This window comes from Phyllobacterium sp. 1468 (assembly GCF_031455525.1).
Taxonomy (GTDB): Bacteria; Pseudomonadota; Alphaproteobacteria; order Rhizobiales; family Rhizobiaceae; genus Phyllobacterium.
In genome coordinates, this window is record NZ_JAVDSX010000009.1 from 57,672 (window position 1) to 173,014 (window position 115,343).

Consider the following 115,343-nt stretch of genomic DNA (forward strand, 5'->3'; position numbering starts at 1 on the left):
ATATAGCGCTCAATCCGAACACGATCACGGTTCCCTTAAGACCGTTGCCACCGTTTCCCAAGCAGTGACGATGATGGGAAGCGAATATTTCTTCATGCCATCGCTCGCATTTCTGAGCTGGCTTTAGACGGGTCTTTCTCAATCTGTGTGGTGTTTGCGAACCAGCTGGTTCCTTGGGCCATTCCAAATCCGCTACGATTGCCCTTAGCTAGAGCCCTTAGGCCAGCTCCAGTCATCCATGGCTCCTGTCGCATTGACTTTATTTGATGTCGAGGTGCAACGTCGGTTCTCAAGCGGCAACCGATCCGGTTGACGGTTACGAGCAAGCGGTCTTCCTTTTGATAAGTCCGGAACAAGGCGACTCTGGCGAAGCCATCGAGACCAGTAGAAACAACGCCGCTTTGATCAGTGGACGCTTCTCGACCACTGCAATCGCGGCAAGGCAGAAGAGACGGGTGTCCGGTTTGAAACTCAGCCGCATACCCCTATGAGCCCTGTCTCAAGTTTAGGGGCAAAATCTCGAATTTAAAGGCAAATATCAGATTTGGAGATAGAGGAATGCCTTTGATTTTGTTGAATTCCTCATCTTCCTCAATCTGTGGGGTGCTTGGTCTGATCAACTGCCCGAAATCGTTTCTCCCCAAGCAAGCCTGACATGTCGGGTTGCTGAATTCGTGGAGCTTTTCGCGCACAGCAGTGGAACAACGCTTGGTGCAGCCCAAATATTCCAGGCAGCGCCCACACGACAGCTGAACCGCCATGCCACTCGGTACCAGGAAGACTATTCGGGTCCTGGGCAATAGATCACTGGAATTGGCCAAGGGCTCAGGGCTAAGGGCAATCGTAGCGGATTTGGAACGGCCCAAGGTTATTAATCTCTGCCATATCAAGGCTGAGCCAGCTGGTTCGCAAACACCACACAGATTGAGGAAGACACTGATTAGGTACAGTACGACAACCACTCGCCCGATTGCATTCGCGGCTTTGAAGGCCCTCACGTCAATAGTTTTCGGTAATGTCGACTAATTTAGTAGAAATTACCTCGCGATCTGCTTGCCATGCACTAGGCTTTTCGTAGTTCAAGCCAACATGGAGTAACCAGAATGACAAAAGGCGTTTACAGGCGCGCGGTGTTTCACGCCGTCGGACTGGCCGTTGCCATGGCTGCCTTTTCTTTGGCATCACACGACGTCGCTAGGGCTGAGGAAGTCACCCTTCCGAAAGACGTGCCTGCCGGGACGAAGATTGTCGTCGCTGACCAGAATGAGAAGCTGCAGACGTTGATGCGGGCATCCGGCGAGCAGCGCAAACTTAGCTTTGAAGCCAACTATGCCAATTTCGCCGGCGGTCCGCAGATCCTTGAAGCCTTCCGCGCCGGAGCGGTGGATCTCGCGACGGTGGGAAATGCCGCCCCCATCCAGGCCCAGGCTGCGGGTGAAGATCTTCCGATTGTCGCCGCGATCACCCAGACCAGAGCCGACTATACTTTCGCCGTCCGTCCCGGGCTCGCAATTAACACGCTTGAGGAACTCAAGGGCAAGAAGATCGCCTATGCCGAGGGTTCCGGCCGCCAGCCTTTTGTTCTCTTGGCGCTGAAACTCGCGGGTCTTTCCCGTGATGATGTCGAACTCGTGCGGCTGCGCGTGCCTGATTTTCAGGATGCAATCCGTACAGGCCAGGTAGATGCTGCGCCGTTGATCGAGCCGCATCTGTCCCGCTACCTTGCGGAGTTCAAGGATGCGAGCGTTATTTCCCCCGCCCAGCACGACCGCCTTCCGCGTGCGCTCAGCTACCTCTATGCCAGCCGTGTCGCTCTTGATGACCCCGCCAAGGCGCCGGCAGTACGCGACTTCGTCGCCCATTGGATCGCGGCGAACCGCTGGTCGAAGCAGAACCCGGATGCCTGGGTCGACGCCTATTACGTCAAGGGCCAAAAACTGACGAAGGCAGAAGGAGAGGCGATCGTAAGGGCCGAAGGTGAGGATGGATTCCCGCTTCTCTCCTCAGTCGTTGGCCGCCAGCAGGAGCTTGCCGATTTGATCTTTGACGCAGGGGACCTCCCCGAGCGTCTCGACGCCTCCAAGGAATTTGATCTGCGCTTCGACGAAGTGATCGCAGCTTCAAACAGCAGCAACTGACGGAACGCAATCAAGGAAACGGCCGATGGAATCTCATTCGCGGATCGTATCGCAAGCGCTGACGACCAGGTGGGATGCTGCTTATTCGGAGGCATCTTCGCAGCTTGACTACAGGCGGCAGAAGGGCGCGTCGGCAAAGCCACGTCTGACGCCGATGCGGCTGAGTTCACGCGGCCTGCTGTTTGGACCTGTCGTCCTTCTCGTGATCTGGGAGATTGCTTCGCTTGCCGGAATTCTCTCACCGCGACATCTCGCAGCCCCTTCGACGGCGCTTACAACCGGCTGGAAGCTTCTTGTCGATGGCACGCTCGGGCCCCATCTCGTGGCGTCGGCCCAGCGCGCCTATGCGGGGCTTGCCGTTGGCGTGGCTATCGGGTTGCTTCTGGCACTCGTCTCGGGCTTGACCCGCATTGGCGAGGCATCGATTGATGGCCTCGTCCAGATCAAGCGCGCGGTGCCGACGCTCGCGTTGATCCCGCTCGCGATCCTGTGGCTCGGCATCGGCGAGGCAATGAAGATCGCCGTCATCTCGCTGAGCGTGGTTATCCCGGTTTACATCAATACGCATGCGGCGCTCCGCGGTATCGATCTCAGGCTGGTAGAACTCGCGCGAACTGTAGGACTTGGCCGCCTGGAGTTCGTTCGCCGCGTAGCGTTGCCAGGCGCCCTCCCCGGCTTTTTCACCGGGCTCCGACTTGCAGTCACCACGTGCTGGACATCTCTTGTCGTGCTCGAGCAGATCAACACGACGAAGGGTATCGGATACCTGATGAACCGCGCCCGCGACTATGGCCAAACAGACATCATCGTCGCGGGCCTCGTCATCTACGCCGTGCTCGGTCTCGTCTCAGACGGGCTGGTCCGGCTCTGGGAACGCAAGGCTCTTTCCTATCGAAAGGTGATCGGCTCATGAACCTTGCAACGAAGTCATCCGGCTGGGAGGCCCGGCCTGTGGCCGTGGAAGCAAGGGGGCTGACGCGGAAATTCTCCGGCAAGACTATTCTTGACAACATCTCGATTGCCATCGCCGAAGGCGAGTTTGTCGCTCTCATCGGCCGCAGCGGGTCCGGCAAAAGCACCCTGCTCAGGGCATTTGCTGATCTCGACGACGATGCGGAGAAGGACGGCCAGCTGTGGCTGCCCGAAAGTTCTTCCGTCCTCTTCCAGGACTCCCGGCTGCTGCCTTGGGAAAACGTGATCCGCAACGTCCAGCTCGGCCTGCATCTGCCTCCCACAGAACTCCGGCAAAAGGCACGTAAGGCGTTGGCCGACGTCGGCCTTTCCGAATGCGAACAGGCGTGGCCGAACACGCTATCGGGCGGCGAAATGCAACGCGCAGCGCTGGCCCGATCGCTTGTTCGCGAACCAAAACTCCTGCTTGCCGACGAGCCGTTTGGCGCGCTCGACGCGCTGACGCGCATCAAAATGCAGGAGTTGCTGCAATCACTCGTCAAGGCCCACAAACCAACGGTTCTGCTCGTCACCCATGACGTAGACGAGGCGCTGGTGCTCGCCGACCGCGTACTCGTTATGGAAGACGGAAGGATCAGCCATGAGCGCTATGTCGACCTTCCATACCCGCGCCGGCAGTCCGACGCACGTTTTGAACAGCTTCGCGCCGAGCTCCTTGCGGCTCTCGGCGTCTCCTCCCCAACAATCAACTTCACCCCCCCGGAGATAGACCCATGAGCCGCCAACTTCATCTCAATCTTTTCGTTAACGGCCGCGGACACCACGAAACCGCCTGGCGACACTCTTCCTCCTCGCCTTTGGCGTTGACCGATATCCGGTACTACGAGGACTTGGCGCGCCGCGCCGAGGCCGCTCTCTTCGATGCCGTGTTCTTTGCCGATGTTCTTGCGATTGGCGAAGGCGTGGAGTTCAGCGCTGCTGGCAAACTGGAGCCGTTGACAACGCTGGCGGCCCTTGCACGCGCCACCGAGAACATCGGTCTCATCGCCACGGCCTCGACGACTTACACGCAGCCTTTCAATTTGGCCCGTCAGTTTGCGTCGCTCGATCATATAAGCAACGGACGCGTCGGCTGGAACATCGTTACGAGCTGGGCGGGAGGCGCGGGTCCGAACTTCGGCTACGACCGTCAGATCGAACACGCCGAGCGCTACGAACGCGCCTTCGAATTCGTCGACGTTGTTACCAAGCTCTGGGACAGCTGGGCCGACGACGCTGTGATCGACGACCGCGACAGCGGCCGCTATGCCGATCCTTCTCGCATCACCCCCGTCGATTATAACGGCAAGTGGCACAGCGTGCGGGGACCACTCAATATTTCCCGAGGTCCGCAGGGACGGCCGGTGTTCGTACAGGCGGGTTCGTCACAGAGCGGAAGACATTTCGCTGCGGCCCACGCCGAGGCGGTCTTCACCGCACATCTGGAGAAGGCGACCGCGATCGAGTTCTATAAGGATCTGAAGACACAGGCCCGGACGCGGGGCCGCGACATCGACCAGCTGGTTATCTTGCCCGGCATCAGCCCGACTATCGGCTCCACTGAAGAAGAAGCGCAGCGCACGGAGCGCGAATTGAACGAACTCTCTGAACCGAGCGTCGGACTCGCGCGCCTTTCCAACAGGTTCAGCGGCTACGATTTCTCGCATCTCAACCTTGATACCGTCCTATCGGTAGATGATTTCCCCGATCCGCTGACGGTTCAGGCGGCGCGAAGCCGAGCCGAGACGATCCTGGCGCTTGTGGCGCGCGAAAGGCCCACGCTGCGCGCCCTGCTGCATAGCCTCGCTGGCGCGCGTGGCCATTTCGCGACATCCGGCACACCGGAGCAGATCGCCCGCATCATGGAGGACTGGTTCCGCTCGGGCGCAGCGGACGGCTTCAATGTGATGCCGCCGATCCTCCCCACGCAGTTCGATCTGTTTGTGTCGGAAGTCGTACCGTTGCTACAGTCGCGCGGGCTCTTCCGCCGCTCTTATAGCGCTTCCACACTTCGCGGCCATCTGGGTCTTGATCGGCCCGAAAGTCAGTATTTCAAGACGGTGCGTCCCGAGGCAATTGCATCGTAAGCAGCATAGCTAAACAGACATCGAAATTGGACTGGCAAAATCTGTGGCCGGGACCGCCGCGCGCTTCGGAGATGCCGCTCGACGTCCTCCGATATGCTACTTAAATTGAACAGCTAACTGTCGTCATTTCGTCTGCGATTCCAGCGGCAGCTTCTGCAGCATCATGGACTATGCCGATGCGAATGACCCGATCCTTAGCGATATTGCTGAAACGAGTGATGCCATCCATCTCTCAGGCGGAGATTGGCTTCCCAAAAGAGAGGCCGCGAAATCATTCCCCGTGAGCAACGAAAATCGAAATGGGCCATGGCATGGCCAAGTCGCGGCGGGAAAATTCAGTGACGGGTTCTCCAACCCACTGCATGCCATCTGAAACCATCTGGTTTGAAAAACGTTCTGGCTCTGGCTTCCATAGAAGGTGTTCGTACATTGTCCGATAGCAAGCGTCGATCAGCCAAACTACATGGTGACCGTCCAGCGGCATCCTCGCAAAGAGGGTACCTGGACCGGAAGGAGCTTGCCGCAAGCGCGTTCGAGCGTACCCGCATGCCCATGGTAATGACCGACGCCCGGCAGCCGGATTTGCCCATCGTTCTTGCCAATCAAGCGTTCCTTGAACTGACAGGCTACAGCGCCGAAGAGGTGGTCGGGCAAAATTGCCGCTTTCTTCAGGGGCCGGGGACATCGCCCGCTGCAGTTGCCGAAGTTCGAATTGCGGTGTCTCAAGAACGCGAAGCCAACGTGGAACTACTGAACTATCGAAAGGACGGTTCGGCATTTTGGAACCAGCTACATCTCAGTCCAATACGCGACGACGACGGGCGATTGCTCTATTACTTCGGCTCGCAGCTCGACGTGACCGAATACCGCAAGGTACAGTACCTTGAAGCAACGGAACATCGGCTGCTCAAAGAAGTCGATCATCGCGCCAAGAATGTATTGGCCGTAGTCGAAGGAATCGTCAGGCTGAGCCGAGCCGACGATGCCGCCTTGTATGCAGCATCCATTCAGCAACGCATTCAGGCTTTGTCGCATGCCCATGCCCTGCTCGCGGAGCGCGGCTGGCAAGAGATCGAGCTCGGTGAGATCATCAGGCGTCAAATGGAATCCTTCGCAAGTGAACGGGTCTCGATGGAAGGACCGGAGATTCTCGTTCCGGCGACGATCGTCCAACCTTTGGCGCTTGTCGTGCATGAATTGCTCATCAACGCGGCCGTGCATGGGTCACTGAGTGCCCCGTCGGGCCGGTTGAACATCCATTGGCAGGAAGTACCGGGACAAGGAGGCTTTAAGCTTCGTTGGCAAGAAACCGGGGGCCGTGCCCCGTCGTCCCGTCGTCAGCCCGGATTTGGTACGGCAATGGTCGGCGCGATGATAGAAAAACAGCTTCTGGGCAAGGTTGAGCGAGAATGGTCCGATGATGGCGTTGTCGTTGATATCCTCGTGCCCATTGAAAGCTGATTGTTGGCAGCACCAACTGTATTACCGGAGCATTAAGCGGCCCCGTGGAGTCAAGCACCTTCGTGGACGTGGGTGTGCGAAGCATCGTTGCGGGCGGTTGCGGTAAACGACGACAGTTTCTAGGACGCTTGCCGGGAATCAATATGCAACCTTGGCAATCCATGTGCAACGCAGCAAATATAGGTACTCTTTTTGGAAAGCCTATGACCGAATTTTGCGTGGCAGAAGCGCAACACCATTTCAGATGGCGCTTACTCCTCGCTTGGCCCCAACCTCGCCATTCAACCGCCGCTACCTACTCCGAAATTACGCTGCCGAACAAGGCCCTGCACCAAAGAGCATTTCAAGTCCCACCTCCTACACTGCGCATTCAGCGGGCGGGCGTTGACAACTCCAACGAGCAGCCGCCAATGATGCACTCCGAACTTCCTTGTGGGCCTCGCGGTTCACCGTTTATGTCTTACGGCTTTGCCGCCGCAGTAAAAAGCGTCCATGTCCATGCCCTCGTTAACAGCGAGCCGGCCAAGCTGCGTGACAAGCGCCAGCCGCAGCTTAGCAATCCAATTGAGAGAAACGCATTCGAGTTTGAAATGGATAAATCTCATGAACTAGTTCGATTCGCCAGCTCTATCCGTCCGCCTTGAAAATCTCGATTAAAGTGACCCACGGGTCGTGGTCGCTTTCAGTTCAGTAGTTGATCTAATGTATTTGCACGCCGATGATAGAGATGTACTTTCCACCCCATAGTGGGCCGACGGTCCCTTCGCCGCGGCCATCGTAAGCTTGCAGGTGATCACTGATGTCCACTCCCAGCATGCGCGCGCGCCGCTCCATTCGTTCGCCGGGCAATTTGCTAGCCTGCTTCACCAAGCGTTCTTAACGCCCTTCACAGTAGGGAATTGTACGAAACATGCTATGGTACATACAGCAATTTAATTCAAAATTTGAAATATAAATAACTCTATTCGCCGATCTGGTTAATATATTCTGTACAGCTGTCCCAGTTTAGTCGTTGTAAAGGAATTGATTGTTGCGTTGTTGCCACAAAATAACCATAGTGCTTGAGCGGCTGATGGATCTGCCTTCCCGCCACCGGCTGGACGAGGGGAATCTGTCAGGCTGTCTTGACACATACGATACCAATTAACGGTCGATCATGCCGTCGACGAACAATATTTGCAAGGAGGCCCCGGCCCGCGACAAGTGGATTTCAAACGGAGGACAATCGATGAAGACCGTAACGCTGGCTGCTGCCATGGTTCTGTCCATGTCGACTTTCGCCTTTGCGCAAGACAAGTGCTACCATGACGCCATGACTCAGGCCGCTATGAACGAGTGCGCCGGTGCTTCACTCAAGAAATCTGACAAAAAGCTCAATGAGCTTTACACACAAATCGAAGCCCGCCTGAAGGACGACGCGAATACCGAGAAGCTTCTTGTTCGGGCACAGCGGGATTGGACCAAATTTCGCGACGCAGAGTGCAATTTCCAGACTTCGCAAGCGGCCGGAGGAAGCATGTTGCCAATGCTCATCGCGCAGTGCATGGACGGCCTGACGCAATCCCGTCTCAAAGCCTTCGAGGGTTACCTGAAATGCGAGGAAGGCGATATGAGCTGCCCCGTTCCGGCCGCGAATTGATATTTAGAGACTTTAAGGAGGGTAGATTGTGAAACCGCCCTAGATCGTCGCTCGCAATAGCCACTGCAGCAATCACGCTATTGGCAGGTTCAATACCGGCTACAGCCCAGGGTGGTATGGGATTCGACGTTAACGTTACACTCTCCCAGAAGGCGGGTGCCAAGCTCGCGGCCGAAAAGGAGGGGATAGTTGTCTTTGTGGCGATCCAACGCGCAACGCCGAGAAGTATGCCGACGAGATCGGCCAAATCAGCCTCGAACAGCACGCCGAGGAAGTGGAGATACCGGGAACAGGTGCCACGCCGTATCAGCGGTGCGAAGGTTGACACGAAGCGTCTCGATTGGCTCGCCGGCCCTGCCAAGGGTACCTGTCTGGCCCATGACCGACAGCACCTCTCCAATTTCAAGGTCGCCACGCAATTGACTGAGCGCGGCCAATTCATGCAAACGTGTTGAGGCTATGCCCTTAGATTGAAGCGAATTGTCATCTTGAGCCCTCATCTTCTTTTGTTTCGTTTCCCGGTTGAATACCGCCGAATCGAATAACGTGCATATGTGTGATTTCCGAATTCTTTGCCACCACATAAGGAGGCGCTTTTGGATCAAAGGCCATTGAAAATGGGCAATTGGTACTGAAATTACAAGCAGCATCCCTCTACCTTCTAGTCTTGTACGAACGCAACCAACTTCTCTCAAGTCCATAGAACTGTTGCCACGGCGATCAACCTCAAGGCGCATAAAACCGAGATGCCACGGGAACCCTGTGTTTGAAAATGCCGATAATGGCGGTTTTCGATTTGTGCCTAAGGAAAGTGATCTTTGACTGGCGGCGGAAGTTCGCCGCAACAGCAAGGCGGCTCCTATAGCTCGCTGCTGTCTTTGTGCTGGAAGTTGCCATCCTGTAGTAGTCGGTGAGCTTCCGCAGCACTCCAAGCGGGTTGTTCTGTTTGTAGGATATTATCCTTCTTTGCCTGCGTTTTCATCGTTACGGTCGATAACGGCCGGAAGGCGCAGTGGCGACGATGCGATAGCGCAACAGATTTTAAAGCGAGTGTAATGATCTAGGATTTGTGACGCAGATGAGCCGGTCGGATCGTGGGATTTTCTCCATCTTTGCTATCAACGAAGTTTACTATAATTGTCTAGCATGCATATCCAGGAGAAGACCGATTCGGCTGTCCTTAGTCCGTTCGATGCGCAAAATGATCCTTTCACTATGGCGGAAGTCGAGCGCCTTCTGGGCGGCCGGACTCGCGATATCTATCTGAAAGACAAAATCAGCGAGCTGTTCCGGCGCCGAATCTGGTCGCAAACTGCCAAGATTATCCGCGCCTGGATGATATGGGTGGCCCTTCTCGACGTATTAACGTTGGCGCTCAACTTGCTCATGCTTCCACGAGCCGTAGCGCTATCCATGATTTTGCCTGGCTCTTTCCTCCCGCCAGTCGCACTAGGCGTGGCTTTTGTCTGGCGCAAACCTCGGGCGCACTGGCTACAGACAGGCGTTTTGATAGCAGGCATGTTTCTCATCCTCCTATCTATTGCATTGGTCGGCGCGAGCGCAGGCGGAGAATTCTACGAACGGCATTTGAGTATTATGCTGTTCGTGGCGATCACAGCGATCATCATCTTCGCAATTCCGCTTTCTTCAACGATAACGATCGCGGGTTTTTCGCTTGGCCTTTATCTTGTTTTTCAGTTGCAGAATCCAAACCTCGAAATTGCGAGCAGTCTGGATGCCACGTTATTTTTTGCAATCGGCATCATCGCGACGATTGTCGCACGGCGGACAATGACCATCCTGGCCCAAAAGACTTTTCTTCTTGAGCTTAGAGATAGGCGGCGAGTCAACCAACTTGCAGAGGCCAATGCCCGGCTTGAGCATCTTGCAAGGACCGATCCTTTAACCGGAATTGCTAACCGACGCTGGATGATGGAAACGCTTGATCAGCTCTGGGGCCATAGCAGGAAATACAGTGGGCAGGTCGCAATGCTGATGTGCGACATCGATGACTTCAAGAACCTTAATGATAAGCTCGGTCATGCCGAGGGCGATCGATGTCTTATCAAGGTGGCCGGTATTATCCAAAGCCACATGAGACGAGAGAGGGATCATGTGGCTCGCTACGGGGGTGAGGAATTTCTAGTCGTTCTTCCGGAGATGGAGGAGCGAAAAGCCTGCGCGCTGGCTGAACGTATTCGAGAGAGCATTGAGGCTGCCGCCCTTTCCAATCCTTCATCAGGCGGATCTAATTGCGTCACGCTCAGCATCGGAGTTGCAGTTCAGGCACCTGGCGGTAGCATCTCGCCGGAACAGCTTCAGCGCCGGGCAGACATGGCTCTTTATCGTGCCAAACAGACCGGTCGCAACCGAGTGGAACTCTACAGACCGGGTGACTGACTTCCCGTACAATGCCAATACCGACCCCATGAAAATCATTCATATTCTTGAGCCCCAGCGGAGATGAAGGCGTTAGTGTTGTCTGTGTCGTTCAGGCTCCTCATTCGATTCTCTCCGTCGCTCCGGCACGTTCTGCTGATACAGGCGGTTGCTCGGTGGGCCCGATCCACCGGACACCATGAGCCTGCCCAAGAAGTATAAGATCGGCTACGCGACCTTTTTTCGACCACGTCCACCCGCAGCTGTTGCGCGCATAGGCAAGAGCTTTTCAACTTGGTCAGCAACGTTTCGCTGAAGTTGAAGATCGGCGGCGTCTATGGGTTTGCTGAAGCGGCTCGGGGCGCATAGCGACATGGAAGGCCGCGCCACAGCTGGCAAGCTGCTGTTGATTCGACTTCGTCGCCTCCTAAGCTTCAACATTTTCTTTTTGGTCAGAGGGAATTCCAAATACACCGATTGGTCTTTCAAGGCCTTTAAGTGTATAGGACCCCAAGCTCTTCACTTGGGTTTTAATCCCAGCCAACTTCACGAAAGCCTCTGAGAGCAGAACCGAATGTCCTATCTGCTTGGTAAGACTCTCGAGGCGTGACGCAATGTTAACAGCTGGCCCAATGACAGTGAAGTCAAGCCGCGATCGCGAGCCGATATTGCCGTACATCACATCTCCTACGTGAACACCGATGCCGTATGCTAGCGGTTCGCGCCCCGCTGCAGAATGCTCTTTATTCAATGCGGTGACCGCTGTCTGCGCTTCGTTGATCGCCTTGAGAAGATCGGCGCATGCTGTGGAATTGGTGAGCGGGAAAATCGCCAGAAGTCCGTCGCCCATGAATTTGAGGATTTCCCCGCCATGCTTCTCAATCGGCTCAGACATCGCGTCAAAATAGCCATTTAGAAGCTCGATGACGTCGTCGCGTGGCCAGGCGTCCGATATGGCAGTGAAATTGCGTAGATCGCAGATCAAAATCGCTGCTCCCACGGTCGATCCGCTGCCACGGCTGGTAGCGCCGGCGAGTATCTGTTCGCTCGCGTGTGGTCCAACATAGGTTTCTAACAACGTGCGCGCCAAACGGTTCTTGAGTCTGATCTCACTGACGAGAGCCAGCGCAGGCAGGACGTCAGCAAACAAGGCCAAGTGATCCTGGCTGAATCCTTGCGGCTTGTCACTGACGAAGCTGACTACGTGCCGCTTGTCCTGAGTATGGATCAGCGGCCACGCAACATAGTCCGTAAGGCCCTCGTTACCCAGCTGCCGCCAGAGTGGATAGCGCGATGCGGCCTGGGTACCGTCATCGATACGTTGCCGCAAGCCGCTTGCCCCGCGTCTGATCTCATATACCGGACTTTCAAGATATTCGGCAGTCTCTTCAACACCGTGTTCAAATGTGTCGATTTTCGCCTCCGTGATCCCTTTACGCCACAAGATCCGGGCCCCGAACCATTGGGGATGCTGGATAGCAAAGTGCAGCGTTGCCCGGCCAAGGGGAACGCCGGAATCTAGTAGCCTCTCGCACATCCCTACAAAGATGTTGTCGATGAAACGTTCGTCCTGGGTATCCATCATCAGCCAGTCGAGAACTTTTCTCCTTTTCACCGGCCAGGCGCCGCTGTCATCCGGCGATGCCAAATCTACTAAAGGCTGCATGACACACGCTCCATTGTTCTGAGTCTGAAGGAAAAACTTGTGTTAACCACATCAAAAGTTCGGACTACATGTGGCCTCCAAGGCTAGATTATAAGATGCTGACAGTGACAATGCGCAGAAAATGCCAAACCCTGTGATCTCGTCGCTGGAGTTGGACTGATACTTTTTTGCTTCGAAAGAAGCGCTGTTTCGCACATGCGAACAGGAAGACGACTGTCCGACCGCCATTACAAGGCACCCACCGAAGCGCTCACGGCAATAGTGCCGATGTTGACATCTTTGGCCCGGCGATTCGTCAAAGGTTTATGAGATCGCAGGAACTATTGCTCGCCTCAGGGATCACCTCAGGTTTTCCAAAAATCCGCTCGATCCTTGCGAACAGATTTGCGGGCACGAAACTCATGATCGTTCCCACGGCGGCTTACAAGGATGGAAACCGGATTACAAGGCCCACTACCGCCCATTTGAACAAATCGGCTTGGAGGTTATTGACTATGATCTCGTCGCCAAGACGTAGCGATCATCTCGGGCGCAGCATCGTGGATTACGGTAGGCTCGAAGAACACCCGCAAAATGCGCGACGTTTGCTTCTCCGTATATGGGCCATTTCATTCTCTCAGACCCTGACCAGGGCCAGTTGCTGCCGGACTGTCGACCTTGGTGACCGTCACCGCTCTCCAAGGTTGATACAGGCAGAGCAGCGATAATGTCATGCTCGGCGCGCGATCAAGTCGGCTTCGGTACGAAACCGTTGGACCACTACAATGCTGGAAAACGCTTGTTCGCCCAGTTGGCAACGTAATCGTAAAGATTGCGCGTTGCATTATCGTAGGAAACACCGGTTTGCTCCGAGCAAGGTTTGCATGGCGTCATCCCGTGAACCGCGCCTTCGACGACGACGAAATCCTTGTCTTTGCTGGCCGACAGATCGAAGATCGTCTCGCCGTCCTTGATGAAATAATGCCCGCCCATCGCCATAACCAGCATCGGCACGCTGATCGATTGGACGGCGCACAGTGTCGAATTGTTGCTGGAGCAGATATCGATGTCGTTTAGCGCGTCCTTGGATCGGATGGCATTCGCACTGAGGAACGATTTCACCGTCAGGAACAATGCGCCGCCGTTCAGGCTCGTATCTACCTTGGCGTTTTTCGGTGTCGACACACGAACGGAACGGACCACCTCCGTCGATATGGAGCCGTCGTTCTTCAGCAATTTCTCCGGTCGCTCCGTGCAGCACCAGACATCCGTGGAAATATCAGAAAGTCTTGCCCTGTCGCGGAAGGCGATGAAAGGCGCATCGTCGCCGCGCTGATCCTTTCCGGATTTGAGATCGGCTTGCATTTGCTGGGCCCTGTCAATAAGCCGGTTCATACGCGCCGACTGCGCCTTGGAGTAGCGATCGATGAATTCTGCCGAATAGTGTGAATCACCTTTCGCGTTGAAGCCATTCTGCGGGCTGAAGGGATCGAGGGCGGGATCAAGATCGTCAGGTTTGCCTTCGTTGGTCACAGCCGGATTGAGGCTACGCAGGGTATTTATGGTGTTACCGGGATGCGCATCGAGAAGCACCATGCCGTCAGCCTTCGGCAGAGCGGCGACATCGTCATTGCTGCATTTGGAGAGCTTGTCCGGTCCATTGCAGTAGGATGGTCCTTTTTCTGCGACGGCCTGATAGTAGGTTGTGCTCGGCCCCCCACCCGAATGGCCGATCAGAATCACCGCCTTGATCCCCGGCTGCTGTTTCAAAAACGCCACGCCCTGCCTGATATCAAGGGCAATTTCTTCGAAATTGACCGCAGCCTCGTTATTGTCAGAACGCGGGTTCATGCCAAGTACCATGAAACCGCGCTGCGAAAGTTCCTTGGTTGCGATCATGCTCATGAAATTTGATGTACGGTGGATGGCAAGGAATGCTACTGGCGACGTCTTGCCGGAATCCGGCTTGTAGAGCGCCCCCTTTGTGGCGCTCGGGGAAAACTGGATATATTCCGGATGGCTTTGTGCCTCGGCAAGGCTACAAGCGGTCAAGCCAGCGGCAAGCACCAAGGCGAACTTCAGCATTTTATTGATGAAAAGCATGCGTCTCCTCCAAAAAATCGCCTAACACCAACTCCCATCCTTCAGATCTGGGCAATTGGGATTCAAGCAAACGAAGCGTTGATGACGTCGAGACCGCCGACGTCACTTGTTGTAAAGCGCGTCGATAAAGCCGCCCTTGTCCAACTCGGTAACGAAGCTGGCATCGTAGAAATGCTCAGCCTCGTAGCGCCGCATTTCGCGGTGGTTGAAGAGGTTCTTCACGAGCTTGATGCCGTCAACCGCTGGATAGGGCTTTTTCGGTGAGGCGACGACCTGCGCATACATGTCGTCCTCCTGCTTGGTATCGTAAATTCCGTACCATTTTGCGAGCGCCGCCCGGACGACGTTCTCATCCGACTTCATCGGGGCGTAGGCTTCGACCGTCGCCTTTACGAAGCGCATAACGCTGTCACGATTGGCGGCGAGCCACTTGCGCTCGACATTGATCCCGGAACCGGCCAGCGGGATTTTATAATCGGTCAGATTGACGAGATCCCTGGCACCGTTCTTGTCGGCCATCGTATAGTAGATTTCGCTACCGATAAACGCGTCAACCTTGCCCTCCTTGAGAGCCGAATAGGCCATGCCCTCACCCATCAGCGAGATGTCGTCATCTGCGCTCCAACCCTTTTGCCGCAAGAATGCCAAGGCCATCAGATGACTGACCGAACCGTAACTCGAATAACCGAGCCTCTTGCCCTTCAGATCATCAACCGAGCTCAACGCCTTTGACGCGATGATATGGAAGCGCGCCGTGCTGTCAGTGGTGGCGATGATGACCCTGTCGGTCGAACGGGCGTCCGTGGTCATAGAAACTATCAGCGGACTGCCGCCGCCAATCGAGATTGGCGCACGCTCGTCCTCTTCATCCGTGCCAATGAAACTCTGAGGCGCATTGATGCCGCTGCGGCTGATGCGAGAGGCGACATTTTCGGTGATGAACTGATGGATATTCAGATCATATTTGGCGTAGATTTCGTTGTCAGCCGCGACAAGGAATGCGACTTTGTTCAAAGAGACATCCCCAAGCGCAACATCGATCCTTGTGAGGTCTTCCGCCCGGGATGCACCGACGGCCGATGCCATTGCGACCAGGATCAGAAGGAAACGCGAAGCAGCTGTCATGATGACCTCCATATCATTTCAATTGCCGGTTGACGCGAATGACGCTCGTGATGAGCCGATCGCAATTTCTCGCCTGCGTCACGCAGTAAGAACCACAGGGGACTGTCATATTCCTCTTCCATCGCTCCGTTCCAACTCAGCTCGTTGGTTCTTCTATATGGAACGTCGGTCCATATTCCGAAACGTATTTTCGTTTAGGACGTCTGTCAACGCCGGGTGACACGCACTATTGCGTTATTTGGCGATTTGATGGTTTACCTGTCTGACTGGAGTGGCCAGCGTGTTGCGTGAGAACTTTCAAGGTAAGCGGCTTTTCTGTTGAGTCCCGTGCGTGCCAAAAAATCTACAATCGTTGATCAGCAGCAAAGGTGTTTAGCTTTGAATGTCGGCCGCGCCGGGCCAGAAGGACGTCGGGCATATTATCCCCGTGAGTTCATTGAGTGAGCAAACTGGAGAACGCGTCCTCTCGCCAAGTAAGGCAATCTTCCGCCACATGTGGCTGGCGCTTAGCCATACTGACGATACGAGGAAATAGAAGGCGCCGAGGCCGACGACGCCAGTTTCCGAGGTGACGACGTTGATCGAACGAAGTCCATGCGAATCCACGATAAAACCGAACGCCGCAGCCGGACGGCCTGATCTCCGTGACTTCGGGCTGACCAACGGTCAAACTGGGGAACCTTCTTGAGGACGAAACCGGCACCTGGCGATTTCGACGAATTCGATACGTACCGTCGTTAAAGTAGCACCCGAACGCGGGAGCCGCTCCGCACGCAGATGCCCGATGTTGTTGCGATCGAACCATGATCGCTTCGGAATTCGTGGCTAATCGGGACGTCAGGGTACTGACCCATGCTTGAACTTGACATATCACGAGTCGTCACTAGATACATGCCCATTTAACGCTAATAGGTGACAATGCCTTTGGAACAGTTCTTGTCCGCGCGCTTCTCCATTGCAGACCACACTTGATGGACGACTGAAGTTAAGTGAACAACAATCGTCTGCTCATGTTATCTTTACGGATAAGAGGTAGTATTGCACGACCCGTGCGAAAATCCCTTTAATGTGGAAAACTGTATGAAGCCTGGCGTCAGTGACCTCCTGCTCCATATTCAGAATGAAATTCTGGAAGCTGTGGCCTCTGGTGATCCACTGCGCGACATTGCCGATTTGCTGTGTCGTAGGATCGAGAATCTAGTTCCAACCATCGTATGCTCAGTGCTTACAGTTGACCCGGACCAAAAGCTTCACCCCCTGGCTGGGCCAAGCCTGCCTGACGCCTATTGTGAGGCGCTCGACGGCATCCAAGCCGGCCCCTCCGTGGGGTCATGCGGAACGGCAGCCTACCGAGGCGAAGCCGTGATCGTTTCTGACATAGATTCCGATCCGCTCTGGGCTGATTTCAAGGCTTTGGCCCTGCCACTTGGACTTCGAGCCTGCTGGTCCACTCCCGTAACGTCGCGCAATGGACGCGTGGTGGGCACATTTGCTTTCTATTACAAAACAGTCCGAACGCCTGATGAACTGGAGAGGCGAATCGTTCAGACCTGTGTTCATCTTTGCGCAATTGCCATTGAGCATAAAGAGGTGCAGGCGCGCGATTACAAGCTCGCATACTTTGACGCGCTGACCGGGCTCTCCAATCGAAGCCGCTTTGATGAGATGCTTTGCGGGCGGGTTCATGACCAAGCCAATTTCGGGCTTCTTCTGGTAGATATCGATCACTTGAAATCTGTCAATGATACCATGGGACACCTGGTAGGCGACTTCCTGATCAAAAGTGTGGCCAACATGATTGGCAAGGACCGTCCGGGGGAAACAGCGTTCCGGCTGGGCGGGGACGAATTTGCAGTCATCATTGATGGTGTCACAACTGCAGAGGGTCTGGCTGCCGCCGCTCAAGACGTTCTCCACAGAACCAGCGGTCCCGCAACTGCTGGATTGGATACACTTTTTCCCAGCGTCACCATCGGTGGGGCCCTGTTTGGATCCGATGGCGTTGAAGCAAATACGTTGCGGCAGAATGCTGATTTTGCCCTTTACCACGCCAAGGAGACAGACAGGGGGGGCTACGTTCAATTTCGTTCCGAGCTTCGCACGTCGATTGTCGACCGTATCCGCGTAATCCGCAACGTGGACGCTGCGTTGGCTGAGGGCCGCATAGCGGCATATTACCAACCAATCGCGCAGCTGGCGTCATCAGAAATTGTGGGCCTGGAAGCTTTGGTCCGCATGACTGGTCTACAAGGCGGTCTGTCCCCTGCGGGCGATTTTGCTGCTGCGTTCTCAGATACCAAGATAGCCTCGCGTATTACTGAGAAAATGCTGAACCAGGTTGCGTCGGACATTCGCGAATGGTTGGATCTCGGAATCCCCGTGGAGCACGTCGGCATTAACGTGACGACGGGGGACTTTCAATACGGAAATCTCCAGGCGAAGATCGAAGCATGCTTCGCCAAGCAAAATGTTCCGCTCAAGCACATTGTACTGGAGGTAACCGAGTCTGTATTTATGGGCGGCAGCGACCAGTTCGTGGCTAAAGCGGTAAAGCGGCTGCGCGATAAAGGACTGCTTGTTGCACTTGATGATTTCGGCACGGGATACGCCTCCCTTACCCATCTGATAAGCTTCCCGGTCGATGTCATAAAAATCGATCGGTCCTTCGTGGCGGCATTGGCCAATGAAAAAGCAAGTTCAGTCATTGTCGCAGCTATCATGGACATGGCCAACCGGTTGGGCATGCGCGTGATTGCAGAGGGTATCGAAACTCTCGAACAGGTGCGCCAACTGAGCGAGCTCGGTTGCCAGTTCGGTCAAGGATATCTTTTCGGCAAAGCGGTCTCGGCGGCAGACATGGGGGAACTCTTACTCGAGCAACATCGCAGGGCGCATATGCGATCCGGCAGCTACCCATCCTGGCATTAGCGCAGAAAAATTGCACAATGCGGGCAGGCGTCGCTTTGCCTTTAGTTCGGTTCATCCTCAATTTCTGTGGTTCAGCGGCAGCATCCTTGCCCTCATCATTTCTGGGCCGGCGCGACCTGCGGCGCCTGCGTGCGAAGTTCTGGATAATGACCTTGCATTGCCCGCCACCCTCTGTTGAATTTGGCGCTGGAATCGGCGAAAATTTGTCCGTAATCATATATCTTGCCCAACGGCCCTGATCTGCGGTCTGGGAAGCAAAGGCGCGCACGACACGGATGCTATGAACTCTTGAAATTCGACAAAGCCTCGCGCAGGCGCGCTTGAACTTGCGCATAAGCGGGTCGGCATTGGTGTGACAAACACCAGTGCGATGACGCTCTCCTTCTTTGCTGCCAATGGTCTCCGTCTCAAGATGCCGAAGCAAGGAATGTAGGGTCACGCCGGCCTAGAACTGATGAGGGCGAGAATGCTGCCGCTGAATCACAAAAATTGAGGATGAATGCCTTTAGAGAAAAGCGACACTGGCGCATAAGCGCGATCGCGCATGAATGTTCTGGCGAAATCCAATTTGCGGCAATGCTCTGCTCGCACTTGCTGGTTCGCTTGCCTGCTATTCTGTCAGAATACGGTGCCGGCAACTCTGCTCGGAATTCCATAGCTGGCATGCCAATGCAAGCCACGGGACGTGTCCCCGTGCGAAGACTTGCGCCCTCCGTCAAACCTTTTGGGTAAACCAGACTGCCGGTGTGCCGACCACTCCCCCGCTTTGCATGGCCTTTGTCAGGTCTTCAAGCTTGGTGAAGGCCTGAGCTGCTTCCAACGTCGCGAATTCGTGTGTCACAGTGACGTCGTTTGGGTTATCGGTGGCTTGGTAGACTGCCTCAGCCGTGACACCGTTTGCCTCCTGTACCGACGAAAAAGCATCATAAATTGCTCGCCAACTCTTATAATCAGAGACCGTATGCCTCACAAATACCGTCGTCATGTTGTCCTCCTTCTTTGCGTTTAAATTGCCATTCCGGCGTTAATTGTTTGATTTGGAACTGATATCTGCAGATGACCCAAGGTCGAACGCCTGCTGCGGAATTGTCGTGCAGCGCACGGTTTGGGCATCTAGCCTATATTCGCCCTTCTCATTAACGCATCGGCTGTGGAGGGCGTCAAACTGTCAGTCCCACCTTGCGAAGGCCTTCTATGCGGCGCTCAAAGTCATCCGGGTTCTGAAACGGAAGGACGCGGCGGCGGCGTTCAACGGGAAATGTAGGATTGAGCTGAATGGCCTGTTCCCAGGCCTTGAGGCTCTCAGGTCGTCCAAGGTGGCCATAGCAAGAAGCGAGCAGGGCATGGGCGATGTCCGACTGAGGGTTGCGTGCGAGCCGCTCCTGAGCGCGCCAACAGCTTTCTCATAGTCGCCGAGGGAAAAGTGCGCATCGGCGAGAAATTGCAGCAGGACTTCCGGGTAGTGCGGGTCCAACTGCATCGAAACAGCAAGCGTATCGAGCGCAGCTGCTGGATCGCCAGAAAATATCTGGATATGGGCCAATAGCATGAGGAGGTCGATTGAGTTGGGGGAAAGCGCAAGTCCCCGTTGCACCTCTGCCCGAGCACGGTCAAGATCCCGGCTCCACATGCAAGCCATGCCCAGGGCGAAGTGACCATTGGGTTGTTGCTCGTCCATTTCGACCGCCCGATGTGCGAGCTCCAATCCGGTCCGCAGTGAGTTCTCCGGCTCGGTGCTCCAGGCGTTAGTGTAATCAAGCACATGCGTGAAGGCGATGAGGGCGTGGGCCGCCGCATATGCCGAATCGACAGCGATTGCCGCCCATGCCAAGTTGCGCGCCGCAATGTTTCCAGGTCTGGTGCAAGCCAAGCTCTGCTCGCGGCTGCGCAACAGGAATTCGTACGCCTCAATGGCTACCGCGCGCTCACGGGCCGGCTGAACTCGCTCGCTAGCCGTGAGCCTGAGCTTGAGGGCAGACACGATTTCCTGAGTGAGTTCATCCTGAACCGCAAAAATATCGGTGAGGCCACGATCGAAGCGGCTGGCCCAGACATGTCCGCCACTCGTTGAATCGATCAATTGCGCTGTAACCCGAACCCTGTTGTCCGCTTTGCGTACGCTGCCTTCAAGCAGGTAGCGGACACAGAGGGCCTTGGCCATGTCCGGAACGGAAACCGACGCCTTATTATATACGAAGGATGAGTTGCGGGCGATCACGTGCCATTCAGACAGCTTCGAAAGGTCCGTGATAATGTCTTCGCTTATACCGTCGGAGAAGTATTCCTGCTTTGCGTCGCCGCTCATGTTGTTGAACGCAAGCACGGCTATGGAGGGTTTGTCAGGAATTGGGGGTGAGGCTGAAGGTCCTCCTGAGGCGTGGGCCTGTGCTGATGCCGCGGATTTCGGCTGGGCTGGCATGCCAACTTGGAGCGAATAAACCCGCACCGGGTCGGTGATGTTCTTGAGCTGCATTGCACCGCGGTCGTCGATGACCAGATCGAGCCTGGACTTGACCTGCCAGTAGGCCTGCTCGGAGAGACAGATGCACCCGGGCTCGCAAATGCCTTCAAGGCGTGCGGCAATATTGACGCTGTCACCCATTAGATCCCCGTCGCTCTCCTCCACAACGTCGCCCAGATGGATGCCGATGCGGAATTCAATGCGGCGGTCGGGCGGCAGGCCTGCATTGCGCTCCACCATAGCATTTTGCACTTCGATCGCACAGCGTACGGCGTCCACGACGCTGCGGAATTCGACGAGGCTTCCATCGCCGGTTCGTTTGACCACGCGGCCATGATGCACGGCGATCGTAGGATCGATCAAATCGCTGCGCAGGGCCCGCAACCTTGCCAGGATGCGATCCTCGTCGGCACCGGCGAGCCGACTGTAGCCGACCACATCGGAAACCAGGATTGCTGCTATCTTCCGCATCTCGCCCATGTAGCGCCAGTCTCCCTTGGACCAGACTACCACAAAGTCCAAGCCAACACTTCCCACGTTCGATTTTGTATAGGAAGCAAGCCTTTCAACAAGCCATCGGTGCGGGCCTGGTGGGCAACGGTCAGGTGCGATTGTGTCAGACAGATGAAAGATGGAACTGCATCAAGCCGGTTCGACGGACCAAAGATGGACTGAATGGATGTGCCAAGAGAGAGGCACGATCCTCCGCTATTCGGTGTCGAGACCATTCAGCACCTCGCGTGCAATCCTAAAGCTGTCAACCATCGCTGGAACGCCGCAATAGATGCCTACCTGCAAGAGGATTTCCTTGATCTCGTCCTTGGTGAGGCCGTTGTTAATCGCACCTCGAACATGCGCAGCCAATTCATGCGGACGATTGAGGGCGCTGATCATGGCGAGGTTGATGGTGGACCTTGTCTTGCGGTCAAGTCCCTCCCGCGCCCAAACTTCACCCCAGCAATAGGTAGTGACCAGCTGTTGCAGGTCCTGCGTGAAATCGTCTGCCTGGGCTAATGCTTTGTCCACATAGCTATCGCCAAGTGTTTCCCGGCGTATGCGAAGGCCTTTGTCATAGGTAGCCTGATCCATCTGCACTTCTCCTGTTCATTGATTGGACGCGAGCTTGCGCATCTCGGAAGACGGCGCCAATTCGGAGCGTTCGCGTCCAGACCGACAATGTCGAAACATTCCGATCCGTCAAGGCCAAGATCGGAAACGTTGACCGGCTGGGCAAACTGGCAAGGCATCACGCCTATTCCCACCAGATTGCTGCGGTGGATGCGTTCGAAACTATTGGCAATAACGGCACGTACTCCGAGTAGCCGTGTTGCCTTCGCCGCCCAGTCGCGGGCGCTGCCTGTACCGTACTCATGACCGGCTATGACGATCAGTGGCACAGCGTCCGCCTCATAGCGTAGAGCAGCAGCATAGATGCTCATGCGTTCGCCACCCGGTTGGTAGGCGGTAATTCCACCCTCCACCTCAGGCGCCATGAGGTTGCGCAGTCGCTGATTGCCAAATCCGCCCCGCATCATGATCTCATGGTTCATGCGCCGCGCAACAGAGGCGGCTCCAGTCGAGATGGGATGATTGACAGATTAGACAATCCGTTCAAACAGGGGCTTGTTCCTCGAGCAAACATGGCGCCACATTCTGATCATGCCCCTCACAACGCGCAGGTTTTCGAGATTCAGCAGCGTTTGCCAAAGGCTCATGGTTTCGACACCCGCAATCTTTGAAGCTAAATGCAAGACGCCACGACAAATGCAGCTTGCCCGTGCTTTTTTGTCGCTATTATTTCCGAGACAATAGCCATCTAGAATAGTCCCCGGCCGATCCCTTAAGCCCGAGGAAGTATGCGTGCTCGAAGACGAAACAGATGCCGTTGACGATATCGATCGTCACGTCAGAGGCTGGGACCACGCAAGCACCACGCCTGGATCGTTCTCAATGAACCGGCGTCCGAAAAGTGGCGGGCGCGAAACACCGGGCTAGCTGCCCGGCCAGACCCTACAGTCAACAACGCCGCCCCGTCTTCTCAACCATGCCAAAGAGCCAGTTGACCCCCCTGTCCATCATTGCCGCCTTGGTCGCGACGGCAAGAATCTGATCGCACGGCCGTGCTAAAGGAATCTCGGCAATCTCAAGGTCGAGCCGCCCTGCATGTGTCTCCGCCAGACGTCGGGGCACTGCAGTCACGAAATCCGTCCCGGACAGCGTCAGTATCGCCTGCATAAAGTTGGGTACAGTCAGAGCAACCCTGCGCGAACGGCCGAGCGCAGTGAGATAATCGTCAAACATGCCGTAACCATCGCCTGTAAGCGATACAACGATATGCTGCATTTCGCAGTACCGATCGAGTGAGGGATCTTTGGGATAGCCATGACCGGCCCTCGTCACAATGACGAAACTCTCTTCGTACAGCATCACCCCTGTGAAACGGGCGGGTACCGACTGAAGCGGCGCGATTGCTACGTCTAGGGTTCCCGCCTCCAGCTCATCGAGCACAGGCTCCCAGGCGGTCTGAAGGCCTCTTGCCCTGTTGGGCGGCAGAAGCTGTCGTACGCCAAGATCGATGTGCGGTGCGGACAACTGAAGCTCATTGAGCAGCGGGGGCAGTAACACCGCTGAAACACCATCTGGTGCGCCAATCGTAAAACGCCGTCGTGATGTGGACGGATCAAAGGCTTCGGCTGTCGAGACAATCTCGCCAATGCGCGCAAGTACGTCCGACACCGGTTCCCGCAACTCGATTGCACGGACTGTAGGCACCACGCCCTTCGGTGTCCTGAGAAACAGCGGATCGTTCAACAACCGCCGCAGCCGCTTCAAACCATGACTGACTGCCGAGGGCGAGAGATTGAGCTTCTCGGCAGCACGGCCGACATGGCGCTCGTCGAAGACGATCGCGAAAAGCACGAGCAGGTTAAGGTCGGTACGGGCTAAATGAGTTTCATTCATCATATCGTTGAAATCATATCATTGGATTCATCATTATTCATCTGAAATGTTGTGACCACGAATTGTGGTCCAGCAACATAGGTAGCTTGAAATGTCCTGGAATGTGAAAACGCCTGCCAGTCTGGAAGCCTTCCTGGAAATCGCATGGCTGGCTGGAGGTCTACCCTTTGCAGAGGCGGATCGCGGAAGGACGGCCCGCAACCATGCAGATCACGCGATTTCAGATCCAGTAACTCCGACCAAGGTTATATCGGGTGAAGCCGTTGTCGAATTCTGGCGTGCAGCAGGCCCAATACTTTGGTTCGCTAAAGACGCCGATTTCGACCGCCGGTTTCGAGAGCGGTTCCTCGATCTGCACGAGGCGGCGGCCCGCGGCGAGCTTTCCGATTGGCTTTCGACACCGACAGGGGCGCTGGCGTTGGTCATTCTCCTCGATCAGTTCCCGCGCAATGCGTTTCGCGGAACCCCGCGCATGTACGAAACGGACCAAATGGCGCGAGAAATTGCCAGCGATGCGATAGTGGCGGGTTACGACGAAGCTATCGAAGCGGAAATGCGCCTGTTCCTGTACCTGCCGTTTGGTCATTCGGAAAGTCTGCCGGACCAGTTGCTATCCGTAGAGCTCGGCAAGCGGCTTGGCCAACCGAACCTTTCACATGCCCGGCGGCATTGCGACATCGTCCAAAGGTTTGGACGCTTTCCGCATCGCAATCCGATTTTGGGGCGCACCATGCGTCCTGAAGAACAGCAATATCTGGATGAAGGCGGTTATCGGGGCTAGCGGGCTGCCCCTTGCCGCCCTGGGAAGTGAGCTGGCGCGAAGCGACAAGCCCGATTCGCGACGCAGCGTCCGTGGGCTTCCACCGACTTGTCGACCTCGTCGCCGCTTCTTATCCCGTCCCAACTCGGTCGCTGCCAGAAAAAAGGCGATGGTCGCCGTAGCGACCATGATCAGCGCTGTCACCAATGTCCAGTGAATTCACAATGGAATACTATTTCACCACTGCCGAAATCGCACGTATGGAGCCGCATTGATCGAAAGCGAAACCGTTGGGATCCCTGGGGCGTTTGATGAAACGAAGCCAACTTCGAAACACGTCCCAAAAAAGGAGCGCCGTACTCTTCTCGATCCCTTTGCCGTCGCGGCGATTCGACTCCTTCTGCTCACGGGCGCTCGAAGCGGCGAAATCCTTAGCCTATCATGGGACCAGATCGATTTTGAACGCCGCTTGATGTTCCTGCCCGACAGCAAGACGGGAAGAAAAGAAATAGTCCTGAACAACGCCGCCATTCTGAAGCGAGGCCGGACACTGGCCGTTCTCGGCGCCAACGGCGTCGCAAGACTAACTCGTCGATGAGTTTCTTCAGAGCTCGTAGATTCAGCATCCATGTGCGGAAAATTGTAGAACTATTCCATCTTGCCCCTTCGTTGTTCTATTTACATTTCGTGTCGTGATTTTCGTCGCTTGGTGGGTGAGCTCACTTATGTCGGCTGATACGAGAGAGCCGGATTGCAAATTATATTCAGTGCCTTACCCCTTCTTTTGTTTCGCGCTGATGGACGAAAAACCCTTCAAAGAAGTGCGCATCATGACGAGCCAACCCGGACAGACCTACAACGTGAAAAAAGCTCGCAGGATTATTTTTTCCCCACGAGCTTTTTCTTGGAACTAGCGTGCCTAATATTAGTCTACTGAGATCACGTCACCCGACCGACGATCCACTGCGACTCTAATATCATTGCCCCTTCGATCAGTGCCACGCACTACAAAGTTTGAGCGAGTCCTTCGAACGTCATCAATCTGACGGACCCCCTCATGGCGCGCGATACGGATAGCCTCCCGCTCTCCTATACCAACGTCCCGACGCATTCCATCTCTCGGCACTATCCGGTCTTGTTGCTGGTGCATCCTTACGCCGTTCGGTCCGATCTCAACGCTCTGGGCAAAAGACGGTGCCGCCGCTGCCAGAGCGAGCATTGCAGTCGCACCGATGATCACAAATTTCTTAAACATAAATTTCTCCGCAAATGGTGGGTTGAAATGACCATTCGGATTTTAACGTGCCACGACCATTAACGTTCCGGTCTAAAGAATAGTCTGAGGGCCAAATGGCCAAGCAGGATCCGGTTGCAGTGGACAGACCTACTCAGAAGTGGCGCAGGGGGCAAGCCACGGCGCAGGGCGTAATGAAAAAAGGCCCCACCATCCCGAAGGACGGTGGGGCACGATAATTTTCTTGGGTAGAGTAGAGGCTCATCCTGGCGGAGGAACTCTCCGGTCGCGCTCGATGCGCTCAAGCCTGTCCAGAACTTGCACGTGCAAATCACGCTGACCGAAGAATCCTGATTGCGTCTGTTTGATCTCGTCGATCTGTCGTTGGATGTTCTGGTTCGATGCCATCCGGGATTCGCGTTCGTTTGAAATCTGCTGGTCGTAGGATAGCCAAACGCGCTCATGCTCTTTCCGGGGCACTTGATCCTCTTGCAGAGATTTGACCGACGCTTAAATACGGGCCCTGTCTTCGGCTCCCCTCGCCTGTCGCCAGTCCATTTCCTGCCGCGATACCATTCGCTCAGTGATGGTCAGCACTGATGCCTTTAAATCGGTCGTAGCGGTGTTGATGGGCCAATAGGCTGCGCCGGCGGCGCCTGGACCATGACGGTAAACTGCGCCACGCATCATTCAAGGGGATGCGTGAGGCCGCTGACCATGTCGAGGTTTTTGAGCTGGAGGAATTGAAGGCTGGGAATTGACGCTTTTATTTTCTGAGGAACATTCCCGCTCGCCTAGTGTTGTTAGCTGGTTGAGGGGGGCTTGGCACTCTTCAGCAAGGGGCTCGGTGTCGGACGGTTACCACGATATCGGGCCTCATCTTTTGTTAACCATACAGGCGCAGGCTCAAAGGGCTGATGGTCCTCATTTCTATCGGCAACCCGACCTGCCTAAGTAGTGCGTACACGGCAGGTCGGGAACTCAGCTCCCGCAAAAATGGAACGTTCAGCGCAATGGCTAGTTATCGTTTTGCTGGTTAGTCCTTCTGACCAGCGGAGACTCGGCCTCAATGATCTCTTCGGTTCTAGGGTGCCGAGTCTCTCTTGTTGGATACCACTGCCAACTCCTTCAACCTAAGGAACAATCTAATGGCTGTTCCCTTATCGAGCTGATGAAGGGAGGAATTCTGTGACAGCGGCTGCTTACGATCTTCTTTGGGTCACACTTCCAATTCTCGTCCTGGCGCTGGCCGCCTCGATACCTGGGAACGAGCCGCCTGCTTTTAGCCTGAGAGTGGTATTGGTTTTGAGCGTACCTAGTTCATTCCCGTACTGGTCAATAATCTCGTTACTGCTATCACCGACCAACGCACTGCTTCTGGCGGGTGAAAGGGAGAATTTCCAACAGGTTTGCGATCTCCCGAGGCGTCAGTTTCGGATTGTTTGTCCTTAAACTGGACACGTAATCGGTGAGCCTAGTCGCATTATCGCGCTTATCCCGTTTCGGTCTGTATCTTTTCCGAGGCTCGTTCATTGCCGTTCCAGTTTTTGAGACTTGGACGCTAGTTGAGTCGCCAAGGCGGAGCAAACTCGTTTTCGGCAGCGATACCCAGGGTTGCCGTCGGTAAATGGTTGCTACCAAATCCTATCGCATGCGATAGGTCGAGGCTCACGCATCTTTGAACATCGCCAGCCGGAGCGTGGAACGCCAATGGGCAAGTCCTTCCGATGGCACAAGAGCAAGCCGCGGCACCGCGGCAGGGTCTCATTTCCCTGGTCGCTGGTTGCCTCACCATTCATGACGGTTCAAATTGTTGCGATGTCATTGACTCTCTCTGTCTATTGGCGGACTATTCAAAGGTCGTCAGGCATTCATGGCCACTGGCGCTTGAGAGATGGAACGTGCTCCCGCCTATAATGGGGTGCAAGCATGACTTTTCAACCACTCACATCCGTTACCGAAGACGTGTATGGCCAAGAGGACTGGCGCGTGATGTCCGACGCCTACGAAAGGGCAGCTGCAATGCTAGGACGTTCACCTTCGACCGATCCGCACGCGCAACGCCTGGCGCGGGAAGTCATGCGCCTCTTTGACAGTGGCAAACGCGATATCCAACTGATCACCTCGATGGCAGTCATCAATGAGCAGACTATCGGGTCTGAAACCGAACAAGGGCGTCGCCGCCACAGCTCACATCTATCGCATTGCTCTGCCAGATACTGACCGCTGCAAAACCTGCCCTGCTATCCTCGTTGGAAAGAAAGCTCTCTCCGGATCCGAGCGCCATCCAGACAGCCAAGGAAGCCGGCAATTACGTGGATGAGCCCGAACGTCGACCGCCTACCGGCAAGTCATTCCGGTGGCACAAGAGCAAAACAGAGACGCATGGCCTAGGGAACCAAAGTCATCGTTTGTATGTTGATAACCCAGTTGCTCTGGTGGGCAGCCGAGGTCCTGGCGTCGCGCGTGCCGAACATAGCGGCGCCGGGCTCACCTAACGGAGATCAAATAATGCCTCTAGTAACCAATAAAAGAAGGCCTCTCCCATTGGGTGAAACTCAAAATTTCAAGCGGTCTTCGTCTGAAGTTAAGCTCGATAACGCCACCGACATTGCCAAAAGAGCTTTGGAAGAAGAGCGCCGCCGAGTGAAAGAGAAGACGGAGCGCCTCCGCAAAGCACGTCTTGATGCTGAATCCAGATCCAGACGCTGAGTTCCAGAAGGTCACGAAGCTCGGCATCGATTACGGTCAGGTACCTCGCCGTCATTTTTCGCAGGCAGACCCCAAGAACATTCGAGCTCCTATAGGGTTGCACTCATCGGAGAGAGGGGGATGACATTCTCCCGCAGGGGCGCGTCTTGTCACCGACAATTAAACCCCGCGTCGGGCCTCACATTCGGTGTTGGGACAGAAAAGGTCGTCGTTGCGTTGCGGTGTCCGAACGTGCTGTTCTCCATGCACGAATGGGATTGAGGAAGCGGACGCCCGAGGGCATCCGCTGTAGTGCTCGCTATTCGCCTGCCCGGCGTTCGGCACTCATTTGCTTCACCTGCTGGACGACCTGCTCGAGATTGTAGCTCGCAGGGTCCTGCATGGGGGGGAAGTCGACGTAGCTTTGAAGTTCCTTCAACCACAGCACCTGGCCGATAGGCAGGAGGTTCCAGTCGTAGATGTAGGCGGTCAAGGGTCCTGCAAGCGTTCCGCCTTGGCCCATAAGAGTCTTTATCTGCTGTCCGACCGAGGTTTCGAACGGATCGCGCTTGATATTGACAACTTGGGTCCAGTGGTAGGGAACCACACCGTTGAGGAAGCCTTCGGGTGAATCGGACACCATCGCGAAATACATCTTCCAGTTCTTATAGCGGACGGCTGAGGGGTCCTTGCCGGAATAATAGAAGAACGTATCGCGAGCGGATTTCTCCGATTTTCCTTCAAGATAGTCACGCTGGTTGACACCATCAAGTGTGGTTTTGACGATCCCCGGATAGGCGCCCTTCTCGATTTCCGCCTTGAGTTCATTACCCTTCGGACCACCGGCTATGTCCACCAGCGTAGGTAGCCAGTCGAGCGAGGCGAAGATGTCGTTCTTCACCGTTCCAGGCTCGATATGGCCGGGCCAGCGTACGACCAAAGGCGCACGCATGCCGCCTTCCCACGTGGTCAGCTTACCGCCTTTGAACGGGGTCGTGCCGCCGTCAGGAAAGGTGATGGTTTCCGCGCCATTGTCGGTGGTGAAGGCGATGATGGTGTTGTCGAGCTGTCCCATCTCCTCCAACTTCTTGAGCACGTAACCGATATTGTCGTCCATCTGCTTCATGCCGGCTTCATTGACGCCCCAGTCCTTGCCGCCGGGTTCGCCTACCATGTTCATATATTTATCCGGCAGCACCGTTGTCACGTGCATGCGGGCCGGGTTGTACCAGACGAAGAACGGCTTGTTGGTCTTCTTCGGGTCATTGCGGTCGAGGAAGTCGATGACGTGGCTCGATATCTCCTCGTCCACCGTCTTCGAGCGTTCCAAGGTCAGCGGGCCTTCATCCTTGCAGGTTTGGTTGGCGGCAGTCCCGTCGGAGGATTTGCAGGCCAGCATCGGACGCGGCGGCGTCAGGCAAGTCGTTTTGGCCGGATCAACTGCAGCCGGGTCTTCTTGGAGCCCGGGGATCGGCGTGTTCTTGCAGGGCGGCGCTACCGTCTGCTCCGTCGGCGTCTTGTTGATGTCGGGGAAGCTTACCCCCTGCATGGCGTCGAGGTGATAAAGATATCCCCAAAACTCGTGAAAACCGTGAGCGGTCGGCAGAGCCTCGGTGTGATCGCCTAAGTGGTTCTTCCCGAACTCGCCGGTGTTGTAGCCGAGATCGCGCAAAAACCACGACAAAGTCGGCGTGCCGGGCTTGAGGTAAGAGGGACTGCCCGGCAGCTGCGGTGGGATCATGCCAGTACGAAGCGGATGCATCCCCGTCAAGAATGCGTTGCGCCCCGCCGTGCAGCTCTGCTCGGCATAATAGGTCGTAAACATCGCACCTTCATTACCGATGCGATCGATGTTGGGCGTTTCCCCGACCATCAGGCCGCGGTGATAAATACCCGGCTGCATCCAGCCGATGTCATCGCCCATGATGAACAGGATGTTGGGCTTGTTTTGCGTGTCCTGCGCCTCGGCGGGTGCGAGCGCACCGCATGACATGGTCCCGGCTACCAAAGCGCCAAGACCGAACTTCAGGATCCTCCCGGTCATTTTTAGCTCCTCCGTTTGACATTAGTATTTATGGTTGATCGAGCACCGCGTGTGGGGCTCGAAATGTGCTTCCCCAGCTGTATGAAACAACGATGTGCGCAATTGCTGATTGAATGTTCGAGGGTACGCAGAGTAATCGCGGGGGTGACATACCGACCGTTCAAACACGACTAAGTATTTTCTTTACGAGTATGGCTGCTACTTTCAAATTATTCTTAGATCCGCTGCGAGTGAAGTACGTAACAGTTACAAAAACGGATGTTTTCGGCAGATCCCTAAAGTTTTAATTATTTCAGGTTCCCGCAGGTACCTATGACGGTGTGGAGCCAATGCCTCGGTTGACCCCGGCGCAATCATTCTCATAGGCGACACAGGCAAACCGTTTTCCTTGCAGCCGATGTCTGTGGAAGGACAGGAGGGCATTAATTTCGCCGGAGCCGTTGCGACCGTTACTTAAAATCCAGCACCCTGATAACAGCCGCATAGGCCGAATGCGCGCTGCAACTTCAATTCGATACAAGCAATAGCAATCCTGCCAGGTTGACAGTCGACTGGCAGCGACGGCGATGGCGTGCTTGCGGAGATGAGTAAGCTCCAGTCTCCATGGCGAACAATGGCGCGGCCAGTGCAAGCTGTTCTGCCCACCGCGGATCTGACTTTACGGTTATTTACTGTAACGTACTTCCAGTCTCATTTCTCCCTATGCGAACGGTGCGATGCAGCAACTTTTGCATGCTGGAGCTCTCAGCGACCAATCCCCATCGTTCAAATTGAGGAACAGTATGCAGCTCAAAATGGCAGGCCTTACCCTCGCGATGCTGCTTAGCGTCGTCTCAACGTCGCAAGCCCAATTGTCGCGTTATGATGATCTTTCTAAAATACCGCTGACCGAGGGTTATCTCTCGAAGCAAGACACCGCAACGCTTAAGGACGAGTTGCTCTTTCAGCGCGCGGTTCAGAGCTACCTGTGGGCACAGCCCGCGTTGAACATCTTTGCGATGAAGGAAGGGTCGGAAAAACTCTTCGGCAAAGGCTACAATGTGTTGCCCGTCTGGAAGGAGCGCTTGAACGCTAACACGCAGGTGACGACGCCCAACTCCGATGTGATCTATGCCATGGGCTATCTCGACCTCGGCAAGGATGGGCCGATAGTGCTTGAAGTGCCGCCAGGCCTGCAGGGCATCCTCGACGATTTCTTCCAACGGCCGATCTGCAACCCCGAACCGACAGGAGAAAAAACCTGGTATCCGGAGCCCTATTCCAAGGATATCTGGTGCGGCGACGTTGGGCTGCCTGGACCGGACATGGGAAAGGGCGCGAACTATCTCGTCATTCCTCCGGACTACGCAGGTGAAATCCCGAAGGGCTACATCGTCTACAAGTCCCGTACCTATAACGTCTTCGTCTTCTGGCGTGCCTTCTTCAAGGACCCGAAAGACCTGAGCGGTCCGGTTGATCTTGTCACCAAGACCAAAATCTATCCGCTCGGCAAGAAGGATAGCGCCAAGCCGATGGAATTCCCGGATGGCTCCAAGGCTGCACCCAATATGCTTTACCCGACGGATGGGAGCGCCTTCGATATGCTCTCGCGCTTCATCGATAGCGAGTATGTTGACCCAACCGATGCGGATATGCGGGGCATGCTTGCCAGCATCGGCATTATCAAGGGGTAGCCTTTCTCACCCGACGCTCATACCCGTGACATCCTCGAGAAGGCCGGGAAAACCGCTTTCCGCATTGGCCGGGCGATTGCCTATGACCCGCAGCCGATCGTGCCTAACACCCGCTGGTACAAGGACCGTCAATGGGTGAACCCGTTCCCTGCGAACACAGAGTTCACCGGTCCTTCGTTCAAGTATCTTGATCTGCGCACCGGGTTCTTTGCACTAGCCTATTCCGCAAGCCCGGCAATGGCGGTCAATATGGCTGGCATGGGCGCAAAATACCCGGTGGCCTTCACCGATGCGGATGGTGATCCGCTGTCGGGCGGCAAAGCCTACAAGCTCAAGCTGCCGAAGGAAATTCCCGCTGGTATCTTCTGGTCCGTGACAGTCTATCGGCCCGAAACCGCTGCAGGCCTTGCCAACGGCCAGGCATTTCCCTCCCTCAACGCGATGGACAAACCCGAAGCCAACGCTGACGGCTCGATCGACATCTATTTCGGACCGGAAGAGCCGAAGGTGCGCGCAAGAAACTGGCTGAAAACCAATCCCGGTGAAGGCTTCTTCGCCATTTTGCGCCTCTATGGCCCTAAGCAGCCGTTCTTCGACCAGACCTGGAAACCGAGTGATCTCGAGAAGGTCAGGTGATCTCAGTTGGACCGTTGCGAGAATATTGCGCAGCGTATGCTCTATCAGCATAAATGAGGGGCGGCTCTGTTGGGCCGTCCTCTTACGGTTCAGTGGCGGTGAGCACCACTATTTTACTCGTTCGACCTTTGGTGGCAACCAAGTGCCATCAAGAACCGCCTGCTTGGGCCAATAGGTTCGGATATAGAGGGAAAATACGTCCGAAGGCGCTGGCACCCAGTTTGATTCCCTTTCCGGGCCAGGCGAGGCGTGCTGGAAATACAGAGTTAGCGACCCGTCCGCATTGTACTTTAAGGCTTTGTTCTTTGTTCCCAGCGAGAAGCGATTGAGTTTGTTGGGCTCAAAGAGGTGTTCCTTGTTGTAGAGCGTAAGCGACCAAAATCCATCCACGGGTGGCAGCTCGCCCTTCGCAAAAGTCACCGTGTAAGCGTTCTTTCCTGTCAGTCGCTTCTTGTCGGCGTCGAAGTCAGTATAGATGTAGCGGGTTTCCTCGGGAGCATTGTCATACATGTTCGACCGCGCGGTCGCCGCGCGTGATAGATAGTCGTATCCCCATCTCGCACCGTTCGAAGGTGACGACCAGCCATTTCCGAGCGGAATCCCGTTGTTACGGAAATCGAAGAGCGGCTTGATCAGTTCGTCCTCGGATTTGACCGCAGTGTCCACCAGCATCTTTTTGATCGCAGGATCACGCCCGGACGCTTCAAGTAAAGTGTTGAACGTCGAATAGAGCGCTTCTTCGCCGGGAAGCGGTGGCACATCCTTGAGGATGATCGCAAGCTCCTCGAAGAACTTGTCCGGCATCACCCATTTTGTTTCGCCTGCACTTCTCTCGGCAGGTGATGGATAAGTATTGAATTTGGTCCAATCCCGCGACTTCATTTTTCCATCGTACTCGGAGACTGGATAAACCATCATTTGGCTGATCAGCGGTTGCACCGCCTTTTTGTCTTCCGGAGTGTCATCCTGGAAAACCCGAGGGAACATTGCTGTCAAATCCGTCGGAGATCGAATGACTGCATTGACGCCAGCTGGTGTCTCACCTTTCCAGCCGGGGCCAACGACGAGATAGAAGCCGGGCTTAGTGTTGTACTGCTTGCCGAGCTGCGCAAAGGTGTTGGTACGCGCGTCGAGCAACTGGTAGGTATAGAATCGGTCCCCGAAGTCCGGCACCTGGACGATGACCGGATGGGTATTCACACGCTGGTAGCCAGCGCCGTAGACCGTGTCCTGGTTGGGGCACGTAACGAAGTGCTCGGCCGAGTCGATGTAGTCCGTCAGCATCGACACATAACCCGACGGCGCAGCCGGAATGACACCCTCGATACGACCTGGTTCTGGGAGCTTCGCCACGGCCAGTGAACGGTTTAAATTGTCTACCAGCGGCCAACCCCAAAGGTAGGCAAGCCGCGCAACGGCCTCAACGTACTCTTTGGTTATGATGGTTCCCGAAGGAACACCGGCGATATCAGCAGGCGTCGTTGGCATCTTCACCTGTTGTGCAAAAGCGGCTCCGTGTACTAGGGCGAGAGCGGTGATCGCGATCATGCACCGGGGTGTCATCTTCATAGCAAGCTCCTTTAGTCGAGAGCCCGAGGTAAAGGCGCGGCAAACGTAAATTGAAGTACGTTACTGTTAATGATCGCAATTTCAGGCGGGAAACCATGGTACCGACGGGTGGCTACCGAGGGTCCGACTGTTTATTGTTTTTGCTGGATTTTATCGATTTTTTCGAATGCCATGTGGCGCAAAATGTGGAACGAAATGTGGCGCAATGTGCTGACCGATTCCATGAGCTAGGAGCGCATCCTAGGTTGCCGTTGCCGCGCCAGCGACCCCGCCATTTGTAGGCTCGCAAATAAAACCGTCAACGCTATGTCTTTTGGCGGACAAAAAGCGGAACGTTTGTCGTGACAGCGGGTTGGGGTTCCGAGGGACGAAACCCATGAACGAGCGCAGGGATGAGAAAGAGAGCAAAGTCACTGCCGACGGGCTGCGGCAGGCCTCTAGGCACGACGGATTTAGGAACCACATCGTTGACGCATATCGACCGCCAACAACAAATGTGGGCGACCAGTTTGACGAGCTTCTGAAGAGACTTGATGCGGCCGAGAACGAGCAACGAAAGCCCGTGGGTTAGACTTCCGGCGTGACAGGCCGATAGATTGCGTTTTTAAATCAACAGACGTTTCAAGTTCCAATCGAAACAACGGGCGGCAAAAGCAGCAAAAGTTGAAACCGCTGTTGACAACGATTCTGCGCTATTGAGCGGCTGCTTCTGGCCCAACCGGTCATCGGCTCGTCGCAAACATTCGCCGCGAAACTCCAACTTTTACGACCGAGTTCCGCGACGAGAATCCTCAAACCTTTCAGAGAAAACTGGTGATTCGCAAAAGTCGGTATTTATTCAACAGCTTTGGGTCGGCCAGCGCTCATCAGCTCGATGAGCCTTTCGAGACGAGTCGCGACGTCACTGGTTTCCAAGAGTTGCTGCTTCTGTTCGATACTGGTCGATAGCAACGGGGCGACTGTGTCGGCTAACAGGCTCGGATTTCCGATCGAAGGTAGGCCGAACCTGACTTTGGATCCCGGTGGAAGTGCAGAAAAATCGACCCCGGCGTAGATCTGGTACGCATCGATAACCGCACTCGAAAGAGCGGCAGCCTCCGTCGATTGGCCGCGTTCGTCGTCAATCGGCGTAACCTCCGCTGCCAGGACCCCATCATCGGTCAGGCGGGCGAGGCCTGTTCGCTGAAGCCCGCGTACGGTAACCTTGAGAGTCCCGTCCACCTGTGTCTGGCGATCTATCACGTTTGCTATGACCCCCACCGCATGGAGGTCTTCGAGAGTGCCGGGATGATCGTAGCCGCCATTTCTCTGGGCAACAACGAGAACGCGCTGATCGCTGACAATAGCGCGTTCCACGGCCTGGCGGGTTTTTTCGCGCGCCACGAAAATCCGCGAGATCATGTGCGGAAACAGTACCAGATCCCGCATAGGAACGATGGGGATGCCAGCTTCGGCTGGAATATACGTCGTAGCTCCCACCGAGGTAGCAGATAACTGGGTCGCCTGGATCCTTGCTGCCAATACGTTCCAGTGTCGAAAACCAAGAATTCGAGCAACGAGCTCCAGGCTCTCACTGTTAGTAAAGGCGACAGATTTGGCATGAAGCGCTTCACGTAGCGTTTGCGCCATAGCTTTGGCATCGCGGAAATCGCGCATGAGATGATCCTTTGCATAAACGAACAAAAACCGTCAGGGGCTTGCGTTGCTGACCCGTTCGTTCGGGCAAAGGGAGCCATAAGCGATACGTTCACCGTACCCCGATGGGGCGCAAGCAGTAGGTCGTATCCACCGAGGACCAATGTGCGCAGAAGGTTTGTAGCCTGTCAATCTTGGGATGGGCGAGATTCCGTTTTGGGGTCGGAAGCCGCCGCTCCCCTGTCGCGCAAGTCGAGACTTAAACGACACATGTTTTCCCGACTATTGCGGCATGGTTGAATACGGAGTTCTGCGAGAGCTGCAATGACGGTCCGAGTCATCAGAACAAAATGACAGCATTCCCATTTCGTCAAGGACGAAGATGCGGCAATCACGCCCTCGAAGACAGGGCTTCAAAGAGGTGAATCGTTTCGGCCGATTGACTCCTTTGGTCCGCAAGCAGACAGTAGAAAGAGTTGCCATCAATTTATGACACGCTGGCGTTGAGGAAGTGGCTCAAGACGTGTCCTTAAGGCCAAGCCCGTTACAGAGAAACTGCCCTGGAGCCTCCTGGCGAGGGGTTCGCATGGATAGATCCGTCGCAGCAAACAAACAAGGTGCAATGAGCACAAAGGGGAACATTCATGCGAAACTTCCTGACACTCATCGCGGCAACATCAATAACAATTTCGTCTGCGATGGCAGCTAACGCACAAAGCCAAAATCCCCTCCCCAAGGCAAGCGATGTGCTCGTCCGGTATGGGAAGGACATCGAAGGCTGGACCATCTACACAAATAAAACGCGCGGAGATTGTTTGATCGTGCGCGACTTTGGCCAGGGTTCGGTGCAAATGGGCGTTACCGCAAATCAGGAGGTCGGGTATCTCGGCGTGTTCACAAAGGCGGATATCGGCCTTAAGAACGGGAACACGACGGACATCTTCGTCGCACTCGACCACAATCTTTATAAGGGTGTGGCTACCAGCACGAGCGGCGAACTCAAAGGCGGACTTTCTGGCGGTTACATCCTGACCGACGACCCGAAGTTCAAGCGAGACGTGGCAAAGAAATATGAAATGACCGTGTTTCCCGAAACCAAGGGGACCTTCGTCGTCGATCTGAAGGGAACTTTTAAGGCAATGGCAGCGGGGAAAAAGTGTCTAAAGCATTGACAGCGCACCCCAAAGCGGCTGGTGCACTAGACCTTTCCAAGCAACGAGCAGGGGGACGCATCTGACATCGATGGCGATTGCGATTATTTGTCAGGTTTTGTCAGCTCGGCTTCATCAGTATCGACTACGAAAACCGCGAGAATCTTCGCAGGTTCGCTTTTACTGGCGTTCGCGCTGACCCGATGGTGATCGCCCGGAACTTCAATCCAGTTTTCACCAGTATTGTAAACTATGACCTTGCCATCGTTGATCTGGCTTTTGATGCGCCCCTGGATGACGGTAGCGTAGATAAAGGCGCTCTTGGCGTGAGTGTGCGACGGATTAGACCCACCGGGACCATATTCAACCAACACGCCGCGCATGCTCTTACCGGGCACATTCGGAAGCTTTTGATCGAAGACCACCGTAACTTTGGCATTGTGTGGTTTGTCAGCCGCTGCCGCGGGTAAAGCAATCAGTGCCGCGCATATACAAACACTCTTGAGCATTCGCATGGAGTTTCTCCTTTTCATCATATCGTATGCGGGACCATATCGGAAGAGCATGGAAGGAAATATCCATACCCAAGTCTAGAATACCACATGCTTCGGTAGTATACAGAGTCAGTATTTATCTAATCGCTGCTGCTTAAAATCGTTGTGACTAGCTTCCTAGTGTAATCAAAATTACCTATGGGAAGTTACGGAACTTAGCCTCGTCGTGCACCATTAAAGGCCAATGGCAAAAAGCTCCATCCGCAAACTGCAGACGATCGGCCTTCTGTCCGATCTCGATGCACCACTCAGAGCCAAGCAACCAAGCCGCGGGATAAGCGACAGCCGCAGCTTGCGCTTGATCCAATGCCGGCGAGAATTGAACCTGCTCTTGCCCTGTTGGTGAAGAAACCGCCGAGCGGAAACAACTGGGCATATGAAGTGAAATGGGACGGTTATCGCCTTGCTGTCCATGTGGAGCCGCGTCGAGTTCGCATCATCACCCGCGGGGGCCACGATTGGACATCCTATTTTCCAGCAATTGCCGCGGCAGCTAAAGAGCTCGGCCCTGCTACCATGATCCTCGATGGTGAGGCGGTTGTGCTTGACGAAAAGCGCCTACCAAACTTCGGATTATTGCAACAGGCCCTTGGCGGCCGGCGTGCAACGCGGGCAGCACGCGAGGCGATCCTCTATGCATTCGATCTACTGTACTTTGACGGCCATGTCGGATGCGATGATAAAGCTCGTTCACGCGATGGCGAGCGAAATTAGATCGATATGGGATATTTTTATCTGCTATGATCTAAACGGGTTTCGCCTAATCATTACACTCCATTAGATTGCAAACGCTATGACGACTATTTCATCCGACATGATTTCTATCAATTGGAACTTGTACGCTTTAGCGGTAATCGCCGTCATTGTAGGGATCTGGTTATTTTTTATATTGCGGCGACGGATGCGATGACACCGCTTGCCACCATGAGGCACTCCGGAGCGTACCATGACTGAAGATGACAGGCGGCTCATGACGGAGATTTCCGCACAGGCCGATATCGCTTATCAGTCCCGTCCCAAGAGAACGAATTCTATGGCCCTTGCCAAAGCACTCGGTACAGACTTTCCTCATCGAAAAATTGAGGAAATTCATCGGAAAATCGGCATTGTGTGGAGGCTAAGAGGATTACTTTGTTGCGACCAATAAAAACACGAAGTGCATAATGATGACCTGGCCCGCCCGGAGGAAGCTTCATGAATATCGATATTTGCCCTATCTCAGGTGATCCAGTCGCATCTTTGCTGAGAACCGGGGATTACATCGAGTTCGACCGCCCAACTTGCAGACGTTTTCGTATCCAGCAGTGGAATCCATGACCGAATTGTCTCGTCAAGAAAAAGAGGCTCCTCTAAGTAAAGCCAAAAGGGACGCCCAGGGCGGTGACGGCATACCCTTTATCAGAGAGGTATGAAACTGTGTAGCCAATCGAGGGCCGCTCGCGATGAATGACAAACTCGAACGGCGCAAATACAAAACACCATGGTGGTTGAAGGTCTGCATCTTCGTCGGCGGCGTTGCCATCGCGCTGATCATAGCAAGCATCCTAACCCGGTTGTGAGGGCACGTCTGCGACTGCTCGGCAGCAACACGAGGGTGTGCAGAACGCTCCATTGTACTCCACTTATTGCACCGCCAGAGAATGAGCCTGTGGTAGGTAAGCCAACACGGTGGCGCAAAGCTCGGGCTTGGCGTGGGTCCTAGCGCTAATTGTCGACTGGCAGACATCTTTTCGTCTGCGGGCAGACACATGGTTGCAAACTTACAATTTTATAATATTCGTATGCAGGTCAGCGCCTCTTTCATGGGATCTCGAAGATGTCTCAGGAACTGGACCACAAGCTGGACTGCCCGAACTGCAAGGCAATCTACCTTAGAATTCCCGAGGATGTGTGGGGTCACACCCCTATTAACTGCACTAGCTGCGGGGCGTTGGCGGCGTTGTCGGGGGTGTGGTTGGCGGTTTTGTCGGTGCCAATTGGGAACGCAGGTACCAGTCGCCATCGCCAGGGGTGCTTACCCCATTCTTGTTCAGCGTATAGCCACAGGCACCCGCGACGACCGCCTGCTGCCCACTGATCACATAGTCACCCAGCAGCGAAAAGACGCCGCCCGAAGCGCCGCCCACGTCGACGATCTTGATGCCTCCGACCGTCTGTCCGCCGGTCCCACCAAGATTGGTCACCTGCACACTGGTCGTGCCCGCGGTGGCGCCGGTGACGACGAGCCGGTCTGTGGGCGAGGCATCGCCGCCGAGCTCGGACTCGATGACCAGCGTGCCACCATTGCCGGTGTAGTTGCCGTCGATCGTCAGTGTGCCGATCGAGTTGCCAGGCGCAATCGTGCCATCGCTCGTCGTTGTGCCGACCTCGCCAATGCCTTGCAGCCGCCCGCCGGTCTGAACATTCACTGTCCCGCCAAGGATGCCGTTCACTGACAGCTGCCCGCCTTGATCGCAGTGCTGCCGGCGAAGGCGGAATTGTCGGCGGTTATGATCGTCGTGCCGTTACCCATCTGGCTGATCGCGCCAGTGCCCACAATAAGATTGTTGAAGCTGAAAATGTCGGAGCGATTGAAGGCGAGCGTACCGGCACTGGCGGTGGTGAGATTACCGACGACACTGCCGCTGGTGCCGCCATTGCCGAGCTGCAGTGCGCCGTCCAGGATATTCCAATTCGTGGTGGCTGTGCCGGTGCCGGTCAGCGCCCAGGTGCTGGCGCCTGTCTTCTCGAAGGTGTCGAAATTCCGATACTGCGGGCCGATGGCCGACACGTCGAAGATGGCGTCTTCGGTTCCGCCAAGACGGAAGGTATCGTTCGGGCCGACCGCAGCGTTGCCCACAACATTGCCTTCGATTAGCGACCCGGCCTGAAGCTCGAGGCTCAACGACTTTGACGCACCCGACTGTAGCAAGATGGCATTGGCCTGACCCGCCCCAGCGCGAATGATGCCGCTATTTATAAGGTTCCAAGCTGGCGCTGACTGTGTTGTTTACGATAGCTATCGCTCCGGCTCCGCCTTCGATCGTGCCGGTGTTGACGATGGTTCCGGTTCCAATGCGTGGCACCGCCAATATCGACACCATTTCCACCAGACGTCGTGGCGCGCTGTCGCCTCCCTGGATAACGCCATTATTGGTCAGCGACGAATTTGAAAAAATCCGAACACCCGTCTCTCCGGATCCGCCTGCTCCACCAGTGACCGAACCATTGTTGACGGCCGCAGCTGACTGGTTCAGCCAGATCCCGGTCTGTCCAGATGTCGTGCCCGCAGGACCGGCGCTACCAGCAACCAACACGCCGGAAAACGTTATCTGGGAGCCAGATGGAAACGGACCCGAGAGATGAACTGCCCCTCTACTGCCCACGGTTGCCGCGTTATAGATACCCGAAAGTGTAAAACCTTGCGCATCGATCGTGATCGGTTTGGCTGGCGACGGCAAGGTTGTGTTTGCCACCAAAGCTGCTCGTCAACACAATTGTTGCGCTGGCATCTCCATCACCGTTAGCCCTTGTGATGGCATTTCGCAGCTCAGTGTCGTTGCTGACGAGATAAGTGGCGGCCGAGGCTGGTGAACCGAACGAACAGGCTGTCGCTAGCGCCGCAATGCAAACTCCCGCGAGGTGCGCGTTCCGTGTCCCCAAAATCCCATTGCCAATGCCTGTCCCCACCGACCTTGCACCTCATTACTGCGCCCGGAGTTGCAAATTATGAGATCGGTAGGTACATCAATAGGTTGTAGTGCAAAACTTCTTGTTGCTTAAAGACCCTACCATCTGTTGCACCGGAGCAACGAAGGAAGAGCGCCGCTGGTAGTCCGAGCTATCCAGTCCACCAGATGGTGCTTCAGGGCGCATCGGTGACTTTACTACCCTGAGTTGTTAGTCGGCAAATCCCAGAGCAAGCCACCGCGCAGGGCCTATTGCAAAAAGCCGACTCCCCGTCCCGCATGACTGAGAGGCGCGATAGATGGCCAGTCCGTTGGATTTCCCGGCGTGACAGGCCGATAGATTGCCCTTGTAAATCAACAAACGTTTCATATTTCCGCGTACAATAACGGGCGGCAAAAGCGGCAAAAGTTGAAACTCACTCTTTATTTATATGGCCGCTCTATTCTTAAGATGGGGTCAGCTGTTCGCGGCGATCCAACTCCACTCCGGCCGGTCATGAGATGCAACTTGCGACGCCTTGCTGACGTTGGGCGTTAAGTACATCCTAGCCTTGGATTGGAGAGACCTATGGTTCAGAGATGCGAAAGGACGAGACTATCATGGATGACGACGAGGAACTCATGCGCGAAATCAACCGTCAAGCCGACAGGGCCGAGGAGATGCGGCCGGCCCGGATAGACCGTTACGCCTTGGCGGTAACGCTGGCTGGTCGTTTCCAGCAGCATAGCGCGGAGGAAATCGAAAAATTGCTTACCGGTGTGTGGCGGGAGAGACGGCTTGGCTGGCAGGCCACCAAGCCCCGCTAGTCCGAACGTGTTGGAAATGCTCTGTGTGCCCCTAGATGAGCGGACCTGCGCGCCCTCGAAAAGCTTCTGGACCTTTTGGAAGAGGCCGGGAAGAACCAGTCTCGCTCTTAGTCTCACATCCTAGTTAAAAGGTTTGCTATGATCACTGCTATGACCACCCGCTGATGAAAATACAGACTTTAAACTACCGGGGCATTTTATATCTTTGTCGTGCGGGCTTGTCGTTCATGGGCAGAAACCTCAGATTGGATGGTTAGTATCTTCCTGAAGGCAATCCTTACACGATTAGGTGAGGCCCGACGCCGTTGTAACCTTGACGACATCGAGCCCCGCGTCAAAGAATTCGGCAACCTCCGACATTCAACAAACCGCGTTTGGTTGAAAATGTTCCTCAGTATCTCTTGGTAACGATAAACGGTCCTCCCAATGTCAATAGTAATGGAAACATCCGACTATGCCACTTCGAGAAACGCTAAAACGGGCGAAGGAGTGAGCACGGTTGGTCAAACGCGATGTACGGCAACCTGACTAGCGTGGCGCTTTCCCTCGTGATACTCCCTCCACGCCTGTCGGAGGATTTGCACCGAAGATGTAAGGAAGATACCCGCCATGAGTGCCGCAACCGCCAAGTCGGGCCATGCGGTCGACGTGCCCCACACTCCAAAAGCCGCGGCCATCACTACAACGTTACCGATCGCGTCATTGCGAGAGCAGAGCCAGACAGATCGAACATTTGCGTCACCATCTTTATAGGGCCGTAGCAGGAGTACGGAGCCAAGGTTTGCCGCCAGCGCCAGGAAACCGATGACACCCATTACTTCAGCGCTTGGAACTCCGAGGACAAAGACCTGATAGACGGTCGAACCAAAGACCCAGAGAGCCATGACGGAAAGCGAGAGTCCCTTGAACAGGGCGGCTGTTGCGCGGGTGCGCAGGCTTGCCCCGATCACGGCGAGGCTCAACCCGTAGGTGACAGTGTCAGCCAGAAAGTCCAGAGCATCCGCCTTCAACGCCTGCGAACCCGCCAGCTGACCTGCTAGCATCTCCATCAGGAACATCGCACCGTTGATGGCGATCACAGTCCGGAGTATCCGCTTGTAGCGCGGGTTTAGGCCGTCAAAGATTGGCACTCCACCGGAACAGCAAGTGTCTTCAACCTTGTGGAGAGCGGCTGGCTTGTCCACCGGAAAGTCCAACGGCGCCGGTGCGCAAGAAGTGCTCGTTTCGTGATTACAGCAATGTTCAGCCATGCAGTGCCTCCTTTAATGTTGGCACCCTAGTCCCTATAGTGACTAAAGGTTCAAGGGGGTTTTTTCATGGATTTTTCGATTGGCGAACTCGCGCGGCGCACACAGGTAAAGGTGCCAACCATACGTTACTATGAACAGATTGGCCTCTTGGCGCCCCCACCTCGCACGGAAGGGCAGCAAAGGCGCTACGACAAGAAGGGTATAGCGCGACTTGCCTTCATCAGGCATGCGCGTGAGCTCGGCTTCAACATCGAGGCAATCCGTGCGCTTCTCTCGCTGCAGGACAATCCGGATCAATCTTGCAGCGTTGCCGACAGGATTGCATCAGCGCGCCTCGCTGAAGTCGAGGAACGCATTGCAAGCCTCAGCGCCCTGCGAACGGAATTGGAACGGATGATCGAGGAATGCGCCTGTGGCCGAGTCGCTGAATGCTGCGTGATCGAGACCTTGGCAGACAACAGCCACCGGAATGGCCGCTTGGCTGAGAGCTGATCGCATGGCATTGTCCGCATGACAGACGCAGTTGCATATGCGGCCTCTAGCTCGGGCAGCGGAACCATCTATATAGGTGAGCATGTTGACGATTCTGGTTTATGCCGGCGCGGCATCGCAAGATCGCCGGTTGCTTCGCCTTCTGGGAGTGGCTCAGGCACGACATTCGGCCCTTTGGATCATGCCAGGCATGGCCTCGCTGGCGCTGTTTGCCTACCTGCTTACTTTAGTTGACGCCGTTGCAGCCGGACGCGCCTACCTCGGCACTTCAAGCCGCAGAAATGATTCTCACAGATTGGCCGATCGAGGAAAGCGAGATACTGACCGCTGCGAAGCATGCGCTGTTGGCTTGCCTCGAGGGCGACCTCTCCCCCGGATCGGCGCGCTTTGCATTCATCCAGGCGGCCAAGGAAGCCGGCAACTACGTGGATGAGCCCGAACGTGGACCGCCTACCGGCAAGTCATTCCGGTGGCACAAGAGCAAACAGAGACGCATGGCATGACCGAACTTCAATACATTTGGCTCAGTGGGCTTCATGGCGACCCGCTGTTCGACCGAAATCACAGGCTGTGGTTCAACGGCCACGTCATGCGAGCGACAAGGATGGATTAAGTGGGACCAGGTCGGGCCGATACGATGGTCATGGATATTGACCGGGGCCGGCGAAATGGCACTCAAGGAACGAAAAACGGGATCGCGCCTGAGATTGTAAAGCGCGCCGGCCTTTCAGGAAATTAGCAGGCACCCAAAATTCTGGAGATCTTGCCGAATTTCATACCTTGAGGTCTAATGAAATGTCCCGTGCCCACTGGACGGAGGCTCGGCGGATTTATCCCCCATGGATATCGGCACCGCTGAGCCTCATTCAGTCCGGGGCCGGTCCATCATAAGGTCACGGAAAGAACGGAAATGCTTCGGATCAAACACGGAGTTCGAACAACGTTCGGCGACATCCTGTGGGATGAGCCCCTTCCCCCGCTCTATGAGAGCCGTGAAGAGTGCATAGCTGCCATCGAGACTTTTATGGAGGTCTTTGATCATAGCGAAGAGGAACCGGAAAATCACCGATGGTGCGCCTGGAACGATGAAACACTGAATGAATATCACTACTGGTGGATAACTGTGGCCGAGAGGCCGGTCACAGACGAAGACAATGTTGCCTAGCTTGCTTGTGTGTCCGTATTGACGAGCCGGAACGAGGCCGCCGACGGGCACTTTCGCTGGCATACCCTCGTAATAGCCGAGCATGCCGAGGAAGATGCTGAGGGCGCGAAGGATGGCGACGATAACGGCGCTCATCGGCTAGAGTCCCGAGACGCAGAGTTCAGCTTCGCCCAGGCGCTGCTTGTCACCCATCTCGCGACGCAAGACCAGACCATTGACGATGCGACCGCCGGCGGAGTGATTCGAACAAAGGAGAAAAACGCTAACCAGCCAGTCGCAGAAGCGGATAGAATAACTGAGGCGATGGAGGCCTTTGCACGGCTGCTTGACCTGATCTTGTTGATTGGCGCCCTTTCAGATTTTCTTGAGCGATAAGGCGAGCAACGAAGCCAGCTGCGACCGCGAAGAGGGTCAGCACGGCGAACAGGCGTTGCGGGATTGGGAGAAAGCCGTCGAGCAGCGGCAGAGCGGCCTCAAAGCCGGACAGCAGACCGGCGAGCAGCATCAGGCGCATTGACCACGCTTTGCGCAGCACAGAGCGCCAGTCGTCTATGAGACGCATCGTCATTTCCTTTTTGTTGCCATTTTTGAAAAAACTACCGAGTGCCGACTCCCCGTGTCGGCCAAGCCTGTTAGAACTCGACTTCTTTTTCACGCAGGCTGAACGGCCCGATCCGCCGGTCTTGCGTTTTCCGGCAGATTGGGCTTGTCCGTTGGACAGGTAGGGAACTAATCGACCAGTGCTGTCGTTAGAGCCGGTCAGTTAACTCACGATAGCTGACAATGAGCCTGAAGCCGACACACCCTTTCATGACACTTCAGGCAAAGCGCCCGGCCGGCTAGTTTAGCGCTTCTAGTTGGTCGGGCTGCTGCCTACAGCGCCGCGATCAACGCTGCTCTGTTCGTGGTCATTTCCTTTTTGAGGAATGTCGGTATGGTGGCGGCGCTGAGATGCCCACATCGTCAGCAGAAGCCCGGTCTGTCGGTCATTGCGTTTCCGGTAGATCTGGCTTTGCTGCCCCATGGTGCGGGCACGCGCGCCGGTAATCCTAAGGCTTGCCGAAGCAGCAACGTCGCGATCACTACAGCTAATCCGCTCTTGTGATTTGACGCCCTGTATAGAGGTGACCATCATGTCGGCAGTGCCCGGTTTTGTTGGGCAACGAGTCCCGGCCCCCCGAAGGAAGTTCGGTTCCCTTGCCGGGATCGTCATCATCAAACTGTCAGACCTTAGTCTGAGCCTTCGGTCCGTATCCCGCTGCCATTTTGAGAGTATTTTAGGAGCACCTTGGCACCCCCGTGCCTGGCGAGGCCTGCTGAAAGAAGGTATCACTTCTTTTTCACAACAGGCCAACGAGGCTCGAACCTCCGGTAAATTGCGTTCCGGAGGCTCGAGCTTTTTCTTTTGTTAACCATGCAGGCGCAGGCTTCGATTGCTGACCATAGTGCCCACTTCGTCGGCACCCGGCCTACCCTTTGGAGCGCCGAAAGGATCCGTCTCTTGTGCGGCGTGATAGAGCTCATGCTCGACCAATGCGCAGAATTCTGCGTCGCTACAGGACATGGCGTATTCAGCCTCGAAGGTAAGAATGAAATCGGGGACATGACCGAACCATCCCACAATCTGCTCTTCTGCCCGAGCCTTACTCCCATTTACCCATCATTCCCGATGGCTCGCCCTCTTCACACTGTCCAACGATGCGACGGCCCTTGCGGCTGTTGCTTACATTGGTCCAGAGCATACCCATGGAAGCCGACTGCAAATGGAGTGGTGTGGATTGAACAGCTTGCCATCATCTTCGATGAACGTCGCTCTAGCCCACTCGACCAAATTAGCATCCGGAGCAAAGCTCATCCTCGCATCAGCGGCGGTAATGTCTTCAGTTGGAATTGGGCGTGACGCCAACATCTCAATCGATCTCCGCTTGCATTTCGCTATTGGTGAGCGTCCAATAATCTGCGCGACGTATGCGCGGAGGAAATGTAATGACCCACGATAAACAGGCTTCGGGTTGGAAGAACCGCACCTCTGGAAAGGCTGGAGAGACCTATACGGTTGACCATCTTGTGGAAGCGTTTGGTCTTAATAAAGATGACGCAGAACAGTTGATCAACAAATACAACGGTGATTGCGAAAGGATCAACGAATTTATCCGCGCTCGAAAGACGCGTAAGTAAAGCTCTTGTGGCGTTTTGCCGTCAAATTGGCTTAAACCACTTCGTTATCCCACCAGGCTCGATGATACCGTGAAAAAAACGGGCCATGCGTATCACCCGTGGCTTTGGCGCCGATATAAGAACCTCGGTGCTCCTGCCAAATCGCCAGCATAAGACCGTGTTGCTTGTGCGTCACAAGGATGGCATCAGTCATTGCGAGCTCGGGCTCGCCCTTGATCCAACGCATACCGGCTCTCCAAATGGAAACGGCAACCCGAAGGCCACCGCAAGCGCACTACGATGTGCGGCGATATATTGCTTTTCGTCAGAGACTCAGCGCTGCTGTGCTTTAACGCGTTTCAGGGTCTGCAATGCTTATTCAAGAGGGCGACAGCCGCACAACTCGTATCGATCTTATGCTGGCGGCAATACTCTCGTTTGTTGCTGGCACGGTGAATAGTGCCGGCTATTTTGCTTTTGGCTATTTTTCCGCAAATATGACAGGCAATGTATCGCTTCTCTCGGACCATGTTTCGCTTGGGCAGTTTGCTGTCGCCACAGCCTTCGCATCGATTGTCGTGCTGTTTATTTTAGGAGCGTTCGCAGCGTCCCTATTTATCCAGCTCGGCAAAGATAAGAACTGGCGTAGGGTTTATGCACTTACACTCCTGGCAGAAGCATGCTTGCTCCTTGTAGTGGGGGCCTTGGATATTCATGGTTCCGGCCCTTTGATAGGGACTTCAATCGTCGGCATCCTCAGCTTCACGATGGGGATTCAAAACGCCGCCTCTACACGCATATCGACGGGCCGGGTCAGGACGACGCACGTTTCCGGAGTAGCGACCGACATAGGCGTTGGGTTGGCAACGCTATGGAGATCGAATGAAACGAAAGCACGAATTGGTGCGATCCAGCGTTTAAAGCTGCATTCTGCAACAATCGTTGCGTTCCTCTTCGGAGGAATTGTCGGCGTCGTTTCTTACAGGCTGATGCAAGGTGCCATTTTCTGGGCAGCATCCATTCCGTTATTCTTGCTATGTGCGAGATATCTCAAGCGCTGATTCGGATCAAACCGATGATACTTGAGTTATGAGCCCCACAAGATGACTACTTCTCCACGCCGCACAAATCCTATTGTGGGGCGATACTTTGCGGCTTGCCTTGGGTATCTCCGCCTGAGCCAGTTTGTGGCGTCGACTTTTCCGCAGGTGCGTTAGTCGTTGGCTGATCGCCTGTTGGCGGCGTCTGATCGGAAGGTTTGTTCTGGTCAGTCGTAGGGGCATTCTGACCTTGGGTCGCTTGATTGTCAGTGCTTTCGCCAAACATTTCGGCGCCACCCCAGGCCAAGAGTGCAAGCAGCAAACCACCGATTAGAACCCAAAGAACGGGTTTGCCGAGTGGACCCTGTCTCGATTCCCTCGCAGTTTCCTTGACGTTATTGTCTGGTGTGCGCTGATTGACCATTGTTCGTCCTTTCGTTTGAAAGGTGAACCGGTAGAACTGCTTATAGTTCCGCCAGAACTTGGCGAAAGATTTCCATGGCGGGAAACCCTGAAGCTCTTCCCATGCGCCCGGCGAGTGTTCCCTGTCCCTAGGTCCGTTGTCACGCAAATCACATGGCTGGAACTCGCAGGATCGTCTCAGCGACCTTCGTTGGACGACCAATACTAAATTGCCTTAATATCGCGCGGTCCACTTACCACCACCGGGGTAACAACGGTGGAGCACCGTTCTCATAGCCAAATGATTGTGTGCAAGACCAAAGTCTGCCGTTAACGAAGTCAAATCCGGCAACCATGGTTTGCCGGGTTTTCTAATGCTTATTGGCGACTGTTATTTATTGATCGAGGTAACGGCTAAGTTCGTAAGTTTGTTATTGGCTGCTTTTTCTTGGTCAAGAATCTCACTCAGCAGAACATGAGCCTGCTCATTGCCCAGAACTTTCGCCCATTCGCGCAGAGAACCATAACGAGCGATTTCATAATGTTCCACCGCTTGGCAAGCGGCCAATGCCCCGGCTTCCAAGGCAACGCCTTGGGCTTCCGCCAGAATGCCATCCGTCTCTTTCAGGAGACCGTCTGTAGCATCGCATTTTTCGCCTTGCGCCTTTACACCAATGGTCTTGAAAACCTCTTCCAAGGTTTTGATCTGGCCCTTTGTTTCTGCAAGATGATCATTCAAAGTCTGTTTAAGCGCTGGGTTTTTTATCGCGCTGGATACTTTCGGAAGTGCCTTTGCGATAGCATTCTCGGCGTAATAAACATCTTTGAGGGTGTGTTCGAATAGCTCTGCCAGTGTTTTCATGTTGATGCTCCGGGTTCAATTCAGCACTTGAACAACTCTCAGCTAATTTGATCGTTCCGGATTTAATGCAAGACGGGGTGCCGGAGTCAGATACGACCCAGCTGTAACTCGGCCATCGTGATTGGTGCAGGAGCCGGATTGGGAACCGACGTCATGAGCCAAGCGCATAGCTGAATTTGGAGAATAAACCTCCATTTCCTCAAGCTATTGCTCGGGCTGGGTTTGACCGGCGAGTGTTCCCCTCTTACGTTCTAGCGACACGGTTAGATCGCTGTATGCGAGAGGGAAATGGCCATGATTGCAGCTTACATTGATGAGTTCATTATGTTTTGCGCCGGAATATGGATGACAGCTGTAGGCTTTCGCTACCTTTCTTTTCCAACTTCCAACCAAGGTGCTCAGAAGCTCGGCTCGCAAACTTTGTTAACCATTTCAGATGGATGGGACCACTGTTGCTGGTAATTGCTATCGTTCTTGCCATCGCCTCGCCGTCTTAACCCGTTAGCCTCTTTGCCCTGGAATCAACACATGCTCTATCGCGTTGGCACGCGTATCCAATCCACACCGCTCGCTAGTGGCAGGTCATGGCTTCCCCATTGCATTTGGCGGTGATTGTATCGGCGATTGGGTCCCCTGCCGCACAAGCTTTCGTAGTTACGCTAGACGACATGTAGAGTGGAAGGACACATTGGAGATTGGAAACATGGCGCTCAAGCGGATGGACAACGTAGGTATAGTCGTCGAAGACCTCGAAACAACGATTGATTTCTTTAGCGAACTCGGCCTTGAGCTCGAAGGGCGGGCGACGATCGAAGGCAAATGGGCCGGACGTATCACTGGGTTGGGCGATCAGCACGTCGAGATTGCCATGATGCGCACACCGGACGGCCAAAACCGACTCGAGCTCTCTCGCTTCGTCAGGCCGCCCGTCATCTCGGATCATAGGAACGCACCGGTCAACTCTCTCGGCTACCTCCGCGCCATGTTCACTGTAGACGACATAGACGAAACACTTGAGAAGCTTCACACGCGCGGCGCGCAGCTGGTAGGCGAAGTAGTCCAGTACAAGGAAGTGTATCGGCTCTGCTACATCCGTGGACCTGAAGGGCTCCTCATCGGGCTCGCCCAAGAACTCAGCTGAGCGCAATACGAAGACAATTGCGACGAGTGCCAAGAATGCCGCGGCGATTCATGACGGCTTGAACCACTTCGTTATGGTGCCTGGCTCAATGATGCCATGAAAGAACGGAGCGTGAGTATCGCCCGTCGCCTCCACGCCAATGTAGGAACCTGGATGATCCTGCCACGTTACAAGCATCAGGACATGTTCCTTGTAGGAGACAAGGATGGGATCAGCCATCGCCGGCTCGGGTTCACGCTTGGTGCAACGCATCGGGCACCTATTGTTCAGTCGTTCAAGATAGGTATTCGGAAAAGATGAACCTCAAACAGCACTTCGACGCATTCATTGCCGTAGTCAAAGCTTCGATCAAACTCGGAGCGATCGAACCAAAACCCGAAATCGACCGGAGGCAGGGTGTCCCTTACAACAATGGGCTGAGAGACGCTCGCCGCTCAAGAGAAACTGGCGTCAAGCTGGACAATCCCTACCGCGAAAACTCACGTCACTGGAAGCAATGGAACGAAGGCTTCGAGCGGGCTAACAGACATAAACCTGAGGACTAGCGAAACAGCCCACGACATTCCAGGTCAGGCTCGACCTTTGTCTCGGGAACGTCTTCCGGACATTCGTATTTCAATACATTGGTAGCATAAGCCATCAAACTCGCGAGCAAGTTCGAGGTCCATGGAACATCCCGAATTGGAGGGCGTGAAGGGGTATTCGAAGCGTGTTAGCGTGTCGGGAAACCTCGGAGGAACTTCATGCCAAAGTCCAAAGTGTCACCAGATCACGAAGTCATTGCTGCGCACATGTCGGCGGTCACCGTAGCTTTTCAGATGCTCGTGGTATGCCTGCAAGAGAATGGCTCTCTTCGACCCGGCCAATATCCCACTGCCCTCCACGGCTACATGGAAATGGCGAAGGATAAGGCCGATCCAATGACACTCTCCATGCTGGACGATTTACGCCAAGCGCTGTTGAATTAGAAACCCCGCACTAGGCGGGCTGATGCTGTAGGCGACAGGATACCCCAAGGTTTGCAAAAGCATATGTTAAGACGCTGGGAATAAAATCGATGGCCTTGCGAGGACTTAGCACTCATGAAGTTTATAATGGCGGGACAACCGATTCTCGTCAACCTTGGGTTCTGGGCGTGCGTTGCTGTCTTTCTCGTCAGCTTCGTTGGCATGCTTTGCGTTATCTTCCTCATATTGACAAAGACGGAAGCGCTCGCGACTAAGTCGGAAGAAATAGGGCTTTCGTACTGGGTACGAGCTGCCCGCAAGAACAACCGAGCAAGCAGCATCTTCATTGAGCAGCGATTCAAAAATTTGCGCTTCCTGATGTTCGCCTCAATTATCGGCTGTCTGGGCTCTTTCGGTATCCTCTTCGCAATAGGCATCTTTGGGGGGCGAACATAAAACTATCCCCTGTCACCGTTCTGAGCTTACGGTACTAACACCTGCAAACCTTAAATTTTTGTAATGGAGGAACGGCGTTCAACCTCGGGTAGTTTTCATTCGTCACTTCACCAGAGGTAGAAAATGAAAAAGATATTCCTTGCTGCTGCTATCACAATTACGTCTCTAGTGGGATTGAGCGCTCCGTCGCTCGCCGCCAGTACCACTGTTGTCGTCAAGCGTGTCGACCATCACCGTCCCATGGCCCGGCCAATGCACCGTACTAACGACTGTTATGTTGAAACAGTTAAGCACCGCGACCATGGTAGGGTCGTTGTGCATAAAACTCGAGTTTGCCGATAATTCATGTGTTGCCCCGGCACTTAAAACGCCGGGGCCATTGGTTGCGAGGATTTGAGCCTCCGACACTTCTGGTTATGAGCCAGACGAAATGACCCCTTCTTCTCGTGCTCACGCTGATCGCCTCGATTCCGAGAAGCGTGCCGCCTACTTTTGAACGTGAGAGCGGTAGAGCGGCCTCGATGCCGGATAACAGACCGGCGAGCAGCATCAGGCGCATTGACCACGCTTTGCGCAGCATAGAATAGCATCTAGAAGACGTCATTTCCTTTTTGTTGCCATTTTTCTGAAAAACCACCGAGTGCCGACTCCCCGTGTCGGCCAAGCCTGTTAGAACTCGGCTTCTTTTTCAGGCAGGCTGAACGGCCCGATCCGCCGGTCTTGCGTTTTCCGGCAGATCGGGCTTGTCCGTTGGACAGGTAGGGAACTAATCGACCAGTGCTGTCGTTAGAGCCGGTCAGTTAACTCACGATAGCTGACAATGAGCCTGAAGCCGACACACCCTTTCATGACACTTCAGGCAAAGCGCCCGGCCGGCTAGTTTAGCGCTTCTAGTTGGTCGGGCTGCTGCCTACAGCGCCGCGATCAACGCTGCTCTGTAACCAAGCCAAGCCTCACCGGCTGGTAACTTAGCAATCGCCAGGGTCGGACTTTAGTCTGACGGCCTCACAGGTCTTTAGTCCGTACCTCGTTGCCATTTTGAGAGTATTCTAAGAGCGCCGGTGCCGGCAAGGCCCGCTAAAGAGAGTAGCACTTCTTTAACAGCAGGCCCAACGAGGCTCGAACCTCTGGTAATTTGCGTTCCAGAGGCTCGAGCGTTTCCTCGTTGTTAACGCTCCAAGCGCAGGCTTGAATGCTGACTATAGTGCACCCGGCCTGCTTTCATATCGTATATCCGGCAGGTCAGGCATCGGCTTGTTCGCGCAGGGATGTCCACAAGGTCAAACCTCACCAAGACTGCAAAGAGGAACAAAACTTCGCTAAAATAGTTCGTAATCCGTCGGAGAGCGCCGAACTCTTCGGCCGGGGCCTGGCGTCGTTTAGGGTCGTACGACGTCGGCCTCGATCGCGTTGGCGTTAATCAGGCGCCCGCGAAGTCGGGCAGATCGGTACCGAAGACTTCCTGGTACGTATTCGGGATGGGCGGCTCGATTGACTCGCGCCGCTTCCGGCCCAACGCGGCTCGGTGAACCGAATGTTAGGCATATTCCGGATTCCCATGGGTTGGATTGCCCACAACCAAGCTTTGAACCATCCGGCCCTAACATCTGGAGGCAAGCGGAATGTGCCATCCATCCTCGCCGGATTTCAGTCTTGCTTCGGCTCCTTTTTCAACGGCAGCATCAGGCGCAAAGTGAGAAAGGTGAAAAGCGAGATGATGAACGCCACATCATAACTCCTCAAGTCCGACCGCTATACCAATTGCGCCGGTCGACCAGATGCTTGCAGCTGTTGCGGTGCCACGGACAGAATTCTTGAGTTGCAGGATAGCGCCGCCGCCAATAAAGCCTACGCCAGTGATCAGTCCCTCAATAATACGAGCCGTGGCCTCGGGATTGTCGGCCGTAACACTTTCGGTTCCTTGAATCAGACCGCAGCTTGCCAAGGCTACAATGGGAAAGGTGCGCACTCCCGCGCTGCGCTCTTCGCGTTCACGATCCAGACCAATCGGAAAAGCGAAGATATAGGCAACCGCAAGAGCAAACACATGGGGAAAAACCGGCAAGGAATTGAGGTAGTGAAACGTTTCAAGCAATAATTTTCCCCCGAGACGAGCAGTAAGTCTTTATCCTAAACGCTAACGGATCCAACCAGTTCCGCTATCGTTTCGACGCGTGCACGAATGTTACCGAGCCGAGTTGAAGGCTCTCGAGAGACATCCTTTGCGTGAGCGCTCGCTAGTTCCTTGTCACTGCTTCCGTATCTTTTAGAATTTTCAGCGCCCCCAACCGCTCCTATCGTCTCTTTCCGTCGGTCCATGTTTTTATCGTCCTTGTCATGAGACAAAAAAAGAACATAGTCCTAACTCGTCAAAAAAGAAAACGCGAGCGCGACACACTTGCACAGAACCCGAGTTGGAATATCATCAATCCTGTAACCCAAACGTCAGCGCCGATGTGCTATGCCTATACCGAAGCCGCACCACCCAAGGACTCATCCTGAACGCTTTGATTCATGTCAGTTGGCGATTGAGGACAAGTTAATAGAGCTTGTCGGTCATGCATCGGACATGGGTTGGCACAGGGACGAAATTCTGTCGGCCATTATAGAAATAGCCGACAACCTTTCCTTGGCGCGGCGCGACGATATCGCGCTCGCGATAGAAAACCAGTTATCGAAACTGATGAAAAAAAAGGATGGCTGAATTGGCTGACGCCAAAGCCCATCCCGCACACCTCATAGTCGTCGTCGCATTCAGCAGAGCGGATAATGGGCTACTTGTGCCCGCATATGATCCAATGCAATTCGATACCCCGGAAGAGGCCACTCGAATGGCGCGTTATCTCGCGGTAAAATGCGCTGGCGTCCTGGCGTGGATTCGCGATGCTCAGCCCGAGGCGGGAGGCTATGGGTCACCAACGATTTTGTTTCAATCAGGCGACGTACCGGACCTGGAGTAGCCACCAGCGATCAAGATGACGTGGGAAGCAAACATTCAAAACCTCGTCAAGATTGGCGCGGTCAAAATCACCCGGCGCGATAAAGCGGTCATTCGCCAGCGCCTGGTGGATGCTGAGGCATATTTGACGGACGCTCGCATTGTAACCACTACCCAATCCCGCTTCCTGCTAGCCGTTGAAGGCGTCCGCCAGGTAAGTCTTGCGGTCCTCAACCATGCCGGGATCAAAGTGATTCCCAACACCGCCCACAAGGTTGACGTGTCACAGCTGGCCGCGATGATTGCCCAACTTGAAACCGTCGTTCCGGGTGCAGCAAAGACCTTGGGAGACTTCCGGAATATTCGCATACAACGCAAGAGCGTGTCGCCTGCCCCACCAATCTCACTGGAACAGGCGGCCAAGACCGTTGAGCTCTTGCAGCACCTTCTCGCCCGTGCCCGAATTCTGACAAGTGTCGATAAAAACGCTTAGGGAGATAACCAGAGTTCGTAGCGATTGGATGCTACTTGTTGATCGAGGTAACCGCCAAGTTTGTAAGCTTGTTGTTGGCGGCCTTTTCCTGGTCGAGGATTTCACTGAGGAGAACATGCGCCTCTTCATTTCCCAAAACCTTTACCCGTTCACGCAGAGAACCATAGCGGGCAATTTCATAATGTTAGAGGTGTGACCTTCGGTGGGGAACACGGCGGCGACCCCTCGAATGCGTGGCCACGGCTTGCAGGAAAGCCGCGTTCTTGCTGATCTAGCAAGAAGGATTTGAAATGCCTCGCTGGTCGAGATGGGAAAGTGGCCAGACCTCATAGCCTCCTGAAATTCGCGATTGCTCATGCTGCGCCTCAACCATTGGGTGGCGGTTTCCGTCGAGTCGGTTTTCGCGGTGTCATTTGCCACCCTTTGCATGGTGTGAAACAGGCCTGGAACTAGTTCGTTCCATGGCCACGAATTGTCCAGTGAAAGACATTCAGTTGTAGCGGCGAAAATTGAGCGTAAAATTTCCTGTCTGATTTTGGGAGGTAGTCAGACGCACCAACGCCTCGATCACAACCTGGAATGTCCGAAGTGCGGAACGATCTATCTTCGCATCCCGGATGACGTGAAGGACCACACTCTGATTCACTGTAGTTCCTGCGACATGGTTCTTGGCAGATGGAGGGACTTGGAAATAGATTTCTATGCCCAAGGGGGAGGACACGGCGTCTTCGAAATGCATGAAGGCCAAATTATACGCAGGGAGTGATCCAATGCGAATAAGTTTAGAGGACGAACCGGTCAAGAGCCGGAATCGACTGCCTTACCGGCATTACGCCATACTATTTTGTATCGCTGTTGCCTTTGCCAGCGTAGCTTGTTGGATAGTTTGGCTAGAACAAACAGAGCCAATGATTTTTTAAAATTCATGGTGCATAAAAAAATGACTATAAGAGCCAGCTGACCAAGCCGCACGAGAAGCGACAGCCGTAGCTCGCGCTTGCTCCAATGCCGCTCGAATTGAACCTGCCCTCGCTTTCCTGGTGAAAAAAACCGCCAACCGGCGATAACTGGGCCTATGAAGTCAAATGGGATGGCTATCGGCTTGCTGTCCATGTGGAACCACGCCGGGTGAGGATTATCACTCGTGGTGGCCGCGACTGGACATCCTATTTGCCAGCGATTGCCGCCGCGGCAAAAGAGCTCGGCCCTGCTACCATGATCCTCGATGGCGAGGCGGTTGACCGGTCTCGACATCGCAAGAACTTGCCACTGCACGCTTGACGCTTTGAGGGGCCTTGTCGCGCCGAGGACGAGTCAATACGCATGGAATAATGTGGACGCCCTTCCCGTTGCTATCTTATTTTATGATCTAAATTCGAGTAGTCATTCGCTTTCAGTATTACGACCAGCACAGTCGCTATGCATCGCAACATAGATTCATGCGCCGGGCTGAAAAAGCGCCGTTACTAGAAAAGGATAGAATGCAAGGGCAAGCTCCACCGAATGCAAAGCTTACGGCTGATGAAGAGACTTCATTCGGTTCCTTCGTCCTCTATGCCGAGCGGCATCTGTTGCTCAAGGACGGCGAGCCCGTCACGATCGGCTCCCGGGCGCTCGAGATTCTCATCACGTTGACCGAGCGATCGGGCGAGCTTGCAACGAAGGATGAACTGACCGCGAGAGCTTGGCCCAATACCACGGTCGAGGAGTCGAACCTGAGAGCTCAAATTGCATTGCTTCGAAGGGTGCTTGGCGACGATCAAGCCGCTCCCCGGTACATCGCCGCCGTCCCTTCAAGGGGTTACCGTTTCGTTGCTCCTCTCACCCGTTCCCGCGTCGAGAACGAACCCGAGACAACTGCGCCAAACAACCTTCCACGACAGCTGATCCAAGCAATCGGACGTGACGAAGCGATCAAGATCGTCGAAGGACGGTTTAAACGGTCACGGGTGGTGACGATTGTTGGACCTGGCGGCATTGGAAAGACGACCGTCCGCCTTCGAGTGGCGGAACGGTTGTGGTCATCGCATAAGCACGGCCTTTGCTTCGTTGACCTTGCACCGATCACGAATCCTCAACTCGTCCCTTCAATCCTAGCTTTACTGCTTCGCCTCCCGGAGACATCCGGTGACCCGACTTCGACCCTTATTGGACATCTTCGCGAAAAACAGATGTTGCTCATATTCGACAGTTGCGAACTCGTTCTCGAAGCGACTGCCCGCCTCGCGGAAACCCTGCTCCGCCAAGCGCCGGAAATAAGCATCCTGGCGACCAGCCGCGAGGCGCTGCGGGTAGAAGGCGAAAGCGTCTACAGGCTCCCCCCTCTCGACCTGCCACCGTCGGCGGCGGGTCTGACTGCCGCTGACGCGTTGCAGTTCGCTGCAATTCGCCTGTTCGTCGAGAGGGCAACCTCGTTCGCGAGCGAGTACTCTTTCGACGACGACGAAGCGCCCGTCGTCACGCACATATGCCGCCAGCTCGACGGGATCGCTCTAGCCATCGAGCTCGCTGCGGCGCGTGTGGAGGCATTCGGCACGCGCGGAATCGCGGAACTTCTGAACGATAGACTGCGGTTGCTGACAGGTGGACGGCGCACCGCTCTGCCCCGCCATCAAACCTTGGCGGCGATGATCGACTGGAGCTACGGAGCGCTCTCTGAAGGTGAGCGTAAAGTCCTGCGTCGGCTTGCGGTGTTCGCTGGCCATTTCGGGCGGGACGCGGCTGCCGCCATTGCAACCGACCCTAGCGCCCCGGATCGCGATGTACCGGGCCATCTTGCTGACCTTGTCGCCAAATCCCTGGTGGCGGTAGACGCTCAAGGCAAGGTGGCACGATACCGTTTGCTCGACACGACTCGGGCCTTCGTTTTGGACAAAGTTCGAGATGAGGGGGAGCTCAACGCCGCTATGCGCCAACTCGCGGCCTATCTGTGCGAAGTCCTACGGCATTCGCAGGAGGAAGTCGAAGCCTTGTCGAGCGAAGACTGGCTGTCGCGATATGGTATCCACATCAACAACGTGCGCTTCGCTTTGGACTGGGCCTACTCGGATCACGGCGACTCGGAAGTAGGTCTCGGGCTCACTGTCGCCGCCATTCCGATATGGTACCAGCTTTCTCTGGTCGACGAATGCCTGACCGGCGTCCAACGAGCGCTGCGGGGTATCGCCCCCGGAGAGCGAAGAGACCAAAACGCGCGTCAGATTATGCAGCTCTACAGAGCGCTCGGGCTTTCAAAAGCTTTCAAGATCGGGTTTGCGCCACAAGCTACGGCCGCGTTCGCCAAGGCGTTGGAGATATCTGAAGAGCTTGCCGACCTGGACGCTCAAGCGGAAGCTCTCTGGGGCTTGTGGGTCGCACAGGTGGGAATGGGTGAGTACAGGGCGTCGTTGGGAAGCGCCGAACGTTTCGTGGCGGTTGCCGAAAGTGGACTCGATCGCTTCATCGGCGACCGCATGCTCAGCATGACACTCTTTTGCATGGGGGACTTCAGGGGTGCCCGGCGTCATGCCGATCTGATGCTGGCCCATGATGTCTCGACTGAAACCGCCTCCGCAAGCTCGGTCCGTTTCAGGTTGGGCCAGTCAGTTTCGGCACGAATCCAGCCGGCTCAACTCCTGTGGATGCAAGGCTTTCCCGATCAGGCGATCAAGGCGGTCGATACCGCCGTTGAGGCCGCGCGGGGCTCGGGCCACGCAATCTCGTTGTGTGAAACTTTGGCGCGCTGGTCCTGTCCTGTCCTGGTTCACGTCGGAGACTATACGGCGGCAGATCTTGCGATCACCGAGCTGCTTGACCTCGCGACCGCGAATGCGCTCGGCCCATGGGAGGTGTTCGGCCGATGCTGGAAGGCAGCACTTCTGATCGAGCGAGGGCTTCCTGAGCGAGGCGTTTCTCTCCTCCGGAACGGGTTGGCTGAATTGCGCCAGGTAAAACTGTTCAATCTCTACAATGTCCGGTTTCTCGGCTATTTGGCCGAGGGCTTGTCCTCTCTGGGACAACACGGCGAAGCGCGCTCGTTGGTCGAGGCGGCGATCAGCGCCAGCGAAGAGAAAGAGGAGCTCTGGTGCGTCGCGGAACTCCACCGTCTGAGGGGAGATGTGCTTTGGCGAGGCGGCGATGACCTCGAGAGCGTCGAACGATGCTATCGCCACTCGGTCGAGGTGGCGGGGCGGCAGGACGCTCTATCCTGGGAACTCCGAACGACCACCAGTTTGGCACGTTTGGTGCGCGACCGCGGGGACAGCGCTCGGGGGCGTGGCATGTTGGCCGCGGTATATAATCGGTTCACCGAGGGATTCGACACAGCCGACATGGTGGCGGCCAAGGTTCTGTTGGCCGAGATGTCCTGACCTGCCGACATCTCTGTATTTGTCCCATCACAAGATTTCACCACGATTCACTGGCTTGAGAACTAACTGTTCTGCCATCTTCTGCCCGTCGTCGAATAGTCGTCGACACCACATCAAGGGCACGCAGATGAATACGACCGCCACCACGATGGACGCACTCGTCCTGAATGAAACGAACTCGGATTTCGTTCGCACAACCACGGTCTGCCCAGCGCCCACGTCAGGCGAGGTCCTTGTGCGAGTCAAGGCGAGCAGCGTCAATCCGCTCGATCTCAAGATCAAGAGCGGCCAGGCTCCCACGCGCGACATCCCTTACCCGCCATCCTCGGGATGGATGTCGCCGGAGTCGTCGAAGCCGTCGGTCCCGGCGTGACCGCGTTTAAGCCGCAGGACGAGGTCTTCGGCATGACGGGTGGTATCGGCGGTCTCCAAGGCTCGCTCGCGATCTATGTCGCCGTCGACGCCGACTTGCTTGCTCCCAAGCCCGCAAACCTCACCATGCGCGAAGCCGCCGCGTTGCCGTTGGTGTTCATCACCGCCTGGGAAGGCCTTGTTGACCGCGCGCAGGTCCAGGCTCGTCAGAAGGTACTGGTGCTCGGTGCCGGGGGCGTCGGCCACATCGCGATCCAGATAGCTCGGGCTTTCGGAGCCGAGGTCTTCGCAGTGGACAAGGCTTCGAAGCAAAGCCAGATCGAGGAGCTCTGCGCCACGGCTATCGACCGCCATCAGACGACCGTCGAGGAGTATGTGAACGACCATACGGGCGGGCGGGGCTTCGACATCGTCTATGACACCGTAGGCGGGGCCGGGATCGACGCCGCGTTCAACGCTGTGACCCGCTTCGGTCACGTCGTTAGCTGCCTCGGATGGAGCACTCATTCGCTTGGACCGCTCTCGTTCCGAGCCGCAAGCTACTCGGGCGTCTTCACGCTCCTGCCGATCCTGACGGGGGAAGGCCGCGCCCATCACGGGCACATCCTGCGAGAGGCGAAGCGGCTCGCGGAAGCGGGAAAGATTAGCCCTCTCGTCGATTCGCGCCGCTTCAGTTTCGAGACTGTTGCGGAAGCATATGCCGAAATAGAGAACCGGACCGCCAACGGCAAGATCGTAATCGACGTCGCCGACTAGGGCACCTTCAACCCACTAAACAAAGGAAAAGATGTCATGCAATTCGTCAATGTGAAACTGGTCGACGGCGTCTTCACGCCGGAAGAGAAACACGCTTTGGCCAAGGCCTTGACCGATGTCATGGACAAGTTCGAGGGTTCCGAGGCGTTTCGCGAGGTAGTGTGGGTTCTCATCGAAGAACTGCACACCGACGGCTGGCACATCGGCGGCAGGCCGTTCGAAGGGCCCAAGTCTTTGATGACGTCGCTCTCGAAATCCAAGAACGTCGTCGAAATGATCGACGGCACGCCCACCACCCGGAAGGAGTGGGCAGCAGCAGCGCCAGTTCTGGACTGAACACTTCGCAATCTCGACACGGCAAAAGCGAGAGCGCCCGGACCACAAACATCCGGAGCTACCAGTGGAACCGTGTCCGCCCACAGAGGGAGGAGACATGAACACGAGCACAGCCATCACCATGCCCACTGCGACGAGACGGGATGTCCTGATCGGGACCGGAGCCGTCGTCTTCGCCACGACGTTGCCTCTGGGGGCCTTGACGCCACGACATCGTCGAACTCAAACAGAGCAACCATTGAAAACGGGAGTGAGACCATGAGCAGCATCAAGACGAAAGACGGCGCACAGATTTTCTACAAGGACTGGGGTTCGGGGCAACCGATTGTGTTCCACCATGGTTGGCCGCTGAGTGCCGACGACTGGGACAACCAGATGCTGTTTTTCCTCGGGAAGGGTTTCCGCGTCATCGCGCACGACCGAAGGGGCCATGGCCGCTCCAGCCAGACCTCCGAGGGCAACGACATGGATACGTACGCGGCCGACGTCGCGACCCTAACCGAGGATCTCGACCTCCGCGACGCTATTCACATCGGTCATTCAACCGGCGGCGGCGAGGTCACCAGGTACGTCGCCAGGCATGGCAACGGCCGGGTCGCCAAAGCGGTCCTTATTTCCGCGATCCCTCCAGTCATGGTCAAGTCCGCCGATAACCCGGGCGGCGTTCCGATGGAAGTCTTCGACGGCTACCGTGCGGCTTTGGCTGCAAACAGGGCACAGCTTTACCTCGATATCGCGAGCGGGCCGTTCTACGGGTTCAACCGCTCTGGGGCGACCATCTCTCAGGGCACGATCTGCAACTGGTGGCGTCAGGGTATGATGGGCGGCGCAAACGCGCATTACGAATGTATCAAGGTCTTCTCCGAAACCGATTTTACGGAGGATCTGAAGGCCATTACTGTCCCGGTCCTGGTGATGCACGGCAGCGACGACCAAGTCGTCCCTATAGCCGACTCCGCGGTACTCTCCGTGAAGTTGCTCAGGAACGGTGAACTCAAGGTCTATGACGGCTACCCGCACGGGATGTTCACGACGCATGCCGACGTGATCAATGCGGACCTGCTCGCCTTTATCAAGGCTTGACCACTCGGCACTCGGGCAGACTGCAAGGCCTGCCCTTGACCTCCAACTCCAGTTCGAATGCCGCCGGCTCTCCTGAGACCGGCTGCGGAAAGGTATGTCATGAAGTCCGAACACATGCTCTCGCGGCGAGGATTTTGCCTTTGCTGCATCGGCGCGGCGGGCTTTGCCGCCACAGGGGGATGGTTGAGCCCGCGTGAAGCCTACGCCGAGGCGCGGGGTCTGGTGAGCCTCATAAAAGACAGCGCAGCAAAGTCCGTCATCACCACCCACAAACTGAGAAACGGTATCACCATCCTGGAAGGCTCTGGCGGCAACGTCGCGGTACTTGGCGGCAAGGACGGTCTCGTCATGATAGACGCTGGCATCAGCGTCTCCCGCAAGCAGATGACCAAGGCGCTCGCGGAAATCTCGCCCGACCCTGTAACCCACTTGGTCAATACCCACTGGCATTTCGACCACGCAGACGGGAACGCCTGGATCGGCTCCGGCGGAGCCAAAATCATCGCACACGAGAACACGCGGAAATACCTCTCGCAGGTCCAGCGGGTCGAAGATTGGGACTACAATTTCGTTCCGCTGGAGCCAAGTGGCATTCCCAAGCACGTCTTCTCCAAGGAGTATTCGCTCAAGCTCAACGGGGAGTCAGTCACCCTGAAACATTATGGTCCGGCGCATACCGACGGCGACATTTCGGTGATGTTCGGCGAAGCCGATGTACTGCATGTCGGCGACACCTATTGGAACGGCATATATCCCTTCATCGACCATTCGACTGGCGGTAGCATCGACGGGATGATCGCGGCGTCCGAGGCGAACCTGTCCGCCTCGACGGACAAGACCATCATCATTCCGGGTCATGGAAATCCGGTGAGCAACCGCACCGAGTTGCAAGATTTCCGCGACATGCTGGTGGCAATCCGGGAGAATGTCGCGGCGCTCAAACGCGCGGGACGGTCGAGGGACGAGGCCGTTGCGGCCAAGCCGACGGCGGCGTTTGACGCCAAATGGGGCAATTTCGTCATCGATCCCGGCTTCTTCACGCGGCTTGTTTACGAGGGCGTCTAGCGCCCACAGGCCGACCACCGGCTCATTCTTACTGGCGCACACCTCCCCCGAGACTCCCACGCGCCATCGGGACGCCCCTCGGGGCGTCCCGGCACCGATCCGCCGACATAATCAAATCCAGATAGGAGACGACGATGTCCGAATCCAAGAGTGCTCTGTTCATCGATATTCCGGTCGAACTGCAACAGGTCAAATCGGTGCACAGCATCGGTTCCCTTCAGTTCGAAGGCGACCTTCCGCCGCCCTGTTTCATCTACAGCTGATCACCAGGGACATCGCGAACTGGAAAGCGGAATCCGATGTGATCGTGGTCTTTCACACCAATGCAGGTCACGTCACTCTGGACGACGCGGCCTACAACGCCTCGCGTAATATCGCCACTGACAATTCCTACAAGAAGCTTGTCGCCGACCTCATCGACCTCGGCGTCAAGGTCGAACTCTGCGGGGCGACAGCGAAGGTTAACGGCTGGGGAACGCCGATCTTCTGCCCCACATCAAGATTAATCTGGATGCCATGGCTCGTACGATACAGCTCGTTCAGCATGGTTTCGTCAAGATCACGGAGTGACCTCGATCCGGTCACGACTATAGGGCCAAGGAGGCCGTCATGCTTCAATTGCCATTCGGATTCCATTCTACTGCTTCCGATGTTCTGAAAGGCGTTGACCTGCGCGGGAAGACGATGATCGTGACCGGTGGCGCAAGCGGCATCGGTATCGAGACATCTTCGGCGCTCGCCGCCGCAGGGGCGTCCGTCGTCATCGCCGCCCGCCGAACGCAAGCTGCCGAAGAAGTCGCAGCAGACCTTCGCATGAGGAGTGTCAATCCCAGCATTCAGGTCAGGCAACTCGATCTGGCGGACGTCCACTCCGTAAGCCGTTTCGTAGACGAATGGGAAGGCCCGATCCACGCGCTCGTCAACAATGCAGGGCATCATGGCGTTGCCGTACCTGCGACGCTCTTCCCAAGGATGGGAGATGCAGTTCGCGACCAACTTCCTGGGGCATTTTGCCTTGACCTTCGGCCTCCCCCGATTCCTCGCCATAGCCAACGGCGCGCGCGTCGTGTCCGTGAGTTCGAGCGGAAGCCTTTTCGGCCCGGTGTTCTGGGACGATCCCGCACTTCCACTTCATCCCCCGCCATCGCCTTGCTAAAGTCGCATATTCAATTTAAGATATTCGCATATTCGAAATACACCCGCGGAGAACGAAAAATGTCTCTCTACATTCGCGATAATGAAGTGGATGCTCTGGCAGTAAAGGTTCAGCGGCTAACAAAGGCCCCAAACAAAACCGAGGCCGTTAGACGCGCCTTGCAGAACGAACTGGCTCGCGCCCAAGAGGCTGTACCACTAAAAGACCGCATCAAAATGATCCAGGACGATGTTAAGGCGAGGATGGGACCGAACAAGCCCGACTTCGACATGAAAAAATACACCGATGAAATGTGGGGCGTTTAATGTTCTTAGACGCCTCCGCAATTGTAGCGATTTGCGCGGATGAGGAAGATGCAGGTTATCTCATTGCAAAAATCGAGATGGCAAAAAAGCCCATCTACTTTTCCTCCCTTTCCATGTTTGAAGCGGTCGTAAGTCTCGCTCGAATTGTTTCAATCTCGATTCATGGCGACCAAGAGCCAACGTCGCCGTCCATGATTGATCAGGCGCAGCAGGATGTTGAACGATTTTTGGAAACGATCGGTGCCAAGGAAATGTCAGTAAACGGAACCATGTATCGCAGCGCAATTCTGGCCGCACGGACATTTGGCCGCTTCGTCGCCCACCCCGCTCGGCTGAATTTTGGCGATTGCTTTTCCTATGCCTGTGCGAAGGATTATCGGCTACCATTGCTCTTCAAGGGCAACGACTTTTCACATACCGACGTCGAGGCGGCGTAAGGACAGGGGCGACAGTTCCCTCGCCGCCGTCCCAAACCCTTCCGCCTCTACCTGTCTTGGAAAACGCATGCTATCGGACATATTGGTCTGGCCTGGCGGATGCTCAATGATCGTAGCGAGGCGGAAGACGTGGCGCAGGAATCTGCGCTAACAGATCGCTGTGATGACCACCTCCGACATTCGCGTGCGCGCCAATCGGTGCTGTGGCAGTCTTTGCACCGGAATTTAAGGCTGATTTCACGGCCATGGCCGAACATCTCGGCAAGGCTGTCAGCGGTGAGGCTGCAGCCTTGTCATATTTCCTGCAGCGGGATCGCACCAGCATCCCATGCCATGTAGCCTGCCCCAATGTTTTCATTGTCCTCGTCATAAGAACAAAATGGGAACATAGGGTTAAGCCGTCAAGTGAGAGGACTGATTCTTTTTTGGAACATTCCCGCAACTACATAGTTCGGCTGACATCGAGAGCATCTCTCTCGAAGAGGCTCGCCGCAATCACCGCCCGCCCCTTGGGTAAGACCCCGCGGCGGGCCTCGCCTAAATGAGACTTATGGGAATGGAGATGGCATTTACCGACAATACATCGAAACAGGGTTACGCAGAGCGAGCGAAAGTTGCTGGCGGCGAAAAGTATGGAGTCGACTATCTTATGAAGACTCTGAACCTCGGTCGAGACGACGCCGCGCAGCTGATAGCCAAATACAACGGCAACCGGGAGAAAATTGAGGCGGAGGTGTACAAGCGCCGACCTCGCAAAACCTTCGCTCACCTTTAAGTTAGGGCCAAGCGGCTCGCTTCGACGCTGTTTCTATTCGACTGGCAAGCGCTCCTGGCAGCCACGGTTGCCGTTATAGCGTGTCTCTGGATTTGTTTTGCCTTCACCTCATAAGACCTGCCTTGCATGCATCATGGACCGCAGGGGCGTGATATCCGGAGTTGGCAAACGCTATGGATGGAATATTAGGACGCCACAGAAGCCGCTGCAGGATATCGGTAATCAGTATCGGTTCAAGAAACATCCATCTTTTTAAGCCACAGTTTCTCCACTAACGCGGATCCAAGGATCGCCAGCCGCCCCGCTAGTTGACATCGCGACGCTTCTCAAGTTCATATGTCAGCCAGCAACAAAATATGCCAACGATGGACGATGCGGCGCCCCCTAGCAAACAAGCAGTAAGCAGACTCTTTGAAGCGCTCGACCAACTTACAACGGCGAGCAGGACAACGCTCACCGTAGAGATCAAATAGCCCCCACCCCTTCGTCATTCAATCCTGCTGCCTTGCGTGGGGTTGGCGGTTTTTTTTGTGCGTTTTGCGGTAGCTGATGCGACGCTCACACACTGGCTGATTGATCCGCCGCATCGACCGGCCCCTGAACCGAGCTCAATCAATCGTGCGTTTCTCGCGCGCCTGCTCATAGCTCTCGTGAACGGATCGGGAACTTCACCCTGAGCCAAACTGACCGGCCGGGCTAACGTTTGGACTTACCGGGAGCTTTAGCGGTCTTTTTCATCTCCTTCGCATCCTACCTGAATGTCGCATCGGTGTCTTTCTTGACGGATAAGACGCGCGGATTTGCTCTGGACACTCCCTCGTTGTCGCCAACATCCTGCGTCTTCGCGAATTTGCCTGCATCGCTTTCTGGTGGCCTGCGAGTGGTTTTGGCCATTGTGATCTTTTTTGACCAAGGAACCATCTAGCGAGGCTAGGGTTCCGCAGGATCAATAGAGGGAGAAAGATGATGACACGGACCGCTTACGATCTTCTTTCTATAACGCTCCCGATTCTGGTCTTGGCGCTGATCGCCTCGATACCCCGCAACGAGCCCCCGACTATCGATCGCTTGTCACTCGGCGCACTGGCCCAATAATTTGGTAACAATCGCCGACCAACTATTGGCGCTTGGTGGGCAAAAGGGCAAGCAGGAAGCCCGCTGATGAGCTAGAGCGTGCTTGGCCGACGGACAAGTCCTTCCAGTGGAATAGGAGCAATCCTCGGCGCCAGGCGTCGCAAATTGGCTCCAATTGAAAATGTTGCAAACTTCAATAAACTGCGCGCATGGCTCACTCCTAAAAAATATGGCGGTTCATTGTTTTGGCTGTCGCGGTGGCCGCAAACCCACTGATAGCTCTTTACCTTGCCTCTATTGGCAATTGGGGCGCGGCAGCTCTGTTTGCGGTTTTGGGTGTCGGGGGCATAGTGGTGGCCCACAATACGATGAAAGACAGGCCGTAAGCGTTTATGATCAACAAGCATCAACACCTTTGGCCCGGCGTCCCGCTCGCTCTCGGTTCAGCTGTTCTCTTCGGGGCCTCAGCGCAACTCTCCAAATTGCTTTTGGGCGCCATCGATCCCTGGTTACTGGCTGGCATTCTATATGCTGGAGCCGGAATTGGACTTGCCCTTGTCAGTTCGACAGCCGTCTTATCGGGCTGCCGAGCGTGGAGGCTGCACTTCGAAAGGCCGATATTCCCTGGTTGGTCTTGGTTGTCCTGTTTGGTGGGTTACTCGGCCCGCTTTTGTTAATGCTGGGTCTTTCTCGAACCTCCGCATCCTCGGGATCGCTCCTTCTCAATCTTGAAGGATTGGCGACCATGGGTATTGCCTGGCTTGTCTTGCGCGAGAACGTTGATCGGCGGCTGGTGCTTGGCGCTCTGGCCATCCTTACCGGGGCGGTCGTACTGTCATGGAACAGCAAGATGCTTCACCTCGACACCGGTGGGCTGCTCATTGCGGCGGCGTGCCTGTCATGGGGGATCGACAACAATCTTACCCGCAAATTGTCTTCTGCCGACCCGGTTCAGATCGCGATGATCAAGGGGCTTACCGCCGGTACGACCAACCTTGCGCTGGCGATCATGTTTGGCGCTTCATTGCCGAGTGCTAGTCTCGTTTTGGCAGGTTTATTGGTTGGCTTCGTTGGAGTCGGGGTAAGCCTGGTGATGTTCATGCTCGGGCTTCGCCATCTGGGAACAGCCCGAACAGGAGCCTACTTCTCGCTGGCTCCGTTCATCGGTGCAATCCTCGCCGTCGTATTTTTGGGCGAAGCCGTTACGGTACAACTTGTTGCAGCAGGCCTCCTCATGGCAATTGGCCTGTGGTTACATCTGGCGGAGCGCCACCATCACGAACACCTCCACCTACGGTTGGAACATGAGCACTCGCATGTCCACGACCCACATCACGAGCATGTCCATGATGGGCCCGTCACCGAGGCCCATTCTCACTGGCACCGACACAAGCCACTAAGGCACACGCACGCCCATTACCCTGATCTGCACCATCGCCATTCGCATGAATAAGCCACCGCAACGGTGGCGCATGAGCCGGACAGAGCCGGTGAACACACCTTTCGCAGGGAAAAATCCGGCGATTGTCCTGCCACGGTGTAAACAGCACAACGCTTACGGGATAGCGCGAACCTTTTGATGGAGGCTCGTCGTTGCAATCCTGACTTTTGTGCGCGGGCGGCGCGGGCCTCGCCACTCCTAAAAACCCCGGGGTCACTGTAATGCTTGCCGAATTTCATTCATCGAGACTTAATGAGTATGGCCCGTGCCCACTGGACGGAGGCTCGGCGGAATTACGCCTAGCGGGATATCGGCCCGTCGGCCTCATTCAGTCCGGCCGGTCCACCACGCAATTACCTGAAAGAAGGGAGATGCTTCGGATCAAACACGGAGTTCGTACAACGTTCGGCGACATCTTATCGGATGAACCGCTGCCCCGTGTCTATGACAACCGCGAGGAATGCATAGCTGCCATGGAGGCTTTTGTTCCTAAGACAAGCTTTCTACTCGGGGCACGTTGATGATCGTCCCTGTCCCGGCAGCCCTGACCGGCAGGGCGATGTTCTAGCGTGTTCCGGCTCTCCAATCGGGCTATCTGCTCCAGGCTGTCCAGAACAGGTATGTTCAAATCACGCTGAAGTTGAGATGGAAATCCGGTGAGACAGGTAAGCACGACTTTAGCCCGTCCGTTAGGCCGTTATAATACTCGATACCTCTTTTTGGCAGATAGACGCCCCTCAATGCCACATTGTACTCTGCCCTAGAGGATACTTCGGAGGAGGTAGCCATGCCAGGACGGACTGTCTGGCACCGGACCCGAGATTTGGGTCGTCTTTTCTATGAATTCGGCCCCGGGATGCAACCACTAAGGTTCCTCTGGAACCTCGGCAACGGCGCGTCCCCTGAAAGAACAATTTTGTTCAGGGTGCGTTCACTTGGACACCAACCAATATCTGTCAGGCCCGGCACCAGCGATCTGGTAGTGCTTTATGAGACTTTTGGGGCGTCATATGATGCACCCCCCCCAATCCTTTCAAGAGAAAAAGCGACTCGCATTTGGGACCTTGGCGCAAACATTGGTTTGACCGTGGCGCTGTACGCTGCTGCCTTTCCACTAGCGAGAATAAGTGCCGTGGAACTCGATGCGGCTAATGCCGATCTCGCACGCATCAATACCATCACATTTGGCTCGCGCTGCGAAATCATTACAGGAGCTGTATGGTTCGAGGATGCAGAAATCGATTATATCATTGAAACTGGCATGGAGCACGGCGCGCATGTCACCGAAGCTACTAATTCCACGACACGGAAGTCGCCCGCTTGGTCACTCAATACTCTTTTCAAGAATGACGATCTGATCGACTTTGTGAAAATGGATATCGAGGGAGCGGAAGCGTTAGTACTCACGCGAAATACGGAATGGTCCACCAAGGTTGCCTGTCTCAAGGTTGAATGTCACTCGCCCTATACCGTTACGCAGGCGGTAGCCGACCTGGAGCCGCTGGGATATGAAGTTGATCAAGAGTCGACACATTGGGCGTCAGTCGTTGCAATCAAACCATTTCTCAAGAACTAGGCAGAGAAAGAAGGCCGGAGGCGACGCAAGCACTCACAATTGGGGGGTGATAATGTTAGTGCGTTTTCGGCTGCCCCGGCCTAGTTCCTAAAACGGCAACTCCGGTCAGTTACCACCATCACAGCAAACATCTTACACCCGGTACGGGCTGCGCCTCCAATCAATCTTTCTTGCGAGCTGGAGGGAGGACAAGTGGGAGCGGTTTTTTTGTTTTTTCTTAGTATGCGCGGTGGCTGTCTGCATCATTCCGCGAGTCTGGCGCTGGTCCGGCGAAGGTCCAGGAGCTAGTGTATGCTTCCGAGCATAATCTGCCACCGAAATCGCACGCTAGTGACTCTGCGAATTGGACGAAGTCACCAATTTCCCTCATGGTGGATTCCGAGGGTTGATGGGATCGATCCATGCTGGCAATCTATGGTATCTATCAATCGCGTGCGACGCAATTATTGGATGGTTAGACAACTCGGCATCGAGTTCAACGCCGTTCCCGTGGTCCGGGCAAGAATGCTCGACGATCCACGCGCCTCTGACGCAAAGTTCAACAGCGTCTCCAGAGTTTCTTCGGGTCAATCCGAATGGCCAAATTCCGGCTATAGATGCCGACGGACTGGTATTGTGGGAATCTATCGCAATTAATCTTTGCCTGGCGCGGAAGCATAGCGGATCGATCAGTGCTCAAAGCGTGCAGGAAGAAGGATTGATTGAGGTGTGGTCGTTTTGGGCAGTCAATGAAGCCGAACCGCACGCAATCAAAATCGTCTACGTTCACGATGCCGGCCAACACGATACGCTTTCGGGACAAGAAACGCTTGCCTTGGCGTCAAGTATGCTAAAGCGCCCTTTCCATATCCTCGACCAGCATCTGTCCGATCAAAATTATCTCGTCGGGAACCGCTTCACGGTCGCCGATCTCAATGTCGCTGAAATACTGCGCTATGCCATTATAGAAGAGGTATTGACCCAACCCAACCGAAATGTTGTGGCATGGTACGGGCGTTGTTAAGAGCACTCAGCCTTTAAGGACATGTGGAGCGCCCGGGCGCAGCCAGGCTGATCCCAAGTCCTGTTCGAATTGAGCTTTTGTCCTTTTGGATGTGCTGCATTTGCGTGGAATCCAGCGCGAGTGTGCGGCCTTGGCGCATGATCCATCGCCTTACAACCATCGGCCCAACATGGCGTTTAAAGAACAGTTCCTCTTGATTCTCCGCTCCACCGGGAGTGCTTCCTCAAGGCATTTGATGGCGAGTGGATCGCGCCGGCAACTATAAGAACGTGGCGTTCAGAGAATATTCGCGTGAGAGTGGGCGGAGATGTCTCCTAAGCTTGCTAATCTGTGATTTGGGCAGTTTTATTTCTATCGGTAAGACTTTGGTCCGATCTCTCCTCCTCACATTAAGACTATCCTAATTTTGCCGCCATCAGCCCGTCGGCCCAAGGGCAGCCAGGGCCCTCAGCCCGGTCAGCCGACATTAGACTCGGTTGATCGGGCTTTTGCAAAGGAGGAAGCGTGTTTGCAACGACAAAATGGAGAAACGGTTCAGAGTAAGAGCTGTCCCATGTTAGGCTGTCCGACCGATGAGGAATTCGGAAGCATCGAGAGCCGGAAAAGCCAAAACGTAGTTCTCGTTACGGGAGCATCAGGGTTTATTGGTACTGAACTTGTCAAACAACTTGAGGCGGCAGGCAACCGGGTGATCTGCACGTCGCGAGAACCACCAGGTGGCGGCACCCCGTATGTCCGTCTGCCGTCTCCCGACGAGCCTTTAAGTGCCTTCGAGAGCATACTGGAGAACGTCCATCATGTCGTGCATCTGGCCGCCATCCATCACGCCAAGCGAGCAGTATCGGCCGAAGAATATTATGCCGCCAATTGTCTCCTGACAGGTAAACTGGCCGCGGCTGCGCATAAAAAAATTACCGGAAAATTCGTCTTCACATCATCGATCCGCGCGCAGTGTGGCAGCGTATTCGACGGTGTCTTGCGGGAAGGCGACCCGCCGCAACCAACAGATGACTACGGGCGGACAAAACTGGCCGCAGAGGCAGAAATTGCTGCAGCTATGCCCCGCCAAAATTATACGATCCTGCGGCCGGTTCTGGTCTACGGCCCGAACGCCACCGGCAACCTTGCCAAGCTCATGAAGCTTGCTGCATGGCCCATTCCCCTGCCGTTGAAGTCGCTGCCGGGCAAAAGATCCCTTCTTGACCTCGGCGCACTTTGCGTGGCGATCTTCCATAGTTTGGAAGAGTCGAAAACGGACGGGGAGGTTTTCATTGTTTCGGACAACGTACCTTTGACCATAGGCGAAATGGTCGCGGCCATGCGCCGCGGGATGGGACACCCTCCACGGTTGTTTTCCGTCCCGGAAGCGTTTTTGAACACCGCCGCGAAAATGTCCGGTCAAACCGATCGCAAGCAAAGACTGTACCAAAACCTTGTGGCAAGCTCAGCCAAACTTCAGTCCACCGGATGGAAGGCCATTGATGATACAACGCGACGGATAGAAGACCTGTCTACTACGATAACTTCAGCACACATGACGGCGTTTTTGCTGCAAAACACACGTTGATAGAGTTGCTGCGAACTTTGCTCATAGCTAGACCCCGAAAAATGTGAGGAGGATGGGGAGAGATTGCGGCTAGCTGAGAATGAATATGATCGGTGCCAGGACAAAAGACTAGTCCATGCACCTATGCAATCCATCACCATCCATAAGCGATGCAGCAAGTTCTGCGATCAACCCGGAATCCTTACTGCCGAGCATCCAGTAGGTCGTCGATACGATCGATCTGATCGGCGGTTAGGGTGCGGCCAAAGGCCGTTTCAAGCTGCTCGACAGCGTCTTCGAGCGCCTGTTCACGCAGTGCAGGATCAGTCAGCGCCATCGCTTCATCGCGGCTGCGCTCATAGGTCGCTATTTTGCCCACGGCAGAGTTCGGCGCTGCTCGTTCCCTAGCCCGAGCCGACGCATGGGCCGCATTTAATGCACCAAGGCTGTCATCGTTATTGTCGTCACTGTCCACAGTAGCCTTGTCAACTTTTGATTTGTCATGGGCATTGGCGGAGCTTCCATGGTTGGATGACTTGCCGTGATTTCCACCGCTATTACCGGCTCCGCCACCCTTGCCATTCCCTTCGCCGCCACCCTTCCCATTGCCGCCGTCTTTTGCCCAGGACGCACCTATGGAGCCAGAATAATCAATCGGGAATGCTATACCTGCAACGAACAGCCCCAAACAGGCTGCTGTGACGAGACCTTTTTTAATCTTAACCATTTCAATTTCCTTCCACCCTAGGTTGATGCAACACCTTATAATTGTTGAGCTAGCGAGTAATCGGACCAAAGACCTAATAGGGAAAGGCAGAGGTACTAGTTGACATTTGCAAGTTGAAGAAAGATGCAGAAACGGAACCCGACAGTTAATTCAAGCAACTTACTGCCAAATTGTTGTTGGAATGCCTAGAGTTTGAGGAGCGCAGCGACAAATGAGCGACGAACCAATTCGACTGCCCCCGCGAATTTCTTATCCTTTTCACATGGAGAAAGCTCCAGCCGGATTGTTTGAGCATTACGGCATGCATCCGGGCTGCAAGGCGTGGAGATCGGTCGGGTTCGAGAAGCGCTACGGACAGGAATGGTACTGCGTGAGCATAAGGGTGACGCGGTGCACTAGCCTATTTATCCGGCTCTTTGCTTTTATCCAAACGCTTGAGCCGATCATCAAACCGTTTGTCGGTCGGGATCGTTGCTTGCATCACAACTGGCATCATCAATGTTGTTTTCATCGGATCTCCAAATGACTGGGTTCTTGCAGACGCGGGCACTGCCCGGGTATGGCAAGGCCGCCACGGACACGGAAAAGACGGGGGCGGTTCGAATTCCAATTGGGTCTGCATCGTTTGGCGACAACTTCGCTTGGATTGCAATTCCTGAAAAAGTTGTCTGATGCTGCGGCAGAATCGACCACCAAAAAACATTCACTGACGGAGGAATGTCGCCGATTGCGCCACAGTCGGGGCCGGTTTTGGCCGGGCTAACTGCCCTTTACCTTGCCCGGTTTCGCCGCGACGCCCTCGTTATTGATGGTGGTCAAAGCCTAGCGTCGGAGATCCACAATTTTCTCGGGCTAGTTGGATCGTCCGGACAACAGTTTCTCCACAATTTGAGCCAGGCAGTTCGCCATGGTGCCGATATAATTTAGTGAGAACGGGCGCGTTGGGATGCAATTTTATCACAATGGCAGGCTTTCTCTCGCCAGGCTGCTGGAACCGATGTTTACGATCAGCGTTTCTTGTACATTGGTGCTTTTCGATGGCCCAGCGCCCTCAACGCAGTCTGTTCAGACGCTTTTTGATACGAGATCAATGCTGCAATTAGCCAGGCCATAGCGCCAACGATGATTCGTCTCCTCGACCCGACCTTGGTAGAAAAGCGTAAGTCGGCGGTCTTGAATTAAAACCGTGGAATGCCCGTTTTCTCCTGATCCCCCCGGGTCGAGCACTGGTCCAACCGAGACGTACGGCCCTTTGACGTCATCAGCGATAGCAAAAAAGACCCGTTGACGGCTGCCGCGCGGGCCTTGAGGAAGAAAGCAAGTGGCATTGAGAAGGATCCGCCCGTTCGGGAGTTCTACCAATTGTGCTCCTTCCAAACCCCACTCGTAGTTTGGGTCTTCGCGTGCATTGTGGTGAAGAAGTTCGCCATGGTCTAAGATCTTGCCAACCCGTTTCCATGGCCCGAACCAGGAATCGGACATGCTTCGTGCGAGATAAATGTCAGGCTGCGGAACCCGTGTGAACTTCGGCATACCGGAATAAACAATGTATCGCTTACCACACACGATCGCGGGATGGGGATCATAGATGCCGTCCTCATCACTATCTGGTACCGACAATAGTGCGGGTTTAAGCACTACCCAGTGAAAGCCGTCGTTTGATACAGCGTGCTCGCAACGCCCCCCGGATTTCATGAACTCCGTCTGTATGAACATGTGAAAAATGCCGCACTCATAAATGACGCCGGGCGCGGCCACACCCGAGCCGCTGACGGCAAGGTTGACCACCTCATGCTCCGTCCATGGCCCGTAAAGATCTAGCGCGGTCGCGTGAAGTATGCTCCATGTTTCGCTGGTCGAAGTGCCGCTCGAGCCGAATACGTGCCACAGCGTACCGTCGAAAACCGGACAGGGATCTTTGAGGTCATCCACACTATCCGGATGAAACAACGGAAAGACGTTGCTGTCGAACACAATCTTCATTGCATCGGCTCAATATTGGCTGCTCCCACTCCGGGCATATTACAGGCGAATTAGCTTTAAGCCATCGACTTAAATAGGAAAAGCAATTCGCCCTAAGTTTGGTGTTAACGCCGCCGGTCGTTCGTATTGCCGGTATTGATAACGAAGCGTCTCCATGGACACCTAGAACCTGTCGCTCAGAGAAACTCAGAACTGGTCCTCAACGGTAGTGTTAACATCAGCTGCTCATTGAGGTGAATGTTGACCCTGAATGCGAGCCCCACTCCTCGTCAGCGATATCCTCAATATTCTCGAAAGTCTTTTGATGGGCGGCAATGTTTACGAGAATGTCAATCCCATCAAGCTCACTTACGGAGCGGTCGATAGTCAGATGACAATGCTCGGAGGACTGGATATCACCCGCGACCAGCACCGCTTTTCGGCCAGCCTCTTCGGCGAGCCGTTTGGTCTCTCGGATATCCTCATCGCGATAAGCGATCAAGACATCTGCACACTCGCGAGCATACGCGATAACCACGGCGCGGCCGATCCCGCTGTCCCCGCCAGTGATGACCGCTTTCTTGCCTTCCAGCCGCCCGGATCCCTTATAGGTTTGCATATTGTTCGTAAGGCCTGGGATGGTTTGCCTCTGTGAAAGGAACGGTGGAGTCGGATAATCGGGCATAAGGTCACCTCATAAGATTACAAATCGCAGCCCTCTGGGTGCCGCCAGCGCCTGACCGACATCGCTGGTCGTCGGTCAGTCGTAGACGCCTTCATTCTTGATACGCCCGCTTGCCGCTTCGTAGGTGTCGTCGAATACGGCTGTAGTCGGATCATAGATGGCTGACGCAGCCTCAGCGCCCTTGTCGAGAATGTCTTCTGCCTTATCGGAAATACTGTCTTTGACACTTTCCGCGGCTTCTCCCGCGACAGAATCCTCAACTTGTGTGGTTGGGATAGCCGCTCCAACGGCGAACGCGAGAGCGCCACCCACCAAAGGCTGGTCTCTGAAATGCGCCAAGATTGACTCGTTCAGCCTTGTCGTTTGATCTTGGAACACACGACCGGCGGAAGCAGACGTATTACTGAATTGACTGGCTTTATCAGCAACCTTTTTGGATAGATCGTGCGCCGTGTCACTTAATTGCTGCCACGTGTCGGAGACCTACCCGGATGCTTCATCAAGCATTGTGCCAGCTTCATCTGTCGATGAGCGCCACGGGCAAAGTTAAGTACGCAGAAGTAGTGCCCGCGAATTCTGTTCGTCTTGCTCGGCGTGTATCATCGAATGGATATGGGACTGGCTAATCCCGGACCAGCTCAAACTTTGCCTTAGTGATCCTCTGCGGCCGGGGTTTCCATCGCGACGCTTTCAGGGCCGAAGGACCACCTTGATCACACCATCTTCCTTGTCGCGGAATTTCTTGTACATATCGGGTGCATCATCAAGTGCAGCTGGATGCGTCACAACGAAACTCGGATCAATGTCGCCAGCCTCAATTCTCTCCAGTAACGGTCTTGTATATCTCTGCACGTGCGTTTGGCCCATTTTGAAGGTAAGTCCCTTGTTCATGGCGGCGCCCAAAGGAATTTTGTCTCCCATGCCCACATAAACACCGGGAATTGAGATTGTACCCGCCTTGCGGCAGCTCATGATTGCTTGCCGGATGACATGCACCCGGTCGGTGGCGAGATAGGCGGCTGCTTTGACCTTGTCGACAACAGCATCCACCGCGCCATGGCCCGAAGCCTCACAACCAACAGCGTCGATGCAGCTGTCCGGACCGCGATTGTTGGTCCTGGCCATCAGCTCGTCGTAGACCTCAGTCTGGGAAAAGTTAATTGTCTCCGCGCCCCCCGCTTCGGCCATTGCGAGCCTTTCTGTAACCTCGTCGATCGCAATAACACGCCCTGCCCCCATCATCAGAGCTGAGCGAATGGCGAACTGTCCAACTGGCCCACAACCCCAAATTGCGACGGTATCGCCGGGCTGAATTTGGGCATTTTCGGCCGCCATGTAGCCGGTCGGGAAGATGTCGGATAAAAACAAGGCCTGCTCGTCCGCCACGCTGTCAGGAAGTTTGATCGGACCGATATCCGCCATCGGAACGCGAAGATACTCAGCTTGTCCGCCGCTATACCCACCAAGCATGTGGCTAAATCCAAAAAGGCCGGCAGGTGAATGCCCCATGGCTTTGGTAGCCATCTCAGCGTTGGGATTGGTGCGATCGCAACAGGAAAACAAGCCCTGCTGACAGAACCAGCATTTTCCGCAGCTGATCGTGAAAGGAACGACAACGCGGTCGCCTATTTTGAGATTTGTCACGGCAGAGCCAAGCTCAATGACTTCGCCATGTTCTCATGGCCAAGAATATCGCCGTCCGCCATCGTGGGTTGATAGCCGTCAAGAAGATGGAGGTCAGACCCGCAGATGGCGCAACACGTTATCTTGATGATTGCGTCGCGGGGATGTTGAATCTTGGGATCTGGAACGGTGTCGATACGGACGTTGCCTTTTCCATGCCAGCATAGTGCGCGCATATTTTGCATTCCTCCATTGTTTTGCGAGCAACCTTCTCAAACAGAAGATGTTCCTGCGGTTCTGAGAATTGTTGTCCGCAGGAATTGATCTGAGTAAAATCGCCGGCCCGGACTCGGCCAGATTTCATCGTTCAAAGACGGGACCTGTTGACCGTGTCAACCGGGCACAACTGCAGAGCAGACAAGGGAGGTTTTTCCGCCTTCCGAGTTTGGTCAACGAATGGCAGGCGAGCGCTTATCCCCGTTTAGCCCGCCTTACTCACCTTCGGTTCGAATTCTGACGAACTTGGACGTGGCAAACGGCCAGGAGAACTGAGTGCATTCTTGCTTGGAACATTTCACTGATTTCTCAGTTCCAGCACTACCCCCCCCTCGACCCCTCTCCCGAAAAGCAGAAACAATGCGTCTTTTCACCTGCGACAATTGTCGGAACGTTGTCTTTTTCGACAATAGCCAGTGCGTTCAGTGCAAAGCCAGGTTGGCCTATGAACCTGTTACTATGACAATGCGCGCGATCAGTTCGGAGCCTGCGGGTTCGTGGCGATTTGTGCGGGGCGAAAGATTAGATGCATGCATGTGCGCAAACGCATCCTTTGACGTTTGCAATTGGTTAGTCGATCCCTCGGAAATCCCGGGTTTCTGCTTGTCTTGCCGTCATAATCGCCTGGTGCCATCCGTCAAAACATCAGAGGGCTTAAACCATTGGCGCAAAATCAGTCGAGCGCAGCGGCACCTCTTCTATTCCATTTTGCGCTGGAATCTTCCCCACCCCGATCGCACCGAGGATTCGACGGGCGGGCTGGTTTTCGATTTCCTCGAAGATCAACGTCTTCCCAGCGGCATGATAGTACCTGCGATGAGTGGCCACGACGAAGGTCTCATCACCATTCGTGCCGCCGAGGCCGATGATGCGACACGTGAAGAGGCGAAGCAGACCGTCCATGCCCGAACATTGCTTGGTCACCTTCGTCACGAAAGCGGGCATTTCATGTGGAACAAACTTGTCCGTGACGGCAATGACCTGGAGCGCTACCGCACAGTGTTTGGCGATGAGCGGGCAGATTATGAACAGGCACTCCAGCACTATTATGCCAATGGTCCCCTCTTGGGGTGGCAGGAAAGCTTCGTCTCGGCTTACGCAAGCTCCCATCCGTGGGAGGACTTTGCCGAGTGCTTTGCACACTATATTCATATTGTTGACAGCCTTGAGACCGCACGGGAATTTGGCATCGCAGCAAGACCTCCAGAACATCTGGCAATGGCAGCATCAATCAATTTCGATCCTTATCAAGCGGATAGCGCCGAACAGCTCGTGAGCACCTGGGTCCCACTTAGTATCGCAATCAATTCTATACAGCGCAGCATGGGTCAATCCGATTCGTATCCGTTCGTCTTGTCCTCGCCCGTTATTGTCAAACTCGAATACGTGCATCGCCTTGTTCAGAACTTCGGGAAGCAGCCCCAATTAAACAACCTCGTGCGTTGACATGGTGGAGTGAGGGGTCAACGACACCTTCCACCAAGATGAAAAACCCGAAGCCTGTCAACCATCGTTGCGGTGACGATTGCTGCCGACACTCCAAGAAGTATGCCCCAAAGGGGCAATAGATCGTGCCGTGTTCCCAACGCTTTGGTCTCCCTCACCCTTGACGACAAACTTGTCCATTTGAACCACCGCCCTTGAGGGGATAACCGTTCCAAGGCGCGGTGGTCGGTTTTTTTACCGCTGTAAAAACCCTGATAACCGAGCGTCGGTCGTGCCGGGAACGTTTTTCCGCATCGCTGGTTATGGGGTCCTTGAAACGCAAATGGAAAAGCCCAGGTATCCCTATCCGATGCCGCGGCCCTCGCTGATATTTCCCTTTGACCTAACAGGAAGGTCCCCGGCATGCGCATTACCCTTGACGACGGCACGTTCGAGAATTCCGGTACTCCCAATATTCTAATCTGTTTTTCCCATCTTCGCTGGAACTTCGTCTATCAGAGACCCCAGCATTTATTGAGCCGGGCTGCCAAGGGCGGCCCTGTTTATTTCATGGAAGAGCCTACTTTCGAAGACAATGTCACTCCTCACTTGGCAACCAAGCGGACCGCCGAAGGAGTGATTGTGGCCGTGCCGGTCCTCCCGACTGGCCTCGATGACGCACAGATCGTCCAATTCCAGCGACAGCTTCTCGACGATCTGTATGTCACCCTGCCTATCAGTCGTTTGACATTCTGGTACTACACCCCAATGGCGCTTGTCTTCAGTCGCCATATCGTCCCTGACCTGTGCGTTTACGATAACATGGACGAACTTTCGGCGTTTCGCGGCGCTTCAGCGCAAATGCTGGAACTGGAGCAAGAGTTGTTCAGCCGCGCTGATCTTGTTTTTACGGGTGGCCGCGCCTTGTATGAGGCCAAATGCGATCGTCACCGCAATATCCATTGCTTTCCAAGCAGCATCGACGTGGCTCATTTTTCACAGGCCAGAGCGGTGATTGGCAACAATGATAAGGAGACGACTGCTCCCCACCTCGGGTTTTTCGGCGTTATCGACGAACGCCTGGATCTCGATCTCATTCGACAGGTTGCGGAGCTCAGACCTGGCTGGCAATTCATGATGGTAGGTCCTGTCGTGAAGATCGATCCTGCGACTTTGCCACAAGCGCCCAACCTGCATTGGCTCGGTGCAAGGGAATACGCCGACTTGCCGGAATGTATCGCAGACTGGGACATCGGCATCATGCCTTTTGCGAAAAACGCTTCGACGGAATTCATAAGTCCGACAAAAACACCGGAATTTCTGGCGGCCGGCGTGCCCGTGATTTCGACCGGAATCAAGGATGTCATCAGGCCGTACGGGGACTTGGGACTTGTCGAGATCGCCGATAGTGCTGGAGAATTCATTTCAAAGGCGGAATTTCTTCTGGCGCGTCCGCGGAAAGAGTGGCTGGCAAGGGTGGATGACTTTCTTGCCAGCATGTCATGGGACATGACGTGGCAGGCCATGGCGACCTTGATGCAACAGTTGACAAAGCCTGCTGCAAAGCCGATGCGCTTTTCACTATCGAGAAAAGTGCAGGCCTTTGACTGGCTAATTACGGGAGCAGGCTTTGCCGGTAGCGTTCTTGCCGAGCGATTGGCAAGCCAGCGTGGCGACAGAGTGCTCCTTATTGATAAACGCCCGCACGTAGGAGGCAATGCCTATGACCTCTACAATTCCGCGGGGATTCTCATACACAAGTACGGTCCACACATCTTTCACACCAACTCGGATCAGATCCTCAACTATCTTTCCGCATTCACCAAATGGCGGCCGTATGAGCACAGGGTATTGGCGGAGGTGGATAAAATGCTTCTACCCATCCCAATCAATCTTGACACCATCAACAAGCTCTACGGACTAAGTCTTTCGTCGGAAGAACTCGATCAATGGTTCCGAAATCGTGCAGAGCGCGTTGATGATATCCGCACTTCCGAAGATGTGGTTGTCGGCCGCGTTGGCCGGGAGTTGTACGAAAAGTTCTTCCGTGGATACACGCGCAAACAATGGGGCGTCGATCCGAGCGAACTGGACAAGTCCGTGACTGCGCGCGTACCCACGCGGACAGACCAAGATGACAGGTACTTCGGCGACAAACACCAGTGCATGCCCGCCGCTGGCTATACGCGCATGTTCGAGCGGATGCTCGATCATCCAAAAATCAAGATCATGTTGCAGACCGACTTTGATGAGATTGCGAGCCAGATTGAGTATCGGCGATTGATATATACCGGACCAGTCGATGAATTTTTTGGGTTCCGCTACGGCAAACTTCCGTATCGGTCGCTGCGCTTCCAGCACGTTACTTTAGATAAGGAATGGCATCAAAGTGTGGCGGTAGTGAATTATCCCATGGAACACGAATATACGCGCGTGACGGAATACAAACATCTCACCGGCCAACAAAGTTCGCGGACGAGTTTAACTTATGAATTTCCGTCCGCCGTGGGCGATCCCTATTATCCCGTGCCAAATCCCGAAAACGCGGAGCTTTACAAAAAGTACGATAGCTTGGCCCGTGCCACGCATGATGTCCTGTTTGTCGGACGTCTGGCGACCTATAAATATTACAACATGGATCAGGTTGTCGGCCAGGCGCTGGCCACATTTCGCCGCATTGAGGCAGAAATTCCTCGTCCCCGTCCGCCTCGGCAAAACGAAACTCAACCTGTCCTGATATCTCATGCCGGCTGAGGCGCCTGGCAAGGTCCACGGAATGCCTAAGCTTTGGGGTGGCGTGGAATGCAGCATAGTGCGCGTGCGCGACCGATGGCGCGATCAGAGCATAGACACGGGTCACTCATCCCGATTGAGCGATATCGATGCGGTCGCCGATCTAGGGATCCGGACATTGCGCTATCCTGTGCTGTGGGAAAGCATTTCTCCAGAAAATCCGGAAGAGGTCGATTTCCGCTGGCACGACGAACGTCTACTAAAAATGCAGCAGCTAGGTATCGAGCCGATTGCTGGACTTCTGCATCACGGCAGTGGGCCCCACTATACCAATCTGCTCCATCCGCAATTTCCTATACTGCTTGCTCAGCACGCCAAGAACGTGGCTGGTCGTTACCCCTGGATCACTCGCTACACTCCCATTAATGAGCCTATGACGACCGCGCGATTCAGCTGCCTTTATGGACATTGGTATCCCCATCATCGGTCGGAAAGAGACTTTTGCCGGGCGATGATCAATCAATGCCGAGGCATCGTTCTCGCGATGCGGGCAATACGGGCGATCATTCCACACGCCAAACTTATTCAAACGGAAGACCTTGGCAAAACTTTCAGCACGCCGCTTTTGCAGTATCAGGCCGACTACGACAATGAAAGAAGGTGGCTCACATTCGATTTGTTGCTGGGGCGCGTGGATAGATCCCATCCCTGGCATAAGATTTTTTTAAGCCATGATATTTCAGAAAAAGAATTGTCTCTCTTTCTCGATGAACCATGCCCGCCTGATACGATCGGAATAAACCACTATTTGACAAGCGACCGTTTTTTGGAACACCGGCGGTCACACCGCCCCCACAATTTGAAAATGCCCGGAAACGGTCGTCACAGATACTGCGACCTCGAAGCGGTGCGAATTCAGTTGCCGGCGGGTTCAACAGGTCCAGAAGCGCGTCTGCGCGAGGTGTGGGACCGATACCATCGGCGAACTGCGATCACGGAGGCTCACCACGGGTCGACTCGCGACGAGCAGGTAAGATGGCTTGCGGAGGTTTGGGAGGCCGCGAAAACTTTGCGGGCGGAAGGCAAAGACATTTGCGCAGTGACCGTATGGGCGCTTTTCGGGGTGGAGGATTGGAACACCCTCTTGACGCAACGAAACGGATTGTACGAACCCGGTGCGTTCGATATTCGCGGCACGTCTCTTCGCCTGACGGCTTTGGGTCGGGCCACCAAGGCGATACTTTCCGACGGAGTCGTCAACCATCCTGTTCTCGACAGCAGAGGCTGGTGGCACAGCGAGCGCAGATTCTACCGACCTGAGTTGGTGCGGTCGCTTCTTGCCCCCGCAGGCACTCGCACTATTCTACTTCTGAGAGGGTCCGGAGCACTTGCCCAAGCATTTGTTCGGATCGCGCAATTCCGAGGTTTGGATTGCATTTTGATGCATCCGCATGACCCGTCAGCGTCAGAGCCGCAACTGGGTCAGACGTTGTTGCGCAAGAAGGTTTGGGCCATCGTTGATGTAACAGAAAAGAACATTCGACAACATGTCGTTAAGGGTTTACCCGACCGAAATAGCAATCGAGACATAGCGGGAACTTCTGCGGCGCCTTTTCAAAGAGTCGGTTTTTCATGTGGGTCGGATTCCGGAAGAGTTCGTTCGCTGACCATCGACACAGGCGAGCTTTTTGGACCTTGGGATACCCGTAGCTCGATAGCCCATATCCTGAGAACACTTGAGGATGGTGTCCCGATTGGCCTCGCCTCCAACGAGCCAGTCAAAGCATCCTATATTCCGGATGTTGTGAACCAAGCCCTGGATCTATTAATCGATGGCGAGTCCGGCCGCTGGCAGTTGGTCAACCCTACGGAGATGTCGTGGTTTGCATTCGGTCAGCTCCTTGCAAAAAAAGCGGCCCTTAACACGGAGCTTGTCAGGCAAGTCATCGCTCAAGCTGCGCACGTTTCGGATCCAAGCCAGAGCTACTCGGTCATGCCAACGCTGGCCGACGCTCTCGATCGCTTCCTTCGCGATTACGACCCCAACCGAAATCCCCTGCAGATCGCCGCGGAATAGGCGTTAGTATCGGCTTGAGAGCTCGTCTAGGGCAGGCGCCAAAAGCGGAACGTGCGCATTCATTGTCGCCTTTGATGGCTCGAATGTGAGAAGGCGCAAGAGGCGCCTTCGCGGGATCGATGAGGGTGATCTGCGCGAAAAGGCGGTCAAGGAGCCGGAACAAGGATGAAGTCCGGAACGGCGTGCGCATTCTCTTGGTTGCCAAGGCCCTCCGTAACGCCGATATTGATTTGAACACCAGGACCTTCTTTGAGATCTAATGGCCAATTGCCCCGTCTTTACCGCCTGTCGAACCCCCGAACCGATGGCTCGAGTGTGAGAGAGCGATAGAGCCGCGGTTCTGCCGCCGCATGGGCAGGCTCGTGAGCGCCAGCGGCGTTTATGAATTGGGCAGGCACGTCATCAAGCATGGCGGCGACTTGGACCATCATCGCTTTCGCCTTCATGATAAGCCATCACTTGTGAAGGCGGCCGAGCTGGTCTGATCTTTCAGCGTTACGGAAATGGCTTCGCTGCCCTCCCGACAAAATCCACGCGATATGCTTCAATATCCGGCATTTCGCGAGTTACCCGCGCATCCTGCAATTGCATCGCTGCCTCCCACAGAGAAAGTGTGCCCACCTCGAGCGCTTCAAGCTTTAATCTTCGGATCTGCTTGACGAAGCTTCCGCCGCTTCCCATCCAAAAACACTTCGGCCGCCCCACCCGGGAGATTGATTAAATTCGCCGGCCGCGATCTCCTTCAAGCCTGGTCCGGTTGCGTACTGCTCTAGTTTCCGGGATTGATTGTCCAGCCGTTCAAGGGCGTGAAGCTCTTCCTGCCGGCCAAGCTTTCCCTTCTGAACCGCCGACTTCAAAACCCTGATCGTCTCGTCATAGACTTTCAAGGGAACCGGAAACGGATGGCGGTCCTTGCCGCCGTGGGCGAGAGAAAAGCGCGCCGGATCGGAAAAACGGCAAGGAGTACCGTGGATGACCTCTGCCACCATCGCAAGCGCCTTGACTGTTCTCGCGCCGACGCCTGGGACAAGCAGAAGGGCTTCAAAATCGCCCGGAGCAGCATCCGCCGCCGCAGCCAGATTTCCGTGCAACCGTCGCATCACGATATCGCTTTCGCGCACATCGTGGTGTGCGGGCATAACCAGATGCGGCAGCATCAATTGATCAGTCTGCTCAATTTCAGCATTCCCAGTTGGGTTTGGTTCGAGCGTCACAAGTTCACGGACTATTCCCGCCGGGTCGATCGTCTTGAGGAGGTCCACCTGGCGGCTGCGGGATGCCGCAGCGCGACGGTCCGCCAGATTTATAATCTCTCCTTGTCCATGGCCTTCAATTGCCGCATGGGGAGAATCTACGAAACTGCTCAGTCCTTCAGATAGCCAATGATAACGGCGCGCCTGACGGCTGTCGCCATTCATCCCTTGCTGGATTACGACCCACTTGCCGTCATCAGTTACGATGAACCCATGTAGATAAAGGTCAAAGCCATCCTGTACCGCGGCACTGTCTACCTTGGCAACCAGCCTGCTGATTTGCCCAAGTGCGGCTCCATCGAAGCCCACACGATCGCCTATTGCTGCCAATTCTGCAGGGGTTTTCCTGGAGTGGGCGCCCCGGCCACCGCAAACATGAATGCCTACTTCCCGCGACATTGGCGTTAGCCCGCGTTTCAATGCTCCGATGACGCTGGTGGTGATGCCCGAAGAGTGCCAGTCCATTCCCATTACTGCACCGAATGATTGAAACCAGAATGGATGGGATAGCCGGCGCAGAAGTTCGTCGCGGCCGTAGTGTTGAATTATCGCCTCGCACATGATCGCACCGAGTCTGGTCATGCGATCTCCGAGCCACCTCGGGACCCGTCCATGATGAAGTGGAAGATCAGCGCTGCCGGCTCGTTTGGTCAATGCTTGTTCCATGCTTTTTCGTCGGTTCGGACCGAAACTTATGCCTCATGTGCACATTAGAACAAGGCCTTTCGAGCGGCCGCTATATGGTAACACGACATGTTGAAGGAAGCGAACTGGCTACGGAACACCCCGCCTCCAAGCCAGAGTACCCCGACTGTGGAACGTTCTATCTGCGCGGGCTAATAGCGTAAAGAGCCACACCTTCATACAGTTCAGATCATGCGCACGGGTTCTCGGCAGATAGAACGAGCCGGAAACTGGATTCGAGGCGAGGCGGTCAAACCGACGGGTTGCTAACGGATCATGGTCTCACCCTCCGAAATAATTGGCTGGGCCGGCCGGGAACTAGTGAGGTGCTTCATGACTGGCGATGCGCGCCTCATGGTAGCGGCAGCGATCGGCAGCGTCGGCGCCAGCAGGTACCATGGAGCAACGGCCAGGCAAAAGGTCAGATCAACCGACTAAAGACTCAAACGTGCCACGTATGGCAGAGCAGTCCCAACTACTCAGAGCATGCATCCTGCCACACAACAGTTCTCATCACCACGCAAATTGAGGAAGAACCCATTTAAGTGCTGCGCGACAGCCAGCACCAGAACTGCAACTGAAGCTGGACGGCGAGTCGCGATCATTGATGCCCTGCTGGCGCTGTTACGAAGTTTCATAAGCCGATCGCGCAGCTGCATCAGATCGGAGCGCACGCTTTCCAGATCCGCGAGGCCGAAACCATTCGCGTGAAACGGCCCTCTTGCCTGCTGAGACCGGGGAGCGACGGTGATCTGGACGCCAGGTACAGGTCGGCGAGCTGGCGGGGCATGTTGAGCGAAGCCGAATACAATAAAGTCGTTGCCTACATACGCAAACTGAGGGCCAGTTCGCACTTCTGGCAAGCGACGACGTATAACTGCAATGCCTATGTGGGCGACATTGCCCGGTCCATGGGCTATAAAGTGCCCGGCCACCTGCTGCGTCCGCAGCAGTACATAACCAGCTTCGAGAGATGAATGGGGGCCCGAATGCGATTGGTTATACCGGGCCTGCGGGTTAGATTGTGAAGAAGGGCGTTTTCGAGTGTCTGTCCGCTGGACACACCCGCCCTTAGATCGGGCTTGTAGCGCGGAACACCTCCCCGTGATGTTTCGGTTCAAAATCGAGATCAAGAAGGGCATAGTAGCTTCGGTCTTTCCAAAAAATAACACCAGCGGCTATGTACGGCCGCTGGCGTCTTCCAATTGACGGTGACTAGAGTCAGCATTTCTTCGGAGCCGCTGATAAAAATCGGTTGCCGGGAATTGTTTAACTGAATTACCGTGAGCTTGCCGTTGACCTTCTCGGCGAAATTCGGTCGCTTTGGTTTTGCCTGGGCAAGCAGAGCATTGTCGCTGACAACGAACCACCATCGTCATTGCTGGCATGTCCAAACTTTTGAGTGCCTCATGGTTGATGGTAAGGTTCTTCTGCTTGAGATCAATTTCTTTACCTCACCCTTGGTGAATTCGGCAGCCAATGAAACAGTCGAAATTGCAGTTGTGGCAAATGCGATCAACGCGCATCACAACTGGAGCCTGCTCTCTGGTACACGCCGTTCAGCGTATACTCAAGGCTTGTATTACTCATCTTCTTGCACACTTATTACTCATTTCACCCGCGGCGTAATATACATCTCCCCATCTTTCTATTATACATCTCCCCAAGTTTATGTTATCAGTTTCACCGCCCCCGGCTAAGACGCGACTGGAAAACAAATGGATGACTCCCTGCTCCCGCGCCATCTAAAAGCGGAACTTATCGAGGCCCTTCGCTCGGCGCGAGTTGTGAACATTATCGGTCCCCGCCAAGTCGGGAAGACGACGCTTGTTAGAGATTTGCTGGATGTTGGAAAATTCGTCACGTTGGATGAAGAGAACGTGCTAGCAGCGATGGAAGCTGATCCCGTTGGGCAGATTGATGCGCTTGTATCCGAAGCGGGTGAAGCACCTCTCATTATAGATGAGGCGCAACGATCAAAACGCCTAGCGCTTGCCATCAAGAAGATCGTCGACGAACGGCGCAGAATGGGGCAATTCATCCTGACTGGGTCTTCTAACGTGTTTACATCCGCGAATGTCGCGGACTCCCTCGCTGGTCGAGTACAGACCTTGACGATGCTCCCGATGAGCATCGCCGAAATAAGTCAGAAAGGGCCTGCGCGAATTCTGGATTGGGCCAATCGGGCCGAGGGACCAACGCTGGCCGATTTGCCGATGCCGGATAAAGTCTCAAGGAGCACATATGTCGATTTAATGCTGGCAGGGGGATATCCTGAGATTCGCAGCTTAGGGGACCGCCAACGCAGACGCCGTTACCGAGACTACGTGGATACGATTGTCGAACGGGATGTTGCTGATATCCTCGAAATCAGAAGATCTGACGCGATGCGTCGGTTGATCGATCAACTCGCCGCACGAATTGCCAACGAACTCAATGTCCAGGACCTCAGCGGGAAGATTGGCATCCAGCGCAAGACAATGGATACATATTTGGACGTATTGACCAAACTGGCACTCCTAGTAAGGCTTCCTGCTTTGACATCTGGCGAGGTCGGTCGCGACATCCGCCATCCAAAGATCCACATTGTCGACACAGGGATAGTCGCCGCATTGAGAAACTTGACATCGGCCAGCTTCGCTATCGATGCCAACCCAACCGCGCTTGGAGTTATTCTTGAGGCATTTGTGCACAATGAGTTGCAGAAGTCGCTTCCATACCAAAAAAGCGATTGGCAACTTTACCACTGGCGTCATCAGCGGGGACCCGAGATCGACATTGTCGCGGAAGCGGATAGGACGCTCGTAGGTTTTGAGATGAAAGCAGGAGCTACTGTTGATTCGAACGATTTTCGGCACCTGAAATGGTTCCGCGATGAAGGGCCAGGAAAAATGTGGAATGTTGTCGGGATCGTGATCTACCTTGGGGACCGCCCCCTGAGCTTTGGCCCAAAGCTCTTCGCGTTGCCTTTGTCCGCGTTTTGGGCTTTTTCCCAGATGACCGACTAATCCGGCGCGGCACGCGATTCTCTCTAACTCGGCTCTTGACGGCTCTAGCAAAGATTGTGCCCGCTAGCATTTCAACCTGTCCGAGTATCTGGTATGTTCCCTTAGCTCAGCTGGCTGATCGATGGGGGATTCGAGATGCGGAGGCTTATAGGGATAATGGCAGTTATGCTTGGCGGGGGCATTGCGACGGCACAAACTCTCTCCGATGATTTTAATGCCGCCGCTGTTAATGAGAGCGCCTCCAATAATGCGAATTACCGTCCGCACGCGTCAAACAGAAGTACTAATGGTTGCTAGTCATTTAGCACAGATGACACCCCAACCGATGGTCCGTAGGGTTGGGATTGTCGCCCGACGGCAAACACCAGAGGAGCGGATAGTCAGAAAGTGTTTTACCTCCCACGCCGAATAGAGAAGACGACTCCATCAGAACCGAAATCCGAACTTCAGGATTCCTATCGTCCGTGCTTCTGCCGCCAAGCGGCGAAATCGGCCTTGGGTTGTTCGCTGGTGGCCGGGTAAAGCCCGATGATCGTCGCACCGTTCATGACTTGCTCTGTGACAAAATCTTCATAGGCCGTCATCTCGACCGTTTCGGCGGCGATCTCGTCGGCGAGATGGGCAGGAATGACGATGACACCTTCATTGTCCCCGACAAGTACATCGCCCGGAAATACAGCGACATCGCCACAGCCGATCGGGACGTTGATATCGTATGCTTGGTGATGGGTCAGGTTGGTTGGAGCCGAAGGACGATTGTGGTAGGCGTGAATGGATAAATTGGCAATCTCAGGACTGTCGCGGAAGCCTCCGTCAGTAACCACACCTGCCACGCCCCGCACCTGTAGCCTTGATATCAATATGGAGCCGGCCGACGCTGCCCGAGCATCCTTGCGGCTATCCATCACCAGGACGGCTCCCTCCGGACATTGCTCTACCGCGGCGCGCTGCGGATGATGGGGGTCCTTGAAGACCTCGATCGTGTTAAGGTCTTCGCGGGCCGGTATGTAGCGCAGCGTAAAGGCTTGCCCGACCATATTAATCTGCTTCGCCGACAGCGGTCGCACATCTTGGATGAACTGGTTGCGCAACCCACGCTTGAACAGCGCCGTCGCAATCGTCGGTGTGGCAACGCCCATCAGCTTTTTGCGCGTTCCTTCGCTTAGATCATAGTTTGTCATTCGTTGTCCTCGGATGTCAGTAGATATCTGGTTCAGGAGCAGATGGTCCAAAGCGTGTTTCGAGAAAGTCGAAATCCGCGCCGGTGTCGGCCTGGCGCACGTGTTTGGCGAACATCCAGCCATAGCCGCGACCGGCCTTGTCCGCGGGCTTTTGCCATTGGGAACGCCTGCGTTCGATCTCACTGTCCTCGACCAGCATGTCGATCCGGCGCGCCTTCAGGTCGAGCCGCACGATGTCGCCCGTTTTCAGAAGAGCCAACGGGCCGCCGACATGCGATTCCGGCGAGACGTGCAGAACGCAGGCTCCATAGCTGGTACCGCTCATGCGAGCATCGGACAGACGCAGCATGTCGCGATATCCCCTCTTGAGCAGGACCTTCGGCATCGGCAACATGCCCCATTCGGGCATGCCCGGGCCGCCCTGAGGCCCGGCCCCGCGCAGCACCAGGACATGATCGGGCGTGACGTCAAGATTTTCGTCGTCGATCGCCGCCTTCATCTCCGGGTAGCTGTCGAAGACCAATGCCGGGCCTTGGTGTTGATGCAGTCTCGGATCGCATGCCGCTGGTTTCATAACTGCGCCTGTTGGCGCAAGGTTGCCTTTAACGACAGCAAGCGACCCTTCCTGAAAGACAGGATTGTCGAGGGAGCGGATAACGTCGTCATTGAAACATTTGACCCCCTCCAGCGTTTCTCTGAGCGTTTGACCTGAGACTGTGAGGACCGAAAGGTCGAGCCTTGATGAGAGTTTTGCCATGAGCGCGCGCAGGCCGCCGGCGTAGTAGAAATCTTCCATCAGATAGGTATCGCCAGTTGGCCGTATATTCGCTAGAACCGGGGTCGTGCGGCCCGCACGATCCAGATCGTCCATTGTCAGGGCGACGCCAGCCCGGCGCGCCATGGCGACGAGATGGACAATGGCATTGGTCGAGCATCCGGTAGCCATGGCGACGGCCACAGCATTGCCTACGGATGCATCGGTCAAGATCTTGCCCGGCACGAGGTCCTCCCAGACCATGTCGATAATCCGACGCCCCACGGCAGACGACATCCGGATATGATTGGAGTCGGCGGCGGGAATCGAACTTGCGCCCGGCAACGTCAGGCCCAAGGCTTCCGCGATCGCCGTCATGGTGCTTGCCGTGCCCATGGTCATGCAATGGCCGTAGGAGCGTGCGATTCCGGCTTCCGCCTCGACCCACTCATCTGTCGACAGATTGCCCGCGCGCCGTTCATCCCAGAATTTCCAGGCGTCTGAACCGGAACCCAGAGCTTTTCCGCGGTAGTTGCCGCGCAGCATGGGGCCGGCCGGCAGATAGATCATCGGCAGGCCGGCGCTCACAGCGCCCATCACCAAGCCCGGTGTGGTCTTGTCACATCCACCCATCAACACAGCGCCATCGACGGGGTGGGAGCGCAACAGCTCCTCGACTTCCATCGCCAGCATATTGCGATAGAGCATCGTCGTTGGCTTGACATAGCTTTCCGACAATGAAAGCGCCGGCAATTCGAGTGGAAATCCGCCGGCCTGAAACACACCGCGCTTCACGTCCTCGACGCGGTGCTTAAAGTGTGCATGGCAAGGGTTGGCATCCGACCAGGTATTCAGAATGGCAATGACAGGCTTTCCTGTCCATTCTTCCGGTGCGTATCCCATCTGCATTGTTCTGGAGCGATGACCAGAACTGCGCAGGTCGTCCGGAGCGAACCAGCGGGCGCTTCTTAATGTTTCTGGAGTTTTTTTCATAGCCATTGCTCAATTGGAAAATGCGACGGAGAAGGAAGCCTCAAACTGCTCATTCCTTCATTCCCCATTTTTGAATGGTGTGGCGTTCGATCGTCTGGAACACGAGGTTTTCAACAATAAGGCCGATGATGATCACGGTGAGAAGGCCGGCAAAGACTGCGGGAATGTCCAGAAGGTTGCGGTTCTCAAAGATGAACCAGCCGAGCCCGCCTTGCCCCGAAGAAACACCGAATACGAGTTCGGCGGCAATCAACGTACGCCAGGCGAACGCCCAGCCGATTTTCAGGCCGGTCAAGATCGACGGGAACGCAGCGGGAACGAGGATCCGCATCACATAGGATAAACCGGTCAATCCATAATTGCCTCCGACCATGCGTAGCGTTCGCGACACGCCCAGAAAGCCCGCATGGGTATTGAGCGCCACCGCCCAAAGCACCGAATGGATAAGCACGAAGACAAGGCTGGAAGCGCCGAGCCCGAACCAGATCAAAGCAAGTGGCAGCAATGAGATGGCGGGTAGCGGATTGAACATCGCCGTCATTGTTTCCAAAAAATCGGTGCCGATCCGTGTGTTGATGGCAAGGATTGTCAAAATGGCTGCTAGCACAGTCCCGGCCACATACCCCGTGATTAGCACCTGAAGCGTCGTCCAGATGCGCGACGGCAATGTGCCGTCGGCAAAACGATCATAAAGGGTGGTCAGTGTGTCGCTAAGCGTCGGAAAAAGCAGGGGATTGTCTAGATAGCTTGCATAGACCTGCCAAATGATGGCCAGAACAACAATCAGCACCGTCTTGCGCACAGCGCTGATACCCCAAATGAGTTCGAGGGAACCAAGCCTCTGTTCGACCTCGGCTACATTGGTATGCTGCCTGTTTGTCGTAACATCGGCTGCAAGAATGATCTGCGGACTTGTCATTGTCGTCACTCCCTGTGGCCGGACTCGGAAAAGAGCAGATTGTGGATATCGCGTTCGAGCGCGGCGGCGCTGCCATCGTCCTGACGGGCGCGATCAACGTCGATCACTTCAGCCTTCACGCGCCCTGGATGAGGCGACAACAGCAGAATGCGGTTTGAGACCTTGATGGCTTCAGCAATCGAATGTGTAACGAAAATGACCGTAAACCTGGTGTCTTCCCAAAGCTGCAGCAGTTCGTCCTGCATCTGACGCCGGGTCAAAGCGTCGAGCGCCGCAAACGGCTCATCCATCAGCAAAATATCGGGCTGCATGGCCATGCCGCGGGCGATCGCCACGCGTTGCTTCATGCCACCCGAAAGCGTGTGCGGATAACTGTCCGTGGCGCGTGTGAGCTTGACCTTATCGATATACTCCTTGGCCCGAGCCTCCGCCTCCCTGCGCGGTAGTTTGCGCGCAACGATCAACGGAAACATGACGTTTTCCAGTACCGTCTTCCAAGGCAAAAGCTGGTCGAACTCCTGAAATACCATCATGCGATCAGCGCCAGGCCTTTTGACTGGACGTCCGTTGATATGAATTGATCCACTCACCGGGGCCATGTATCCGCCGACGGCTTTCAACAGCGTGGACTTGCCGCAACCGGACGGTCCGAGAAGAACAAAACGGTCGGATCGTTCGACAGAAAAACTGACGTCTTCCGTCGCCGTTATCAGCAGATTCGGGGTCTTGTAGCGAAGCGTCACCTTGTCCACGGTGAGAAGCGACTTGGCCTCACTTGCCGCTTTCACATCGGGAAGACCTGCTGTTGGATCTATTTTTTGCTGTATGGCCTGTAACATATGGGCCTCCATAGGATAGTCGGAAGACCCGGCATCGCTGCCAGGTCGTTAGCTCGTTGCCGACAGCTAGTTGCCCTTTAGATCGGCGGATTCCGGCAGATAATAGTCTGTCCATGCCACAGGCATCGTCTTGAGTGTTCCGATCTTGTGCAGATGCGTTGCAAACTTCATCGTTCCCTGAGGATCGGTGCGAAACTCCATCATGTCCGGCTGTGCGAGTATCTTGACCAGGGTATTGAGATCGGTTTTGTCACCGGAAACCTGCTTGTAGGCGCTCAATGCGTCGCGCGGGTTCTTCTTGATCATGTCGATTGCCTCGACCGTGGCTTCGCGCACGGCCTTGATGATGACAGGATTTGCTTCGGCAAAAGCCGTTGTGGTGAAGAACGTCGCTTGTGTTAAAGGACCGCCAATGATGTCCTTGGAATTGACCACGATGTGGTTGCCGGCATCGATCTCCAGATACTGGAAAGGCGGTGCGGAGAAGTGACTCGCCACCTCGTGGCTCTTGTTCGCCAGCGCCGCCATCGCATCGGGATGTCCGAGCTGCACCGTGTTGACATCGAAATGCTTCAGATCGCTGTCTCCAAACATCTGACCCGCTGCCATTTGCAACAGGATCGCCTGCGTCGAAACGCCAACCGTTGGCACAGCAATCTTGTCGCTCGGACCGATGGCTTTCAATGATTTGATCTTGGGGTCACGCGACACCATGATGACTGGCTGCGCCGAACTGGTGATAATCCCTTTTACCTTGCCGCGTGTTCTGTCCCACAGCAAAAGCAAGTTGCCCGTCCCGGTGTTGACGATGTCAACATTCCCCGAGAGGAGCGCATCCGTCTGCGCACCACCGCCGCTGAAGGTCCGCCAGTTAACGGTGACACCTTTCAGGCCATCTTCTGCCGCGTGCTTCTCAATGAGCTTTTGCGTTTCCATAACATGGCTGGCCAGGTAAAGGATGCCTGGCTGGCGGGTGATGGAGATATCGGTCTTCTCTTGGGCATGGCCGGACGAGCCTAAACCTACAATAATAGCAAATGCGGCGATAGCGCCTTTAATCAATCGCATATTTTCCTCCCGATCGTTTTGCGTGTCGTTTGCACGAGGCGACGATCCTCCGACATCGCTTACTTCATTAAAGCACTAATGCATCAGTGCATCAACTAAATAATTGTGGTACTACAATGGAGACAGACAACGAGAGAGCAGCAATCATGAGTGGCAGGGTGAAAAACAGCGTTCTGGACCGGACACGGCAGGTCGCCCATCAGATTCACGAGATATTGAGGGACCGCATTCTCTCTGTTGAACTTGTGCCGGGAACAATTCTTTCCAGGGCTTCGCTTCAATTGGAATTCGGCGTTAGTCAGACCCCGGTCCGGGATGCGCTCATGCGCCTGGAAGAAGAAGGCATCGTCGAAGTCTTTCCCCAATACGCGACTGTCGTGGCAAGGATCGATATTGATCACGCAAGGCAGGCGCAATTCCTCCGGCTCTCGATTGAACTCGAAGCTGTTCGTCGCCTGACAGCCGAGTGCCCGGTCCAAATCGCAGCAGGACTCGAGGAAATCCTCGCAAGACAACGGCAAGTGGCCACCCCGCAGACATACGATCTGTTCGATACGCTCGACAAGGACTTTCACCGCAAGATTTATGCGCGTGCGGGCATCCTCAATCTCTGGTCCACTGTCCGTCGGCAAAGCGTGCATCTTGACCGATTGCGCCGCCTCAATCTGCCTATGCCCGGCAAGATGCAAAATGTCCTTAAGGATCACCAAGAGATTGTCAGTGCGATACAATCGGGACGCCCGGAAGCCGCTGAGAGCGCCATGCGCAGACATTTATCTGGAACGCTATCCATCATCGATCTTATCAGCGATCAATTTCCCGATTATGTCCGCAAGTGAGCAACGTCAACCAAGCTGCGTGATCGGGCGCGGAAGGCGGCCCTCTCGCAGGAACATCGCCGAGGCATGAAGCCGCGGCACACGATGAACGCTCTATGCCTCCCTTGCGCAGCCATAGCACAGCGCGCGCCACAACGCGACCCGCCGCGGCAGCGTCATCCAAGCGCCATCCCTCTCCGTTTGTAGGTGAACTGGATACCGCTGGCAGTGCCAACTGGACACTCCCGGCAGTATAGACTGGACACCTCAAGACCACTCCCTCCGAGGGCGCGACAGCGCGGTTCAAGGTGCAATGTCGCGCCCTCACTTGCTGAACTTCTTCCCGGGAGTTGCCGGGAGTTTGAATAGCCTTTGGGTCTTTTTTTTGGGACCGTTTACGGACCGGCCTGAGCTTAGGAATCGTTTTGCTCAACAGCCACTTCGAGACGGCTGACCGGCCAAAGACGCCCCCTCGAAGGAGAATGGGCTCGCGTTCCTTGACACCGGCCCGCAACCTTCAGAATATGATAGCTCGCGGCAAGGAAGCCGGTGCTGGTTTATCAGAAGGCCCCGCAGGCGCCAGCGGCGGAATAGTCAGAGCCAGCGGCGAACCTTGGCCTTGTAGCGGCGGTAGTCGTCTCCGAACTTCGCTTCGAGATAGCGCTCCTCGCGGGCGATCACCTGCGTCTGGATCGCGATCAGCACCAACGGAGCAAGGTCGAAGGCGATCGGCCCGTCGAAGCCGATCGCAAGGCCGGCATAGATAAGTGCCATGCCGAGATACATGGGATTGCGGGTCCACCGGTAAGGACCGGTCGTTGCGATGAGGGTCGTTGGCTGCGACTGCGGAACGTTGGTGCCAAGCCGCCGCGAGCATCATCAACGCCCCGGCAACGAATAGAAGCGCGCCCGTCGCGACCAGAAACCGCCAGTCGATGCCGAAAGAGCGCAGGGTAACGAACCGCTCCGACGCCAGCCCCAACAACAGCGCTCCCAGATAGACGAAGGGCGGAGGAAAGCGCACACCCGCGGTGTCCGGTTCGACGACCATGCTCATCCTCCAATCTGTGCTCTCAAACCAGCATCGCCTGCTGGGCGAAGATACCGCCATCGCGCCTCGCCATATTGCCGGAGTCAGGCCGTGCAGAAGCCGGGGACGGCGACCTTCTGGAACAGGTGCGGGCTGGCCACGACGGATGAAGGATATGCTGGAAGTTTCCCGAGGAACTCGGGATCAGTGAAGGCGGCGCGGACCGCCTCGGTGGATTCCCACACCACATAGTTCAGGTACTATCGCCGATCGCTCGATGTAGTTGCATGGAAATGAAGCCCGGTTGCTTCGTTATGATCTCGGCAGCCGCCCTGAAAGCGTCCAGGAAGCCCGCTTCGACGGCGGGATCGACGACCGAGAAGAGGTTGATGAGCACGAGAGGCGCGGCCGCGATACCGAGTTGGCGGTCAAACGGAATTTCTCGTCCAGAGGTTTCAATGGTTTTATGGCGGCCATGGTGGCGCTCCTGTCTATTGTGAAATTGAAACTGGCGTGATCGATGCTGCTTGCGCTCAAGCGAGCTGCAGCGGCGCCGTGGTGGCTCTGTCGGCTACACTAGCCTGCGATCGGTTCGGCCGCGGCTTCGGCGACACCGGATTCCGCTTGGACCGCAAGGGCCCAGTCCGCGGCCTGGGATTCGAAGTACTCCTCGAGCGCGCGGACCTTGCCCCACATCAGGGTGAAGACGTGCAGGCCGCGGTTGTCATACCGACCACGGCCATCGAGGAGTGCCGCGCTGGCCCTCCCCATCGCGCGAACACGGTGCTCTTCCAAGGCCCGCCTGTCACCCACACCTCGTCGAGCGTTACCCGGAAGCCGCGTCGCGGCTCTTATCGATCTTCTTGAGGCTGAGGAAATAGAGGGCGAACCTGCTATCCCACCTCAATGAATAGCGATGGTCGTCAAGCGCTCACCATTGCGGCCGGACAAGGCGATGGTGGACAAAGCCCACCGTAAGGGTGCGTCTCACGTTCGCGCACACAAAGCCTACCGCCAGATGATGGGGGCCGCACGGGCTCGAATAATCGAACGGCAATGATGAATTCCTGCAGTCCACAGCCCCGATCGGCGCACGGATACCTGCAGATGTGTCATTTCTCGTCAATGCCCGTCAGGCATCAAAGTCTTATCAGGCGTTGATCGTGCAGTAAACGATCGCAATTGCCGTCAATTTCGCTCGGGTCGTCGAGCTGGCGCAGTGCATCCATGACAGCGTCGAATGCAACCGGGTTTTCAGCGTAAGGTAACCTACGCAACGCCGGCATCGATTCGACCGCGCAGGCGTCTGAAGCCCATGAGGCCAGAATGGCCCGTTTTTCCTGGACATCGAGCGCGTCATCCCGGACCACGTCCTCGGGACGGCTGAAATGCCGCACCGGAATCGAGGGGACAATAATCGAAAGGTTACGTTCCATGGCCCTACGTTTGTAAAATCTCCTTGTGTTAATGTCCTTAAAGCGACCCGAAAAGGCCTCTTCCTGCCGAAAATATTTTGGAAGCTTCCGGAGAAATTTCAATATCCCCTATAAATTTCAATTTCCCCTATGATAAACACAACAATCCCGCGTCCTGGCAGCCAGCCTTGCGTTCTCAGACAGGCGCGATTTTGTTTGCGAGGTGATTGACTCTCTCTGTCATTAGCGGACTATTCGCAGGTCGCCGCTGGCGCTTGAGAGATGGAACGTGCGGGTGCAAGCATGACCTTTCAACCACTCACATCCGTTTCCGAAGACGTATATGGCCAAGCGGATTGGCGCGCGATGTCCTTCGGGTAGGAGGGCAGCTGCAATGCTGGGGCGTTCAGCTCGGACCGATCCGCACGCGCAACGCCTGGCGCTAGAAGTCATGCGCCTCTTTGACGGTGGCAAACCCGATATCCAGTTGAATACCTCTCTGTCAGTCATCAATGATCAGACTATCGGGTCGGAAACCGAGCAAGGGCGTCGCCGCCACAGCTCACATCTATCGCATTCCTCTGCCAGATACTGACCGCTGTAATGCACGCCCTCTTTCCTGTTTGGAAGGAAATTTCTACCCGATCCGCACGCTTTGCATTCATCCAGGCAGCCAAGGAAGCTGGAAACCAAGTTGACGAGCCGAAGTTGGAGCGCCAATGGTCAAGTCCTTCCGATGGCACAAGAGCAAGCCGCGGCGCAGGGCTCTCTAACCGGTTACAGTTAGCCGTTCCTCAATGGCAAGTCCGATCTCATACAGCCACATGCGTCAGCATGGTCGAGAAAAACTACTGCATCATGACTGCCGGTGGCTGCCAGGTGCCTTCGCCGGCCGGCAGGATCGAAGGCGCTTCCGTCTTCGGCCAGTACAAGCGCATGACGAGATAGATCGTGTCATTCGGCGCAGGCAGCCAATTTGCCTCCTTGTCCGCACCGGGGCTGTCCTTCTGGATATAAAGGGTGACAGAGCCATCCTCGTTTTTCTTCATGCTCGGCAACATCGGCGAGTTGATGAGATAGCGATTGATCGGGTTCTCGATCAAAAGCTGGCTCTTGCCGTCATACATTGTCACCGACCAGAAGGAGTTCACCGGCGGGTGCTGCCCTGCGGGGAAGGTGATCGTGTAATTGTGCTTGCTGCCGTCTAGTGTCTTGCCGTCGCTGTCAACGCGCGTGAACGGATAGGTCGCTTCCGCCGGGTCATTGCCATAAATGCCCGCCTGAGCGGCGACGGCACGCTTTATCCAGTCGCCATTGTAGTGGGCGCTGTCGCCCGGAAGACCGCTAACCTGCCAGCCATTGATCGTCTTGCCGGTATTGGCGACGGCCTCGTCGACCTTCCGCTGGCCCTCCTTCATGCCGAGGCCAAGCTCCAGCTTATGCTCCAGTGGTAGGTCCTTGAAGTTGACGGTCTTGCCCGGCCCGACGCCGATGCGTGCCAGCTTGGCGCGTATCTCCTGCTCATTATCCTGCGCCGGCGCAAACTGCAGCGCGAAGTCGAGATAGTCGAAGAAGTTGGTCTTCACGAGTTCCTTGTCGATCTTGGGAAAGTCGATGGTTGGCGCGGCCGGCGGCGGCGTCTGCTTGAGATAGGCCGAGAGCATATGAACCTTGTAGCCAGCCTGCACCTTCTTGACGTTGTCGAGATCATCCGGGCCGAAAAGTTGGGTGCGATAGCCCGCAAGGGAGAACTGTGTGCTCGATCGAAACACCTGTTTGACGCCCGCCGGGGTGTCGCCCCTCCAGTCGGGCCCAACTACCATGTAGTCGCCTGCCTCGCTCCCTGTGGCGCGGGTGCCGATATAGCCGTAATTGTAGGTATTGCCGTCGCACAGCATGACCGAATAGTAGCGCTTCGGGTCCATCGCCGGAACCGAGAGCACCACCGGCTCCGCCCGCAAATCCATCCACACGAAGGAATAGGGTGTGTCGCTGTTCGGCGTGACGATCGCTGTGTCCTTGTAAGTATAGACGTTGGGCTCGTTCTTGAGCTGATTGAACGGCGCTTTGAACTGCCCCGAATTGCGATCGACCGCGTACTCGTACATGATGGCATAGTTCATCACGATCGGCAGGCCATAGATGAAGCCTTCTTCGGCAATATCCTTGGCCTCGACAATGCTCGGATAACTCTGGGCCATTAGCAGGCTTGGCTTCGCAATCGCGGCGCCGGCGACTATCGCTGCGGCGGAGAGAAGTAGATCTCGTTTCGTCAACATTTGCCGACTCCTTTGTCATCGGATGAGTTATGATGATTGTTCATAAGTACGCGTCGGCTGGCGGCGCGGGTCCGTCAAATTTCAAAAACAGCAGGGGTGGCGGCCAAATGTGCACCAATGCCGTCTTGGCCGTGGTAAGAATTGGCTGCTTGTTTACCCAAGCGGACAGAAAGCCCAAGCGCAACACCATCATATAATTCCCCCGAGATCTCACCAGGCGACTGCTGCGTCTAAGGCTTGTTCAACCGATGGCAGGTAACGACGATGCAAAGAAGTACGTAACTGTTACAATGCGCTGCCGAAGCCGTACCGAACTTGCAATCCGTGCGGGCCGAATGTTTCAGTGTCCAGCGAGGCTTCTCGCCAAGTTTGGGAATGACGCGCCCCACATGCTCTCGACACTCGGGGGGCAGTAGCGGCCGGATTGGCGCTGCTCGAGTGATCCCGATGGCCTGGGCGGCAGCGGTCACTCGCTAGCGGTTTTGCTTCTCTTCAGTGGTTTGACAACCGGTCAAGATCATCAGCACCCCAAACAGCCCCGCACCGGTATCTTTATCAATTGCTTTCTGGAGCTTTTCATTTGCAATCCCGTTTGCCCGCGCCGCTGCTGCGGCGCGTTTCTGTGCTTCGTCATGCCCGAAGGCGCGACCGCCTCTCCTCGGCAAGCCGTGCCTGAAGAGCGGTCTTTTCGAATAGTTCGACATATCCGACCTGAGCTGCGGTTGCAGCTTGGCCGCTTCCGTCGCCACCTTGCCCGTTACAAGGTCGCCAATGATCGGGATGATACCAATGTAGGGAATGACGTGAAGGACAGGTCAGCATACGCTCGGAAGATGCAAAAAGCCGGATGCCGAGGGCGCGAAGGATGGCGACTACTAGGGCACTCACTAGAGGCCACTCACGCGCATGGTTAGGCTTCACCAAGGCGCTGCTTGTCACCCGTCTCACGACGCAGACCCAGGCGGTTGCCGTCTGCGCTTAACAGGCGTCACGATATTTGCGTTCCGTGGTGAGCCCTTGCCCCGGTCGAACGCTTAGCAGCCGAAACACCGAAGTTGCGGCGCACCGGAGAGCGTCGAAGCTTGCAGGGAAACAGGTGCTTCGACTTTCACGCCGTCAACCAAAGGCAGGTAATAGTGCTGCGTGACGCGAGCCTTCAAAATGGCCAGGCACTCGTCCGGCGTGCCGGCGTGATACGGTCAAGGGACAAAACGCCAACCAACCACTGGCCGAAGCGGACAAGACAACTGCGACGATAGCGGTCTTGATGAATCAGACCTACAGCTAGGCAGCGAAACAGGAATCGTTGAAGAGGGTTGGCCCATGCGACCGCCGCTGCCGAACCTTGTAGAATGGCACATGGAAGTTGCGGTTGCCCCAAGATAAGATGACGAATACACCTCAACCATAGCCGCAAACGAAGCTGCCTTTTATGCATGAGGGTTTGACTGCACACATTTATTCGGGTTGTCATATCTGAAGCAGAAGCAAATTAGCCATCGCGCCGGGGTCGACAGGTTTGCTGAAATGGTATCCCTGGGCCTCGTCGCACCCCTTGGCACGCAGGAACGCGAGTTGCCCTTCCGTCTCGACACCCTCTGCAATTACCATCATGTTCAAGCGCTGTCCGAGAGATATAACAGCAGATATGATGCTTCGATCATCCTCGTCATGTGCAAGGTTGCGCACGAACGATTGATCGATCTTGAGGCGCGTTACGGGCAGACATTTCAGAGTGCTCAGGCTGGAATAGCCCGTGCCAAAATCATCAATGGCGAAATGAACACCCAACTCTTGCAGTTCTTTCATGGTTGCGATTGCCTGATCAACATTGCGCATCAACAAGCTCTCGGTCACTTCCAGTTCCAGATACTCGGCTTCAAGACCGCTTTCTTTCAATATCCGCCTCACCCGCTGCGGCCAGTCCTTTTCCTGAAACTGGAGCGCCGAAACATTAACACTGACGCTGAGGTGCGGAAGGCCTGCATCCTGCCAGGCCTTGTTTTGCCGGCAGGCCTCGTTGAGGACCCAGTCCCCAAGCGGAACAATAAGACCTGTTTCCTCAGCGAGTGATATAAAATGAATGGGGGACAATACTCCCAGAACGGGATGCCTCCAGCGAACCAAAGCTTCTACCGCAAAAATGCGCTCCGAGCGCAGATCGACTTGAGGTTGGTAGTCCAAGTAGAACTCCGACCGTTCGATGCCCGAGCGTATTGCATCCTGCATTGCAAAGCGTTCGTGCGCTTTGGAATTCATCTCCTCGGTAAAAAACTGGAAGCTGTCACGCCCACTATTCTTGGCCTGGTACATTGCCGCATCGGCGTTCATCAGCAACGTTTCTGCATTGTTGCCATCATGTGGAAAAGTAGCAACGCCCATGCTGCAAGTGATGTGGAACTCGTGGCCGTCGAGAGCAATCGGGTCAGTAATGACTGCCCTGAGCTTGTGCAGGATTATAGAGATCGCATCCGTGCTTGCGGGTATATCCACCAGCAGTATAACAAATTCATCGCCGCCAAGCCGAACAACGGCATCGATCGGCCTCACACAGCCCACCATACGACCTGCGACAATTTTGAGAAGCTCGTCTCCTGCCGTATGGCCCAGCCTGTCATTGACAGTCTTGAAATTGTCGAGATCCACAAAGACCACCGATACCCATGGATTATGATTGTGAAGTTGCGTGTGCAAGATGGCCTGGGTCAAACGATCCTTTAGCAGTGTTCGATTTGGCAAGCCCGTCAGAGCGTCATGATTGGCAAGGAAAAATATCTCATCTTCGTTTTGCTTGCGCTCAATCGCGATGGCGGCAATCCTTCCTACCCTTTCAGTGAGCCGCCTTTCAAAAGACTCGGGTTCCCTCACCTCGCCTGAATACAGGGCAAAGGTACCGAGGACGTCGCCCTGATGCGACAAAATTGGCGTCGACCAGCAGGAGCGCAGGCTGTGGAGTTGTGCCAGGTCCCTGAAGTTGGTCCAAAGTGGATCACTCGCGATATCGGCAACTATTACGCTCTCCCGCCTATAAGCTGCGGTACCGCAAGAACCCATGTTCGGGCCAATCGCCATGCCATCAATAGCGCGGATATAGACCATCGGAAGGCTCGGCGCGGCACCGTGCCAGAGGTGCTTTCCAGCGCCGTCAACAAGAAGGATCGAGGCAAACACTCCCGGCAGCTGCTCTTCGATTAGACGCACTATTTTGTCTAGCACATCCCTCAGAGGTGAATTCATTGCAATCATTTCGAGTACAAGGCTTTGCTCATCGCGAAGACGATCCGCCTGTCTGCGAACGCTTATGTCGCGCGATATCCCGACAAGTCCTATGGTTTCGTTCTTGTCATTGAGCAGGGCGATTTTGGAGGTCGAGAGCCACTTTTTGGCTCCGGTTACAGCATCGACGACCTCTTCCTCCATGTCGATCATCGGGCTGCCGGACTGGATTATCGCCTGCTCAACTTCGAAAAACCTAGTCGCAACATCGGGCGCGTGCAGATCAAAATCGGTTTTGCCAATCAACTCCTCCGAGTGGTCGTAGCCGTGGATTCGCGCCACCGCCTGGTTTACAATAGTAAAGCGATGATCCAGATCTTTCGCAAACAGATAATCGGGCACCTGATCTATCATTGCCCACAGCAAACTCCGCTCTGCCCTCCACTCCGTGCTTGCAAAAAGCCCCTGATGGTTTTGCGCTGCCATCCCCCCGATGGCTGTGGTCATACGATCGATTTGCAAGTGGTTGCTCTCGGGATTGGAACGACCGGGATGCGCGCCATGTCCGGATAATGGCGCGCGAAGGAAGAGTCTTCGGAGCCACGGCAATTGCATCCGGATATAATCATTGGTCACCGGGCTAACGCCTTACACCCGAGCGCGTGTGCACCGTTTGTTTGCGCATCTCTGCGCCAAAAACCCATGCTGCGCTCCCGGTCCGCGGCCAGCGAGGCGATCAAGTTGACGTCACGGTTACCATTGTTGAACAGCCGCATTATTTCACGTGCCAATCGGCCAGCGTTATGATTGTCATCATCCGATGTCTCGATCATGAACATAACCTGTTTATAGGCTGTCGACATTACGTGCCAGTTCACCTTGGTATATGCGTCTTTAGAAACCGATGTTAAAATCTGAAATGACATGGCTGCTGCCTTTGGGCGGGAGCTCAACTAATCTCTCCAGCGTCAGCGGCCGATCCAATGCCTGACGACGAGACCAGAGTCGTCCTTTGAGGCAAACAAGTCAATGTAAGTCATAAAATGCTGTATATTTCTTGGCTTAGATGAGTGAAAAGCAAGAACAGCGAAAACGAAATCCAGGTATGGCCGGCGTTCAAAAATAGAACACATCTTTCAATGGTGCACAGTTATGTGCTTTGGTTCGTAGAAGAAGCTCATGTGGCGAAGGGCAAGGCGGCCTCCGTGATCAAAATTGGCTCGATCGTGATCCATTGCTCCGAATTTCGCACGCATGTTCGCATTTCGGCAGGATGGCTTGCACTATGTTCCGCGGACGCCTGTGCACAGTGATTGTATTGTGTTTTTTGATCCCGACGGCCAGGGCCCGATTATTTCCTTTCGGGCCGCGATCGTCGTGGCTAAGCGGAGAAGCTGGCTGCATTTGGACCTTCATACCGACTGTCACCAGAGGAGGTTCGTCGTTTGCTGACGATCGGAGCAAAGCAACATCCGTGGCGCTATCCGCAGAATGCCGACTACCTGGTCTGGCAAGACCCCGACGGCAATCTGTCGTGCAATAGGCGCACAAAAAGCTGTGGCCGCCTTGACCGGGTTCGAACCGCAGACCCACTCAACGCAGTTTTCTGACGTGCGGTTTCCGATGAGCCGTTATGCGGTTTTAGGAGCATATACCAAGAATATGGATAGGCCGCCTCGCACCTCGTCATTACCGGAATTGTTGTGAAAAATGTCTACGCCGAGAGCAGAGACCGATTTCTCCCGATGTTCAACCGCCGCGACTATCGCTTGGCTGACCGCAGAGTTGATCGCGCATATCGGCCTTGCCCATGCCAGGCGCCGATTGTCTGAAAGGCACCGTGAAGGGCGTACGCCGGTCGCTTGTTTTACTGCCTCGCGAGGCAACTGCTTGCCGAACCAGCGCGCGCAAACCCTTGGGGAAGGTGACGCATGCCGTTGCGCGTCATCACCGCTTCCGGCAAGGGCGCTAACCATTCGACGCTCGAGCGATAGGTGCGCGACCAGGCATCGGCTACGGGCCTCGTAGGATGTCGTTTGAGCCTAGTCATTAGGCGGCAAGGATCGCGGAGAGCATCAAATAAAGCAAAGCTGCGGTCACGGCGAGCGTCGCCGCGGCGAGCAACAATCCGATGAGGGTGACCAGCCCGTCGCGCTCCATCAGGGCGACTGCCAAGACCACCAGCGAGACCACCGGCAAGATATTGCCGAACGGGATCGGCAGGGCGATCACGACGGCGAGCAGGAAGATCGGAATGCCAAGCAGGGTCTGAACAATCGGGCCTGTAAACGCCTTGAGCCGGCCGGCTCGCATGACCTTCTCCACCCTGGCAATAATCGGAAGCGAATGAGGGATGATAAGATCGAGCATTGCCGGTGAAATATGGCGGTTTCTGACCACGGTCGGCAACCAGAGGCTCTGGCGGCCGAAGGTGATCTGCAGCGAGATCAGAGCAAGGGCTGTGCCGAACACCATACCGAACGGACCCGGGATCGGTGTCAGTGCCGGAATTGCCAGAAACAGCACGGTAACGGTCATGCCCGTCGATCCCATGATCTCCAGAGCCTCACCGATGGAAAGACCGCCTCTTTTCCCGGCAAGCTCCAGCATCTCCGTAAGCAGTGCGGTTGCCATACCCCCCGGCGTCTCGATGTTATCGTCTGGTTCAGACATGTCGTCCAATCGGTTTCCGCCGAAATCTGTCGTTACACTCTCTCGCCGCTGTTGGCGTTCAGGACACTTACGAGAGCCGCGCAGTGCGGGTCCCGGTTATCCAGGAGATCAGCCGGCGTGGTGCGTCCGATCGCGATATTGACGATGGTGCCTGCGGCCCAGCCATAGTCTCCGGCGGCCCGCTCGATCAGCAGCGGGCCTTGGGAGGCCAGGCAAGCCTGAGACTGTCGGACGATCTCCACGGGCAAGTTCGCACGCTCAACATGCTGCTGCATCTGTGCCTGGAGGGGATCGAAGATGAAAATGGCAAAAAGCCAACCGACGATATCCGAAATCATATCTATTTCCTTCGTGTTCTGTTGCTGACGCCGTTCTTCCCAACGGGTTGCGGTTACGCGGACTGGCGATCGCGGGTTTTGAGAAGGCTCCAGATCACGCCGGCGGCGATGATCGCGAAGGTGATGCCGAGCGAAAGGATGGCTGGGAACTTTTCCAGCTCCAGAAGATCGGCGGCAAAGATCTTCGAGCCGATAAAGATCAGGACCAGGGCGAGTGCCGGCTTCAGGTACTGGAAGCGATGGACCATCGCGGCGAGCGCGAAATAGAGGGCGCGAAGGCCAAGGATAGCGAAGATATTCGAAGTGTAGACGATGAACGGATCGGTAGTGATCGCGAAAATTGCGGGGACCGAATCCACGGCGAAGATGACATCGGCTACTTCGATCATCACGAGCGCCATGAAGAGGGGCGTGATAAACCAGCTCGTCGCGCCAGTGATGGGATTTGTTTTTCTGACGAAAAACCGCTCGCCGTGGTGCTCGTCGGTGACGTTGAAGCGATTGCGCATGAAACGGACAAGCACGTTTCCTGAGACGTCGGGCTCGGCCTCCTTGATGGCCAGCATCTTGATGCCGGTAACGATCAGGAAAGCTGCAAAGATATAGAGAACCCAAGCGAATTCTGCGACCAGCGTCGCGCCGACACCAATCATAATGGCGCGCAGCACGAGGACGCCGAGAATTCCCCAGAAGAGTACCCGGTGCTGATGGAGGCGCGGGACGGCGAAGAAAGAGAAGATCAGCGCGATGACGAAGACGTTATCCAGCGCCAGCGTCTTTTCCACGACGAAGCCCGTCATATAGGCAAGACCAGCGTCGGAGCCGAGATACCACCAAACCCAACCGCCGAATGCGATACCCAGCGCGATATAGAGGCTGGAAAGCTTCACGCTTTCGCGAACGCCGATCTCCCTGTTCTGCTTATGGAGAATGCCAAGGTCAAATGAGAGAATGGCGATGACCAGCGCGAGGAAGCTTGCCCACATCCAGAGCGGCTTCCCTACCCACTCGAGGAATAAAAATGAGAAATCCAAAGAAAATCCCCTGTCGGCACGGATTGTCGGAAAAAGGTCCGACATCGCAAGAGTGCCGAGGCTCTCACCAGAGGGGCCCGGACCAGCGGGTTAAACCCCACATGGGTCTCATATTTGGATTGTCAAGTCGCGGCCCGTGCATTTTCTCTGTCCGCTTTGACCTTCGAACGATCACGTTGCAGTTCTGCGCAACGAAGCAGGCGCGGTCTGAGCTCGATGAAGCCAAGCGCAAGGTGCTTTATCGACAGCTGGCGCTGATGGTGCGAGACGGCGGTCTGATCCTGCCCGTCTTCAACGACTACATTATGGCCTCTTCGAAAACGCTGAAGGGATATGTCGACGATATCGGCAACGATATGTCCAACGGCTATATCGGCAGCTATGTGTGGTTTATCCACTCAAGCTGGCCGGCGCCGTAATAGATGAGAAATAGTTGTACCAGCAGGGGGTGCCATGGAACACGAACGTGCAGGCCGTCTTGCGTGGGCTCGGTTGCTGGCCGACTTGCTGACCATCCCCAAGCTCGAGCGCGCTGATCGATGAGCTTGACACCGCGCCGCCCGGGATCGTCAGCGTGGTCAGGACAGCGCTCGCTTGCACAACCTAATCATTGATTTTCCTAACATTCCCACGCTCGCCACATTGTCTGGTGCTTTGCGGAACAACGCCCGAAGAATATCGTTCCGCTGTTGGAAACCTGGAAGGATCCTGAAACAGTTCGGTGGCAACGATGAGTCAAACTCGACTTTTACCCATCCGATCCCGTGGATAAACACTGCCTCGTCTTCTGTGCCAGACAATTCCAAGTCCGTGATCAAGACATTCTGCGTTGATAGTGCATCGATCTGGATGTCGCGTACAATGCCTCCAGCACGCAACGATGACTGCATCTGGATCTTGATGAGCTCCTCCTGTCCGAATCTTGGAAGTTCGATGCAGACAAGAAGACTGACAAACCCGATCAGCATGGCGAATGCCGACCACACAAGGTTCAAGCAATCGCGTTCGGAGAACTCGATGGGTGAACTCCAGACAAACACCGTCGAAACGATCGAGAACGCAGAAAGTAGAGTGACAACTCCGAAGAACGCTGCCGTTGGCGCGTGAACGCGGATTTTGGATCTATCGCCACCCTTCTCCGTAACCTTAAACGGCCGCCCGAATGGTTTGCGAATGGCCTGCAAAAGCGCGACCGTGATTGGAAGAGCGGTAATGGCGTGCGTCACTTCAGTGAAAAACGGCAAAGTCCGCCGTTCCGAAATCCACGATGAATAACTCCAGAATACAAGGAGGGCGGATATGCCGTATTTCATGAATACCAGCTCATCGGCTTGAATAGCCGAGATGTCGAACAGCCAATAAATCGATGGTGCAAACAGCATGCAAAGGATAAACGGTTTCGACAGCCAGCTGAGAAGGCCATGGATGTAGTGGAGACGCTGGGTCAGGGTAAAACGGCCGCGCCACAATGGGCCGTCTTTCAGAAGTCCGATCTGGATTGTTCCAAGACACCAGCGAGTGCGCTGCGTTATATATTCCGGAATTCCTTCAGCCGACAGACCGACACTGAGCTTCTCGTTCAGCCAACGCGTCACATAACCCCGTTCCATCAGGCGATAGGTCAGCAACATGTCTTCGGACAGGGCTTCATGCGGGAATCCGCCCATTTCGTTCAAAGCGGAGCGCCTCACGACAAAACTGGTGCCGACGCAGAAAGCACATCCCACCGCGTCCTTCGCTGGCTGAAAAGTGTCGAAGAAGACGCGCTGATCATCGACAAACGATGACCTTATGCCAAGATTATGTTGTATCGGATCAGAGTTGAAATAGAACTGCGGTGTCTGGACAACACCTACCTCTTCGTTCCTGAACAGCCCAACTGTGCGTCGCAGGAAATTTTCTTGCGGGGCAAAATCCGCATCAAGCACCATGATCAAATCGCACGGATGCCTGGTGGCGTTTGTAAGCGCTAGAGCGTTATTGAGGTTGCCCGCCTTGGCGTGGCGGTTGTCGGGACGCGTGATATAGCCCACACCAATTTGATCGCAATAATCTTTGATTTCAGGACGGCGGGTATCGTCGCAGACATACACTTTGAAGTCGGGATAATTCATCGATCCGGCACTGATGACGGACTTCTCCAAGATATTGATCGGCTCATTATAAGTGCAGATAAATACGTCGACGGAAGGATACTGCTCCGTAGCTGCGAGTTGTTTCTGAGCGTCGTCAGCCTCGAGCGACCAGTCAGTTGACCTGAACAGGATAAGAACTGATCCAAGCGCATAGACGACTGAAATAGCTTCAAACGTAAAGTAGAAGTAGGCCCAGATGCTGGCCCCGGTCACCTCAAGGTCAGGCAATGTGTCGAGCCATCGCCAGGAAATGTAAAGCACGAGCGACAGGATGGTAGCGCTTCCGAACAGCACTCTGTCAATCAACCTGTCCCGATGCGCCAACCTGGAGAACACGACGAACAGGAGACCAATCCCCAAATCGAAAAACAGCACACTCGAAACATCGTCGTTGACGTTGAAAAACATGCATACCTCAGTTGGGCCGGAAGGGGTTGAAATCCATTGCTGCCATCACGGCCCATGCGGTCGCACCCAGATGCGGCCAGTGCTGATACATGAACGCACCGCCCTGCCCCATCGCTCCGACTGTCAACCCAGTTGAAAGCGGCGGGCCGGAGGTCGCGTACAGCAACCCGGATTGCGGATCGACGTTTTCAAGGATGCTGGCGATCAACTCCGATGCGCGCTTTGGTTCACCTTCCTGTTGGAAGAGCAACGCTGCCTGCGCCGTTCCCTCGATCCACAGTCCATCCCGATCCCCGTTGAAATCATAGCCGCCTGGCACAGCCAACTTTGCGTCCATCAGGCCAATTGTATCGGCCCATTTAGCGGGTCGTCGCGATTTGGGGACGACCAAAAAGGGCCATACCTGCACATCCAGCCACAAGTCGGTGCTGTGGACTGCATTTCCGGTCAAGTCTGTGCCGATAAGAAAGCCGCTCTTGTCGTCGCGCATGCTAGTCACGAACTGCAGCGTACTTTCAGCCAGCCCTTCCCACCGGGGATTTTCGCTGATCATGCTGAGCCATCGGGCCACAGCCAGGGTGTCGATGTTGTGTTCAGTGGATTTCCACGCAATACGGACGGCCTTGGGCTCAAAACCGTAATATCCCCCCACCACTCCCGGGCTAAGGTCGTCGCCCCGCAACTGATCGAGCCAAATGGCTAGGCGTTCCGCTGCCTCGAGATATTTCGCTTCCTTTGTCTTTTCGTGAAGCTGAAGAAGCGCCAATGCAGCCCACGCGACGTTACCGGCGGCAGTGCTGACCTGATATTCGTCTTCAGCCCAAACTTTGGAGCGATCATCCCACCAGCCCGGCAGCGCGGGATTCTCCGTTATTGGCCCGGCTCGATACGCGTTGCGAAGTCGCCCATCCATGTAAAATCGGTCTTTCCCACCGGCAACAATCAACGCATCGCCGATTGATCTGGCGCGATCAATCTCCCCACAGGCTAGGAAAGCCATTGCCGCCAGCGAATTGTCATAGACAAACGCAGTGTTTTGGAGGGCTTCTGGCAGGGGCGGACCTCCAATCGAAGACAGGTAGCTCGGCAGAAACATGGTCAGCACGGTGCCACCCGCTCCTTCTGTTTGCAAACGAGCTAAAGCCGTACACAAAGTCGATCCGGCGGCACCATCGGCGGCATGACTGGCCGTAACGGCTAACACACAGACCGTCGCAACGCTGAGAGCCGAGCGGCATATGTCTAACACCGGCTAGTTCCATCTCGTATCAAAGACGGCTTGCGTCCCGCTATCGGCAATAATTCGCTCGTGAAGGAATGGTGTCGGATTCAGTCCTACCCCATGGTCGAACAGATAATCCGTGGCTTGGCATTTGCTTAACAGGCATGCCGTTCTCTTCAGTACTTGAACGGAATCATTTTTTTCGTCCGCTATCAAAACAGTTTCTGTATGAAGGCGTGGCTCCGCAGCATTTGCCTTGCCCGAGATATACGTGCTGAAATCAACGAGCTTTGATCCTCCTTGCAGGAATGCCAATTCCAGCTTTTCTACCTGGTTCCCAAGCGCCGCAGTCGCTCCGTTCACGTAGGAACTAGTCTTTTCGACCCAATCGCTTTGCCGCGTCACGGTCACCCATGTCCCGACCGAGCACAAATCGGCAGCCCCTTCCTGTGTCGATTTCTCCGGAGTTATGAAAGCATAGAGCTCACGGCGTTCCGTTGGCGGAAACGGAACCGCAAAGTCGAGATCAACACGATCCGTGGTGCGAGGAAGGAGCCGGCTTACCAGACCCGAGACCGGCGAAGACCATGCGTCCGATTCGACCACGACTTTTGCCCCAACCGCCAGTGCCTGCGCCTGGCGCTCAGAAAAGATCGCAACGACAAACGCTTCCCTGCAATCAACAGCTTGAGCGAGAGTATCACCCGCATTCACCTGTTTCCCAACTTGCGCTACAGTTTTATATATTTTTTCGGATTTCATGACCGAAACATCCGCTTTCGCCATCAATTCGATGCGGTGGTTCTCGGCTTGCGTGAGGCTTTGCAACTCCTCGAGGCGCATCTTTATCGACGCATTTTGCATACTGATCTGCGAGACATCCGCTCGGCGCGCACGGATTTCATTCTGTAAATTCTGCAAATATTGATTGTTGTCGCCCACAAAGATACCGCGCCGGGCAAACCCCAAATCGTCGTTTGACATATCAACCTTAAGTCTCGCCGCTTCGACCTTGGCATCTTCCAGCCTGTTTCTGTTGAGAAGCTCATCCTTCGTACCGGGTGAAAATCCTTTGGAAACCAAGCCCAATTTACGAGCAGCAGATGCCTTGGCATTTTCCGCGGAAATGGTGGCAAGATTCAAGCGAACCTGAGCATCGCGCAGCACATTGTCGGAGCGGTCTATTAACGCCTGCTGCTGTACGGCCAGTTCAGCCTCCAGGTCTTTTATCCTGCTAAGATGAACGTCCAGGTTCGATTTTTTGAGCATAAGTTCATTCTGAAGCGAACTCGACTCTACCTGAAGCCCGATCAAAGTGGATCGGTCCACACGTTCGTTCTGGACCGTCGCGATGGGCCCTTCGTAGGCATCGTCTTTCTTGCCAGTGATATTCGTCACCGTCCCGTTGATCGGGGAGGTCAAAGACGACACCGGAGCATTAACGACTGCTCTTACAGACGTGGAAGTGAATACGGGCGGCAATATCGATGACGTGAATACTGTAGCGAGTACACCGAGAACGCCATAAGAAGCCATTTTTACAGAAGCTGGTCTTCCGTTTGCGAGGTTGTTGGGCCGTGAAACCATAGTTTTTCACTCCGTTAAAGAGATCCTTGAACTATGTTCCCTTCCTTTTTTCTCCTCCCGTCGCCTTCTTATACTCCCCCTCTATTGTTCACTAACGATCCCAAATATGCTTACACTTCGCAATACGCAATTGTGTTTAGAACCAACGCCGTAGCGCTTTTAGCGGTCTAGTATCAAGAACGTCCCTTCCTCTAGCTGAGGAATACGAAGATGCGTTTTCGAAAATCTGGGGATTCGCTCAGAAAGAAAGCTGCAATGTCATTACTGGAGGATATGGTGGAGATGAACTTTTGTCGCCGTCGGCTAACGAATTGCGGCCCAATAAGCTTCGGACTGTACGGAAGCTTTGACCTGCTCCCCTTTGTGTCCGCATTTATAAGTTAGCTCTGTTCTGGTTTTGGCCTTTTTCGGACCGGGTTGCGAACTCATAGGGTGTCATGCCGTCAAGGCTTGTGTGGGGTCGGTTCAGATTATAGTCAATCCTCCATTCCTCGATGATCTGGCGGGCGTGCCGATAGCTGGTGAAGAGATGCTCGTTGAGGCACTCATCACGCAGTCTGCCGTTGAAGCTTTCGACAAAGCCGTTCTGCATCGGTTTTCCCGGCGCGATATAGTGCCATTCGACCTGGCGTTCCTGCTGCCATTTCAGGATGGCATTCGAGGTCAGTTCGGTGCCATTGTCCGAGACAACCATGCAGGGAATTCCACGGTGTTCGACGATCCTGTCCAACTCCCGGCTAACGCGCGTTCCCGAGATCGAATTGTCGACGACCGTTGCCAGACATTCGCGGCTCAAGTCATCGATGACGCAGAGCACCCGGAAGCGGCGGCCGTCGGTCAAAGAATCCGAGACAAAGTCGAGGCTCCAGCGCTGGTTTGGACCCTGGGGGATCGCCATCGGCGCACGTGTGCCAAGCGCTCGTTTGCGGCCGCCACGCTTGCGCACCGTCAGCCGCTCCTCTTTGTAGAGGCGGTAAAGCTTCTTCCAATTGACCTCGACACCTTCTCGCTTCAGCAGAATGTGAAGACCGGCGGTAGCCAAAGCGGCGACGTTCGCTGGCCAGCTCCCGCATGCGGTGCCGGAGATCTGCATCATCCGCCCGGCTTGACCGATAGCGATAAACCCGCGGATCAATCCCCACGAGTCCACAGGCACGGCGTTGCGAGTAGTTCTTTTCGGTCATGGCCCAGTTCACGGCATCTCTCCTCGAACCGGGCCTCAAAAGTTTTTTCCAAGCATCTCTTTGAGCGTCGATACATCCAGCATCGCATCCGCCAAGAGACGCTTCAGTTTGCCGTTTTCTTCCTCAAGTGCCTTTAGCCTCTTGGCTTCCGGCACTTCCATGCCACCAAACTTCGAGCGCCACTTGTAAAATGTCGCATCGCTGACACCGTATTTCCGGCAAAGGTCAGCAGCCGATAGTCCGGCCTGATGCTCCTTCAAAATACCAATGATCTGCTCGTCGCTGAAACGGGATCGCTTCATTTTCTGTCTCCTGGTGTGGAGAACAGACTAACCTCAAATCGAGGACATTCCAGGGGAGCAGGTCAGCTTACCGCTCGCAAATGATGAGTGCTTACAAGAATGTACTCACGTCGGAAGCTTGGCAAGCCATCAATGATGGTTTTCTTGGCGAACTTGGAGGGCATCTTGGAACATCGGCGCGATTGGCAGTGATGAAGCGCGCACTGCTGATGGTGTCACGCGGATTCTGGCCTGTATTTCCGCTGTTCGATGAAAGGCTCGCTGTTGCGTTGCAGTCTGCAACACCTGATGAGAGCCATGAAAAATTCGCATTGCAAGCGGGTGTCAGGTTGCTCCTTGGAGATCCTGCCATATTCGGCGACTACGAAAAGGAGACTTTCGCAGGCGCGTCCGAAGAGGCATTTCGCGGCGGGCGCGTATGAGATTATCGGACATTTTTCGACTTCGCATTTGATCGATATCGATATCATTCGGAAAGACGCAATTAGTAGCGAGACGGTGGGAGACATTACGAACACAGCCAACCCTTACCCTTCAGTTTTATCAAATTTGTACGCCGTAGAGAAATTTATCAGATC

92 protein-coding genes and 18 pseudogenes are annotated in these 115,343 nt (G+C 55.2%); 55 read left to right on the forward strand and 55 right to left on the reverse strand.

What is annotated here, in order from left to right; translation table 11 throughout:
* Positions 1–1,103: 1,103 nt before the first annotated feature.
* The 7 genes from J2X72_RS20690 (at position 1,104) to J2X72_RS20720 (ending at position 8,276) form a co-directional block, all read left to right on the forward strand.
* The gene (locus J2X72_RS20690) at positions 1,104–2,138 is read left to right on the forward strand and encodes an ABC transporter substrate-binding protein (RefSeq protein ID WP_310075066.1); all 1,035 of its coding nucleotides are present in this window, start codon (positions 1,104–1,106) and stop codon (positions 2,136–2,138) included.
* A gap of 58 nt (positions 2,139–2,196) precedes the next feature.
* Entirely contained in the window at positions 2,197–3,051 is an 855-nt protein-coding gene (locus tag J2X72_RS20695) for an ABC transporter permease (protein WP_405044754.1), read from the forward strand.
* A complete protein-coding gene (locus J2X72_RS20700) occupies positions 3,048–3,827 on the forward strand; it encodes an ABC transporter ATP-binding protein (protein ID WP_310075070.1) in 780 nt (259 codons plus the stop codon). The genes J2X72_RS20695 and J2X72_RS20700 overlap by 4 nt, the downstream gene beginning before the upstream one ends.
* Complete coding sequence (locus tag J2X72_RS20705) at positions 3,824–5,176, forward strand: LLM class flavin-dependent oxidoreductase (protein WP_310075071.1); 1,353 nt, start codon at positions 3,824–3,826, stop codon at positions 5,174–5,176. Before J2X72_RS20700 ends, J2X72_RS20705 begins: the two co-directional genes overlap by 4 nt.
* Before the next feature lie 429 nt (positions 5,177–5,605).
* Positions 5,606–6,637 carry a PAS domain-containing protein gene (locus tag J2X72_RS20710; protein WP_310075073.1) on the forward strand — a complete coding sequence of 344 codons (1,032 nt, stop codon included), beginning with the start codon at positions 5,606–5,608 and terminating at the stop codon, positions 6,635–6,637.
* Between the two features lie 143 nt (positions 6,638–6,780).
* Complete coding sequence (locus J2X72_RS20715; RefSeq protein WP_210003793.1) at positions 6,781–7,281, forward strand: hypothetical protein; 501 nt, start codon at positions 6,781–6,783, stop codon at positions 7,279–7,281.
* Between the two features lie 584 nt (positions 7,282–7,865).
* On the forward strand, positions 7,866–8,276 hold the full coding sequence (locus J2X72_RS20720; RefSeq protein WP_310075076.1) for a lysozyme inhibitor LprI family protein: 411 nt from the start codon (positions 7,866–7,868) through the stop codon (positions 8,274–8,276).
* A gap of 248 nt (positions 8,277–8,524) precedes the next feature.
* Here J2X72_RS20720 and J2X72_RS20725 read toward each other — a convergent pair whose 3' ends face one another.
* Positions 8,525–8,926, reverse strand: coding sequence for a hypothetical protein (locus J2X72_RS20725; protein ID WP_310075078.1), 402 nt, complete (start codon positions 8,924–8,926; stop codon positions 8,525–8,527).
* Between the two features lie 496 nt (positions 8,927–9,422).
* On the opposite strand from J2X72_RS20725, the gene J2X72_RS20730 reads away from it, so the two are divergent.
* A complete protein-coding gene (locus tag J2X72_RS20730; RefSeq protein WP_210003943.1) occupies positions 9,423–10,676 on the forward strand; it encodes a GGDEF domain-containing protein in 1,254 nt (417 codons plus the stop codon).
* Positions 10,677–11,082: 406 nt separating this feature from the next.
* On the opposite strand, the gene J2X72_RS20735 is transcribed toward J2X72_RS20730, so the two are convergent.
* From J2X72_RS20735 to J2X72_RS20745, 3 genes are all read right to left on the reverse strand, one after another.
* The gene (locus tag J2X72_RS20735) at positions 11,083–12,321 is read right to left on the reverse strand and encodes an adenylate/guanylate cyclase domain-containing protein (protein ID WP_210003796.1); all 1,239 of its coding nucleotides are present in this window, start codon (positions 12,319–12,321) and stop codon (positions 11,083–11,085) included.
* 759 nt (positions 12,322–13,080) lie between these two features.
* Positions 13,081–14,403 (reverse strand): hypothetical protein, encoded by a 1,323-nt coding sequence (locus tag J2X72_RS20740; protein WP_310075080.1) that lies wholly within the window; start codon positions 14,401–14,403, stop codon positions 13,081–13,083.
* 102 nt (positions 14,404–14,505) lie between these two features.
* A complete protein-coding gene (locus J2X72_RS20745; protein ID WP_310075082.1) occupies positions 14,506–15,528 on the reverse strand; it encodes an ABC transporter substrate-binding protein in 1,023 nt (340 codons plus the stop codon).
* 1,080 nt (positions 15,529–16,608) lie between these two features.
* Here J2X72_RS20745 and J2X72_RS20750 point away from each other — a divergent pair.
* Positions 16,609–18,456 carry an EAL domain-containing protein gene (locus tag J2X72_RS20750; RefSeq protein ID WP_310075084.1) on the forward strand — a complete coding sequence of 616 codons (1,848 nt, stop codon included), beginning with the start codon at positions 16,609–16,611 and terminating at the stop codon, positions 18,454–18,456.
* 715 nt (positions 18,457–19,171) lie between these two features.
* Here J2X72_RS20750 and J2X72_RS20755 read toward each other — a convergent pair.
* From J2X72_RS20755 to J2X72_RS20770, 4 genes and pseudogenes are all read right to left on the reverse strand, one after another.
* A complete protein-coding gene (locus tag J2X72_RS20755; protein WP_310075086.1) occupies positions 19,172–19,441 on the reverse strand; it encodes a cyclase in 270 nt (89 codons plus the stop codon).
* Positions 19,442–19,616: 175 nt separating this feature from the next.
* A pseudogene (locus J2X72_RS20760) lies at positions 19,617–21,397 on the reverse strand (tetratricopeptide repeat protein).
* A 228-nt stretch (positions 21,398–21,625) separates the two neighbouring features.
* On the reverse strand, positions 21,626–22,006 hold the full coding sequence (locus J2X72_RS20765; protein ID WP_210003801.1) for a carboxymuconolactone decarboxylase family protein: 381 nt from the start codon (positions 22,004–22,006) through the stop codon (positions 21,626–21,628).
* The gene (locus J2X72_RS20770) at positions 21,928–22,500 is read right to left on the reverse strand and encodes a hypothetical protein (RefSeq protein ID WP_310075233.1); all 573 of its coding nucleotides are present in this window, start codon (positions 22,498–22,500) and stop codon (positions 21,928–21,930) included. The genes J2X72_RS20765 and J2X72_RS20770 overlap by 79 nt, the downstream gene beginning before the upstream one ends.
* Positions 22,501–22,777: 277 nt before the next feature.
* Between J2X72_RS20770 and J2X72_RS20775 the strand changes: the two genes are divergently transcribed.
* A complete protein-coding gene (locus tag J2X72_RS20775; RefSeq protein ID WP_310075088.1) occupies positions 22,778–22,912 on the forward strand; it encodes a hypothetical protein in 135 nt (44 codons plus the stop codon).
* Between the two features lie 21 nt (positions 22,913–22,933).
* Here the strand turns inward: J2X72_RS20775 and J2X72_RS20780 are convergent, their stop codons facing one another.
* Positions 22,934–23,881, reverse strand: a complete 948-nt coding sequence (locus tag J2X72_RS20780; RefSeq protein ID WP_310075090.1) for a LysR substrate-binding domain-containing protein — start codon at positions 23,879–23,881, stop codon at positions 22,934–22,936.
* An 88-nt stretch (positions 23,882–23,969) separates the two neighbouring features.
* Between J2X72_RS20780 and J2X72_RS20785 the strand changes: the two genes are divergently transcribed.
* From J2X72_RS20785 to J2X72_RS20795, 3 genes are all read left to right on the forward strand, one after another.
* Positions 23,970–24,659 carry a DUF924 family protein gene (locus J2X72_RS20785; RefSeq protein ID WP_210003804.1) on the forward strand — a complete coding sequence of 230 codons (690 nt, stop codon included), beginning with the start codon at positions 23,970–23,972 and terminating at the stop codon, positions 24,657–24,659.
* 250 nt (positions 24,660–24,909) lie between these two features.
* Complete coding sequence (locus J2X72_RS20790) at positions 24,910–25,236, forward strand: tyrosine-type recombinase/integrase (protein ID WP_310075092.1); 327 nt, start codon at positions 24,910–24,912, stop codon at positions 25,234–25,236.
* Positions 25,237–27,801: 2,565 nt separating this feature from the next.
* Positions 27,802–28,095, forward strand: a complete 294-nt coding sequence (locus J2X72_RS20795; RefSeq protein ID WP_210003806.1) for a hypothetical protein — start codon at positions 27,802–27,804, stop codon at positions 28,093–28,095.
* A 787-nt stretch (positions 28,096–28,882) separates the two neighbouring features.
* Here the strand turns inward: J2X72_RS20795 and J2X72_RS20800 are convergent.
* Entirely contained in the window at positions 28,883–30,556 is a 1,674-nt protein-coding gene (locus J2X72_RS20800; RefSeq protein WP_310075235.1) for an arylsulfatase, read from the reverse strand.
* Between the two features lie 388 nt (positions 30,557–30,944).
* Between J2X72_RS20800 and J2X72_RS25095 the strand changes: the two are divergent.
* The 3 genes and pseudogenes from J2X72_RS25095 to J2X72_RS20810 all read left to right on the forward strand — a co-directional run.
* A pseudogene (locus J2X72_RS25095) lies at positions 30,945–31,064 on the forward strand (DUF992 domain-containing protein); the annotation flags it as partial.
* 325 nt (positions 31,065–31,389) lie between these two features.
* Positions 31,390–32,280, forward strand: a complete 891-nt coding sequence (locus J2X72_RS20805) for a DUF1254 domain-containing protein (RefSeq protein ID WP_310075096.1) — start codon at positions 31,390–31,392, stop codon at positions 32,278–32,280.
* Between the two features lie 99 nt (positions 32,281–32,379).
* A complete protein-coding gene (locus J2X72_RS20810) occupies positions 32,380–32,916 on the forward strand; it encodes a DUF1214 domain-containing protein (RefSeq protein ID WP_310075097.1) in 537 nt (178 codons plus the stop codon).
* A 108-nt stretch (positions 32,917–33,024) separates the two neighbouring features.
* Here J2X72_RS20810 and J2X72_RS20815 read toward each other — a convergent pair whose 3' ends face one another.
* Positions 33,025–34,485 carry a DUF1254 domain-containing protein gene (locus tag J2X72_RS20815; RefSeq protein WP_210003808.1) on the reverse strand — a complete coding sequence of 487 codons (1,461 nt, stop codon included), beginning with the start codon at positions 34,483–34,485 and terminating at the stop codon, positions 33,025–33,027.
* 376 nt (positions 34,486–34,861) lie between these two features.
* Here J2X72_RS20815 and J2X72_RS20820 point away from each other — a divergent pair, with 376 nt between their 5' ends.
* Complete coding sequence (locus J2X72_RS20820; protein WP_210003809.1) at positions 34,862–35,056, forward strand: hypothetical protein; 195 nt, start codon at positions 34,862–34,864, stop codon at positions 35,054–35,056.
* Between the two features lie 263 nt (positions 35,057–35,319).
* Here the strand turns inward: J2X72_RS20820 and J2X72_RS20825 are convergent, their stop codons facing one another.
* Positions 35,320–36,141 carry an LON peptidase substrate-binding domain-containing protein gene (locus J2X72_RS20825; protein ID WP_310075100.1) on the reverse strand — a complete coding sequence of 274 codons (822 nt, stop codon included), beginning with the start codon at positions 36,139–36,141 and terminating at the stop codon, positions 35,320–35,322.
* A 623-nt stretch (positions 36,142–36,764) separates the two neighbouring features.
* Between J2X72_RS20825 and J2X72_RS20830 the strand changes: the two genes are divergently transcribed.
* Positions 36,765–37,292, forward strand: coding sequence for a hypothetical protein (locus J2X72_RS20830; protein ID WP_210003810.1), 528 nt, complete (start codon positions 36,765–36,767; stop codon positions 37,290–37,292).
* An 83-nt stretch (positions 37,293–37,375) separates the two neighbouring features.
* Here the strand turns inward: J2X72_RS20830 and J2X72_RS20835 are convergent, their stop codons facing one another.
* Positions 37,376–37,780 carry a cupin domain-containing protein gene (locus tag J2X72_RS20835; protein WP_210003950.1) on the reverse strand — a complete coding sequence of 135 codons (405 nt, stop codon included), beginning with the start codon at positions 37,778–37,780 and terminating at the stop codon, positions 37,376–37,378.
* Between the two features lie 426 nt (positions 37,781–38,206).
* Between J2X72_RS20835 and J2X72_RS20840 the strand changes: the two genes are divergently transcribed.
* Entirely contained in the window at positions 38,207–38,539 is a 333-nt protein-coding gene (locus J2X72_RS20840; RefSeq protein WP_405044750.1) for a hypothetical protein, read from the forward strand.
* Positions 38,540–38,771: 232 nt separating this feature from the next.
* Positions 38,772–38,972 (forward strand): hypothetical protein, encoded by a 201-nt coding sequence (locus tag J2X72_RS20845; protein WP_310075102.1) that lies wholly within the window; start codon positions 38,772–38,774, stop codon positions 38,970–38,972.
* Between the two features lie 769 nt (positions 38,973–39,741).
* Here J2X72_RS20845 and J2X72_RS20850 read toward each other — a convergent pair.
* The 3 genes from J2X72_RS20850 to J2X72_RS20860 form a co-directional block, all read right to left on the reverse strand.
* On the reverse strand, positions 39,742–40,257 hold the full coding sequence (locus tag J2X72_RS20850; RefSeq protein WP_310075104.1) for an autotransporter outer membrane beta-barrel domain-containing protein: 516 nt from the start codon (positions 40,255–40,257) through the stop codon (positions 39,742–39,744).
* Positions 40,254–40,709, reverse strand: a complete 456-nt coding sequence (locus J2X72_RS20855) for a hypothetical protein (protein WP_310075106.1) — start codon at positions 40,707–40,709, stop codon at positions 40,254–40,256. The genes J2X72_RS20850 and J2X72_RS20855 overlap by 4 nt, the downstream gene beginning before the upstream one ends.
* A 67-nt stretch (positions 40,710–40,776) precedes the next feature.
* The gene (locus tag J2X72_RS20860) at positions 40,777–41,280 is read right to left on the reverse strand and encodes a hypothetical protein (protein ID WP_310075108.1); all 504 of its coding nucleotides are present in this window, start codon (positions 41,278–41,280) and stop codon (positions 40,777–40,779) included.
* An 813-nt stretch (positions 41,281–42,093) separates the two neighbouring features.
* Between J2X72_RS20860 and J2X72_RS20865 the strand changes: the two genes are divergently transcribed.
* Entirely contained in the window at positions 42,094–42,300 is a 207-nt protein-coding gene (locus J2X72_RS20865; protein ID WP_210003814.1) for a hypothetical protein, read from the forward strand.
* Positions 42,301–42,803: 503 nt separating this feature from the next.
* Here the strand turns inward: J2X72_RS20865 and J2X72_RS20870 are convergent.
* Entirely contained in the window at positions 42,804–43,550 is a 747-nt protein-coding gene (locus J2X72_RS20870; RefSeq protein ID WP_310075111.1) for a cation transporter, read from the reverse strand.
* A gap of 66 nt (positions 43,551–43,616) precedes the next feature.
* Here J2X72_RS20870 and J2X72_RS20875 point away from each other — a divergent pair, with 66 nt between their 5' ends.
* The gene (locus J2X72_RS20875) at positions 43,617–44,042 is read left to right on the forward strand and encodes a helix-turn-helix domain-containing protein (RefSeq protein ID WP_210003816.1); all 426 of its coding nucleotides are present in this window, start codon (positions 43,617–43,619) and stop codon (positions 44,040–44,042) included.
* A 281-nt stretch (positions 44,043–44,323) separates the two neighbouring features.
* Complete coding sequence (locus J2X72_RS20880; protein WP_210003817.1) at positions 44,324–44,545, forward strand: DUF982 domain-containing protein; 222 nt, start codon at positions 44,324–44,326, stop codon at positions 44,543–44,545.
* 359 nt (positions 44,546–44,904) lie between these two features.
* On the opposite strand, the gene J2X72_RS20885 is transcribed toward J2X72_RS20880, so the two are convergent.
* The 4 genes from J2X72_RS20885 to J2X72_RS20900 all read right to left on the reverse strand — a co-directional run bounded on the left by J2X72_RS20885 (position 44,905) and on the right by J2X72_RS20900 (position 46,828).
* Positions 44,905–45,342 (reverse strand): hypothetical protein, encoded by a 438-nt coding sequence (locus J2X72_RS20885; RefSeq protein ID WP_210003818.1) that lies wholly within the window; start codon positions 45,340–45,342, stop codon positions 44,905–44,907.
* A gap of 127 nt (positions 45,343–45,469) precedes the next feature.
* Positions 45,470–45,769: a hypothetical protein gene (locus J2X72_RS20890; protein WP_310075113.1), complete on the reverse strand. Its 300-nt coding sequence runs from the start codon at positions 45,767–45,769 to the stop codon at positions 45,470–45,472.
* Between the two features lie 291 nt (positions 45,770–46,060).
* A complete protein-coding gene (locus tag J2X72_RS20895) occupies positions 46,061–46,342 on the reverse strand; it encodes a hypothetical protein (protein ID WP_210003995.1) in 282 nt (93 codons plus the stop codon).
* Between the two features lie 273 nt (positions 46,343–46,615).
* The gene (locus tag J2X72_RS20900) at positions 46,616–46,828 is read right to left on the reverse strand and encodes a putative metallopeptidase (protein WP_310075117.1); all 213 of its coding nucleotides are present in this window, start codon (positions 46,826–46,828) and stop codon (positions 46,616–46,618) included.
* Between the two features lie 365 nt (positions 46,829–47,193).
* Here J2X72_RS20900 and J2X72_RS20905 point away from each other — a divergent pair, with 365 nt between their 5' ends.
* Positions 47,194–47,385 (forward strand): hypothetical protein, encoded by a 192-nt coding sequence (locus J2X72_RS20905; protein WP_210003820.1) that lies wholly within the window; start codon positions 47,194–47,196, stop codon positions 47,383–47,385.
* Between the two features lie 31 nt (positions 47,386–47,416).
* Here the strand turns inward: J2X72_RS20905 and J2X72_RS20910 are convergent, their stop codons facing one another.
* Complete coding sequence (locus J2X72_RS20910) at positions 47,417–47,611, reverse strand: hypothetical protein (RefSeq protein ID WP_310075120.1); 195 nt, start codon at positions 47,609–47,611, stop codon at positions 47,417–47,419.
* A 124-nt stretch (positions 47,612–47,735) separates the two neighbouring features.
* Between J2X72_RS20910 and J2X72_RS20915 the strand changes: the two genes are divergently transcribed.
* A complete protein-coding gene (locus J2X72_RS20915; RefSeq protein WP_210003821.1) occupies positions 47,736–48,425 on the forward strand; it encodes a YoaK family protein in 690 nt (229 codons plus the stop codon).
* A 70-nt stretch (positions 48,426–48,495) separates the two neighbouring features.
* Here the strand turns inward: J2X72_RS20915 and J2X72_RS20920 are convergent, their stop codons facing one another.
* A complete protein-coding gene (locus tag J2X72_RS20920) occupies positions 48,496–48,828 on the reverse strand; it encodes a hypothetical protein (RefSeq protein ID WP_310075123.1) in 333 nt (110 codons plus the stop codon).
* A 369-nt stretch (positions 48,829–49,197) separates the two neighbouring features.
* Positions 49,198–49,668 carry a ferritin-like domain-containing protein gene (locus J2X72_RS20925; protein WP_210003823.1) on the reverse strand — a complete coding sequence of 157 codons (471 nt, stop codon included), beginning with the start codon at positions 49,666–49,668 and terminating at the stop codon, positions 49,198–49,200.
* 294 nt (positions 49,669–49,962) lie between these two features.
* Between J2X72_RS20925 and J2X72_RS20930 the strand changes: the two are divergent.
* Positions 49,963–50,165 (forward strand): annotated as a pseudogene (locus J2X72_RS20930) (hypothetical protein).
* A gap of 206 nt (positions 50,166–50,371) precedes the next feature.
* Positions 50,372–50,809 (forward strand): VOC family protein, encoded by a 438-nt coding sequence (locus tag J2X72_RS20935; protein WP_210003824.1) that lies wholly within the window; start codon positions 50,372–50,374, stop codon positions 50,807–50,809.
* A gap of 48 nt (positions 50,810–50,857) precedes the next feature.
* Here the strand turns inward: J2X72_RS20935 and J2X72_RS20940 are convergent, their stop codons facing one another.
* The gene (locus J2X72_RS20940; RefSeq protein ID WP_210003825.1) at positions 50,858–51,028 is read right to left on the reverse strand and encodes a hypothetical protein; all 171 of its coding nucleotides are present in this window, start codon (positions 51,026–51,028) and stop codon (positions 50,858–50,860) included.
* Between the two features lie 77 nt (positions 51,029–51,105).
* Between J2X72_RS20940 and J2X72_RS20945 the strand changes: the two genes are divergently transcribed.
* Together J2X72_RS20945 and J2X72_RS20950 are read left to right on the forward strand one after the other, a co-directional pair.
* Entirely contained in the window at positions 51,106–51,354 is a 249-nt protein-coding gene (locus tag J2X72_RS20945; protein ID WP_210003826.1) for a hypothetical protein, read from the forward strand.
* Positions 51,355–51,552: 198 nt separating this feature from the next.
* Positions 51,553–51,777 (forward strand): hypothetical protein, encoded by a 225-nt coding sequence (locus tag J2X72_RS20950; RefSeq protein ID WP_210003827.1) that lies wholly within the window; start codon positions 51,553–51,555, stop codon positions 51,775–51,777.
* A 2,082-nt stretch (positions 51,778–53,859) separates the two neighbouring features.
* Here the strand turns inward: J2X72_RS20950 and J2X72_RS20955 are convergent.
* Positions 53,860–54,307, reverse strand: a pseudogene (locus tag J2X72_RS20955) (MgtC/SapB family protein).
* A gap of 601 nt (positions 54,308–54,908) precedes the next feature.
* Between J2X72_RS20955 and J2X72_RS20960 the strand changes: the two are divergent.
* Together J2X72_RS20960 and J2X72_RS20965 are read left to right on the forward strand one after the other, a co-directional pair.
* Positions 54,909–55,172, forward strand: a complete 264-nt coding sequence (locus J2X72_RS20960; RefSeq protein ID WP_210003829.1) for a hypothetical protein — start codon at positions 54,909–54,911, stop codon at positions 55,170–55,172.
* A 15-nt stretch (positions 55,173–55,187) separates the two neighbouring features.
* Positions 55,188–55,643: a hypothetical protein gene (locus J2X72_RS20965; RefSeq protein ID WP_210003830.1), complete on the forward strand. Its 456-nt coding sequence runs from the start codon at positions 55,188–55,190 to the stop codon at positions 55,641–55,643.
* Positions 55,644–55,674: 31 nt separating this feature from the next.
* Here J2X72_RS20965 and J2X72_RS20970 read toward each other — a convergent pair.
* Positions 55,675–55,827: pseudogene (locus J2X72_RS20970) on the reverse strand (DUF892 family protein); the annotation flags it as partial.
* A gap of 829 nt (positions 55,828–56,656) precedes the next feature.
* Between J2X72_RS20970 and J2X72_RS25100 the strand changes: the two are divergent.
* From J2X72_RS25100 to J2X72_RS21055, 16 genes and pseudogenes are all read left to right on the forward strand, one after another.
* Positions 56,657–56,882, forward strand: a pseudogene (locus J2X72_RS25100) (ATP-dependent DNA ligase); the annotation flags it as partial.
* 242 nt (positions 56,883–57,124) lie between these two features.
* Positions 57,125–59,992: a winged helix-turn-helix domain-containing protein gene (locus J2X72_RS20985; protein ID WP_310075131.1), complete on the forward strand. Its 2,868-nt coding sequence runs from the start codon at positions 57,125–57,127 to the stop codon at positions 59,990–59,992.
* A 148-nt stretch (positions 59,993–60,140) separates the two neighbouring features.
* Positions 60,141–61,120 (forward strand): annotated as a pseudogene (locus tag J2X72_RS20990) (zinc-dependent alcohol dehydrogenase family protein).
* 36 nt (positions 61,121–61,156) lie between these two features.
* Entirely contained in the window at positions 61,157–61,456 is a 300-nt protein-coding gene (locus J2X72_RS20995) for a tautomerase family protein (protein WP_210003832.1), read from the forward strand.
* A gap of 258 nt (positions 61,457–61,714) precedes the next feature.
* On the forward strand, positions 61,715–62,539 hold the full coding sequence (locus tag J2X72_RS21000) for an alpha/beta hydrolase (protein ID WP_310075135.1): 825 nt from the start codon (positions 61,715–61,717) through the stop codon (positions 62,537–62,539).
* Positions 62,540–62,638: 99 nt separating this feature from the next.
* Positions 62,639–63,604: an MBL fold metallo-hydrolase gene (locus J2X72_RS21005; protein ID WP_210003833.1), complete on the forward strand. Its 966-nt coding sequence runs from the start codon at positions 62,639–62,641 to the stop codon at positions 63,602–63,604.
* 134 nt (positions 63,605–63,738) lie between these two features.
* Positions 63,739–64,174, forward strand: a pseudogene (locus J2X72_RS21010) (DsrE family protein).
* 114 nt (positions 64,175–64,288) lie between these two features.
* A pseudogene (locus J2X72_RS25105) lies at positions 64,289–64,773 on the forward strand (SDR family NAD(P)-dependent oxidoreductase); the annotation flags it as partial.
* Between the two features lie 46 nt (positions 64,774–64,819).
* Positions 64,820–65,065: a type II toxin-antitoxin system VapB family antitoxin gene (locus tag J2X72_RS21020; protein WP_210003834.1), complete on the forward strand. Its 246-nt coding sequence runs from the start codon at positions 64,820–64,822 to the stop codon at positions 65,063–65,065.
* Positions 65,065–65,502, forward strand: a complete 438-nt coding sequence (locus J2X72_RS21025) for a type II toxin-antitoxin system VapC family toxin (protein ID WP_210003956.1) — start codon at positions 65,065–65,067, stop codon at positions 65,500–65,502. Before J2X72_RS21020 ends, J2X72_RS21025 begins: the two co-directional genes overlap by 1 nt.
* 562 nt (positions 65,503–66,064) lie before the next feature.
* A complete protein-coding gene (locus tag J2X72_RS21030; protein WP_310075138.1) occupies positions 66,065–66,277 on the forward strand; it encodes a hypothetical protein in 213 nt (70 codons plus the stop codon).
* A 966-nt stretch (positions 66,278–67,243) separates the two neighbouring features.
* Positions 67,244–67,372 (forward strand): hypothetical protein, encoded by a 129-nt coding sequence (locus tag J2X72_RS21035; protein WP_310075140.1) that lies wholly within the window; start codon positions 67,244–67,246, stop codon positions 67,370–67,372.
* Positions 67,373–67,743: 371 nt separating this feature from the next.
* Positions 67,744–68,804 (forward strand): annotated as a pseudogene (locus J2X72_RS21040) (DMT family transporter).
* Positions 68,805–69,579: 775 nt separating this feature from the next.
* The gene (locus J2X72_RS21045) at positions 69,580–70,368 is read left to right on the forward strand and encodes an FkbM family methyltransferase (protein WP_310075142.1); all 789 of its coding nucleotides are present in this window, start codon (positions 69,580–69,582) and stop codon (positions 70,366–70,368) included.
* 343 nt (positions 70,369–70,711) lie between these two features.
* Positions 70,712–71,371: a glutathione S-transferase family protein gene (locus tag J2X72_RS21050; RefSeq protein WP_310075144.1), complete on the forward strand. Its 660-nt coding sequence runs from the start codon at positions 70,712–70,714 to the stop codon at positions 71,369–71,371.
* A gap of 508 nt (positions 71,372–71,879) precedes the next feature.
* The gene (locus J2X72_RS21055; protein WP_310075146.1) at positions 71,880–72,938 is read left to right on the forward strand and encodes an NAD-dependent epimerase/dehydratase family protein; all 1,059 of its coding nucleotides are present in this window, start codon (positions 71,880–71,882) and stop codon (positions 72,936–72,938) included.
* A 181-nt stretch (positions 72,939–73,119) separates the two neighbouring features.
* On the opposite strand, the gene J2X72_RS21060 is transcribed toward J2X72_RS21055, so the two are convergent.
* From J2X72_RS21060 to J2X72_RS21080, 5 genes and pseudogenes are all read right to left on the reverse strand, one after another.
* Positions 73,120–73,644, reverse strand: coding sequence for a Holotricin-3 precursor (locus J2X72_RS21060; RefSeq protein WP_210003839.1), 525 nt, complete (start codon positions 73,642–73,644; stop codon positions 73,120–73,122).
* A gap of 1,065 nt (positions 73,645–74,709) precedes the next feature.
* On the reverse strand, positions 74,710–75,627 hold the full coding sequence (locus J2X72_RS21065; protein ID WP_210003840.1) for a hypothetical protein: 918 nt from the start codon (positions 75,625–75,627) through the stop codon (positions 74,710–74,712).
* A 233-nt stretch (positions 75,628–75,860) separates the two neighbouring features.
* Positions 75,861–76,291, reverse strand: a pseudogene (locus J2X72_RS21070) (SDR family NAD(P)-dependent oxidoreductase); the annotation flags it as partial.
* A gap of 75 nt (positions 76,292–76,366) precedes the next feature.
* Positions 76,367–76,630, reverse strand: coding sequence for a hypothetical protein (locus tag J2X72_RS21075; protein WP_310075149.1), 264 nt, complete (start codon positions 76,628–76,630; stop codon positions 76,367–76,369).
* A gap of 351 nt (positions 76,631–76,981) precedes the next feature.
* A pseudogene (locus tag J2X72_RS21080) lies at positions 76,982–78,150 on the reverse strand (zinc-dependent alcohol dehydrogenase).
* Between the two features lie 400 nt (positions 78,151–78,550).
* On the opposite strand from J2X72_RS21080, the gene J2X72_RS21085 reads away from it, so the two are divergent.
* The 3 genes from J2X72_RS21085 to J2X72_RS21095 all read left to right on the forward strand — a co-directional run bounded on the left by J2X72_RS21085 (position 78,551) and on the right by J2X72_RS21095 (position 84,425).
* On the forward strand, positions 78,551–79,636 hold the full coding sequence (locus J2X72_RS21085) for a putative zinc-binding metallopeptidase (protein WP_210003843.1): 1,086 nt from the start codon (positions 78,551–78,553) through the stop codon (positions 79,634–79,636).
* A gap of 840 nt (positions 79,637–80,476) precedes the next feature.
* On the forward strand, positions 80,477–82,369 hold the full coding sequence (glf, locus tag J2X72_RS21090) for a UDP-galactopyranose mutase (protein WP_310075152.1): 1,893 nt from the start codon (positions 80,477–80,479) through the stop codon (positions 82,367–82,369).
* A 115-nt stretch (positions 82,370–82,484) separates the two neighbouring features.
* Complete coding sequence (locus J2X72_RS21095) at positions 82,485–84,425, forward strand: dTDP-4-dehydrorhamnose reductase (RefSeq protein ID WP_210003845.1); 1,941 nt, start codon at positions 82,485–82,487, stop codon at positions 84,423–84,425.
* A 278-nt stretch (positions 84,426–84,703) separates the two neighbouring features.
* On the opposite strand, the gene J2X72_RS21100 is transcribed toward J2X72_RS21095, so the two are convergent.
* Together J2X72_RS21100 and J2X72_RS21105 are read right to left on the reverse strand one after the other, a co-directional pair.
* Positions 84,704–84,856, reverse strand: coding sequence for a hypothetical protein (locus J2X72_RS21100; protein ID WP_210003846.1), 153 nt, complete (start codon positions 84,854–84,856; stop codon positions 84,704–84,706).
* Between the two features lie 207 nt (positions 84,857–85,063).
* Positions 85,064–86,332, reverse strand: coding sequence for a DUF763 domain-containing protein (locus J2X72_RS21105; protein ID WP_310075239.1), 1,269 nt, complete (start codon positions 86,330–86,332; stop codon positions 85,064–85,066).
* A gap of 751 nt (positions 86,333–87,083) precedes the next feature.
* On the opposite strand from J2X72_RS21105, the pseudogene J2X72_RS21110 reads away from it, so the two are divergent.
* Positions 87,084–87,383: pseudogene (locus J2X72_RS21110) on the forward strand (hypothetical protein); the annotation flags it as partial.
* Between the two features lie 249 nt (positions 87,384–87,632).
* Here J2X72_RS21110 and J2X72_RS21115 read toward each other — a convergent pair.
* Positions 87,633–87,881: pseudogene (locus J2X72_RS21115) on the reverse strand (copper-binding protein); the annotation flags it as partial.
* A 199-nt stretch (positions 87,882–88,080) separates the two neighbouring features.
* Between J2X72_RS21115 and J2X72_RS21120 the strand changes: the two are divergent.
* Positions 88,081–89,370, forward strand: a complete 1,290-nt coding sequence (locus tag J2X72_RS21120; protein WP_210003847.1) for an ATP-binding protein — start codon at positions 88,081–88,083, stop codon at positions 89,368–89,370.
* 455 nt (positions 89,371–89,825) lie between these two features.
* Here the strand turns inward: J2X72_RS21120 and J2X72_RS21125 are convergent, their stop codons facing one another.
* From J2X72_RS21125 to J2X72_RS21145, 5 genes are all read right to left on the reverse strand, one after another.
* Positions 89,826–90,551, reverse strand: a complete 726-nt coding sequence (locus tag J2X72_RS21125; protein WP_310075157.1) for a ribonuclease activity regulator RraA — start codon at positions 90,549–90,551, stop codon at positions 89,826–89,828.
* Positions 90,552–90,567: 16 nt separating this feature from the next.
* On the reverse strand, positions 90,568–92,304 hold the full coding sequence (gene araD / locus J2X72_RS21130) for an L-arabinonate dehydratase (protein WP_310075160.1): 1,737 nt from the start codon (positions 92,302–92,304) through the stop codon (positions 90,568–90,570).
* Between the two features lie 43 nt (positions 92,305–92,347).
* On the reverse strand, positions 92,348–93,217 hold the full coding sequence (locus tag J2X72_RS21135) for an ABC transporter permease (protein WP_210003850.1): 870 nt from the start codon (positions 93,215–93,217) through the stop codon (positions 92,348–92,350).
* Positions 93,218–93,222: 5 nt separating this feature from the next.
* The gene (locus J2X72_RS21140; protein WP_310075163.1) at positions 93,223–94,056 is read right to left on the reverse strand and encodes an ABC transporter ATP-binding protein; all 834 of its coding nucleotides are present in this window, start codon (positions 94,054–94,056) and stop codon (positions 93,223–93,225) included.
* A gap of 66 nt (positions 94,057–94,122) precedes the next feature.
* On the reverse strand, positions 94,123–95,124 hold the full coding sequence (locus J2X72_RS21145) for an ABC transporter substrate-binding protein (RefSeq protein ID WP_310075166.1): 1,002 nt from the start codon (positions 95,122–95,124) through the stop codon (positions 94,123–94,125).
* Positions 95,125–95,240: 116 nt separating this feature from the next.
* On the opposite strand from J2X72_RS21145, the gene J2X72_RS21150 reads away from it, so the two are divergent.
* Positions 95,241–95,963: a GntR family transcriptional regulator gene (locus tag J2X72_RS21150; protein ID WP_310075169.1), complete on the forward strand. Its 723-nt coding sequence runs from the start codon at positions 95,241–95,243 to the stop codon at positions 95,961–95,963.
* A 573-nt stretch (positions 95,964–96,536) separates the two neighbouring features.
* Here J2X72_RS21150 and J2X72_RS21155 read toward each other — a convergent pair.
* From J2X72_RS21155 to J2X72_RS21205, 11 genes and pseudogenes are all read right to left on the reverse strand, one after another.
* Positions 96,537–96,993, reverse strand: a pseudogene (locus J2X72_RS21155) (methyltransferase family protein).
* 83 nt (positions 96,994–97,076) lie between these two features.
* Positions 97,077–97,449: pseudogene (locus J2X72_RS21160) on the reverse strand (antibiotic biosynthesis monooxygenase family protein).
* Between the two features lie 99 nt (positions 97,450–97,548).
* The gene (locus tag J2X72_RS21165) at positions 97,549–97,767 is read right to left on the reverse strand and encodes a hypothetical protein (RefSeq protein ID WP_310075172.1); all 219 of its coding nucleotides are present in this window, start codon (positions 97,765–97,767) and stop codon (positions 97,549–97,551) included.
* Positions 97,768–98,111: 344 nt separating this feature from the next.
* Positions 98,112–98,408 (reverse strand): hypothetical protein, encoded by a 297-nt coding sequence (locus tag J2X72_RS21170; RefSeq protein ID WP_210003854.1) that lies wholly within the window; start codon positions 98,406–98,408, stop codon positions 98,112–98,114.
* 827 nt (positions 98,409–99,235) lie between these two features.
* Positions 99,236–100,666, reverse strand: coding sequence for a DUF1254 domain-containing protein (locus J2X72_RS21175; RefSeq protein ID WP_310075175.1), 1,431 nt, complete (start codon positions 100,664–100,666; stop codon positions 99,236–99,238).
* Positions 100,667–101,139: 473 nt separating this feature from the next.
* The gene (locus tag J2X72_RS21180; protein WP_310075178.1) at positions 101,140–101,370 is read right to left on the reverse strand and encodes a hypothetical protein; all 231 of its coding nucleotides are present in this window, start codon (positions 101,368–101,370) and stop codon (positions 101,140–101,142) included.
* A gap of 766 nt (positions 101,371–102,136) precedes the next feature.
* Complete coding sequence (locus J2X72_RS21185; protein WP_310075181.1) at positions 102,137–104,389, reverse strand: EAL domain-containing protein; 2,253 nt, start codon at positions 104,387–104,389, stop codon at positions 102,137–102,139.
* A 125-nt stretch (positions 104,390–104,514) separates the two neighbouring features.
* On the reverse strand, positions 104,515–104,808 hold the full coding sequence (locus J2X72_RS21190; RefSeq protein WP_310075184.1) for a hypothetical protein: 294 nt from the start codon (positions 104,806–104,808) through the stop codon (positions 104,515–104,517).
* 1,123 nt (positions 104,809–105,931) lie between these two features.
* The gene (locus J2X72_RS21195) at positions 105,932–106,555 is read right to left on the reverse strand and encodes an exopolysaccharide biosynthesis protein (RefSeq protein ID WP_310075187.1); all 624 of its coding nucleotides are present in this window, start codon (positions 106,553–106,555) and stop codon (positions 105,932–105,934) included.
* Positions 106,556–106,587: 32 nt separating this feature from the next.
* Positions 106,588–106,893: a hypothetical protein gene (locus J2X72_RS21200; protein ID WP_310075189.1), complete on the reverse strand. Its 306-nt coding sequence runs from the start codon at positions 106,891–106,893 to the stop codon at positions 106,588–106,590.
* Between the two features lie 53 nt (positions 106,894–106,946).
* A complete protein-coding gene (locus tag J2X72_RS21205; protein ID WP_310075191.1) occupies positions 106,947–107,927 on the reverse strand; it encodes a TerC family protein in 981 nt (326 codons plus the stop codon).
* 197 nt (positions 107,928–108,124) lie between these two features.
* Between J2X72_RS21205 and J2X72_RS21210 the strand changes: the two are divergent.
* Positions 108,125–108,346 (forward strand): annotated as a pseudogene (locus tag J2X72_RS21210) (hypothetical protein); the annotation flags it as partial.
* Positions 108,347–108,505: 159 nt separating this feature from the next.
* Here the strand turns inward: J2X72_RS21210 and J2X72_RS21215 are convergent.
* The 4 genes and pseudogenes from J2X72_RS21215 to J2X72_RS21230 all read right to left on the reverse strand — a co-directional run bounded on the left by J2X72_RS21215 (position 108,506) and on the right by J2X72_RS21230 (position 114,765).
* Positions 108,506–110,470 carry a cellulose synthase catalytic subunit gene (locus J2X72_RS21215; RefSeq protein WP_310075193.1) on the reverse strand — a complete coding sequence of 655 codons (1,965 nt, stop codon included), beginning with the start codon at positions 110,468–110,470 and terminating at the stop codon, positions 108,506–108,508.
* A gap of 7 nt (positions 110,471–110,477) precedes the next feature.
* Entirely contained in the window at positions 110,478–111,719 is a 1,242-nt protein-coding gene (locus J2X72_RS21220) for a hypothetical protein (protein WP_310075194.1), read from the reverse strand.
* Between the two features lie 3 nt (positions 111,720–111,722).
* Positions 111,723–113,114, reverse strand: a complete 1,392-nt coding sequence (locus J2X72_RS21225; protein ID WP_310075196.1) for an HlyD family efflux transporter periplasmic adaptor subunit — start codon at positions 113,112–113,114, stop codon at positions 111,723–111,725.
* Between the two features lie 538 nt (positions 113,115–113,652).
* Positions 113,653–114,765, reverse strand: a pseudogene (locus J2X72_RS21230) (IS3 family transposase).
* A gap of 80 nt (positions 114,766–114,845) precedes the next feature.
* Between J2X72_RS21230 and J2X72_RS21235 the strand changes: the two are divergent.
* The gene (locus tag J2X72_RS21235; RefSeq protein WP_310075198.1) at positions 114,846–115,187 is read left to right on the forward strand and encodes a hypothetical protein; all 342 of its coding nucleotides are present in this window, start codon (positions 114,846–114,848) and stop codon (positions 115,185–115,187) included.
* Positions 115,188–115,343: the final 156 nt, after the last annotated feature.

What these genes read in the sequence shown, in the direction of transcription:
- J2X72_RS21030 (WP_310075138.1), top strand. Translation starts at nt 66,065, where the DNA reads ATGGCATTTACCGACAATACATCGAAACAGGGTTACGCAGAGCGAGCG.
- J2X72_RS21195 (WP_310075187.1), bottom strand. Translation starts at nt 106,555, where the DNA reads ATGTCTGAACCAGACGATAACATCGAGACGCCGGGGGGTATGGCAACC.
- J2X72_RS20755 (WP_310075086.1), bottom strand. Translation starts at nt 19,441, where the DNA reads ATGACGACGGTATTTGTGAGGCATACGGTCTCTGATTATAAGAGTTGG.
- J2X72_RS21170 (WP_210003854.1), bottom strand. Translation starts at nt 98,408, where the DNA reads ATGGAACGTAACCTTTCGATTATTGTCCCCTCGATTCCGGTGCGGCAT.
- J2X72_RS20820 (WP_210003809.1), top strand. Translation starts at nt 34,862, where the DNA reads ATGAACGAGCGCAGGGATGAGAAAGAGAGCAAAGTCACTGCCGACGGG.
- J2X72_RS20690 (WP_310075066.1), top strand. Translation starts at nt 1,104, where the DNA reads ATGACAAAAGGCGTTTACAGGCGCGCGGTGTTTCACGCCGTCGGACTG.
- J2X72_RS21035 (WP_310075140.1), top strand. Translation starts at nt 67,244, where the DNA reads ATGACACGGACCGCTTACGATCTTCTTTCTATAACGCTCCCGATTCTG.
- J2X72_RS21145 (WP_310075166.1), bottom strand. Translation starts at nt 95,124, where the DNA reads ATGCGATTGATTAAAGGCGCTATCGCCGCATTTGCTATTATTGTAGGT.
- J2X72_RS20910 (WP_310075120.1), bottom strand. Translation starts at nt 47,611, where the DNA reads ATGCGTTGGATCAAGGGCGAGCCCGAGCTCGCAATGACTGATGCCATC.
- J2X72_RS21065 (WP_210003840.1), bottom strand. Translation starts at nt 75,627, where the DNA reads ATGAAGATTGTGTTCGACAGCAACGTCTTTCCGTTGTTTCATCCGGAT.
- J2X72_RS21135 (WP_210003850.1), bottom strand. Translation starts at nt 93,217, where the DNA reads ATGACAAGTCCGCAGATCATTCTTGCAGCCGATGTTACGACAAACAGG.
- J2X72_RS20715 (WP_210003793.1), top strand. Translation starts at nt 6,781, where the DNA reads ATGCAACCTTGGCAATCCATGTGCAACGCAGCAAATATAGGTACTCTT.
- J2X72_RS20925 (WP_210003823.1), bottom strand. Translation starts at nt 49,668, where the DNA reads ATGAAAACACTGGCAGAGCTATTCGAACACACCCTCAAAGATGTTTAT.
- J2X72_RS20795 (WP_210003806.1), top strand. Translation starts at nt 27,802, where the DNA reads ATGACTTTTCAACCACTCACATCCGTTACCGAAGACGTGTATGGCCAA.
- araD (WP_310075160.1), bottom strand. Translation starts at nt 92,304, where the DNA reads ATGGCTATGAAAAAAACTCCAGAAACATTAAGAAGCGCCCGCTGGTTC.
- J2X72_RS21140 (WP_310075163.1), bottom strand. Translation starts at nt 94,056, where the DNA reads ATGTTACAGGCCATACAGCAAAAAATAGATCCAACAGCAGGTCTTCCC.
- J2X72_RS20730 (WP_210003943.1), top strand. Translation starts at nt 9,423, where the DNA reads ATGCATATCCAGGAGAAGACCGATTCGGCTGTCCTTAGTCCGTTCGAT.
- J2X72_RS20735 (WP_210003796.1), bottom strand. Translation starts at nt 12,321, where the DNA reads ATGCAGCCTTTAGTAGATTTGGCATCGCCGGATGACAGCGGCGCCTGG.
- J2X72_RS20880 (WP_210003817.1), top strand. Translation starts at nt 44,324, where the DNA reads ATGATTCTCACAGATTGGCCGATCGAGGAAAGCGAGATACTGACCGCT.
- J2X72_RS20940 (WP_210003825.1), bottom strand. Translation starts at nt 51,028, where the DNA reads ATGGCTGATCCCATCCTTGTCTCCTACAAGGAACATGTCCTGATGCTT.
- J2X72_RS21215 (WP_310075193.1), bottom strand. Translation starts at nt 110,470, where the DNA reads ATGTTTTTCAACGTCAACGACGATGTTTCGAGTGTGCTGTTTTTCGAT.
- J2X72_RS20875 (WP_210003816.1), top strand. Translation starts at nt 43,617, where the DNA reads ATGGATTTTTCGATTGGCGAACTCGCGCGGCGCACACAGGTAAAGGTG.
- J2X72_RS20845 (WP_310075102.1), top strand. Translation starts at nt 38,772, where the DNA reads ATGACTGAAGATGACAGGCGGCTCATGACGGAGATTTCCGCACAGGCC.
- J2X72_RS20720 (WP_310075076.1), top strand. Translation starts at nt 7,866, where the DNA reads ATGAAGACCGTAACGCTGGCTGCTGCCATGGTTCTGTCCATGTCGACT.
- J2X72_RS21190 (WP_310075184.1), bottom strand. Translation starts at nt 104,808, where the DNA reads ATGTCATTTCAGATTTTAACATCGGTTTCTAAAGACGCATATACCAAG.
- J2X72_RS20995 (WP_210003832.1), top strand. Translation starts at nt 61,157, where the DNA reads ATGCAATTCGTCAATGTGAAACTGGTCGACGGCGTCTTCACGCCGGAA.
- J2X72_RS20895 (WP_210003995.1), bottom strand. Translation starts at nt 46,342, where the DNA reads ATGATGGTCACCTCTATACAGGGCGTCAAATCACAAGAGCGGATTAGC.
- J2X72_RS20885 (WP_210003818.1), bottom strand. Translation starts at nt 45,342, where the DNA reads ATGAGCGCCGTTATCGTCGCCATCCTTCGCGCCCTCAGCATCTTCCTC.
- J2X72_RS21060 (WP_210003839.1), bottom strand. Translation starts at nt 73,644, where the DNA reads ATGGTTAAGATTAAAAAAGGTCTCGTCACAGCAGCCTGTTTGGGGCTG.
- J2X72_RS21120 (WP_210003847.1), top strand. Translation starts at nt 88,081, where the DNA reads ATGGATGACTCCCTGCTCCCGCGCCATCTAAAAGCGGAACTTATCGAG.
- J2X72_RS21125 (WP_310075157.1), bottom strand. Translation starts at nt 90,551, where the DNA reads ATGACAAACTATGATCTAAGCGAAGGAACGCGCAAAAAGCTGATGGGC.
- J2X72_RS20815 (WP_210003808.1), bottom strand. Translation starts at nt 34,485, where the DNA reads ATGAAGATGACACCCCGGTGCATGATCGCGATCACCGCTCTCGCCCTA.
- J2X72_RS21025 (WP_210003956.1), top strand. Translation starts at nt 65,065, where the DNA reads ATGTTCTTAGACGCCTCCGCAATTGTAGCGATTTGCGCGGATGAGGAA.
- J2X72_RS20865 (WP_210003814.1), top strand. Translation starts at nt 42,094, where the DNA reads ATGGATGACGACGAGGAACTCATGCGCGAAATCAACCGTCAAGCCGAC.
- J2X72_RS20785 (WP_210003804.1), top strand. Translation starts at nt 23,970, where the DNA reads ATGTCCTGGAATGTGAAAACGCCTGCCAGTCTGGAAGCCTTCCTGGAA.
- J2X72_RS20835 (WP_210003950.1), bottom strand. Translation starts at nt 37,780, where the DNA reads ATGCTCAAGAGTGTTTGTATATGCGCGGCACTGATTGCTTTACCCGCG.
- J2X72_RS20765 (WP_210003801.1), bottom strand. Translation starts at nt 22,006, where the DNA reads ATGGATCAGGCTACCTATGACAAAGGCCTTCGCATACGCCGGGAAACA.
- J2X72_RS21150 (WP_310075169.1), top strand. Translation starts at nt 95,241, where the DNA reads ATGGAGACAGACAACGAGAGAGCAGCAATCATGAGTGGCAGGGTGAAA.
- J2X72_RS21235 (WP_310075198.1), top strand. Translation starts at nt 114,846, where the DNA reads ATGATGAGTGCTTACAAGAATGTACTCACGTCGGAAGCTTGGCAAGCC.
- J2X72_RS20800 (WP_310075235.1), bottom strand. Translation starts at nt 30,556, where the DNA reads ATGTCATGCGGTGCGCTCGCACCCGCCGAGGCGCAGGACACGCAAAAC.
- J2X72_RS20870 (WP_310075111.1), bottom strand. Translation starts at nt 43,550, where the DNA reads ATGGCTGAACATTGCTGTAATCACGAAACGAGCACTTCTTGCGCACCG.
- J2X72_RS20920 (WP_310075123.1), bottom strand. Translation starts at nt 48,828, where the DNA reads ATGGTCAATCAGCGCACACCAGACAATAACGTCAAGGAAACTGCGAGG.
- J2X72_RS20805 (WP_310075096.1), top strand. Translation starts at nt 31,390, where the DNA reads ATGCAGCTCAAAATGGCAGGCCTTACCCTCGCGATGCTGCTTAGCGTC.
- J2X72_RS20745 (WP_310075082.1), bottom strand. Translation starts at nt 15,528, where the DNA reads ATGACAGCTGCTTCGCGTTTCCTTCTGATCCTGGTCGCAATGGCATCG.
- J2X72_RS21180 (WP_310075178.1), bottom strand. Translation starts at nt 101,370, where the DNA reads ATGTCGAACTATTCGAAAAGACCGCTCTTCAGGCACGGCTTGCCGAGG.
- J2X72_RS20915 (WP_210003821.1), top strand. Translation starts at nt 47,736, where the DNA reads ATGCTTATTCAAGAGGGCGACAGCCGCACAACTCGTATCGATCTTATG.
- J2X72_RS20905 (WP_210003820.1), top strand. Translation starts at nt 47,194, where the DNA reads ATGACCCACGATAAACAGGCTTCGGGTTGGAAGAACCGCACCTCTGGA.
- J2X72_RS20890 (WP_310075113.1), bottom strand. Translation starts at nt 45,769, where the DNA reads ATGCGTCTCATAGACGACTGGCGCTCTGTGCTGCGCAAAGCGTGGTCA.
- J2X72_RS20750 (WP_310075084.1), top strand. Translation starts at nt 16,609, where the DNA reads ATGAAGCCTGGCGTCAGTGACCTCCTGCTCCATATTCAGAATGAAATT.
- J2X72_RS20700 (WP_310075070.1), top strand. Translation starts at nt 3,048, where the DNA reads ATGAACCTTGCAACGAAGTCATCCGGCTGGGAGGCCCGGCCTGTGGCC.
- J2X72_RS20705 (WP_310075071.1), top strand. Translation starts at nt 3,824, where the DNA reads ATGAGCCGCCAACTTCATCTCAATCTTTTCGTTAACGGCCGCGGACAC.
- J2X72_RS20825 (WP_310075100.1), bottom strand. Translation starts at nt 36,141, where the DNA reads ATGCGCGATTTCCGCGATGCCAAAGCTATGGCGCAAACGCTACGTGAA.
- J2X72_RS21005 (WP_210003833.1), top strand. Translation starts at nt 62,639, where the DNA reads ATGAAGTCCGAACACATGCTCTCGCGGCGAGGATTTTGCCTTTGCTGC.
- J2X72_RS20960 (WP_210003829.1), top strand. Translation starts at nt 54,909, where the DNA reads ATGGCTGAATTGGCTGACGCCAAAGCCCATCCCGCACACCTCATAGTC.
- J2X72_RS20965 (WP_210003830.1), top strand. Translation starts at nt 55,188, where the DNA reads ATGACGTGGGAAGCAAACATTCAAAACCTCGTCAAGATTGGCGCGGTC.
- J2X72_RS21020 (WP_210003834.1), top strand. Translation starts at nt 64,820, where the DNA reads ATGTCTCTCTACATTCGCGATAATGAAGTGGATGCTCTGGCAGTAAAG.
- J2X72_RS20935 (WP_210003824.1), top strand. Translation starts at nt 50,372, where the DNA reads ATGGCGCTCAAGCGGATGGACAACGTAGGTATAGTCGTCGAAGACCTC.
- J2X72_RS21185 (WP_310075181.1), bottom strand. Translation starts at nt 104,389, where the DNA reads ATGACCACAGCCATCGGGGGGATGGCAGCGCAAAACCATCAGGGGCTT.
- J2X72_RS21200 (WP_310075189.1), bottom strand. Translation starts at nt 106,893, where the DNA reads ATGATTTCGGATATCGTCGGTTGGCTTTTTGCCATTTTCATCTTCGAT.
- J2X72_RS20725 (WP_310075078.1), bottom strand. Translation starts at nt 8,926, where the DNA reads ATGCTGCTTGTAATTTCAGTACCAATTGCCCATTTTCAATGGCCTTTG.
- glf (WP_310075152.1), top strand. Translation starts at nt 80,477, where the DNA reads ATGCTGGAACTGGAGCAAGAGTTGTTCAGCCGCGCTGATCTTGTTTTT.
- J2X72_RS20830 (WP_210003810.1), top strand. Translation starts at nt 36,765, where the DNA reads ATGCGAAACTTCCTGACACTCATCGCGGCAACATCAATAACAATTTCG.
- J2X72_RS21175 (WP_310075175.1), bottom strand. Translation starts at nt 100,666, where the DNA reads ATGTTGACGAAACGAGATCTACTTCTCTCCGCCGCAGCGATAGTCGCC.
- J2X72_RS20950 (WP_210003827.1), top strand. Translation starts at nt 51,553, where the DNA reads ATGCCAAAGTCCAAAGTGTCACCAGATCACGAAGTCATTGCTGCGCAC.
- J2X72_RS20945 (WP_210003826.1), top strand. Translation starts at nt 51,106, where the DNA reads ATGAACCTCAAACAGCACTTCGACGCATTCATTGCCGTAGTCAAAGCT.
- J2X72_RS21085 (WP_210003843.1), top strand. Translation starts at nt 78,551, where the DNA reads ATGCGTCTTTTCACCTGCGACAATTGTCGGAACGTTGTCTTTTTCGAC.
- J2X72_RS20985 (WP_310075131.1), top strand. Translation starts at nt 57,125, where the DNA reads ATGCAAGGGCAAGCTCCACCGAATGCAAAGCTTACGGCTGATGAAGAG.
- J2X72_RS20780 (WP_310075090.1), bottom strand. Translation starts at nt 23,881, where the DNA reads ATGATGAATGAAACTCATTTAGCCCGTACCGACCTTAACCTGCTCGTG.
- J2X72_RS21045 (WP_310075142.1), top strand. Translation starts at nt 69,580, where the DNA reads ATGCCAGGACGGACTGTCTGGCACCGGACCCGAGATTTGGGTCGTCTT.
- J2X72_RS21000 (WP_310075135.1), top strand. Translation starts at nt 61,715, where the DNA reads ATGAGCAGCATCAAGACGAAAGACGGCGCACAGATTTTCTACAAGGAC.
- J2X72_RS20740 (WP_310075080.1), bottom strand. Translation starts at nt 14,403, where the DNA reads ATGCTTTTCATCAATAAAATGCTGAAGTTCGCCTTGGTGCTTGCCGCT.
- J2X72_RS21100 (WP_210003846.1), bottom strand. Translation starts at nt 84,856, where the DNA reads ATGATGGTCCAAGTCGCCGCCATGCTTGATGACGTGCCTGCCCAATTC.